The organism is Pseudoalteromonas sp. OOF1S-7, assembly GCF_022347765.1.
Lineage (GTDB): Bacteria > Pseudomonadota > Gammaproteobacteria > Enterobacterales > Alteromonadaceae > Pseudoalteromonas.
Genome location: NZ_JAKRFZ010000014.1, coordinates 1 through 115,343, shown reverse-complemented (window position 1 = coordinate 115,343; position 115,343 = coordinate 1). Strand labels below are relative to the sequence as shown.

Below are 115,343 nucleotides of genomic sequence, written 5' to 3'. Positions count from 1 at the left end.
TCTGAAAAGCCAGGTACTCACCGAGCTGCCAGAGAAAACTGAAATTAACCTCACCGTCTCACTCAGTGATGACGAAATGGCGTTTTACGAGGCACTGCGACAACATGCCATCGATCAGATCACTGAATCTGCCAGCACCAGCTCGGCGGCAGAGCAACGCATAAAAATGCTCGCTGAGCTGACTAAGCTGCGCCAGGCCTGTTGTCACCCGAAACTGGTGATGACCGAGAGCACGCTGCCCAGCAGTAAGCTGGATGCCCTGAGTGAGCTACTCGACGAATTACGGCAGAATAACCATAAGGCGCTGATCTTCAGCCAATTCGTGGGCCATCTGCAGATCATCAAAACGCTTCTTGAGCAACGCGGAGTGACCTACCAGTATCTGGACGGCAGTACACCTGCCGCACAACGTCAGGAGCGGGTCAATGCCTTTCAGCGTGGCAATGGCGAAGTATTTTTGATCAGCCTTAAAGCCGGTGGCTCGGGGCTGAACCTGACCGCCGCAGACTATGTGATCCATATGGACCCCTGGTGGAATCCGGCGGTTGAAGCGCAGGCTTCAGACAGAGCGCATCGCATGGGCCAGCAGCGCCCGGTGACCATTTATCGTCTCATCGCCAAAAACACCATAGAAGAAAAGATTGTGGCGCTACACCAGCATAAACGCGATCTGGCTGATCAATTGCTGGCAGGTAACGAGCAGGCCAGCAAGCTGTCGGTTGAGGATATGCTTAACTTGCTTAAAGAAACGTTTTAAACATCGCCCAGCTAAACCCCAAGTGCTCAGCTATTAATGATGATGGCTGAGCAACAACACTCTAAAGCGATAATGTGCAACCAGTTAGCAAATAAAATGCAAAGCGTACAGCGCACCTGACAACACCCTGATGACATTCCTTTAAAATACGTAACCGCCTAAAATATATAACTTTATCAATCAGCAAAATAACCCACCTCTTTTGCTGCGCCAGCTTGTTTATGACATTTAAGTTGCGGTACCATAGCACCCTAATAATAAATAATTCTTATCAAGGTTTGCATTATCTCTATGACACTTGCAGATTTAAAACCCAACGACACAGCAATCATTGCGGGCATTGACCACCCGGATGCAGCCCTGATCAGCCGCGTGATGGCACTGGGCCTGATCCCCGGCGAGACGATCTCGGTCTTGAACGTCGCCCCTTTGGGCTGCCCAATCCAGACCAAGGTTGGCAACACCTATATCAGTATCCGCAAAACAGATGCGCGTTTTATCCAGCTAAGCCGCTAAATTCAAGGAGTAAGATAACGTGAGAATCGCCCTCGTTGGTAACCCCAACTGTGGTAAAACTACCCTATTTAACCGTCTTACGGGTGCCAGACAAAAGGTCGGCAACTGGCCCGGCGTGACTGTTGAGCGCAAAAGCGGCGAGCTAACATTACAGGGCCAGCAGGTCGAGTTAATTGACTTACCGGGCCTGTACAGCATGGCACAGATAGATCCGGGCCAGGATGAGCAAATCGCCATTGACTATATTCGCGCTCAGGATGCCGATCTGATCATCAATGTGGTCGACTGTGCCAACCTTGAACGCAACCTGGTCCTGACCACACAGATGCAGGAAACGGGCACGCCCGTCATTGTGGTTGCCAACATGACCGATGTAGCGCGCCAGCAAGGTAAGGAGCTCAACCTTGAGCTGTTGGCACAACGCCTTGATACGCCCGTTATCGCTATGGTGGGCTCAACCGGTGAAGGGTTGACGCTACTGACAGATGCGCTGAACAATCACCTGAAAGCCACGCAAGCCACCACACGTAAGCAGTCAGGTACAGGGCCGGATCTCAGCAACGAAGACACCATTAAGCGCTATCAAAACGTTAAAACGCTGAGCAATGGCGTCAGCATCATGTCGCAGACTCGCTCTGATTTCACCACCTCGCTCGACAAGCTGGTGCTTAACCGCTGGCTGGGCGTCCCTATCTTCCTGTTTATGATGTACCTGATGTTTACCATTGCCGTGAACTTCGGGGCCGTTTTTATCGACTTTTTCGACATTCTTGTCGGCGCTATTTTTATTGACGGCACTAAGCTGCTACTGGCCAACCTGGGGGCGCCCCAGTGGTTGGGCGTATTGCTGGGTGACGGCTTCGGGGCCGGCTTACAGCTGGTTGCGACCTTTATTCCGGTAATAGCGGTGCTGTATTTTTGTTTGTCTATTCTTGAGGACAGTGGTTACCTGTCGCGCGCCGCCTTTGTGATCGACCGTCTGATGTCCTCCATCGGATTGCCGGGCAACGCGTTTGTGCCGCTGATTGTGGGGTTTGGCTGTAACGTCCCGGCGGTGATGAGTGCTCGCACCATGAGCCGCGAGTCGGATCGCCTGCTCACGGTGATCATGGCGCCTTTCATGTCCTGTGGTGCCCGCTTAACCGTGTACGCTTTGTTTGCTGCCGCCTTTTTTCCGGTCAATGGCGCTAATATCGTCTTTGCCCTGTATGTGTTTGGTATTCTGGTGGCGGTGGGCTCCGGCTATTTGTTCAGAAAGCGCGTCTTTAAGCAGGAGAAAGTCCCTTCTTTTATTGAAATGCCTGCCTACCATTTGCCTGTCTGGCGCAACCTGCTGATGACCACCTGGCAGCGTTTGCGTAGCTTTATTACGCGTGCCGGTAAAACCATCGTATTCGTGGTCGCGCTGCTGAGCATGATCAACTCCATTGGTACAGATGGCAGTTTTGGTCATGAGAACAGCGACGCCTCATTGCTCTCTAAAGCCGCACAGGTGGTTACACCGGTGTTTGCACCGCTGGGTATTGCAGAGGATAACTGGCCCGCCACAGTGGGCATAGTCACCGGTTTGTTTGCCAAAGAGGCCATTGTTGGCACCATGGATGCCCTGTACGTAGGTGCGCAGGAACAACCCGGTGACTGGTCTCTCAAAGACGCCGCAAGCGAAGCGGTGATGACCCTGTGGGATAATTCCATTGATTTGCTTAACAACCTGGGTGACCCACTGGGTCTGGGTGCCGTTGAAGAAGGCGCAGATGCGGGGAACGAGTTATTGAGTGCGATGGCGGCGCAGTTTGATGGTCAGCTCGGCGCCTTTGCCTACCTGGTGCTGATCTTACTTTATACGCCGTGTGTGGCGGTATTGGGCGCCATTAAGCGCGAGTCGGGCAGTCAGTGGATGTGGGTAGTGATTGGCTGGACAACCTCGATTGCCTATATTCTGGCTACCCTGGTATACCAGATAGGGCAGCTGGGCACGGCACCGGCCTCGGCCGTTATGTGGATTGCGCTGATGCTGGCGGCCTTGTTTGCCTGGTGGCTGCTGCTTGGACATCTGAGCAAAAAGGTTAATACCGTGCCAACTTACAAGATTGAGTTGAGTTAAGTGCACAACAAAACGGGAGCCAGTGGCTCCCGTTTTTTATTCTGCTTGTGCTGGTTTTACTTTTACCAGGCCCGTGCGGATGGCCGCAAAGTAAAGACCTTCTGCAATCAATACTGTTGGCAGCACCACCTTTATCCAGAAGCCTTCTGAGCCATAGAAGTGCCATAAGATAGCACTGATCACCGCCATTAAGATACCCGCAACAATGCCCGCGCTCACCAAACTCAGCGCAATCGGCGCTTTACAGCTGCCGCATTTTAGCTTGAACGGATTCGGCGTATTTAATACCGACATAAAAGAAATTTCGCTGTCACATTTACCACATTTACTCATGCTATTACTCTCAGTGTTACTGTTCAAAATACTGTTTTGCGTCACTGGCATACAACACCCACATCGCTAACGCCGGATAGATAAACAAATCCGCCAGCGCCCAAAGAGACACCTCACCTTCGTCGCCAAGTAGCAAGTCGGCGCCCTGCACAAAGACACAAATCCATACGGTATAAAAAAATAACTTACGTCCGTGGGACTTTTTCTTCGCAATCTGCCACATCGCCACAAACTGGATAAATACCATAGTCAACCAGAACAACATCAGGATCATGGTCTCTACAGCCTGCTCCGATATCAGATACCCCAATACCGAAGCAACTAAAGGCCAGAGCCCGTAACCGACAAAACACACTAATACGGTGATCAACACCACAAATGAGATCATAACTACCTGCTTACTTTCTTGGTTCAGGCACGAACCGGATTACGCTTTTATTGCCCAGACCAGTACTCTAAAACCGGACTGCCCAATCAAATGGTCGCGTAGTGTACAGTATTGCGAAGATAGAAAGAATAGCTGGTTTACACTTGTATACATTCCCCTCAACAGGAAACGCGCAGGTGCTGCCAAACGAGACATGATAGATATCACGACACCGTGTTGGCGCTCAGACCAGATTGTTCCTCATCATTGTTTGTTAATCATAGCCAAACAACTCACCATATCCTCGCCCGACAAACCCTCCTCTGCTACGTACTCTGCCTTCCCAGTAAGGCACGCTCAGCGTATTGAAAGAATCACTCTGCAGGGCATCAATGATCACCGCCTCTTTACCTGGAAGCTGTAATTGCCAGCTTATAGGGTGCTGCACCTCACGGGTTGTCACCCGATTGAGTACTGTCAAAGTGACCTGCTCGTTCGGATATGCAGTGACCTGTCCAGACGCAGAGATTTCTGAAGCACTGCAATAGGCATAGGCTTGTGTTTCATCTCGAGTACAAAATGCCATTAGTGCTCCTTGTCCAGGCTCACTGCCCTGCAAACTAAACCAGTCCCAGCCGCCATGCTGACTATCAATCAGGCTCGAGGACCATTCTCTGTCTAACCAGGCCTGGCCCTTAACCTGATAAGGCTTGCCTGCATAGGTCAGTGTGCCCGCCACTTGTAAAAAAGGGTAGCTGTAATAAAAGGAGGCATGGCCTTGTTGTGTTTTCTGGCTGTACCCCTGCTCACCATGCAACACCAGCGGGCTACTTGTCAGCGTAATATCCAATCCATAACCAGACTCCTGAGTTTGTAATCGTAAAGGTAAGAATGAAGTACCCTGACTTGCCAGCTGCCAGTCGTCCAATCTGGCAATAAAGGGACTCGCGTTTATGTTCACCTGCCCAGCCCTGCCATAACGCTCAAATGCCTGATGTGTCGTGCCATCTTGCAAAGCAAAATGGGCAAAGTAAAGTTGCCCATCCCACCACGGAGACTGAGAGGCAGAAAAGCCCGGGTCGAGTATACGAAATAAAGTCCATTGCATACCAAACTGAGTACCATCGCGCGCTGTCAAATTGCCCGTCACATACCACCATTCCACCCCTTGTTCAGGATGAGCGCCATGATCACCGGGAAATATCAGTGACTGAGTCGCATCAACCGGCTTCCCCAGCGTCTGGCCAAGCACAGCCATGCCCGCATTACGACTCTCGTCTTGAGGTTCAACGGGTTGACACCCGGACAACATCAGTGCCATCAACAAAATTAACCTGATACTTAACATTACTTCTTCCTTACAGCTGCGCGACATTATCAGCCACATTGCGTTTTATCAGTTTTAATAGAGGGATGGCACTAACGACCAACGCCAGAAACAGCACCACAGCACAAAATCCCCAGATATCGCCCCAGCTAAGCACCATAGCCATGCTCCAGCCAAAAGCAATAGGCATCACATACTCCAGCAAGACCCAGCCCAACAGGATCCCAAGAGGCACCGCCAGTAACAGGGTCAAACCCAGAATAAGCCCAACCTGAGACAGCTTGAGGACCAATAACTGCCCCTGCGTAACACCTAAAGTCTGTAATACCGCCATGGGCTGTAACTGTTGTCGTCCCAGGGTCAAAAAGCTCACCCAAACGCCAAACAACGCGATCAACATAATGCAGATATTCAGGGCATGGGTAACGAGAAAAGTCTGACTAAACAGCTGCTTTGCAAAACGCTTAAAAACCTGATTATGGACCATCTGGTGCCCAAGCAATGACCAGCGCTGGCTGATAGAATCGGCTACCAGCTCTGAATCGACCCCATCGTGAAGCGTCAACATAAAACCAAATGCTTCATATAAAAACGCCTGCTGTGAAATGACTGAGCTACTAACCACCAGATTAACACCCGGCTCTCCATAATCATAAAACACACCGGTTATCTGGCAGGCAAACATTCGTTTTCCTTGTTGCACCTTAAGCATATTGCCAACCGCCAGGTTATGACGACGCATACCCGGCTCATTGACGAGGCACGAGATTGAATCATTTGTAATGCTGAGGTGTTTCGCTGCCAGAGGCTGCTTGTTCAGCAAGGTCAGGTGCTGGTGATAACGGTAGTCTTCCCCAAAACTCATCAGCGTCACAGGTACCGTCTCTTTGCCTACCTGGAGTTCGCTTTTTGCCGACCAGAAAATCCCCACCTGCGCGACTTCTTTCATATCCGCCAATGCCTGACGCATCTGTTGGGTCGGATTATCTGGCCGTACATATAAATCCGCCTTCAGGCGGGTTTGCAAATGCGCATCCAGTGCACTGCTAAAACTGCCCACCATCACCTGCATGCCAATGGCTGAGCCCATCGCCATCAGAATGGCCAGCACCGCACTCAACAACGCTGGTAATTGCGTCAGGCTGTCAGCTCTAAGCCATACCGGTAAAGGTGCATGGGTTGGCCACTTCACTCTAAACACCAGGCGCACCAACGGCGGTGTTAGTGCGAAAAACACCAGCAATACACAAACACATAGCAGCAAAGCCTGCCATCGGGTCTGCGCCAGGTTCAATAATAGCAAACCACCAATACTGGCCAGAGATAAAAGCACCAGAGTCAGTCGTTGTGTCAGGTACTTTGCAATACGGGTTTGCAACACCACAAAGCCGGCAAGTATCGCGAGGTTCAGTGCACTCCCAATAAGCACCAAAGCAATATCAAAGCGTACTGTCAGCGTCCGGTCCAGCTGATAAAAGCTACTCAGAACTGTGCTAATGTCGCCCATCATGGCATTGGCCATCAGCACGCCAAGCAGGTTGCCCAATGTTGCGGCTATCACACTCAGGACCGCCACTTCCAGGCACAGCGCTTTGAGTAATTGACCCTGACGGCAACCAAGCGTGGCCATTTGTTGCTGCAAGGATAAACGGCTCTGGTATGCCAGCTTGATGGCATTCAGGCTTAAAAAAGCGCCCACCACATAACCAAGCAACGCAAGGGCCTGAAGATTGAAGAAAAAGGCCCCGGAGAGGGCATCAAATGTTTGTGCCTTAGCGGATTCCAGTCGGGCTTCATTGCCCAGTAGTGTGCTCATCTGCTGTAATTGTGACGCACTTAAACCCGCCACTTCAAAGTAGCTGCTGACGCCCTTAGCCTGTAGCAACCGATCTGCCAGACTGATGTCCATGAGTGCAAAATGACCAGCCCCATCCAGCTGACTAACAGGGTAGCTCTGCCCCTGAAAACGCAACGTTGCCTTGTCGAGCTGTAATCTGGCCATAAGTTCCGGTGACATATAAAGCGTATCGAATAATGCATGCTCTGTGTTTGATTGACCAGATTTACGCTGCGAAGGCTGTGTAGCAGCAGCGGTTTGCCATTGCAGTAAATTAACACCCCGGATAGCAATAAGCTTGCCCTCGTCGCTTCTGAGTCTCCCTTCCAGTACGGGCTGAGTCTGCTTAAACCCGGCCTCTGAAAGCCGTTGCCACAGAGAGAAAGGTAAACCACGTTCACCCAGCGGTGGGCGAATAAAATGGCTCACTGGCTGTGCCAGTAGCGCAGTACTGGTCTGATAACGCTGCGAGGCTTCGTGGTTCAGGCCCAATGTCGCACTGAGCAACGCACTTCCCAGGCTCAGACCCACCAGAAACAAAACTAGCAGCCCCTTGTGGCGACAATAAAAGTTATAGTAAATCAATAATATAAGACGTAGTTCACTCATGTATACGCCCGTCACGTAATTCCACCCGACGTGGCAACTGCGCGGCAAGCGCGCGGCTGTGTGTCACCATAATCAGATTGACACCTTGCTCCTTACACAAAGTCATCAGTAATTCTAATACCTCCTGACTACGCTCACTGTCGAGATTACCAGTGGGTTCATCGGCCAGTACTATACGGGGCTGATTGAGCAATGCCCGGGCAATCCCGACACGTTGCTGTTCTCCGCCACTGAGCTGCGCTGGATAGGCATTGAGTTTATCGCCCAGCCCCAGCCGCTTTGCCATTGCCGTGATATCACCACGATCAACCGAACGACCATTCAGGCGTGCCTGAAAAGCCATATTGTCGGCCACATTAAGCGGGCTGAGTAACTGGTAATGTTGGAAGATCATACCGATCGTACGACGGTGCAGGGCCAGCTGTGTGGCGTTATAGGTATGGATGGCCTGCTCATTGATACAAATTTCACCTGAGTCGGGAGTCAGCATCCCTGCCAGTATATTCAGCAAAGTCGTTTTGCCCGAACCACTTTCACCGGTTAACGCAACCTGCTCAGCCCCCGACACTGACCAGCTCAGGCCATTCAACACATTTCTATAGCCAGCTCCATCCCGGCGCCTAAAGGTTACTTCATCTAACTGGATCATCGTATCTCCATTACCTCTTACTTAACAGCAACTTAGTATGGCCATTATGGTACAGGATCATGCCTGTAAAGCCAGTGTATTCTGTTGCTGCACTCGCTAAGCTGCCGGTACAGTGTCCGAACAGTGACTGACTGTCCGCGTACTGTCCGCTGTCCGTCCGCAGCGATAGCAGCTTTCAATAGAAAATATAAATAACTCTTTAAATTCATAAAGTTAAATATTGGCACCGATTTTGTAAAAGAGACTCGTAATCAAAAAACAAGGAGCCGTACCTGGCATGATCCGAGATACCAAACAACAAGATAAAGTGATCCAGCAAAAGCGCAGACTACCGCACTGGTGGATTGGTGCAGCTGCTGCCGTTGGGCTGATAGGTGCAGCAGCAGCCTCTTTCAACAGTTTCGATCAACTACTCAGTGCTGATCAGGTCGTGTCCTTACAATCGCTACGTACTGCCACCGTTGTAAGGGGCGATATGGTTCAGGATCTGCGTGTAGAGGGACGCACTATGGCTGCAGACAGTCCATCCCTGTACGCCATTGCAGCAGGGACCGTCACTTTATTTGTAAAAGCTGGCGATGAGATTGCAGCGGGTCAGGCCCTGCTGAGCATCGACAGTCCTGAACTACGCAACCAGCTGCTGCAGGAAGAGGCGACGCTGGCACGCCTGGAGATGGAAGTCAGTCGCCAAAAGATCGCAATAAAACAACAGCAGCTGGACAACACCCAACAAATGGAGCTGGCCAGAGTCGAACTGGAAGCTGCACAAAGCGAAATGGCCCGTGCCCGCACCAGTATAGAAAAGCAGATCATCTCTAAAGAAGAGCTAGAACAAACCCAGGTCGCTTTGAAGCGCGCTGAACTCAACGAACGTCACGCGATTGCCAGTCTGCAACTGGCGCAGGAGCGGCTGAGTTTTGAATTGAAAAGCAGCGAACTGAATCTGACCCGTCAGCGCCACCTCACCGAAGAGCTGCGTCGTCAGGTTAAGGCACTGACCCTGCACTCCCCTTTATCCGGCATTGTTGGCACCCTGAACGTTCAGCAGAAACAACATGTGCAACGCAATACTCCGCTGATGTCGCTGGTTAACCTGAATGAGCTGGAAGTAGAAGCCTATATCCCAGAAAACCTCGCTGATGAACTGGGGATCGGTCTGCAAGCCAACGTGCAAATTAACAACGCACAATACAGCGCAACCTTAGTCGCCATTTCTCCTGAAGTTGAGCAAGGCCAGGTACGCGGTCGTATTCGCTTTACCGAGCAGCCGGGAAATTTGCGTCAGAACCAGCGGGTTAATGCGCAGATCATCATTGCCCAAAAACAAGACATATTGAAAGTCGAACGTGGAGCCTTTGTCGAGACCGGTGCATCACGCACCGCCTATAAAATTGAACAAAACTCCGCATACAGAACCCCTGTTTCACTGGGTGTCAAAAGTGTCAGAGAGGTGGAGATTACCCACGGACTGCAAGCTGGTGATACAATCATCATCTCAAGCCTGGCAGCTTTTGGACAATCACAGCACGTGATCCTCAGCGAATAATAATAAAGGAAACATCCCATGTTACGTATGAAAAACATCAGTAAAATCTACCGTACCGAATTGGTCGAAACGCACGCGCTGTCAGACGTTAACTTCATGGTTGAAGAAGGCGAGTTTATCGCCGTAACGGGTCCCTCAGGCTCAGGTAAAACCACCTTTTTGAACATCACCGGGTTACTGGAAAACTTCGAACAAGGTACCTATGAGCTGGACGGAGAAGACGTCAGCACCCTGGATGACAAGCAGCTCTCTCGCCTGCGCAATGAAAAAATAGGCTTTATCTTTCAGGGGTTTAACCTCATTGGTGACCTCAATCTTTACGACAACATTGAGGTGCCGCTAATTTTCCGCGGCCTGTCGGCCAAGGCGCGTAAGCAACGTATCGAGGAAAGTCTGGAATTGGTGGGGCTTGGCGGTCGTGCCAGTCACTTTCCGGCGCAACTGAGTGGTGGTCAGCAACAGCGTGTTGCCATAGCCCGCGCGCTTGCCGGTAAACCGCGTTTTTTGCTCGCCGATGAGCCCACCGGAAACCTGGATACGCTGATGGCCAGACAGGTGATGGAACTGCTGGAAGAGATCAACCGCCAGGGCACCACCTTGCTGATGGTCACACATGATCATGAACTGGCGCAGCGGGCGCATCGCAACATTCAGATTCTCGACGGACAACTGCGAGATATCAACAAGAATGAGCTGGTCGAATTGATCTCTTAGGTGGCTGCAATGAAGGATTTAATGCAACTGGCCTGGCGCGGCCTGAAACAAAAGCGCAAATTGACCTTACTGATGGTACTTAACCTGGCCATTGGCATCACCCTGTTGCTAACTATGGGCACCATAGTCACACGAAGCGGCCATTCTCCCATCGACCAAAGAGCCGATCGGGTGTATCACGTCAGCCTGAATTTTATGGATCCGGAGTTTGACCGGCGCTCTGAGTTTCGCTCGCCTCCGCTGACCTTTCGCGATGCAGGCGCCCTGGCTGAGGCGTTCAGCGCAAACGACGCTACCCGCTTATCGTTCAATTACACCACCTCGTTTGTGCTCGACCTGCCTGATAATAGTGTCAGGCCCGTTACCGCCGAGGCCTCTGCCGCTGATCCACAGTACTTTGACCTGCTCCAGGTACCGTTTATTTATGGTGCGCCCTGGCGCGAAGATATGCAGGATGCTGCGGTGATTGTATTGGATAAAAAAGCCAATGACTTACTATTTGGCGGAGCAAACTCCATCGGCAAACAGGTAGTGATCAACAACCGTCAGCTGGAGGTCGTCGGCGTCATGGATATGTCTGCTTACCTGCGCCGTTTTCAGAATATGCGCTTTCAGGCACGGGCCAACGATATGGCCGTCGTCCCGCTGGGATATGCTCATGCCAACAATTTGCCACGAACCGGCTTTATGCCATGCCGCACCAAGGAAGAAGCCGCAAGAACCCGTTATCGCCGGGAAGATGTGCAGGGACTCAAAAGTGCCGAGTGCGGTTATCTGCATGCCTGGGCGGTGCTGGACTCTGTGCAGCACGACAATAGCCATGCTGAGCTGACCCTGTGGATGCGCAACTATACGCAGCAACAGGCATCTCAGGGCCGCTTTGGTCACTCAGAGCCTTATTATCTGACGCAACTGGCCAGCCTCAACGACAGAATGAGCGACAACCTTTATTGGGAGCAGATTTATCTTAAGTTTGCCTACCTGCTGTTTGCTATTTGCCTGATCAACACCATCGGCATTTTGCTGGCTAAAAACCAGAGTCGGGCCAAACTCGTCTCCCTGTATCGGGCACTCGGCGCAAACAAACTGTATATTCTCAAGGTGCAACTGCTGGAGCTGAGTATGCTCAGTGGCGCTGCAATTGCGCTGGGTTTATTGCTGGCACAATTTGGCTTAGTCGCGATGTTTCATCTGGCCCTGTATCAGGCCGATTATCTGGCCGACGCCGAGCAGGTACGCCGTATGTACAGCATGGACACGCTGTTTGCATTGCAAGCTGCCGTGGGGATCTTTGTGGCGATATTTGCCGCCGGACTCTACCCCATTATCAAAGCCAGTCGCACCGCCCCCGCAGCACAGTTAAGAGGATAGTCGCATGTCACTCAAACACATACTTAAAATCATTATAAAGCACCGCAATATCTCTGTGATGATCCTGATCCAGATAGCCATTGCCGTGACCATAGTCGGCAACGCCAGTTTTATCAGCTACGGTACGCTTAAGAACTGGCTGATCCCCTCGCACCTTGACGAAGTCGAGATACTTAACGTCTACACTAAGGTGTTCGACAATCAGGTCGATAAATCGGCCCTGATCCAGCGCGATTTAACCAACCTCAGCGCACTGGGGGAAGTAACTCACGTCACGTATGCCAGTAACGAGCTGGTGCTTGCCACCGTCACCGGCAGTAATCTGGTGTACAAAACCATCGACCAGGAAGAAGCAGGCTTTGAAAATGCCCAGTTTGACGTGACCTCACAGGGCGTTGCAACTCTGAGCTTAGCCATTACGCAGGGGCGCAACTTCTACCCCAATGAGTTTGTTTTTGCCGAGGCTTCGCATAATCGCTATGCCAGTGTCGTCTTGATCAGTGAAACACTCGCGAAAAGCCTGTTTGGTGAGCAAAGTGCGCTGGGACAAACCATCTACCTGCAACGCGCTCGCCGCCCCTATCAGGTGGTCGGGGTGTATGCCGATAAAATGCTGGGTGAAGGGGCCGTTTATGAGCAACAATGGTATCACTCAACCATTGTCCCTCAGGCCCATTTTGGCAATAACAACGTCAACTATTTGATCAGGGTTAAACCAGGCACCCATGATGGCATTCTTAAAGACGTTGAGGATGTGCTCTATCAACAGCACGGGCGCATTGTGGAACGGGTGGAGTTTGCCGCCCGTGCGAAAAAGCGCTTATGGGATGGCCGCAGCACGTTCGCATTCATTATGATAGGGATCAGTGTTATCGCCATTACCGTCACCGGATTTGGCATCATAGGCCTGGTTTCTTTCTCAGTCTCTATTCGTCAAAGGGACATCGGCATTCTGCGTGCCCTGGGTGCCAGCCAGCATACAGTGCTTAAAACCCTGTTGCTGGAAAATGCTTTGCTTGCTTTTGTTGGTATTGTGCTTGGCAGCTTCACCGCGCTGTGGCTTAATAACTATTTTGTGACCCATTTGCGGGCACAAGGCCTGGTTGAGCCTTGGCTGGCCGTACTGGTTGCCCTGGCTGTATGGCTGCTCAGTGCCGCTGCGGTGTATATTCCTGTGCGTAAAGCCGCTAAGATAGCCCCGGCAAGGGTGACCAAAACCAGTTAGAATATGGGCTGAAAAGCCCTTTCATCTTGACAACAATAACGATAAAAACGCGATGCAACATAAAATTCTCGTCATTGATGACAACACCGATGTCATTAAAGCGCTCAAAATACTTTTTTTAATCAATGATATCGACTGCGAAGGCGCCGATTCGCCCGAGCAGGGTTTAGCAATGCTGCAGTCTCAGGATTACGACTTAGTGATCCAGGATATGAACTTCACCAGTGACACCACCTCAGGCGAAGAAGGCAAGGCGCTTTATCATCAGATCCGCGCCCTCAACCCGGATCTGCCCATTATTCTGCTGACCGCCTGGGCTCAGCTAGAGATGGCGGTGGAGCTTATCAAACATGGTGCCGCAGACTATATCGCCAAGCCCTGGCAGGATGACAAGTTACTGAGCTCGGTGAATAATTTGCTGGAGATGTACCAGCTACAACAATCCCAGACACGCAGCAAGAAGCAGTTTAAGCTCAGACGAGACAAATTGTGCTCTGAATATGATCTCAGCGGACTGATCTTTGCCGATCAAGCCATGCTGCCTTTGCTGGAGACCGCAACACAGGTGGCCTGCTCCGACGCACAGGTATTGATCACCGGGCCCAACGGCGCGGGTAAAGAAAAAATCGCCGAGCTATTGGTTGCCAACAGTGCCTACCGGGATAAACCCTTTATTCGCGTTAATGCCGGTGCGCTACCTGCCGAGCTGATAGAAGCCGAGCTATTCGGTGTTGTTAGTGGGGCATATACGGGCGCAACGAAAAGCCGCGAGGGACGTTTTGCCGCCGCAGATGGGGGGACGCTGTTTCTCGATGAAATCGGCAACCTGCCGCTGACGGGCCAACAAAAACTCCTGAGAGTACTGCAAACCGGCGAGTTTGAAGCCGTTGGCAGCAGTAAAACCCAAAAAGTCAAAGTCAGAGTGATCAGCGCAACCAACGCGAACCTCAATGAGGCCATTGCCCGGGGCACCTTCCGCCAGGACTTGTACTATCGCCTCAACATGATTGAGCTGCGCCTGCCCCCTCTGGCTGAACGGCCTGACGATATTATCCCTCTTGCACACCATTTTCTGACTTCGGGAAAAGTGCTGAGTGACGGTGCCCAGCGCTTACTCAAACGTTATGCCTGGCCGGGTAACGTCCGCGAGTTGCAAAATGTAATTGGCCGGGCTGAGTTGCTTGCTAGCGGGGTACAAATTGAAGCGGCGGATCTTGGCCTCAGTACCTCGGCCTCCACCATGGTGAATCATGAGTTTAGTATTGAGGATATAACGCAAGCTCTGGACAAACATCAAGGCAATGTCACACATGCGGCAAAAAGCCTGGGGCTAAGCCGCCAGGCTATGTATCGCCGAATGGACAAATTTGGACTCAAACGATGAAAGCGTCCCTGCACTGGTCTTTTTCCGGCAAAATACTGTTAACCTGTACTGCGGTGCTGACAGGTGCACTGATTACACTGACCATTGCATTACAGCAGGGCATTCCTGTCGTCCTGGCCTGTGCAGTGACTTTGCTGACGTCATTGCTGGCTCTGTTTATGCTACTTGGCCGCCAGATCAGGCGTCGTCAGCAGATCCTGGCGACGCTGGAAGATGGGATCAAAAGCATTAAGGATGGCGATCTGTCACTGCGCATCTCACCGTCTTCGGATCCAGATTTGACCCGCCTGATAGCGCTGTACAACCAGCTCAGTGCAAACCTGAAGCAACAAAAGCAAAAGCTGAATCAAAAAGAGCTGGTACTGGACAGCATAGTTCAGGCCTCGCCCATGGCGACCCTGCTGCTCGATAAACACCGCCATATTGTTTATCACAATGCCGCCGCACGTCAGCTTCTGAACAAACAGCCAGGTGCCCTGACTGGCAGTTCGCTGGATACGGCCTGCGATACCTTGCCAGAGGCGCTGGCGCAGGCGCTCAATAACGGCTATAGCGGGATGTTAAGTTTCGAGCAACAGGAGCAAAAACATACGTTTTATCTTGGGGTTGAGTCGGTAACACTGAACTACCAGCCACACAACCTGGTGATCTGCAAAAACGTCTCGGCAGAGCAAAATCGTGAAGAGATAATGCTGTGGAAAAATGCCATTCGCCTGATCAGCCACGAGCTGAATAATTCGCTGGCTCCTATTCAGTCTCTTACGAGCTCAGCGCAGACTATGCTGAACCAGCAAAAGCACCTTGACCTGCTGCCCGATATGCTGGATACCGTTTCACAACGCGCCCAAAACCTGAGCGAGTTTATTCAGCGCTATGCCGAATATGCACGCCTGCCCGCGCCATGTTGCGCAGTACACCCGGTTGCGCCCCTGCTTGAACGCCTGCAGGTACTCTACCCTTTCACCTTGCTCGGCTCTGCGCCGACGGGCAATGGCTACTTCGATGTTGCTCAGATTGAACAGGTGCTGCTCAATTTGCTCAAGAACGCCCATGAATCGGGCAGTGACAAGGCGGGTATCGCCGTGCAGGTGGTTCAGGAGCAAACCCGGTTGCGATTTGCGGTTGTAGACCGGGGCTCAGGGATCCAGTCTGGGAATTTACATCAGGCACTGCAACCCTTTTACTCCACCAAATCGCACGGCACGGGTTTGGGTCTGAGCCTGTGTCACGACATCATCACAGCACATCAGGGCCAGTTAAGGCTTCGCAACCGAGAAAAGGGTGGTCTGATGGTAGAATTCGACTTACCCTTAAAAGAGAATACAAAATAACCCTATTAACAAGGATCGACTGTGCATTCATCTGCATTTTTCGCTCTGCTGGTGGGCACAGCCATACTCACTGGCTGTAAAACCCTTTCACAGCAGCCACAAAAGCGTCAGCTCACGCATTTACCATGCTGGGTTCAGTCGCCCAAACAAGCCGGGGAGCTGGGCTTTATTGGCACGGCAGCGCCATTCAGTGCAATTCCCAATGGTTCTGAGCTGGCCAGCCGAACCCGGGCACTGAAAAAACTGGCGGCCTATCATGCTATTGAGTTACAGCGCAGCGATCTGCAAGGTGTGACACCAGATGAGCCCACTCAGGTGTTATCTTCCGGTCATACCATCTACTACTCAGCGCCCTTTAATACCCAGGATACCCAATACAGCTATGTCAGCTTCACGCCATCTGATGAAAGTGCCAGCTGTCGTGTAAGCCTGTGTGACTTTTCACTCTGTCAGCCTGCCTGGCTATGTGAAAACGAACAACGCAACCAGGTGCTGGGGGTGAGTTACTACACGGCATCGCCCCATCAACAGATCTCAATCAGTGAGCGCAATGCCAAAGCAGTGGCGAGCTTTTTGCTGCAGGCCCGGGTGAACGCGACGGAATATCTGCAAGAGCGCGCAATCAATCGCGACGGCACTTTGCAGCACGAGGTAAGCTTTAACCGCAATGGTGAAGTAAAAGCACAAGGTATGCCCATGCGCCTGGCACTGCACCAGAGTTGTCAGTATGGTTCAACACTCATCGGTCTGTATAAGCCTGATGTACTTGAGACTGTGACTACACCGACCACAAGCGCCATAGCCGACATAAAACGCAGTGAACACCTGGTGTTAGGCGCGTTTGGTGAAGATGGCACTATGACCTCAGATAACCTGCTCAGCACCGCCATCAAGCTTGCTATTCAGGATGCCCTGACAGAGATTGCCAAAAACAAAGGGATCACCGTAGATACGCAGGTAGAAATAAAACACCACCAGGGGCAATACCTGCTCATCAGCAGCGAATTTACCATTAATGAAAGTGTCAGCGGTGAGTTAGTGGACCTGAGAATTCAATATAAAAACGACATACCGGTGATTTACGTGTGGTTATTGGAAACAACTGGAAAAAGAATTTAGAAATGGGGTAAATCAGGAAGAAAATGGAGGCGGAACCCGGAGTCGAACCGAGGTAGACGGATTTGCAATCCGCTGCATGGCCACTCTGCCATTCCGCCGCATTGTGTTGATACTTAGTGTATCAGAGAGATTGGAGCGAGTAACGAGGTTCGAACTCGTGACCTCAACCTTGGCAAGGTTGCGCTCTACCAGCTGAGCTATACTCGCGTTCCATATGCTTTTTAACTTAGTGGCTAAATGTAAGATGCAAGGTTGCGTCTACTCATTTATCCAGCTGAGCTATACTCGCGTTCCATATTGCTTTTTAACTTAGTGGCTAAATTCAAGAAACAAGGTTGCGTCTTTTCATTCATCCAGCTGAGCTATACTCGCGTTCCATATGCTTTTTAACTTAGTGGCTAAATGTAAGATGCAAGGTTGCGTCTATTCATTTATCCAGCTGAGCTATACTCGCGTTCCATATGCTTTTTAACTTAGTTAATAACTAATGTTAAATCGCTTTTTAGTATTGCTACATTAACTTAATCTTACTGTCATATCAAGCGATTAAGCTGAGAGTAACAATGGTGCCCGGGGCCGGACTTGAACCGGCACGCTGTTACCAGCGAGGGATTTTAAATCCCTTGTGTCTACCAATTCCACCACCCGGGCATCGGGTTTGCTAAAGCACCAATTGTTTAAATTGGAGCGAGTAACGAGGTTCGAACTCGTGACCTCAACCTTGGCAAGGTTGCGCTCTACCAGCTGAGCTATACTCGCGTTCCAGGAGCTTTCTAACTTTTTGGTAAAATGTAAAAAGCAAGGTTGCATCTTTCCATTCTTCCAGCTGAGCTATACTCGCATTCCGTAAGTTTTTTAGCTTAATGCATGTATGAAATCTGCAATTTTGCATATTTCAACTCATACAGTTGAGCCAATCAACTCTAAACAATGGTGCCCGGGGCCGGACTTGAACCGGCACGCTGTTACCAGCGAGGGATTTTAAATCCCTTGTGTCTACCAATTCCACCACCCGGGCATCGGGCTGCTTTCGCATGTGGAGTTTGTTGAGAAAATGGAGGCGGAACCCGGAGTCGAACCGAGGTAGACGGATTTGCAATCCGCTGCATGGCCACTCTGCCATTCCGCCACACTATTCTGACTAGGTCAGATAAAGAGAAATTGGAGCGAGTAACGAGGTTCGAACTCGTGACCTCAACCTTGGCAAGGTTGCGCTCTACCAGCTGAGCTATACTCGCGTTCCGCTTTTGCTTTTTAACTGCGTGATTGAATGTAAGAAGCTAGGTTGCGTCTTGCTATTCATCCAGCTGAGTTATACTCGCATCAAAATAAAATTTAAAAGTAACTTTATAAATTTTATTTAAATTCAAACCTTTCAACATATTGACGTGATTTGAACTTCTCTTTTTGTTAGGCTGTTGCCTCTCAACACGGACGCATTCTACAGAAGTTCCGGGAGGCGTCAACATAAAAAATGAAGCTTTTTAATCGTTTGCTTATTTTTTATCTAAAACGCTTTGTATTCAGCCAATGTATACTAAGATTTAATCAATTCCGTACGAGCCGCATAGAAATATTGCATCATAGACACCACAGTCAGCAAAGTTGCAATGGCTAACAATGCATAACTTAGCATGACCATCCAGGGCGCAAACTGCCAAATCAAACCAATAATGGCCAGCATTTGTGCAGCAGTCTTGAACTTGCCCATCCAGGACACCGCCACATGACCGCGCTTGCCCTGCTCAGCCATCCACTCTCTGAGCGCAGAGATAACGATTTCACGACTTATAATGACGATGGTGGCTACAGTCATAAACATATTTTGATAGTGGGTTGCCAGCACCACCAGCGCCACACTCACCATGACTTTATCTGCCACGGGGTCCAAAAACGCGCCAAATGGCGTTGACTGTTCCAGCTTACGCGCCAGGTAGCCATCAAGAATATCAGTTACCGATGCCAGCCAGAAAATAAAAGCGGCAGCAAAAAACGCCCATGAATAAGGCAAATAAAAGATCACTGCGAATACAGGAATAAGTAACAACCTAAATGTTGTGAGCGTGTTTGGAATGTTCCACATAACTACTAAGAGAGACTCTTTTTTTACTATGTTCGCATGAACGCTTAAGCTTTGTCATGCAAATGGTTAAATATCTTTTCAGCCAGCTGAGGACTGATCCCGGGCACTTGTTTTAGTTGTTGTATATTGGCGGCTTTTACGCCCTGCATTCCTCCAAGGTATTTAAGCAGTGCCTGGCGTCGCTTCAGGCCAACGCCTTCAATTTCTTCCAGAACGGATTGCGTCCGTTGTTTCTGACGCTTGCTCCTGTGTCCCGCTATCGCAAAGCGGTGAGACTCATCGCGAATATGCTGGATTAAATGCAGTGCCGGTGAATCACTATCGAGGTTAATGGTCTTGCGTCCGCCATCAATCAACAAAGTTTCTAAACCAGGCTTACGACTGGTACCCTTCGCCACACCAACCAACATTGGTAACTTGTCCAGCGTCCAGGACTCAAAGAAAGATTCGGCTTTAGACAATTGACCTTTGCCACCGTCGATAAAGATAATGTCAGGCACTTTATCAGGATCAGTAACTTTGCCATAACGCTTGTTCAGCGCAAACGCCATGGCCGCGTAGTCGTCGCCCGGTGTAATACCCGTGACATTATAGCGGCGATATTCACGATTGTTAGGCCCCTGCCCGTCAAATACCACGCATGATGCCACAGTGTTTTCACCCATGGTATGACTGATATCAAAACACTCCATACGGTTGATATCCGACACCCCAACCGCCGCTTTCAACCTGGCATACCGTTTATCAATAGAATCCTGTGCATTTTGCTTCACTATAATGCTGTTAAGGGCATTCTTGTTGGCAAGTTCCAGGTACTGTGCTCGCTCTGCGCGCACGTTAACCCTGAGCTGCACTTTACGCTCAGCAACCTGTGTGAGGGCTGTCGCAAGATCGTCCAGTTCAATAATTTCAAACGGCAAAACAATATCTTTAGCAATTCTGCCATGGCTACCGGTTGACACATAGTATTGACCAACAAAACTGCTGAGGATCTCTTCGCGGCCCGAATCTTTCGGTATTTTAGGGAAGAAGGTTTTAGACCCCAGTACCTTATGCTCCCGGATCATCAGCATATGGATCGCACACAAGCCATTGTGCTGTGCAAACCCTATCACATCCATTTCGGCGAAATTACCTGCGACGGATTGTTGTTCCTGCATCTGACGCAGCAGCGCGATTTGATCCCGATATTTGGCCGCTGCTTCAAAATTCAGCGCCATGCTCGCCTGCTCCATTTTCCCGACCAAAGTAGCAATCACCTGATGTGACTTACCGCTCAGAAACTGGCGTACCATATCGACCTGCTCGGCGTAGTCGTCATCACTGACTTTCGCCACACAAGGCGCCGAACAGCGTTTTAGTTGATACTGTAAACAAGGTCGGCTGCGCGCCCGATAGTAGGCGTCTTCGCATTGTCTGACAGGGAAAATCTTCTGCATCAGACGCAAACTTTCCGACACAGCAGCACTGCTGGGAAAAGGGCCAAAATACTCACCCTTTTTCTTTCTTGAACCACGATGAAACGCGAGCCGAGGGTGGCGATGGTCGGTCAGTAATATATATGGGTACGACTTGTCATCGCGCAACAGAATATTGTACCTGGGCTGGTACTTTTTGATCAGGTTATTTTCGAGTAGTAAGGCTTCAGTTTCGGTATTCGTCAGGGTCACTTCAATGTAACGAATGTTACTCACCAGCACCCGGGTTTTAGCATCCGGTATATTGCTGCGAAAGTAGCTGCTTACGCGCTTTTTGAGATTTTTGGCTTTACCGACATAAATAACCTGGTGATCTTCGTCATACATACGATAAACACCAGGTTCCGTGGTCAGCGTTTTAAGAAACGCCTGACTATCAAATACTGCCATGATTGAGACTTATCTCTGTTCAGAACAACACTCTCACTTATTAGTGAGAACTGTCGATATCAATCATTTTATGGCGAATAGCCAGGTGTGTTAGCTCAACATCGCCGCTAACATTCAGTTTTTCGAACATACGGTAACGGTAGCTGTTAACCGTTTTGGAACTCAAATTGAGCCTGTCTGCAATATCCTGCGCTTTTTCACCTTTGGTGATCATAAGCATGATCTGAAGTTCACGGTCAGATAACGACTGGAACGGATTTTCATCCACTTTACCACTAAACTGGGCCAACGCAATTTGCTGTGCAATTTCAGGGGCAATGTAACGTTGACCGGCATTCACAGCACGTATCGCATTGATCATTTCATCCGGGCCGGCACTTTTGGTTAAATAACCGTGCGCACCAATCTGCATAACCTTACTGGGAAACGGATCTTCGCAATGCACAGTCAGCACAATCACCTTTACGTCCGGACAGTAACGGCAAATTTTCTTCGTCGCTTCCAGACCGCCAATACCTGGCATATTCATATCCATTAACACGATATCAGGTTCACTCTGGCGACAGTAACTTACTGCCTCTTCACCCGTTTTAGCCTCTCCGACCACTTTAAACCCGCGCACATCATCCAGAATGCGCTTTATACCGGTTCTGACAAGTTCATGATCATCAACTAAAAGTACGTTAATCAACGGGTCACCCTCACACTAGCCTTGGTAGTGGCAGTTAACTGCCAAATGTCGTTTATATAATCGTCTGATTATGAATGAATTATGCACACATAAATGCATTTAATAAGCGTGCATTTATGCCCTGCAAGAGTAACACAGAAAATCGCAAAGCATAATCAATTCGAGTTTCCAGTTTAGGTAAAAACAGCCTTTAGTATGAGAACCTGACTAAGAATTACCATGTAATTTCAAATCCTGCTCTGAGAAACGGTCTACCCACAGGGCTATGACACCGTCGCCGGTTACATTACAAGCGGTACCAAAGCTATCTTGCGCCAGATACAAGGCAATCATCAGAGCAACAGCACTTTCATCAAAGCCCAGCATAGTACTTAGCAGGCCCAATGCCGACATGACTGCCCCTCCCGGCGCACCCGGTGCGGCTATCATAACAATGCCCAGCATGAAGATGAAAGGCAGCATCTGGCTCAGAGAAGGCAGAGTCATCTCAGGTGACAGCAACATCACGGCCATTGTGCAGGTCACTATGGTGATCGTTGAACCTGAAAGATGAATTGTGGCGCACAAAGGCACCGTAAAGTTCGCCACTTCCTCTTTCACCTTGTTTGATTTACTGGCACGAAGCGAAACCGGAATGGTCGCTGCACTGGACATAGTACCAATGGCAGTAAAGTAGGCCGGCAGCATATTTTTAATCAGCTCCAGCGGGTTACGCTTTAACAAGATGCCTGAACTGATGTACAAAAATGCCAGCCAAAGCCAGTGCATAGCAACCGCCGCCAGTAACACCACACCGAATGTACTCAGCGTATCAGCCACGGTACCCGCAACCGCCATCTCGGCAAATACACCAGCAATATAAAATGGCAGCGCAGGAATAATCACCTTAGCCAGCAGCGCATCAATAACATCACGTCCCTGATCAACCACCTGCTTAAGCTGAGTCAGGTGAAGCTGGCTAATCCCTATACCAAATACAAATGCCGTTGCCAGCGCCGTCATAACCCCCATCAGCGGCGGGACTTGCAGCTTAATAAGGCTCTCTATTTTAGTGGCCTCTGCTGCCTGATAAGCAACACTACCTTCAAACATGGGTACAGCCAGGCTAACTAAAAGGACGGCCAGAGTACCTGCAATGACCGTAGAACCGTAAGCGAAGCCGACCGTTTTACCTAACAAGTGACCTGACGCCTTGGGTAGCCCCGCAATACCTGATGCGATATAAAACAAGATGATCAGTGGAATGGTAAAAGAGATCAGTTGCCCGATGATCACCTTAACGGTATAAAGCAGTTCGATCATCAGCATAGGCAAATAAAAGCCCGCCAGTACACCGGCAAAAATACCAGCGACAAGTTTTAAAATTAGAGACATACAACACGCCTGATTGATAACAGATGCGCCTTTTTACCATGGAATGACAATGCAGGTACATAGTTCTGCGATATGACTTGACTAACTGTTCACAAAATATAAATAAAATACCGCTCAACCCGGCCACTTTGCTGTTAAACGCTAAATAATTGTTCACACTGTATCTCTGGTATTTAATGCGCCATCAAAGTTGTGCTATCAAACCCGATAATAATGTTAAATAAAGTTTTAAGCTCACTCTCAATCGTTGCGCCCTGCCTGTGGTTCAGCGCAACCAGCCTCGCAGCCGAGCCTGCTATTCCTTATATCAATGCCAGCGTGAACATCGACGGAAAACTGGATGAAGCCATATGGCAACAGGCAAAGTACATCGCCATCGACAATGTCACCTGGCCGTACGAAAATACACAAAGTCCGGTAAAAACCAGTGTACGGGTATTTGAAAATGGTCAGTCGCTGTTTCTGGCCTTCGATGCCAAAGATCCCGATCCCAGTCAAATCAGAGCATTTTTCCGCGACCGGGACCGCAGCTGGAACGACGATCTCGTCGGCATAAAAATAGACTCATTCAATAACGGCCGCAGTGCTTATCAGTTTTTCATTAACCCTCTGGGTGTCCAGCAGGATTCCATCGAGAATGTCTTGAGTGGCAACGAAGACAGCTCCTGGAACGGTATCTGGGATTCTGCCGGCCGAATTAATGACGCAGGCTATGTAGTTGAAGTAGAGATCCCACTGCGTGTCCTCAACTTTGATAACAGCCTGGATACCAAAACCATGGCCATGGAGTTCTTACGCTTTTATCCACGCAGCGAGCGACTACGGATTTCAAGCATGAACATTGCCCATGAAAACCAGTGCTGGGTATGCCAAATGCCGGCATACACCGGGTTTTCTGATGCCAAACAAAGCAGTAACCTTGCCGTGATCCCATCAATGGTGCTGAGCCGTCAGCAAACCAGAGACATTGACGGCAGTACCATCGAGGACTGGGAAACCAACACCGACTATGAGCCCGGTCTGGACGTAAAGTGGGCCATTACACCGGATACCACGTTAAACGCCACGCTGAACCCGGACTTTTCTCAGGTGGAAGCCGACAACGGCCAGCTGAGTGTCAACAACAGTTTTAGTTTGTTCTTTCCGGAAAAACGTGCGTTCTTTCTCGACAATGCAGACTACTTTTCCTCCCATATTAATCTTTTGCACACCCGCAACATTGCCGCCCCCGATTATGGTGCTAAGTTGACTGGCAGTAAGCAAGGCCACACTTACGCCGCCTTTGTGACCAACGATGAATTTACCAATGTGATGATACCGGGTAACTTGGGCTCCAGTGTGGTTTCATTAGAACAAAAAAGTGAAAATGCCGCATTGCGCTACCGATATGATGCCGATGACACGCTGTCGGTGGGCGCATTAACCACAACCAGGCAAAGTAACGACTACAAAAATCAGTTGATCAGCCTGGATGGCAAGTATGAGCCTACCGCAAATGATACTTTTAAAGCACAGATCCTGACCTCAAAAACCGATTACGACCCGGCCATGGTCACAGAGCTCTGTGATGATGAGACGCTGGATGATTGTGAAATAGATGAAAGTGTGCTGCGTACCCAGCTCGAGGATGACAACCAGGGCCTGGGCTATATGCTAGACTACCGCCATAATCAGAAACACTGGAAAGCATTTGCCAGCTATCGTAATTACGATGCTGCCCTGCGTGCCGACATGGGGTTTTTGTCACAAGTAGATTTCAACAAATTTGTGACCGGCTTTGAATATCGCTGGTATGGTGACGAGCAGACCTGGTGGAACCGCACCCGCTGGTACACCGACTGGGATATCAGTCACAATGAAAAAGGTGAGTTACTGGAAAAAGAAGTACAGAGCAACTTTGCCATTAATGGTCCGCTGCAAAGTACCATTGACTTTGGCGTCGATCATCGTAAGCGTACCGGTTTACGCCATGACGAAAGTAGCCTGGCGATCGACGGTAACACTGATTTGTTTACTGAAAACACCCAGTGGGTTTATTTGGAAAGTAAACCTGCCCCGGGTGTGTTCAGCGGACTAACGTTACGCCGAGGCAACCGCGTCGATTTAGCCAATAACCGCATGGCTGATGAGCGATATATCCGCCCTTTGCTGGACTTTTATCTGGGTCAGCATTTTGAGGTACGTCTGCGTCACACCTATCAGAAACTCACCGCAGATGGCATGGAAGTATTTACCGCTAACCTCAGTGATGTGCGCTTTACCTATCAGTTTAACATCAATAGCTACCTGAGACTGGCGTTCATCAAAACTGACATCCGCCGCAATCAGGCGAATTATATCGACGACGTGGACAGCCATTACAAGCGCCTCAGCACGCAACTGCTCTACGCCTACAAGCTTAATCCACAAACGGTGTTTTTCGCCGGATACTCAGATAATGGCTATCAGGATGATGACTTGAGCAAGATCAGCAAAGATAACAAGACATTTTTTGCCAAGTTTAGTTATGCCTGGTTGATGTAAGCCCCTCCTCATTGGCCCAGTCAGGTACTGAAACTGACTGGGTTTATACTGCTCTTTAATTATACATATTTATTTTTTTATTCCATCAAGGCATAAGCCTTTTTAATATATCTTATAGCCATTCTTTCCTTTTGTTTTGCTACAACCCCAGTAAAGTGTGACTAGAATTAAATATCCTTAGCTCATTCAAGGGAAAATTATGTCGAACGTTTTTGCAGATAACAGCCTGTCTATTGGCAACACCCCGATTGTTAAACTTAACCGCGTGACTGGTGGTAATGTCTTTGCCAAGATTGAATCTCGTAACCCGAGTTTCAGCGTAAAATGCCGCATCGGTGCTTCTATGATTTGGGAAGCCGAGAAAGCCGGATTGCTAAGCGAAGGCAAAGAGCTAATCGAGCCAACGTCTGGTAATACCGGTATTGCACTGGCTTTCGTTGCTGCATCACGCGGTTACAAACTGACACTAACCATGCCAAACACCATGAGCCTGGAGCGTCGTAAGCTACTAAAAGCGTTGGGTGCTAAACTGGTACTGACCGAGGGTGCCAAAGGCATGAAAGGCGCAATTGAGAAAGCCAATGAGATCCAGGCTGGTAACCCGGAAAAATATGTTCTGTTACAACAGTTCGAGAATCCGGCTAACCCGAAAATCCATGAAGAAACCACAGGCCCTGAAATCTTTGAAGCGATGGAAGGTGCTATCGATTACTTCGTTGCGGGCGTTGGTACTGGTGGCACCATTTCTGGTGTATCTCGCTACCTGAAAAAAGCAAAAGGCCTGGACGTTAAGTCAATTGCGGTAGAGCCAGTTGACTCAGCAGTCATCACCCAGGCCCTGGCAGGGGAAGAACTAAAGCCTGGCCCACACAAAATTCAGGGTATTGGTGCGGGTTTCATTCCGGGCAACCTGGATCTTGAACTGCTGGACGGCACAGAGCAAGTTTCAAACGAAGACGCGATTGCAATGGCACACCAGCTAATGAAAGATGAAGGCATTTTAGTTGGTATTTCATCTGGTGCGGCTGTGGTGGCGGCAAAACGCCTTGCTGAAAAGCCTGAAAACGCAGATAAAAACATTGTGGTCATTCTGCCAAGTGCAACAGAGCGTTATTTGTCGAGCCCCTTGTTTGCAGATGAGTTTACCGATCAGGAGTTAGTTCAATAACCTTTTTGTGCCCTACCTGTTAGACTAATTGACGATAATAAGGCCAGCAAAATGCTGGTCTTATTGTCTTCTACCCTTCCTTTTGGCGTGATACTGTCTAGACTTAATAAATAATCGATGAAGCCTAAAAGCAATCTCATCGCTTTATTTTTAAACGCTTTTATCTCAATTGTGCGCACCAGGAAACATGTTATGAAAACACTCACCAGGCTATTCTTGCTGTTACTGTGCAGCGCCTCGCTAACCGCCTTCGCGAGCCTGAATGTTGGCTATTTCAAACAAGGGAAATACATCATGGTACAGGGTGAGCAATACCGGAACGGTTATCTCTATAATAAAGGCGGAGATAAGCCATTATTGCATCTGGTGACGCTGGACTGGCCTCCATACATTGGCGATCAATTATGCAATAAGGGCTGGGTGTTTCAGTTTACCATCTCACTACTCGCCGATCAGGATTACCCTGTCTATGTTGAGTTCCTGCCCTGGGCTCGCGCAGTAAAAGCCGTTGAATCTGGCCGGGCAGATATTCTCTTTCCAGAATACTTTATCGAAGATGCATCGCCATCCGATAACTACCAGGGCAAAACACGCCGAGAGTTGCTGGCCCTGTCCAACGCCTACCCAGGTGGAGAAATCGCTTTGCTAAAGCGCCGGGGAGAGTCGGACAACTTTGAAGGCAACCTCAATGCGCTTAAGGGGGCGACCATAGGTGTGGTACGTGGCTACCAAAATACCCCGGAATTTGACGCTATGATGGACAATAATGAATTTGTGATTGTCGAAGCTGTCGATGATCTGCAACTGGTTAAACTGCTCATCGGCAAGCGCGTTGACCTCATTATTGGTGATCCCAAAGTATTGCGCTTTACCGTAAGTTACTCGGATCTGACCAAGTCAGAAAAAGTTACTCTTTTGAGGGGACTAGAAAATGTCGAACCAGCCCTGAGATATAACAACCTCTATTTTGCACTCAGCAAAGCTAAAGCAAACTGGCGAGGAGTATTAAACGACATTAATAAAGGGCTATATTTATTTAAAAACAGTGGTGAGACAGATCGCATCATTGAAATGGGCAGTTCTGAATGCTATTGAGTACGTTTAGCTAAGTGCGCAAGATTTGAATATTTTTCCTGAGATAAGGTCCTTAGACTAGCCTGACGCTAATATCTTGCAGGAAAGTCTTAATGTCAGTAAACCATCACCGCGTGTCTCATGGTACAGATCACCTCGTGACCGAACCTGTCAGCGCTTTGTTCCTGAAACACTTTTTTCCAGTTTGTATCGGTATGCTGGTCGTCGGGCTTTACAACCTGGTCGATGGGCTATTTATCAGCCATTTTATTGGTGAGCAGGCGCTGGGCGCCGTTGCCATGGTATTCCCTGTACAAATGGGGATTGCCGCACTGGCTGCCATGCTCAGTTCTGGCATGGCTACGCTGGTAACGCGCCAGCTGGGTGTACAACAGCGCGTAAAGGCCGGGCTGATAATCGGTCATACACTCCAAATCGCCATTATCCTGAGTACAATGCTCCTTCTTTTAGGCTGGCTCTATCCGCTGGAAATATTAAACTGGCTGAGCGTCAAGCCACTATTCCAGGCAGATGCTTATGCCTATCTGCATCCCATTATACTATTTAGCTTTGTTGCTATCACTCTGTCTGTACTTGGAGACATTTTTCGAGCCGAAGGACAGCCGCAGAAGCTGATGTTTTTAATGTTAACAGCCGCAGGATTCAACATCATATTGGATTATATATTTATTGCTGTGTTTGAATGGGGTGTTGCGGGCGCGGCAATCGCAACGGTCACCTCACAAGTGGTTGCTTTGCTATTTGCCGCCTACTTGCTCACAAATCCAGACAGGCTTACACCCATATATTTTTCGATTAGCCACAGGGAGTGGCTACCCATTTTGGTAACCGGCGCCCCCATACTGATCACTCAGCTATGTCTTGGCTGGCAAACCGCTATCATGAATATTCAGCTGATGACGATAGCAGGTGAAACCTGGGTTATCGCCTATAGTATGTTAGGCCGGGTGCTAACCTTCGCAACCCTGCCCCTTATTGCTATGTTGATCACCTTCCAAACATTATGTGCATATAACTTTGCCGCACAGAACCTGGTCCGCGTACGTAAATCAATTAAGATAGCGCTAGTCTCTATGATGTTATACGCCACACTACTGGTACTAGTCTTAGCCATATTTGCCCCGGGTATTATGGCCTGGTTCACCGACCAGCCGCAGCTTATTTTCAGCGGCCAGGTCATGATACACTCTGCGCTGTGGGGTTTACCGCTAGTCACTTTTATGCTGCTTGCCAGTGGATTCTATCAATCTACTGGCGATACGCGTCGAGCCAGCTTTTACAGCGCACTCAGAATCATCTTTGTGTTTACGCCATTGCTACTGATATTGCCATTGTGGTTTGACCTGAATGGGATCTTTATGGCGATCGTCGGTGCCGACGTTATCGCCGCGCTGGCTACCTGTACACTGTGTTGGTTTCACTACAAAGAGACAGATATAATTCAGTTGGATAACTAAAATGCAGCATCATATTGATCAACAAATCAAGCATCGCGAATTATATTATCAACGCTTAAAACCTGTGGTAGCTTACATCCACAGCCATCCTGACCAACCGGTTACGCTGGAGAAAGCAGCTTTGCTCAGTCACTTCTCCAAGTACCATTTTCAGCGCATTTTTTCTGCGCTGATGGGTGAATCACTGACACAATACAGTAATCGCGTCAGGCTTGAGCGCGCTGCCTCTTTACTATTTTTTCATGCTGATAAAAGTGTGACAAACATCGCTCTGGACTGCGGCTACTCAAGCAGTGCCAACTTTACACGCTCTTTCAAAGAACACTACGGCATTACGCCAGTCAGTGTCAGAAAAACGGAACGACTAAGAAAACAATTAACAAAAAGCCTGCCGCCACAGAAAATAAATATGGAATTACTCATGCAGCTGCAAGCTGACCGGATGTCTGAACAAACTACAGCGCTATGCCCGACACCTGCCCAGGTTATAAACATTGATACAATGACGCTGTGTACGCTCAGAGCACCTCAAGGTTATCATCTTGACGGGATCTGGCAGTGCTGGGAACAGCTGCAACAGTGGGCCCGGACACATGGTCTTGACGAGCAAAGTGTTACTAAACTTGGGTTCAGTCACGATAATCCGCTTTTTACTCCGCTGGATAAAGCTAGATATGACGGTGCACTGGTGATCCCTGCAAGCTTAAAATCAGCCGTTTTGAGCCCTTTCAGGCTCAGCACCTTAGCGGCTGGACAATATGCTGTTTTTCACTATCAGGGTTTGGTGGGGAATCTGCTCCCTTTTCAGCTGGCACTGTATGCCGCCTGGTTACCAAATAGTGGTTTTGAGCCGGACGACGCGCCATTAATCGAACACTACAACCAGCCTGCAGAGCGCAAACACGATGCTGAACCTGCAAATAACGTGATTGCGCTGGAGATTTGGTTAAAAGTGAAACCGCTGGCTACAACCACGCTCGGTTAGCTGATACCGATATACTTATGTACCTGCACAGACAAGCGCCAGTTTTTCTGTTTACAGGTATCGATCGCCAGCTTGGTAGCTTTGGCCTTCTGGCTGATAGGTTGCAAATAGACCAGCTTGGGCTGAACGCCGGTTTGCTCAAACAAGGCCTCCAGCTCTTCCACATGCTTTTCCATCGCGACCGGATGCTTGATTTCATCTGCTCTTTGCATGGCACTGGTAAGCACTTTGTAGCCTCCCCGCATATTAATCTTTGGTGAGACCGTTACCCAGGTTTTCTCAGGAACCAGGATCTCAAACGTACCACTGGTTTCGACCTGAGTGTGATATCCCTTTGCATGTAGTGTGTCACACAAGGGGTTAAGGTCATACATACAAGGCTCTCCGCCGGTGATCACAACGTGTTTTGCGGTATAACCCCGTTCTTCAAACAAAGCCAACAGTTGCTCTGGCGTGGCATTGGCCCAATAATCAGAGTCAGCTTTTTTCTCGACCGTTTGTTCAAGGCTCACTAGATAAACCGGGTCTACCTCCCAGGTTTGTTTGGTATCACACCAGGCGCAACCAACAGGACACCCCTGCAAGCGCACAAAAATGGAAGGCACACCGGTGTGGCTGGCTTCACCCTGGATGGTTTCAAACACTTCATTTATCTTGTACAAAACAGCTCCGAACTCACTTTACATCCCGGTTTAAAACCGGACACATGACGACTTAATAACAGTTACATTTTATATTGGCGACAGCCACAACGCTGAAAAACTGACATAATCTGACCCATCGGATTGTCATTTTTTCAGCGGCCGTGTAGTATATCGCGCCCTGACATAAACCTCTATTAAAATTGCGAGTATGTCAGTGAGTAATCGAGCACATAAACGAGGCAAACCAATGAGCGAAAAAGTCGTTGTAATATATTCCGGTGGTATGGATTCATATACGGTCCTGAACAAGGCTCTCAAATCGGGCTATGAAGTCTATGCATTGTCTTTCAATTATGGCCAGCGACATGTGAAAGAGCTCGAAATTGCACGGCAAGCTTGTAATGAGCTCGGTGTGTCACATAAAATTGTCGATATTTCTGCTATCAATCAACTCATTGGCGGCTCTTCCCTGACCGATGACATTGACGTGCCGGAAGGCCACTACGAAGAAGAAAGCATGAAGAGCACGGTTGTGCCAAATCGCAATATGATCTTATTGTCTCTGGCGGTGGGCTATGCGGTGTCGCTAAAAGCAAGCAAGGTCTTTTACGGTGCCCACTCTGGCGACCATGCAATTTATCCGGATTGTCGTCCCGAGTTTGTGAAAAAAATGGACGACGTCTGTCGTATCGCCAATTACGAAGAGATTGAAATTGTCTGCCCTTACCTAAACAACAGTAAAATTGAGATCCTCACAGACGGCCTGAAAATGGGACTCGACTACAGTAAAACCTGGACCTGTTATAACGGCCGTGAAAAAGCATGCGGCAAGTGTGGTGCATGCCAGGAGCGCCTTGAAGCCTTTGAATTAAATCAGGCAAGTGATCCTTTACCGTACGAATAGCCTCAGCCCCGTGGGCGCATGAGTCGTCGCCCACACTCCAAATCACATCTTGAAACAGATAGGCCACAGATCTCTTGTTTATAATTTGCTACGATTGGAGTAGTAAATATGAAAATGGATAATAAGTATGCCCGGTACCACAATGATTTTTTTGATTGTTTTGATCGCAGTGGGTTTTGGCACTGTTCGGGAAATCTATGCTAAACGCCTGGAAATGAAGAAGCTCGATGGAATGAGTCAGGCTGAGAAGCAGGCCATGCAAGAAGAAATCAAACAACTGCAATCACGGGTTGCGGTACTTGAACAGATCGTCACCGAAGATGGCTATCAGGTTGCAAGAGAAATTAATAAGCTATGATACCAGAGGACATTTTTCTACTGGTATCATAGTGAGCCAAAAGCGTTGATATTTAGACGGTAGTAGCTGCTGGTTGTGCTTTAACAGCAGGTTTTTTGACATCTGGTTGCTTCGGCGCTTTCTTGTCAAAAATCCCTAAGCGAATACGAATAAAGTGCAAAATTTCCCGCGCAACATCCACATCTACGGCGGCCTCAAGCCCTTCAAAGCCCGGACTCGAATTGGCTTCACAGATCTTAAAGTGTTCTTCATCAAACAACAGATCAATACCCGCCATATCCAGATTGAGAATATTGGCCGTTTGAGTCGCTAGCCATTCTATCTCAGGCGTGATCGGATGAGACAGGCCTTTGGCACCTGCACTCACGTTTGCTTTAAAGTTCGCGCCGCCAGAGTTTCGCTCCATACAGGCCACCACACGGCCACCGATCGTTAGTACCCGTAAATCTCTGCCATGGCTGGATTTGATGAATTTTTGCAAAATAATATTGGCTTTCGGGCTGGTTGCTTCAATGAGCTGCATGAGATCATCAAACTCACTGCGGGACTTAGACAAAAAGACTCCGCTGCCTTGCGAACCAGACAGCGTTTTTACCACCACCGGAAAACCTATTTGCTTTTCAACCAAATCGATATTAACTGGGAATTTCACCAGCATGGTCTTCGGCGTGGGCAAATTCTGTTGTGCCAGGATTTGTTGTGCAAACAATTTATCCTTGACCGTTTCGATGGCCTCGGAACTGTTAAAGCAATGCACACCGAGGCGCTCCAGATGGCGAATGATCGCCAGCGCAAAATAAGTTGTACCTGCCCCCATGCGTGGCAGCACAAAATCGGGCAATGATACCGGCTCACCATCGATCAGAACACTCTGATCATCTTCCCGGGATACCAGCAAGTCAAACTGATCGGGAGAATAAACCTGTAGATCAATATTCTCTTCCTGAGCGACTTCCAGTAGCCGCTTGATCTCGTAAGTTTCTGGTTTTAGCAGGGTTGCTGAGTCTTTGTATATAATCCATCCACGCATTGGGGTTCTCTATGATTGCTCGTGTTTCAAAGCGCGAATTATGGAAAGCTGCAGGCGTAAAGTACAACAAAATTATTTTGTCGTCAGGATAAAAGAATTCCCGCCCGACGTATTAGTCTAGCAGCGCCAGCGTCTGTTCGATAAATGGGCTGGGTTCATCAGGTACCAGTAAACAAACCTGCTTGCGGGCACGGGTGAGCGCCACATAAAACAGTCGACGTTCTTCGGCATCCGGATATGACTCGGCCTCAGGCAGCAACGCCTCGATGATAGCTGCACTTTGCTGCCGGGCAGGTACACTGTCTTTGTGTAGCCCCAGCAAAATGCTAAAGTCCGCTTCTTTGCCTTTGGCGCCATGAAAGGTCAAAGCCGTAATTTGGGCACGCGGAAAACACTGTGAGAGCCTGGATACTGCCTCAGGTGTGGGCAAAAACTTGTGATTGCGAGCCAGCAAAAGCACCGTGCAGGGTTCAGCTGTGAGATCTAAAAACCCCTCTATCGCTATGTTTAGCGCATTCTCATCATCCGGGCGAGCTATCAGTGCCGGACAGGTCGCTACCTTGCTCGAATTCACCCGTTTCATCAATTGATTTGGATTCTGACAAACAAACTCGCTGGCAATATCCAGTAACTGCTGCGGATAACGAAAAGTCATGTCGAGTTGCTGGATAGTTGCCTCGCCAAAGTGTTCAGCAAAATGCGTCGTCATCGAGATATCCCCACCACTAAAGCGATATATCGCCTGCCAGTCATCGCCCACTGCAAACAATGCATTACTGTTATTCTGTCCCAGTAGTGCTTTAAGCAAGGCCGCTCTTAACGGAGAAATGTCCTGAAACTCGTCGACCAAAACTACTTGCCAGGGGCTCCTGAACTGGCCACTACGTACATGCTCAATCGCTCGCGTGATCATATCATCAAAGTCTATACATTGTTCTTTCTGCAGGTAGAGTTGATAGTCGGTCAGGACTGGTCGAAAACAGCTGTTCCAGAGCTCAAACTCCTGACTGAGAGACTGAACTTTACCCAAAAACAGCGCCTGCTTGTAAAAGCTCAGCGCTTCTGAAAACTGACGTATAAGTCTCTGTGCAGCATGAGATGCCAGAACAAGCTTTTCACACTTCTCTGTCTCGGCAAATTGGCGTTTGAGTAGCACGAGTAAATCACGCAGATAGAGCGGATCCTGGCAAAGCGATGCCAGTGTCTCAGCAATAAACTGCGCTCTGGCGGTGTCATTCTGACAGAGTGCGGACAGTTTTGGTTTGCGGCCTTCAGCCTGTGCAATGATCTCCAGGCCCAGGCTATGAAACGTGGCACATTCCACTTTCACCTTGCTGTGACTGAGCCTTTGCTGCATTTCAGCAGCGGCCTCTTTACCATATGCCAGCATCAGTACCTGCTCTGCTGTTACCTGTTGCGAGTGCAACAGGTATGCAGCCTTAGCGACCATGACGCTGGTCTTGCCTGTGCCTGCCCCGGCTAACAATAACTGACGCTCATCCTGCACCACGCAGGCTCGGCGCTGGGCCTGAGTAAGCGGCTGAGCGCATACGGTATCGAAAAAGGACGCATAACGAGATAATTGAGCCTGAATATAGGCTTCTCTGAATTGAGCCAGATCTGTTTCCTGCCAGCCATTAAGCTCAGTTACCGTATACTGGGCTTGCTGCAAAGTCTCAGGCAGGCCAGCCTGACTTTGCCAGCCACTCCAGTACTTTGCCAATTCGGCGATAACGGAGCGCGTTGCCGCCCAGTAACGTACAGACAGGTAACGGCGTTGTAAAAGCTGCTCCAGCGATGTTATCGAACCAGACAAGCGCACTTTATGTGTATTAATCCAAAACGCTTCAAGCTGTCCCTGAAATTGTGGTTCAGGATACTTTTGTATTCGAATACTCAGCACAGTGTCCTGTTTGTAACACTCAAGCCGTGCGCCCAGCCAGTCAACAGTGATGACAGGCGGCCGATATTGCTGCATCCAGGGCAATAACTCTTCGTGGCCAGGGCGCAATATCTTGATCCCCTGCGCGCTTACCTCAACGGATTTAACGTTATGGAATACTCTGGAAATAAAATGAGCAGAAAAATGCATAAAAAGAAGGAAAGACTAATTTCTTTTATTGTAACTCAATGTGGGAAGAATGGCGCAGCTAAGTAATTTAAATTTAGGAGTTTTTAAAAAATAGGAAGGCAATAAAGATACCCGATTGGTGCGAATGGGGGGACTTGAACCCCCACGAGCTATGCTCACCACCCCCTCAAGATGGCGTGTCTACCAATTCCACCACATTCGCAATTCGGTGTAATGCAGCGTGTTTGTCACACGTTTTTCTCACTTTATAATGAGAGAGCCAGTGCATCTCTGGCTCTGATTTTGGTGCGAACGGGGGGACTTGAACCCCCACGAGCTATGCTCACCACCCCCTCAAGATGGCGTGTCTACCAATTCCACCACGTTCGCTGAATAATTTCTAATTTGGGACGTCTGAGTTGTTTTGAGACTCTTCTGACGCAGGCACATCTTCCGCAGCAGGTGCAACAGTCGCAGCCGGAGCTTCCAGATTTTCCCACTGATCAGCCTGCTTGATTTGGCTTGCAGTCATGCTTCCCAGTACAATACTCAGGACGAAAAAAACCGTCGCAAGAATTGTTGTTGTTTTGGTCATAAAGTTTCCAGCACCTGATGAACCAAAGACAGTCGCCGATGCGCCAGCACCGAATGATGACCCCATATCAGCGCCCTTGCCTTGCTGAATCAAGATCATACCGATCAGAGACAGCGAGACGACCAAATAAATAACCAAAAGAATCTCGTACATTTACTTATCCCTTTGCACTTTCACAGATAGCTTTAAAGCTTTGAGGTTTGAGACTCGCTCCGCCTATCAGGCCACCATCAATATCTGCTTGTGCGAATAATAATTCACTGTTACTTTCATTGACACTGCCGCCATATAAAATGCGCAGTGCACTTGCAACTTGTTGATCATAACTATGTAACAAGTCACGTATATACTTATGTGTTGCCTGAGCTTGCTCTGGTGTGGCTGTTAAACCGGTACCTATTGCCCAAACTGGCTCGTATGCTATCACAGAATTTGCTAGTGATGCTATGCCTAATTTTTTTATCACAGCTTCAAGCTGTTGTTTAACAACTTCTTCTGTCTTGCCTTCTGTTCTTTGTGCTTGGGTTTCACCAATACACAAGATAGGTGTCAGGCCGCTGCTTTGTGCTTGAGCAAACTTATTTGCTACATCTTCATTGGATTCGCCGTAAATACTGCGTCTTTCTGAGTGACCCACCAAGGTGTAGTTTGCACCCAAAGATTTAACCAAAGAAGCTTGGATTTCGCCGGTATAGGCGCCAGACTCAAATTCGGACACAGTCTGTGTGCCACAATTCAAACCTGCTGATATCGCCTCAGACAACAAAATTGCCGGAGGAAAAACGAGTACCTCACGCTGTTCGCCTGAGACTTGCTCACTCACCGCTGCAATTTCTTTTATCAGCTCACAAGAGCCGTTCATTTTCCAGTTGCCTGCGACGATTGGCTTTCTCTGTCCCATGTATTACTCCGCATCAGAAAGCGGGTGAGATACTAACGTCACTCACCCTAAGTTACAAGAAAAAATTGTGGATTTTGGTTTAGTTGCTCACAGATTCAACGACTTGAGCAATTTTGGTGGCAAAGTCAATAACTTGCTTCTCTTGTTCGGCCTCAACCATGACACGAACAACGGGTTCCGTACCGGACTTTCTTAGCAACACCCGTCCTTTATCTCCAAGCTCAGCCTCCACCTCTTTCACAGCCTGCTGAACCTCAATGGCAGATACAGGATCTGTCCCTTTGGCATAACGGACATTGATCATTTTCATCGGATATTTGACAAACCCGGCTCCCAAATCTTTTAGTGTCTGATTTTGTGCAACCATCGCAGCCAGTACCTGCAAACTCGATACAATACCATCACCAGTTGGGATAAGATCCAGATTCAGCACGTGACCTGAGCTTTCACCGCCAATTGTCCAGCCATGCTCCTGAAGCTTGCTCAGCACATAACGGTCACCCACTTTACTACGCTCAAACTGAATGCCTTTTTCTTTCAGGGCATTTTCCAGACCCATATTTGACATCACAGTACCGACTACGCCACCTTTTAGTTGCCCACTTCGTTGAGCCTGAGCAGCGATGATATATACGATGTCATCTCCATCGAAGACACGCCCATTGTGATCCACCATCATCACCCGATCGCCGTCACCGTCGTAGGCAATTCCGACATCCGCCTGAAGCTCCAGCACATGACGTTTTAACGCGTCGACATGCGTTGCACCGCATTTTTCGTTTATATTGACACCATTGGGTTCACACGCAGTGCAGATCACCTCAGCACCTAATTCACGCATCACAGCAGGTGCGATGTGGTAAGTTGCCCCATTTGCACAATCCAAAACTATTTTGAGCCCTTCTAACGATAACTCATTAGGGAATTGCCCTTTACAAAACTCAATATAACGACCATCCGCATTTTCAAGGCGTCTTGCCTTGCCGAGTTTATCCGAAGCGACACATGTCATGGGTTCGTCCAGCATAGCTTCAATTTCCAGCTCTACTTCGTCCGGCAGCTTCTTGCCATCTCCACCAAAGAATTTAATTCCATTGTCATGATAAGGGTTGTGCGACGCACTGATCACTATGCCCGCTTCAGCACGGAATGTTTGTGTCAAGTAAGCGACTGCGGGGGTCGGCATTGGGCCCAGAAGCACTACATTAATACCCGCAGCAATGAGACCAGCCTCTAAAGACGTCTCCAGCAGATAGCCGGATATACGCGTGTCTTTACCAATTATTACCTTTTTGGTACCAGACTTAGACAGTACTTTACCTGCAGCCCAGCCTAATTTAAGCGCAAACTCAGGCGTGATAGGAAACTCCCCTACCATCCCACGTACACCATCCGTTCCAAAATATTTTCTTGTTGTCATTTATTTACTCCATGCGTTGCTGCGCGCCAAACCCGCAGCACATCATTGGTTTCTTGAACATCATGAACGCGTAGGATCTGCGCCCCCTGTTGAGCACATAACAATGCCCCACCGAGACTTGCAGCCAGGCGCTCATCTGTATCCCGATTAAGTAATTTGCCAAACATAGATTTGCGGGATAACCCGGCAAGAATAGGTAGTTTAAGTTCAGCAAAATAAGATAACTGCCCTAACAGCGAAAAGTTGTGTTCCAGCGTTTTACCAAAGCCAAAGCCTGGATCAAGAATAAGGCGTTCACGTGCAATGCCCACTTCGGTACAACGAGTAATGCGTGATTCAAAGAATGCGTGAATGTCTTTAAACAAATTCTGATAACTCGGCTCCAGCTGCATCGTTCTGGGTTGCCCCTGCATATGCATCAGGCAAACTGGCACATCGTCGTAACGCGCGGCTATATCAAGCGCTCCGGGCTCCTGTAATGCTCGCACATCATTGATCATATCTGCACCGGCTTCAATCGCAGCCATCATCACTTCTGCCTTGCTGGTATCAACCGAAATAATACAATCAGACTGCGCTCGAAGACCCTCAATAGCGGGAATAACACGCTCCAACTCCTGTTCTAACGATACGTCAGGTGCCCCAGGTCGGGTTGACTCGCCACCAATATCAAGCATGCTTGCGCCTTGTGAGAGCAAAGACAAACCGTGCTTGACAGCGCTGTCAGCACGAGAATACTTGCCACCATCTGAAAAAGAGTCAGGAGTTACATTAACTATTCCCATTATCTGGGGTGTTGAAAGGTCCAGTGTACGACCACGAGGAAGTCTGAGCTTAAGCATATTTCGCCTGTTGAATTGCTTGTATATAAGCATATTTTATAAAAAACTGCCACATTAAGATAGTAAGTACTCGCTGGTGAGAGCGTAACTGGCGTTTTGTGAATGGCTGCTTACTCATACCAATTTGCAATATAACAGCCGGGAATGGAGAAAGCTGTGAAGTGTCAGGAACCATTTTATAACAATCTGCAAAATTAAGTAGTCAATCTTGAGGTGAGTAAGTCTCGGCAATAACGAGGCAAAAATTTTGCCATTTAGTTGTTCAAAATGAGAAATTTTTAACACAGTTAGCGTCATATTTGATCCGTCAAATTGAACAGGTATTAAGTGAAATTGGTATTAACTCAGACTGCCATGAACTTATAAAAAAACCCCAGCCAATGCCGGGGTTTTTCAATGATGGAATTTTAACTTAGATTATAACTTATCATCAAGCTCGGAACCCGATGCAGAGGGACTTTCACCTTTTTCAGCGTCGTTACTGGTTTCAGCAGAAGCCCCATTATTACCGCTGTCCGTTGGTTTACGGTCATGGGCGTCTCTGGGAGGACGTACTTCCTTTCTTTCCATTAAATCATCAATCTGACCCGCATCGATTGTTTCATACTTCATCAATGCGTCCTTCATTGCGTGCAGAATATCCATGTTGTCTTTCAGAATTTGCTCCGCTCTGCTGTAGTTGCGGCTTACAAAGTCTTTGATTTCGGCATCAATCAGCTTGGCAGTTTCATCAGACACACCAGCCATACGGGATGAGCCACCACCCATGAACATTTCGCCTTGCTCTTCCATGTACATTTGCGGACCCAGCTTAGGGCTTAAACCCCATTGTGTCACCATCTTACGGGCAATATCCGTGGCTCGCTCAATGTCGTTGCTGGCGCCCGTCGTTACTTTGTCATCCCCATAAATGATGGCTTCAGCGATACGGCCACCGTACAAGCTGGATAACATAGACTCGAGATGCTCTTTAGAATGACTAACCCTGTCTTGCTCAGGCAGGTACATGGTGACACCCAGCGCTCGACCACGCGGAATAATAGACACCTTGTACACGGGATCATGTTCCGGAACCAATCGGCCCACAATAGCGTGGCCCGCTTCATGGTAGGCTGTCATTTCTTTCTCTTTCTCAGACATCACCATAGACTTGCGCTCTGCACCCATCATGATTTTGTCTTTCGCCGCGTCAAACTCAGCCATGCTGACTTTACGCTTGTTGCCACGTGCTGCAAATAGCGCGGCTTCATTAACCAGGTTGGCCAAATCAGCACCGGAGAAACCTGGCGTACCACGAGCAATGACTGATGCCTCAACATTTTCGTCAAGCGGTACTTTACGCATGTGTACATTCAGGATTTGCTCCCGGCCACGCACATCTGGCAGGCCTACAACAACCTGGCGGTCAAATCGACCAGGGCGAAGTAATGCCGGATCCAGTACATCCGGACGGTTTGTCGCAGCAATAACAATGATCCCTTCATTACCTTCAAAACCATCCATTTCAACCAACATCTGGTTCAGGGTTTGCTCACGTTCATCGTGGCCGCCACCCATGCCAGCGCCACGTTTACGGCCCACAGCATCAATTTCGTCAATGAAGATAATACAGGGCGCTGCTTTCTTGGCCTGGTCAAACATGTCGCGTACGCGTGATGCACCCACACCCACAAACATTTCTACAAAGTCAGAACCTGAAATGGTAAAAAACGGCACTTTCGCTTCACCTGCCACCGCTTTGGCCAACAAGGTTTTACCAGTACCCGGTGGGCCTACCATGAGTACACCCTTAGGAATGTTACCGCCCAGCTTCTGGAACTTAGACGGGTCACGCAGGAAGTCTACCAGTTCAGTGACGTCTTCTTTTGCTTCATCACAACCGGCAACGTCCGCGAACGTTGTTTTAACTTGATCTTCCCCCATCAGGCGCGCTTTACTCTTGCCAAATGACATAGCGCCTTTACCGCCACCACCTTGCATCTGACGCATGAAGAAGATCCACACACCAATTAAAAGCAGCATTGGGAACCAAGAAATAAAGATATTAGCCAGGAAAGACTGCTCTTCTGGTGCAACCCCTTTGACGTTTACATCGTTCTTGAGTAAGTCGTTGATAAGATCATCATCGTACAATGGCATAATGGTTTGAAAACGCTCACCATTGTTTTTGATCCCTGTAATTGTGCCAGCTGTTCGGTCGATGTTGACATCGCGGACGACACCGCTACGCACTTCGTTCACAAACTGAGTGTAACTAGTCTGGCGATCTGCTTGTTCGCCACCATTGAAGCTCTGAAAAACGGTCATTAGCACGACTGCTATCACCAACCAGAGTATTAAGTTCTTCGCCATATCGCTCAAGGGGTTAACCTCTTGTATCTAAAATAATTCAAATTCGTCTTAAAAGCGTTTCAACTGTACTACAGTTTGTATCCCGTCGCCACTATATATACTTCACGCGATCGAGGACGGGACGCTTTCGGCTTGCGGATCTTAACCACTTTGAAAGCATTACGTACATCCTGTACAAACTGATCAAAGCCTTCACCCTGAAACACCTTCACGGCAAACGCTCCATTAGGTTTAAGCACCTGATGACACATATCAAACGCCAGTTCAACCAGATACATGCTACCTGCCTGGTCAATCACAGTGTTACCACTCATATTGGGCGCCATATCCGAACATACCACATCGATATTTTTGCCGCCAATTCTGTCCAATAAAGCATTGAGTACAGCCTCTTCACGGAAGTCGCCTTGCAAAAAAGCCACCCCAGGGAGAGAGTCCATCGGCAAAATATCACATGCAATTACCTCCCCATTGTCCCCTACTTGTTCAGCAAGATACTGAGACCAGCTTCCCGGTGCTGCACCTAAATCAACAACATGCATACCCGATTTGAACAACTTGTCTTTTTGTTGGATCTCTTCGAGTTTGAAAACGGCACGAGAGCGGTAGCCCCGTTTCTGTGCCTCATGAACATACGGATCTTCAACATGTTCTTTTAACCAGCGCTTAGAGCTCGCTGAGTGCTTTTTATTTGCCATATTAACTGCAACTCATTAGTAATATTCTTTAGATGGCGTTAGAATAGCGGTAATTCAAGCCTTAATTAGTAAATTGTATCAATATGACATTATCAAATAAACAGAAGCAGTACCTAAAAGGGTTAGCACATGACCTAAAACCCGTTGTTTTGCTCGGTGGTAACGGGCTAACAGAAGGAGTTCTGTTAGAAATTGAGCAATGTTTGAGCATTCACGAGCTCATCAAAGTAAAAGTGCCTACCAATGATCGCGAAACCAAACAACTGATCTTTGAAGCCATCGTGCGCGAAACAGGTGCCCACAAAGTTCAGGTGATCGGGCATATCATCGTGTTGTACCGCCAAAGCGAAGATAAAAAAATCCAGCTGCCTCGCCAGTAACGTGTAGCTGGCTCCCTAAGTATCAGCGTGTACTCTGGCAGCCCGGCTAAATTCAATGGCCTGACGAATAAACTCTGTACTCAGGCCGTTGATTATTCCACTCTCTGCATTCAGCAGCAAACTAAAGCCTATACCTAGTTCTGGCAACACAGCAATATCGGTTCTGTAACCCTGTACCCAGCCGCTGTGGTAATACATGAGCTCTCCAGAAAAGCTATAAATACGCCAACCCAAACCATAATGTGCCTGCTCTACGTAATTGCGCCATACTCTTCTGCGCAACTCTCGCTTGGTCCGCGTATACGGGCGAGACTGAATGGTCAGCGCATCCAGTGACAACACTGACGGGTAAACACCCAGTTGTGCTTTAAGCCATTGTCCCATGTCTGCTGCACTGGCATTCACGCCTGCCGCTGGCGCAACCTTATAGTAGTGGGGCTTTAGCTTTGCAGTGTGCCAACGCTTAGTACCCCGCACATGAGGTGCCGCAAAGTTGTCATCGCCGGTCATATGAGCATGGCCTAAACCCGCATCCTTCATGCCTAAAGGAGTGAAGAAAAAGTGCTCCAGCCAAGATTCATAGCTCAGCTGGGTGGTCTGTGCAATTACATTACCGATCAGACTAAACATGACATTTTGATAGCCATAGCAGATCCCCGGCCGACAAATATGCGCCACATCGACCAGCCTCGGATAAATTTTGTTGTATGTCATCCGTGACTCAATCAGATTGTCATAGGCATTGGGTACCAGACCACTGGAGTGACTGAGTAAGTGATATAGTTTTGCTTTCCCGTAGGCACTCTCACTAAAGATAGGTAAGTGTTGAGCAACGGTATCCTCCAGGTCGAGTACCCCTTGCGCCGCCAGTTTAGCCGTGAGTGAACCAGCAAAAGTCTTGGAGACCGACGCTAACCGAAAACGTGTACTGGCTGTGACTTGACGCCCTTTCCTTACTTTGGTTTGTCCAATTCCCTCGATGTGATCACCGTGCTGGCGGTGCACAATGCTCAAAGCGGCACCCGGTATCGATTTTTCTTTTAGTTTTTGTTTGAGTTGCTTAGAATATGCGTTCACAAATTGCTCCCAGCGCTGCTGCTCGCTGCCTGGGCTAGCCTGTACGACGCAAGTCGTCAGTGCGAAAGCAAAAATTATAAGGTGATGCAGTGACTTCATAATGATCCGATTCATTAACACGCTGCACATAATATCATGAAGTTTGGCACTGCTCACGCAGACAATCCTGGCCTGACGCAGAAATCTTTCTGTCTCGCCTGTTGGAGCATGCCACAAAATTTGTCGTGTTTTAATGCAGCTAAGTGCTGATCTATAAAACTAAGTTTAGAGGTATAAGTCATGCGCTGTTTGCTTTCAATTATTGCCTTGGCCGGACTGACAGGGTGTATTGCAACACCGCCAATGGCGCCCAAACTGGACGTGCCAAAAAAACCGCTGTTAACAAAATCTGTTTATCAGCTCTCATATAGTACCGAACTTGAATCTGCCCGGATCAAATCTGTGCAGCTACCTGCTCACCCGGTCAAAAGTGGTAATACAGTATACATAGACACCACTAAAGTGAGCATGACGGATACACTGCGTAAGCAAATTATCCAACTGTTAAAAGACAAGGGCTTGACAGTCGTTGCGCAAAAAAACAGTGACTACCATTTGGTGGTGCAGCAGCTGGACTTATCCTTTGGTAAGGATAAAGTCTATGTGCTAAACAAGCCCGAAGATCCGCATCCATATATTGCTCAGCTCGCCCAAACGATTCCGAGCAAGCAATGCAGTAATATCATTGCGTCTTTAAGCATGCGATTGACGCATAAATCGTCATCTGACGTTATTTGGTTTGCCAAGTCCTCTATCAACAGTGCCGGATATCAGGGTATTCCGTTGCAATACACGTTTACGGAAACCGAAAAAGTGGCCAATGAACACGCAGTCATTTCTTTTATTGTTGAACAAAATCAGGAAGAGGCTCGTCGTGCCAGATACAGCCAGAACGTCAAAATCCCGCCGTACCAGATAGAATCTCAGATATCTCCTCTGGTAAAAACGGCTGGCGCCTGCAATAAAACAGAGGTAAGTGCACTCACCAGCGATATGATGCACCACCTAAGCCGAGGCCTGATAGAGAAGCTTAATGTCTTGCTTTAACAGAGGTTCTTAAACAAGAACACACACTTAATTACACTTTTTACGCGATTCGTACTTATAATTGCAGACAAGAACATAATTCAAGCAAAATAATGAACGCCTTGTCCGGCAACATCCAGGACAAGCGCAATAAAGGAGAAGTCAAATGGAGCAATACGGCACGATTTTGTTGGTTGAAGATGACGAGTCGCTCGCGCAGTGGGTTGCCGATTACCTGAACAATCAGGGCTACACTACAGAGTGTTGTTATCGCGGTGATCAGGTTGTCAGTATGGTTAAACAGCATGAGCCGGATCTGGTGTTGCTGGATATCATGTTGCCCGGACAAGATGGTATCAGTGTATGTCGTGAATTACGCCAGTTTTACAGCAAGCCCATCATAATGCTGACCGCCAAAGATGAAGAGATGGACGAAGTCATAGGACTCGAAGTCGGCGCCAGTGATTATGTGATTAAGCCTGTTCGTCCACGAGCTTTACTGGCACGAATTAAGGCCAATATGCGCGTTGCTCAGGACAGTGAATCAAGTTCAGATGCCAATGCGCTGATGCTTAATGTCGGAAATTTGCACATTGATACGCAGGCACGCAAAGTCATCGTGGTAGATCAGGAAGTGAATGTGTCCAGTGCAGAATACCTGTTACTCCACTTTCTGGCCAGCAATGCGGGTGACGTTGTGTCCCGGGACGCTGTGTTTAAGGCGACAAAAGGCCGTGAGTATGATGGCCTGGACCGCAGCGTAGATGTGCTCATTTCAGCACTGCGTAAGAAATTTGGCGATGACCCTCAAAACCCGGAAAAGATCAAAACTATTTGGGGTAAAGGCTATCTGCTTGTGCCTTCTGCCTGGTAAATCAGCTGTACTGGTATCTCACGGTCCGCTCACTCCGATGCGGACCTTACCCCCTCTTCGCATCGTCTGATGTAGTCATGCTTATCTCTGGAGTCGTGAATGAAGAAGCTCTATCTATATCTTTTAGCAAGCGCCCTAATCTCGATCGTGGTACTGGGCTGGCTACTAGATACCCTGAGTCAACAAGCAGAGCCTGCTGAGGATGCTTTCGCCTGGCAAGCTAAGCTATTGTATGGTGTGACCAATCAAAGCGCTTCTATTCCTGAAACGTTACGAGGGGCATATATGGAGCAGGTCAGTAAAGATTTTGATCTCCCCATTACCTATAGTTCTGGCGATTCATTGGCGCTGCCGGTTGAGCTAAAGAACCAGATGATGGAACCAGAAGGCTTACTACTCGAAGATGATATTGGCTATTACTTACTCAAGTCAGCCCCTTCACTGGCACCGGATTACCTTGAACTCAGACTCGAAAAACCACCCGAGCAATACGACTCCGATGTATTCCTGACGCTGGCATTTTACGCAGGCATTTGTACATTTATGTGGGTCATCCTCGCGCCGCTTGCTAAGCGACTGGCCGTACTGGTTAGTGTTGCAAAACAATTTGCCAGTGGTGACTTAAGTGCTCGTATCGAAGTAAATCACTTCACCTATATCAAGGACCTGGAGCTGACCTTTAATCGCATGGCCAATCAGATAGAAAAGCTGCTGGCCGAGAATAAACTCATGGCGTCGAGCTTATCTCACGACATTCGTACTCCGGTTGCCTGTTTACGGTTCGGTTTTGATGCAGCCTTTGAAGAAGATGATATTGAGCAGGTCCATGCCCTGATGCACCGCATGGAAAAAGACCTTGACCAGATGGAAGACATGCTGGCCAGTTATCTGGCCTTTGCCACACTCGAACAAAAATCACATCTGCTCAAGTTTGCGCCCACTCGACTGGAAAGCTATATTCGCCATGTAGTTGAACAAATGGCCCCCAAACTGGCTAAAAAGCAAATTAACGCCAGTGTGTCGGTCCCGGCCCACTTACAACTGGATGCCGATCCTCACTGGCTGGCCAGAGCCATCTCTAATTTACTCAGTAACGCCTGCGATTTCGCCGACAAACAGATAATCGTCAGCGCCCAGCAACTGGATCACCAGGTTGAAATACGCGTCGAAGATGATGGACCCGGCATTGAGGAGGAAAACTGGGCTAAGGTATTTAACCCCTTTTTCCAGGAGCAGGGACATCGAAACCGGGCCGGAAAAAGCTATGGTCTGGGCCTGGCCATCGTTGCAAAAGTAGTCGACTGGCACCATGGCCAGGCCTGTGTCAGCAGATCCGACCTGCTTGGCGGCGCTAAATTCACCTTGACGTTTCCCTGTAAAGCACCGAGAAATACTGTCAAGACTGACTGACAATCGTTAGATTTGTGCTATAAATCAGCTAGATACTAACTAATGGTGGATACATCACTGGATTTTTCGGATTACGCTCAGAATTTAGGCAAAAACTTGTGTTAGATCAAAGCAATTTAGGCCTTTTTATTTCCCTTTAATTACAGTAGATTGTTGCCGCCGTCTTTAAAAAAGAGAAGTATAAGAATATGAGCAGTGCACGCGGAGAGTTCAGCTCTCGCTTCGGATTCATTATGGCAGCAGCAGGCTCAGCTGTTGGCCTGGGAAACATTTGGGGTTTCCCAACTCAAACCGCCAGTAATGGTGGTGCCGCTTTTGTATTGATGTATTTGATCCTGGCGTTTTGTCTGGCTTATCCCGCGTTGATGGCTGAGCTGGTGATCGGCCGCCATGGCCAGGCAAATGCCGTATCGTCACTACAAAAACTGGGGAATAACCCGGTGCAAAAGAAATTTGCATTTTTCGTCGGCTTCGGTGGCATCATCTGCGCGGGGTTGATCCTAAGCTTTTACGCCATCGTCGCCGGCTGGATGCTCAGTGCCACCTTTGAGCCAATCGCTAAAACAGCGGGTGCAGCAGGTGCTGCACAGTGGCTATCAGAACAATCCCTGTTCAGAGATCTCAGTTTCACACTTATCTTCGTCGCTCTGACTATTTCAATCATCAGTAAAGGCGTCGAAAATGGCATTGAAAAGTGGTCTAAGCGCTTGATGCCTGCGCTGTTGATCATTCTGTTTTCATTAATTGCCTACGTGCTTACTCAGGAAGGTGCAGCGGCCGGCTTAAAAGCCTACCTGGTGCCCGACTTCTCCTCTTTGTTGGACCCGGGCCTGCTGGTCAGTGCGCTTGGCCAGGCATTCTTCTCGCTGTCGCTGGGTACCAGTGTTATGATCATTTACGGTTCTTACATCAGCAGACAGGAAAACCTCGTCTCATTGGGCGCCTATGTCACCCTCATCGATGTCTTTATTGCCTTTGTTGCTGGCCTGCTGATCATTCCTGCCATGTATGTGGCGCAAGCACAGGGTGTCGAAATTTTCTCATCAACCGGTCAGCTGCTGTCCGAAGACACCCTGGTTTTTCAGGTCTTACCTGCCTTGTTCGAAGGTATGGGCGGTGTGGGCGTATTCGTCGGCTTTGCTTTCTTTGCGTTGATGAGCATTGCCGCGCTAACCAGCTCCATTTCTATGCTGGAAGCCCCGGTATCTTATGCAGTTGAAAAATTTGCCCTGGCCAGAATACAAGCAACCTGGATCATTGGCATCATTATCGCAACCGTGAGTGTCACTATCATTCTCAACTTCTCTGTCTTGTTTGGTTTGGTTGTCAAACTCACTACACAATTTGGTCAGCCCCTGCTTGGCATATTGTGCTGTATTTTTGTTGGCTGGATCTGGCACCGTCAGAAATTACTAAACGAAATCCAGTCAGGTCACCCGGAGGTGGCATCATCCCTGTTCTGGCGAATTTGGCCCTGGTATATCAGGTTTGTCTGCCCATTGGCTATTGCATTGGTCTTCGCCAATTCTCTGTAATACGTGGGCAAGTAAATGATCAAGGAGAGGCAACATAGCCTCTCTTTTTATTTAAAAGTACCCGCACAAGTTTCCAGTCTCAATCCATTAAAAAAGCACGCCGAAGCGTGCTTTTTTAATCTATGGCTACTGCGTCTGGCTGATTAAGGGCACCAAAACACGCTAAGCGTTAGATCCGGATGATTTAACACCGCGCGCAACGGAATGTCGAGCTCAGAGCCTGGTTGCTTGGCTTCTTCGTATACCGCGCGCTTTGCCTCTCCACTGATAAGTAACACGGCATGCTTAGTATTAGCAATGCCTGCCAGCGTCAGGCTCATACGCTCAGTGATACTGCCTGTTACTTCACTTTGCTTAGCATTGATGGCACACACGAGATCAGAGGTTTGCAATGCCTGTTCCAGTCCTTCAGCGTGCGGGAACAATGACGCAGTATGGCCGTCCGGGCCCATGCCAAGAATGGAAATATCGAAAGGCGATTTCAGAGCTGCATAGGCATTTTCACATGTGACCTGACCTGCTTGTGCCGTCACCTCAGCATTTTTCATGGTTACAAATTCTGCTTTGCTTGCTTCATTTTGCAATAGTGTCGCGTTGATGAAGGCCTCATTGGACTTTTCATGGTTGGCATCAACCCAGCGCTCATCAACCATAGCCACCGTGACCTTATCCCAGGCCAGTGGCAGGTTTGAAAGGTGCTGATAGGCTGGTGCCGGCGACGACCCACCTGATACCAGCACGGTAGCACGACCATCCGAATCGATCGCATCGCGAAGCGTGCAGCTCAAGAGCTCGGCCAGCTTTGCTGTCATTGCATCTTTGCTGTCAAAAAATTGTTCGTTCAGCTGCGCCATTATGCTTTTTCCCCCACATTGAACCAGGCATGATTATTTTCTTCAAGCAGCTCATCGGCAGCTTCTGGACCCCATGATCCTGCACGATAGAGTGAAGGAGTCCCTTTTTCCTGCCAGCGTGCAACAATCGGGTCGATCCACTGCCAGGCTTCGCGAACTTCATCACGATGAATGAACAGTGCCGGATTATTTGCCGCAGCGTCCAGCATCAGGCGCTTGTAGGCGTCTGAATGGAAGCCTTTGCTGTACTGTTGGCTCAGCTCGATGTTCAGCGTCACAGGCTCCAGTTGCATTTCCAGGTTATCCAGGCGCTTAGACATCAGTGTCAGCTGGATACTTTCTTCCGGCTGCAAGCGGATCTCAAGGCGATTAGGCTGGATCGGGCCCACACTTGGGCCATAAACATTGTGAGAAACAGGCTTATATTCAACCACAATTTCTGCACAGCGCTTTTTCATGCGCTTACCTGTTCTCAGGTAAAAAGGCACACCAGCCCAACGCCAGTTATCAATATGCGCACGAATAGCCACAAAGGTTTCTGTGGTACTGGACCCTTCGCCCAGCTCTTCCAGGTAGCCAGGCACCAGCTTGCCGTTCAGGTCGCCCGGCACATACTGGCCACGCACCACGTTATCATCAACATCCTCACCAACCAAAGGACGCAGTGCTTCAAGTACTTTTAGCTTTTCAGCACGGATACTGTTCGCATTCAACTTTGACGGAGACTCCATCGCCACCAGGCATAAAAGCTGCAACAAATGGTTCTGTACCATGTCTCGCAGAGCACCGGCTTTATCATAAAATCCGGCCCGGCTTTCAAGACCCACCGTCTCCGAGATACTGATCTGGATGTTGTCGATTGATTTGGCATCCCAGAGGTTTTCGAACAGGACGTTAGCAAAACGCAGTGCCATCAGGTTCTGTACGGTTTCTTTACCTAAGTAGTGGTCAATACGGAAGATCTGGTTCTCATCAAAAAACTGGGCAATCTTACCGTTAATTTCTTCTGCGGACTTACCGCAATAGCCAATGGGTTTTTCTACGACAACACGTGAATTGTCTGTGATCAGGCTCTTCTGAGAGAGCAATTCACAACAGGTACCGTACACCGCAGGAGGTAAGGAAAGGTAGAATACACGTGACTTTTCTTCGCCATCCGCATCCAAAATATCTTTCAATGCATCCCAGTTATCATCTGCCTCGGTGACATTGACCACCACAGGGACTAAAAACTGGGCAAAGGCCTGCCAGTCTTTAGCGTTAAACTCTCCTTCACTAAGGTGAGATTGAAGCGCCTGCTCTGCCGTGGCAAGGTATTGTTCTTGTTGTTTTTGTGCCCGGACGGTAGGAAGTACGCGTGAGCCTTCAGGTAAATTACCTTCTTGATACGCACGATACATTGCCGGTAACAACTTTCGTAACGCTAAGTCGCCGCCCCCACCAAAAATTACGATATCAAAAGGATTAAGCATAATTATGTCTCACAAGGTTAGGCGCGTAGCACCAAAGTGCATCACACGCTCGTTAGTTAAAACCGTTTTCTAGTCTGCTTGCAGACTAGCAAACTCTGCTTTCTTGCTGGATTTGAATTCGTATGCATCACTTTATGGTGTCAACAAAGAAACCATTACGTGGTGCCGCAGTGAGGTTAGAGGTGGTAACGGGTAACCCGCCTGATCCATGTATGCACTTCGTCGTGACGACTACGCCATACATCCCCAATTAGAGTCTGCTCCGTCACTGCTCGTTGGCTGTTTTAGCCAGTTTACCCGCCTGCCACTTACAGGTTATGACAAGGCCAATAAATTTGAAAAAATGAGCCTTAGGGGCACTGTAATTCCTCTCACAAAAATACAGGCCCTAAGCACTCCAGCGCTACCCGTTCAAAGGTATTCTTTTCACTCGTGCCCAAATTAATTCAGGCACACCACAGGCTAAGCACCTGTGGTTGTTATCTGTTTTGTTTGTAGTACGCTATCAGTCCGGCTGTGGAGCTATCGTGTGGGTGTGTCACCCCATCCTGCGTCAATTCAGCTTCAATGGCGCTGGCCAGACCTTTGCCCAGCTCAACACCCCACTGATCAAACGAGCAAACCTCAAGTACAATGCCCTGACAAAAGATTTTATGTTCATACAATGCAATGAGACGCCCTACCGCTTTTGCATCAACTTTATCCAGAATCATAGATGTAGTAGGTCGGTTTCCTTCATGGATCTTATGCGGCAACAGGCGCTCAATTTCAGCCTCTGATTTACCTTTTGCACTCAGATCAGCACGCACTTGTTGCTCATTCACACCAGCCATCAGGGCTTCGGTTTGAGCGAAAAAGTTCGACAGCAAAATATCATGGTGTTTGGCCACATCACGCTGCGGCTTAAGCGACGCAATGAAATCAGCAGGGACGATGATATTGCCCTGATGCAGACACTGATAAAAAGCATGCTGACCATTAATACCCGTCATGCCCCAGATCAGTGGCACAGTTGTGTAAGGGACGGATTGTCCTGCAAAGGTCACATGTTTGCCGTTACTTTCCATTTCACCCTGCTGCAAATAAGCAGGCAACATATGCAGCGCCTGATCATAAGGCAAGATAGCCTGCGACTGATAACCCAGAAAGCTAGTGTTCCAGACGCTCAATAGCGCCATAATGAGCGGAATATTCTGATCAAATGACGCGGTTTTAAAATGCTCATCGACTTCATGGGCCCCTTCTAAAATGGCCTCGAACTTGTCATAACCCAGATATAGGGCAATGGGTAAACCAATCGCGCTCCATAATGAGAAGCGCCCACCCACCCAGTCCCACATGGTGAAGACGTTTTCGTCGCTGATACCAAAGGCACGTGTTTTTTCAAGGTTAGTACTCACAGCAACAAAATGCTTGGCAATTTCAGCTTCGTTCTGTGCAGCATTCAGGAACCAGGCTACCGCAGAGCGCGCGTTGGTCATGGTTTCTGACGTCGTGAAGGTTTTTGACGAAATTACAAACAAAGTGGTTTCAGGCGAAACCTTATCTAATACATGGGCCAGCTGCACACCGTCAACATTAGAAACATAATGCACATTGAGCGTATCATCAGCATAAGCGCTCAGCGCGTCAGTCACCATCTGAGGACCCAGGTTGGAACCGCCAACGCCGATTGCAACCACGTCTTTAACCGCTTTGCCTGTGTAGCCCAGCCAGTCACCGCTGCGCACTTTGTGACTGAACGCTTTCATTTTTTCAAGTTCTGCGTTCACCTGATCCATGACATTGTCGCCATCGACATAAATCGGTGTATTACTGCGGTTACGTAACGCAACATGCAGCACTGCACGGTCTTCGGTGATATTGATCTTGTCACCCGCGAACAATTTGTCACGCCACTGGGCCAGCCCACATTCCTCAGCTAAATTAATAAGCTGAGCAAAAGTTTCTTTATCAATAAGTTGCTTAGAAAAATCAAACAACAAGCCTGGGATCTGACGAGAGAACTGGTCAAATCTCGTTGCATCCTGTTCAAACAAAGATTTCAGATGTTGTGTCTTTAGTTGTTCGGATGCTGTTGTTAAAGCCTGCCAACTCGATAGTTGTGTACGGCAACTCATATAAATTCCCCTAGTGACGATGCGTTTTCAAAACAATAAAAATTGTAATTATCACAAGTGTTAAACGGTGTCTTGCGTTAAACATAAGTTAAAATGACAACGCTGTCAAATAGCTAATACTCAATTTTACATTGCGCATAATACCCCAATTTTTACTTTTTGACACCGGTATCATTAATTTATTTGGTAGAATTTTTGCTGCTAATTTGAGAGCAAATTGGATAGACTAGAAACCGTAAATGATCATTTTATGAAATCAAGGCACGGACTATACCGAGTGAATACCTGAATGATAGTCATCAGGAATGCGCAATGATCGCGCTAAAAAGTGCACAGCTAGGCACTTGTACACATTATAGTACCACCTTCTCTCACAGAAGAAAAACAAGATGAAAGTAACCATCAACGATGTAGCAAAACACGCGGGCGTGTCGATGAAAACTGTATCGCGCGTAATTAACAAGGAACCATCGGTACGCAAAAAAACCTACGATCAGGTGATGCTTGCCGTGAAAGAGCTCAATTATCAACCTAATACTGCTGCAAGGAACCTGGCAGGGACGTCATCATTTGCCATCGGCTTGGTTTATGACAACCCCAATGCTTACTACATCATAGATATGCAAAATGGTGTATTGTCGCGCTGTAAGGAGGAAGGCTATGAGCTGGTGATCCACCCATGCAATGCGCAGCAAGAAGACATGCAGGCGGAAATTGCCACCATGATCAAACGCTCGCGGCTTGCCGGTTTGGTGCTGACTCCGCCGCTCTCTGAACAGCAACCTATCATAGATATGCTGGACGAGCTGGGAGTCAGCTACGTACGGCTGCTGTCTGGCCACAATGAAGATGACACAGAAAAATCTAAAAACTGTATCTATGTCGATGATTTCGCCGCCGCATACGAAATCACCGAACATCTGATCACGCTCGGGCATAAACATATTGCCTTTGTCTGTGGTGATGAGGAACACAAATCAACCACTGAACGTCTGGCGGGCTACAAACAGGCTTTAGCCGATCATCAGATAACCTTTAATGATGAGTTCGTTCACAATGGTACCTACTCTTTTGAATCTGGCGTTAAAGGCGCAAAAGCCCTGCTTGAAGATGGCAATCCCAAGCAGATCACGGCCATTTTAGGAGGGAACGATGAGGTGGCTGCAGGCGCCTTGTTTGCTGCCCGGTTGATGAATATTGAGATCCCGGCTCAGCTGTCTATTTCCGGATTCGAAGACTCCCCCTTCTCGCGCCAGACCTGGCCGAAGCTCACCACAGCGCATCAGGCGAACAATGTGATTTCTGAGCACGCTGCACGGCTGTTGTTTTCAAAAACCCGTGGCAGCCGCAATCAGGATAAAGACATCATTACCACGTTCACGCCCAGCATGGTGGTACGGGAAAGTACTGGTCCTGCACCGCGATAAATGCAGATGCTCCGCAATAAGCGGAGCATCTGTGCTTTAATTTAATGCCAGTCCGCCTTGCAGATTGGCCACCCGATCAAAACCCAGTAACGCCAGCGTATTACCCGCCTGCATAGAGCGGTTACCAGTACGACACACCAAAAGGTAATAGCGCGATGAATCCAGCGCCCCGTTACGCAGCACATCCGTCATTCTGCTCAATGGAATATTGAGTACCCGACCCACGGCTACATTACCGAACAGCTCAGTGATCCCCCGACGCGACACATCCGATTCATAGGGTTCGCGACAGTCAATGATCACCCCTTCATGACATTGCAACCAGTCTTCTGCCGCGGATCTGTTCAGCACCTTAACTGCAGGCACTGCTGAGTCCATCAGAGCGCCAAGAAAACGCTCTCTGAAAGTGCTGGAATCGCTATCAATACTGACTTTTTGTTCTATAAATTCGTCGGTTGAACATGCGCCATTTAACAGGCGACCCAACAGCGGACTGATCTGAACCTGAGCATGCCAGTTAATTGCAAAGCATTGCTGATAGTCCAGTGCACTACAAATCAGGCTGTTGTCATCCAGTACTTCGTTGAGACGTAACAATGTCTCAGCCATAGACGCAGCACGCGCCACCTCACCCAGGCTGTCTCCCAAACCTTGGGGTAACAACAGCTTGCCAGCAAAACAGGCAGACACATCGTCTCCCTGCATCAATAAATAACAACGTCTGTCAGTCTCTTTCTCGGCATCAGGCAACTTAACCAGCGTCCCCTGTAACAAACCCTCAGCGCAACCCTCAGGCCAGCCAAATTCGTCAAACGCTTTGTCATTGGAGAGATTGTGGGCTAACAAGTTTACCGCGTCGATTGCTTGCTCACTCATGTAAGTTTTAAGCAGGGCCTCGCAATTCAGCCCTTGTTTATCAAGTAAGCGTTGCAGGCGAGGCACCAGCTCCGGCACCGGGTCCACAATCACAGCCTGTTTGTCTGGCGTGACATACAGCCAGCAACAAGCTCCCTGATGGCGAAGCTGAGTCAGGCCCACAGCACAGGCTTCCTGCTCAGGCGCAGTGCTATCCGACACCACTAGGCAATTGTTCTCAAGGATAGGTTTCAGGCTTACTAGCGCTTCACATGCACGGCGTATCTGGACTTCGCTGTCAGCTGGACCAAATGACAGTCGAATTGCGTTTTCGCTTTGCCAGTCCGGGGCTTTCATCGCATCCAGCACAAAACTGCGACTTGAGCCCGAGCTACAGGCTGAACCACCGCTAACCCGGATACCCGCAGCATCCAGCAAGTCAATTACCTCTTTGCTGGTCAGGTGGTCGACCGAAAAGTTCAGTGTGGTTGGTACCGAAAGAGCGAAGTCATGATGGAACGTAACCTGATTGAACGTCGTTTCAACGGCCTCAGCCAGCATACTGCGGTGTTTCTCAAGCTGCTCAACCGAATTAAAGGGTGAGTTTGCTTTATCGAGCAACATATCAAAGAGTGTGCTGAGTGCAGCAATACCGGGAATATTTTCAGTTCCTGAACGCATTCCCGACTCCTGACCACCTCCTGCGATAAAGGGCGTATAAGGGCTGCCACTGCGAATATACAAAAACCCGATCCCTTTTGGCGCGTATAGCTTGTGCCCAGAAAACGGCGCATAATCTATCGTGGTTTGTGACAACTGAAGGGGCAATTTACCCAATGCCTGAACACAGTCCACCATCCAGGCAGTGTGCGTGTTACCTTCTCGGATCACCTGCTCTAGCCTGGCCAGATCCTGTTTTACACCCGTTTCATTGTTGGCTGCCATCGTACATATCATCACAGCCTGAGCGATGTGCTCAGCAATAAAGTCCAGATCCAGTAAACCTTGTGTGTCCACCGGAATTTCGAGGATCTGCGCATTCAGGCCGAGTAATCGGTTCCAGTGCTTCAATGTATTGGGTACCGCTTTATGCTCTGTCGCGCCGTACATCAAAACAGGCCGAGCATATTGCATGTTATGATGCTGCACATAATCGCTTAATGCAGAAACGATCGCCGTTTGGATCCCTTCAGTCGCCCCTGAGGTGAATAGCAGCTCTCCACTGGTTGCCCCTATCACCTCGCGGCCTTTGTTACGCGCTTCTTCCATCAGGTGCTTAGCCTGTACACCTGTTATATGGGCACTGGATGGGTTACCGAAACACACTTGCATAGTGTGTACCACAACCCTGGCAATCTCGGGTAATACCGGTGTAGTGGCATTGGCATCGAGGTAGATTAGTTGGTCTTGCTCAGACTGGATCACACGGCGCTCCTTTATAACAATATAGAATATCATATTCCATTTTACATAAAAGACAGAGCAAGCATAATAATCATTTGCTGTATAAATGAAGATCGTTATTCCAAAATGGTACAAGATAACATTCGAAGAGGTGTAGAATGGCAACAGGCGGCGTGGGGGCGCCACCTGTCAGGTAATAGGCGTTTATTCAGCCTCTGCGGCGAGGTATTCCTGGTGCTGTGTTGACCAGGCATTAAGAAGTGCTTTTACCAGCGAGGCCAGCGGGATGGCAAAGAAGACCCCCCAGAACCCCCACAAACCACCGAAAAATAGCACGGCCACGATGATGTAAACCGGGTTTAGATCGACCGCTTCAGAAAACAGTAAGGGCACCAGCACATTGCCATCCAGTGCCTGGATCACCCCATACACAACCAGTACAGTCCAAAACTCCGGCGCTATGCCAAACTGAAATAATGCAACCGCGGCTACCGGCAAGGTCACAACAGCCGCCCCAATAAAGGGGATCAGAACAGAGAAACCGACCAAAGTCCCAAGTAGCGCAGCGTAACGTAAGTCAAGCACAGTAAAAGCAACAAAGCTGGATAAACCCACAATGATGATTTCAAATACCTTGCCGCGAATGTAGTTCATAATCTGATGGTCCATCTCCTCCCACACCTGATTTATGAGACGTCTTTCTTTTGGCACCAACTGTAACAAGCCCGTCGTCAGTTGACTCTTATCTTTGAGCATAAAAAACACCAGCAGCGGCACCAGTACCAAATAAATCAACCAGGCCACAACATCTTTAATCGATGTCAGTGAAGCAGAAACAACCTGCTGTCCAAATTCAAATAGTTTAGTCTCAACAGCCCCCACCAGATTTTGTACCTGCTCTGCGGATATCAGATTTGGATAGTTGTCCGGTAAATGCAGCAGGTAATATTTGCCTTCTTCAATCATGGTCGGCGCTTCTTGTACCAGATTACTGGTTTGCGTCCACAGTACAGGTACAATCCCAAACATCAGCGCCAACATGACACCGACAAAAACCAGCATCACGATATTGGTCGCCATTTGTCTGCTGGGCACAACCCGTTGCAAGCGCGTCACAGGCCAGTCCAGCAAATACGCAATCACGATGGCCACCAACACCGGAATAATGAAAGTCCCAAAAAAATACAATAGCGCGGCCATCGCCAGCAGCATCAGCAATAAGGTCACTGAGTTAGGGTCTGAAAACTTGGCCCTGTACCAGGATTTAATGAGTTCAATCATCTAAACACTCCACTTGTATAAAAAATGGTTCTGACTGTTGATTGTGTTGAAATACGACACCTTGATTGCTTAAATAGCGCATTACATCTCGCAAGTCTTGTTCTTTAGTGTAAAAAAAGCGTACTGCTTTTGTTTGGGTTTTAGCCTGTTTAAGCTGCCACTTAAACTGGACAAAAAGCTGCGGACACTGAAAAGGCCGCAAATCACATTCAATCACTCTGTTTGGAGCCTTATTTAATTCTAATTTCAATCTGTTAAAACCCTTCGCCTGTATCTGAGTGCGGTTCTGGCTTGCTCAGTGCACAAACCGTATAGCCTGAACCCTGTCAATGCGTTATCCTTATAATAGAGATAGTGATTTTCGGATGTTCACATGCCTGGTGTAAACAACAAGGCGCGTTTGCCTGACAACCCAACCTTAAAAGAAATAAACTGGTTTAAAAAACAAATTAACTGGGGTGAGTTGCCACCATTTTATCATCTTGTCGCCTCTTCAGTTAGTGAAGGCGAAGGTATTTTTCAGCATGGCTTTGATCATGCTGTCAAACGTCTGCTGGACAAGCGTAACTGGAATTTGTCCCTGCTTGGCGGATATGAAGATCAAAACGGCCTCATTCACTGTGATAAAGCTCCCGCATTGTCACTTCATCAAGTGTTTACTGACCGAGGTTTTGAGTTGTGGGCCTACCCGATTGCAAAGGGCGTTAAAGTAGACCGTTATCTTAAAGACAATAAGTATCTTGAGTTTAACGTCTGGGATCCACATACCATGAAGGTACTGCTGCGTTTTAATCAGCTGCATAAATTTATCGCCTTTTATTTTGACCGCGGCGATACCGCAGATAAAGCGCTGATATTGCACGCACATAAAGTAGTACACAAAACTTTGAGCATACTGCAAAGAGAATTGAACGTTATTAAGGTTGATGGGGTCTCAATTAAAGATTTTTACATGTTGTGCGAAAAAGACGCCAGGGCATGCAGCGATGAAGTCGACATTGCCAAGATCATGCTCGGCGACGAAATAAATAAGGATTAGAATGCAGTTAAGAAAGCTGTTTCAGGCATCTTTGTGTGCCCTGGCTTTGAGTATTTCCGTTTCGGGTCAGGCTCAGTCGGCACTCAAACTGCCCGATCTGGGTACATCTGCAGTGCAGGTGCTGCCTATAGATAAAGAAAAAGCCATCGGCGAAATTATGATGATGCAGATCCGCTCTGGATCTAAGCTGGTTCAGGACCCGGTACTTGACGAATATTTATCAACCCTGGGTAATAAATTGGTTGCTAATGCCAACGACGTGCGCTTTCCCTTTTCATTTTTCTGGATTGACAACAAAGATATTAACGCCTTTGCCTTTTATGGCGGACATGTGGGCGTGCATACGGGCCTGATGGCCCAGGCCGACAACGAAAGTCAGTTCGCCTCCGTACTGGGCCACGAAATCGCGCACGTCACACAGCGCCACCTGGCACGCAGAATTCAGCAAGCCAGAGACAACAGTGCGCTTACCATTGCTGGTATGATCACCGGGATTCTGGCAACCGTTATCGCGCCCGATGCGGGCATGGCAATTCTGTCTGCCAGCTCCACACAGTCGGCACTGAGTCAGCTGACTCACAGCCGTAAAGCCGAACAAGAAGCTGACCGCTTTGGTATGCAAACCTTATACAGTGCAGGGTTCGACCCACATGCATCGAGCGAGTTTCTGAGTAAACTCGCAGCCCAGGTACGCTTTAAAAATAAAGCCCCTGTCTTTTTAATGTCTCACCCCCTGCCCGACTCTCGGGTCTCGGACGTTCGTTTACGTGCCCAACAATATGAGCAACGCTATGTCCCGAAAAGTCCTCAGTTTCAGCTTGCAAAAAGTCGAGTGATAGCCAGATATCAACTCGACAGCCAGTCTGCACAGGCGTACTTTGAACAGGCACTCAAACACTCTTCGGAGCTAGACAAAAGTGCGCTGGAGTATGGCTTAGCCATTACTTATCTGGATCAGAAAAACCTGGAGCAAGCTCAGGCCGTTATGGATAAGCTTCTCAGTGCAGAGCCGAATAACCTGTTTTACCTCGACGTCTACACCGACTTACTTCTGGCAAAAAAAGATCATAGTGGTATCACTAAATTACTGGGCGAAAAACACCAGCTGCGACCGAATAACCAGGTGATCACACTCAACTATGCCAACGTTGCGATTAAAAGCGAGCAATATGAGTTGGCGGAGCAACTACTTAAAGTCTTTTTACTGGAAAAGCCCGGGCACGTATTGGCAAGACAGCTCCTCACAGACACCTATAAAAAAATGGATGCGAAGGCCGACTATCATGAAAGTCAGGCCAGTTTGCTCAGTCACTATGGCGCTTTTATGCGAGCGGCAGACGAAATTCAAAAAGCGCTCAACCACGTAGAAAAGGAAGAAACCGTACGACGACTGCGTTTAAAAGCACTGCTCACGCAATATCGGGATATGCAAAAAGAGCTTGCGAAACTTTAAACCAAACGCTGTGCCATCTAAGTTATGCTGACAACGTAACAAACTGGTACAGCGCTTTGTTTCCTCACCATACATTCCCAGTTAAGATTCTTACTACAGCTTGATATCACTTAACCGGAAAAATATAGGCACGACAGACAGGATACGGTACAATTTGCGTTGAATCAGATAAGTATCATTAACGTAAAGGATTTTGTATGTCAGTTACGATTTACCACAACCCTCGCTGTTCAAAATCTCGTGAAACCCTGGCTTTGCTGGAATCACGTGACGTTCAACCTGAAGTCGTTGAATACCTGAAAACACCTATCAACGAAGACACGTTAAGTGCACTACTGCAAAAGCTGGGCTTTACTTCAGCGCACCAGCTGGTACGCAGCAAAGAAACGCTTTATAAGGAGTTGGGCCTGAGTAAAGACAGCGACGAAGCGCGTATCCGTCAGGCAATGCTGGAAAACCCGAAACTGATTGAAAGACCCATAGTGGTTAAAGGTGAAAAGGCCGCCATTGGTCGCCCGCCTGAGTCAGTCCTGGATATTCTGTAATCCCATGCCTGAGATCTTAGTTTTATATCACTCCAGTCATGGTTCTGTTGCTGCAATGGCACATGAAATTGCAGAAACGTTGTCCTTTCATGGTGCACAAGTCAGGCTTCGAACTTTTGTTGCGAAAGAAGCCCATGATATTGTGGTGTCAAAGCAAGATCTCATTGACTGCGATGCACTGGCATTTGGTACGCCCACCCGCTTTGGCATGATGGCATCCCAGGCAAAAACATTCTGGGAAACCACCAGTGATATCTGGCTTAAAGGCCAGCTTATCGACAAACCTGCGTGTGTGTTTTCCTCTTCCAGCAGCATGCATGGTGGCAATGAAGCAACCTTGCTTAACCTGTCTTTGCCCCTCTTGCATCACGGCATGCTGTTGATGGGAGTTCCCTATGATGTGCCTGAACTGCTATCAACCACCAGCGGTGGTACGCCATATGGCGCAACCCATGTGGCTGGCATGGACAACAGCAGTGAACTAACGGATACAGAACTTAAAATCTGCCGGGCACTCGCTAAACGACTGTTTACCATAAGCAAAAAATTATCATGAGCCAGATACCCAAAAAACCCATTACAAAACGCTTTCAGGCCTCAGCCCTCATTGGGTATGTGGGCTTGTTAATTCTCATGCCCTTGTGGTTGTTTGTACTAGCCCCCCGTGAAGGCTACAGCGCAGGCTTTGTGTTTGTGGTATATATTTTACCCCTTCTGTTACCACTCAAAGGGATCATTCAGGACAAGCCTTACACCTATGCCTGGGCCAACTTCATTGTGTTGATCTACTTTACACACGGACTTACGCTGCTGTGGGTGTCTCCACAAGAAATGCTGTTAATCTTACTCGAGTTGCTCTTTGCCTCCTGTATGTTTATTGGCTGTACGTATTACGCCAGACACAGGGGTCAGGAACTGGGGCTGAAGATCCGTAAGCTGAAACAAGATTTAGCGGATGAAAAGGCAGCCTATGAGCAGAGTGATGACAAAGACGGAGCAAAATAACTTAATCAGGCCACCTGTGCGAGGATTACGCATCAATCCAGTGGCCTGTTCTTAACTGTTCTCTAGTTCGACAAGGGGCGGCCACCTGTGACTTTATTGGCTCGCCCTTCTTCTTTGGCTTTTTCAGCTCGCCGACGACGCGCCTCTTTCGGATCGGCGATCAGCGGACGATATACTTCGACCCGATCACCCGCACGAACCACGTGATTCAGTTTAACCGTTCTGTTCCAGACTCCCAGGCTCAGATTGGTTGGATCAATTTCCGGACAGCGCTCTAAAATGCCACTTTGCAGTACCACTTGTTCTACCGATGTGCCTTCAGCCACATCAACGCTGAGTGTTGTCGCCTTATCGGGCAAGGCAAATACCACTTCAACCTGGATCATGAGCGTACTCCGTATACCGTTTTAGCCCTTTGTGTAAAAGCCGATACCATATTCTTCGCCACTTCATTGAAAATGCGGCCAAATGCCATTTCAATCAACTTGTTGGCAAATTCGAACTCAAGCTTTAAACACACCTTGCAGGCCTGCTCATCCAGCTCAACAAACTCCCAATACCCGTGCAGTGACTTAAACGGGCCATCAACCAGCTGCATTCTGACCCGATTACCTTCATACTGATTCTTCGTTGTAAACCATTTGGTCAGACCAGCCTTAGAGATTTCAAGGCTTGCGGTCATGCCTTGATCCGAAGTATCAATCACCCGCGCCCCTGAGCAATGAGGCAAAAAAGCGGGATAAGCGTCAACATCATTGACCAAGTTAAACATTTCTTGTGTGCTGTACATCACTAACGCACTTTTTTCTACTTGTGGCATACGCTCTCCAAACTCTAACAAAGCGATTTTACCAAGGTTTTCAATATTTATCTTGTTTGTGACAGACGACTGGGGGAAAATAACCACAATTTTTGATCCGCGCCGATATACAAGGTAGACTACGCCATTATGGCAAAGAAAAAACCAAACAAATCAAATAGCAATACCATAGCGCTGAATAAAAAGGCGCGTCATGAGTATTTTTTACACGACAAGTTCGAAGCCGGTATTGAACTCCAGGGCTGGGAAGTAAAAAGCATCCGAGCCGGTAAGGTCAATATCACCGATACTTATATTCACCTCAAAGACGGCGAAGCTTATTTGCTTGCCAGTCAAATTCAACCATTAAACAGCGCCTCAACGCACGTCATTTGTGACCCTATGCGTTATCGTAAGCTGTTGCTTAAAAAGCGTGAAATTGATCGTCTGATCGGTGCAACCGAACGTGATGGTTTTTCACTGGTGGCCACCGCCATGTACTGGAAAAAATGCTGGGTAAAACTTGAATTCCACCTGGCTAAAGGTAAAAAGATGCACGATAAACGCGCCGACATCAAAGACAGAGACTGGTCGCGGGACAAAGAGCGCCTGATGAAGCACAAAGCCTAATCATACCAATTTTACCCATAAAAAAACCGCCAAAAGGCGGTTTTTTTATGGGTAAATGGCTATCGCCATTAACCTTTGTACTTTTGCATCACCAAAGTTGCATTGGTGCCGCCAAAACCAAAACTGTTCGACATCACCGTGTTCAGCTCACGCTCGCGCATTTCAGTCACAATATCCAGGCCTTGTGCCTGCTCATCCAGCTCATCAATATTGATGGACGGTGCAATGAAGTTATTTTCCAGCATCAGCACCGAGTAAATCGCTTCGTGTACACCTGCGGCACCCAGTGCGTGACCCGTCATGGCCTTGGTCGCACTGATCGCTGGAGAATTATCACCAAACAGCTCCTGAATGGCGCCCAGCTCTTTAACATCACCAACCGGTGTTGAAGTACCGTGTGTATTCAGGTAATCGATTGGCCCTTCCAGGTCCTGCATCGCTTGCTTCATACATCTCAATGCCCCTTCGCCGGATGGTGCAACCATATCGTAGCCATCAGACGTTGCACCGTAACCAACGATTTCAGCATAGATATGTGCACCACGTGCCAGCGCGTGCTCTAGCTCTTCAACCACTACGATACCGCCACCACCAGAGATAACAAAGCCATCACGGTTTGCATCGTAGGTGCGTGAAGCGGTTTCTGGTGCATCATTGTATTTCTTCGACAACGCCCCCATCGCATCAAACTCCATTGCCAGCGTCCAGTGCAGCTCTTCACCACCACCAGCAAAAATCACGTCTTGTTTGCCCAGCTGAATTTGCTCTACGGCATTACCTATACAGTGTGCTGACGTCGCGCAGGCAGAGCTGATTGAGTAGTTTACACCTTTGATTTTAAACGGTGTTGCCAGACAGGCTGACGCTGTACTCGCCATCGTGCGGGGTACCATATATGGACCTACACGTTTCACGCCTTTCTCACGCAAAATATCTGCGGCTTCAACCTGATACTTAGACGATCCGCCACCTGAACCGACGATCAGGCCTGTGCGCTCATTAGAAACCTGCTCAGGAGCCAGGCCTGAGTCTTCAATCGCTTGCGCCATTGAAATATAAGAAAATGCAGCTGCATCTCCCATAAAGCGATGTGCTTTGCGGTCAACCAGAGACTTGACGTCAATATCCAGCTTGCCCGATACCTGGCTGCGCAGATTCATATCTGCGAACTCTTGGTTAAAAGCGATACCACTTTTACCCGCTTTCAAAGATTCTAGTACTTCTTGCTTGTTGTTACCGATGCTTGACACTACACCGATACCCGTAATAACGGCTCTTCTCATGGGTAATTCCCTTAGGACTTTTTAAATTTACGCGTATTCTACGCTGAAACCAGGCACCAAGTGGTCAGCTTTCCAGCGTACACACGTACTCTGAACTGATATTTGTTAAAATGCAACGGACGAACGCAAATAAAATCCGTAAAATAGGTGTCAATTCAGTAGCGAACTTTTAGACACAATATGATACGCAACGCCCAGATACACTTTAACGACGCAGGTACGCCGGTCGCAGACAGCTTTGACGATGTCTACTTTTCTAACGATGACGGCCAGGCAGAATCCGACTATGTTTTTTATACACAAAATAAGCTTAATACCCGGTTACTCAGCCATGACCAGGCGCACTTTGTGGTTGCCGAAACCGGGTTTGGCACAGGTCTGAATTTTCTTAATACCTGGGCTCAGTTTCAACGCCTGAAAACACAACGCAATGTTCAGCGCCTTTACTTTATTTCTTTTGAAAAATACCCGATCAAGATTGAGGATTTACGACAAGCCCTAAAAGCATGGCCAGATTTGTCGATTCAGGCACAACAATTGTGCGCACAATACCCGGATGCCATTGAAGGCTGTCATCGCCTGGAGTTTGATGGGGGTGAAGTGATCCTGGATTTGTGGTTTGGTGATGTTCATGCATCCTTGCCCAAACTTTCATATACGCCAGATGGTCTGGTGGATGCCTGGTATCTGGATGGCTTTGCTCCCAGCAAAAACCCGGATATGTGGCAACAATCTCTGTTCGATGCCATGGCAGCACTGAGCCGTGCCAATGCCACTTTCGCCACCTTTACCGCTGCGGGCTTTGTCCGCCGAGGCTTACAACAGGCCGGCTTTGACTGTCAAAAAGTCAAAGGTTACGGTCGCAAACGGGAAATGGTGATCGGTCAGTTCAATGCGGCTAACCTGCAGGCGACCAATCCTGCATACTATCGCCACCCAACTCGTCAGCTCAAGCGCGTCGCCATCATAGGTGGCGGTATTGGCTCAGCCTGTTTAAGCTACCAGCTTGCCAAACGCGACATCAGCGCTACTTTATATTGTAAAGATGAAACCCTTGCGGGCGGTGCCTCACACAATCGTCAGGGCGCCGTTTATCCCAATTTGCAGGCAGAATACAGCACCACCAGTGAGCTGTATGCTTTGAGCTTTTTATACGCGCGGCGCTTTTATCAGCAAATCGAAGCGGCCGGATATGGCTACGATCATAACTGGTGTGGTGTGCTACTGCAAAGCGTGACCGATGGCAAAAAGACACAACACCAGAAAATAGCCAACAGTGATTTATTTCCAGAATCATTAATACGCTATGTCTCGATAGAAGAGGCACAAAAGCTGGCCAACATAGACACCCCTTTCGATGGTTTGTTTATCGAACAGGCCGGCTGGGTGAGCCCGCCACAGCTGACCGAGGCCGTCTATAACGCAGCACAAGCGAAATGCCCTGGCCAGCAGCACTTTAATGCAGATGTCAGCAAACTCGACAAGCGTGAGGATGGCTGGTATTTACAAGTTAATGACCATTGGCAGGGCCCGTTTTCCGACGTGTTTGTCTGTGCAGGCGAACACAGCGATAGGTTCGCTCAGACGCAGCATTTGGGATTGCATGGTGTGCGAGGTCAGGTTTCTCATATCCAGGCCGGCGAAGCCTCATCCGAGCTCACTACCGTGCTATGTCACAAAGGGTACTTTACGCCAAGCTTACAGGGCGAGCATTGTATGGGCGCGACTTTCGAGAAATACAGCAAGGGCCGTGAGGTCACCCAGCAGGATAATGCCACCAATCGTGCTCAGTTACAGGGCTTTTATGGCAATACCGAGTTTGATCAAAGCCTGGGGGAGATCACTGGAGCCAAAGCGGCGGTGCGTTGCTGCTTTAACGATCATTTCCCTATGGCAGGCCAGGTGCCTGACCCAGGCAGTCTGTGTAATGCATTTGCAAATCTACGCCGTGGCAAGCACGACGATTTTGCGCCGCTCACACAGCCTCACGAAGGCCTGCATGTTGTGACCGGGTTCGGTGCTCGCGGATTATGCAGCGCACCTTTGGTAACAGAGCATCTGGTTGCGGCGCTGTGTAACGAGCCTCGCCCGCTCAGCGAACGCCTGAATCAGGCGCTGCACCCTGCCCGCTTTGTGGTCCGGGACTTGATCAGGAATAGAATCTAACGAGGTTCTGGATTGTCATCAGGCGCCCAAAACGGGCGCTTTTTTATGGCTTGGAGATCTGAATAACAACGCGGCGGTTTTTATCACGCCCGATTGGCGTGTCGTTAGATGCAATGTGGCGCTTCTCACCAAAGCCATCGGTGACAATCTTGTCTTCCGGTATACCTTTTGACGCCATGTAGGTTTTAATGGCTTCAGCCCGTTTTTTCGACATCGCCATATTGACCGAGCGACCGCCATAGCTGTCTGTATAGGCTGAAATGTAAATCGACTCAATTTCAGGGTCGTTATTGAGATATTCTCCGATCATATCCAAACGCTTACGCGACGACTTGGTGAGTTCACTGCTATTGAACTTATAGTTCATCACAGTAAAGGCAATATCTTCGAAGCTGTAGGGCAGCAGATTATCGCGGCACTGTAAGAACTCCCAGTAGGCTTTTTTAAAATTCACAGACGAGAGTGCCACGGAGATCTGATCGTACTGATTTTGCCAGTCCTGATAATAAAAAGTGGGATAATAGCCCTTTTCAAGCTCCGTCAGCATCTCCCAGCTGATGTCGTTGGTCAGTTCACCATCAAATTTCTTCAGTAACTTCATCTGGCCCATCACTCGTGCCGGCAACCCGGCTCGCCATGCTGGCGGCACAGACTCCAGCCCGGCAAAATCGTAGCTATCGGGCCTGACCACCATGTCCAGATTGAAGGTAAGATCTTTGTTTTTACTGGCCGTTGCCGAGAAAATGGCTTCACCATAATACGGCACTTCGTGTGACAATGCGCACGATAACCGGGTGGTTCTGTCGACAAACCATTGGGAGCTGTCTGCTGTGGCAGAGTATTGCCGCATTGCCCCATGCGCCTGAAGCGTCAACATACTCAGGGTGGTCGCAATAATCAGATTGGCTTTAAACTTCACGCTCTTACTCCGCTTTGAACAAATATACCGAACCGGGCGCGCTGATGGATTGGCCATCGCCATCGTCAGTGAACACCTCAGCAATAAAGCAAGCAATAATCATGCCTTTACAACCGGGCTTTCATGGCAAAGTTCTGGCGCGCATACTCGTTACGGCGCTTACCTTGCTTTACGTGCAGGAAACACACCACTAAATTCGCATCTTTAGCTCTGATCAGTATAATAGGCCGCTCATTTTAGTAAACCAAGCAGATTATGGCAGAACAAGAGCAAACCCTATTCGCAAAGCGCTTTCGCGGCTTCTTTCCGGTCGTCATTGACGTTGAAACCGCAGGCTTTAATAAAGACACCGATGCACTGCTGGAAATTGCCGTCAGCATGCTTAAGATGGACGAACAGGGCCTGCTCAGCCTCGACCACACGGTACATTTTCATGTTGCGCCATTTGAAGGCGCCAATATCGAGCAGTCGGCGATTGACTTTAACGGCATCGATCCCTTCAGTGCACTGCGTGGTGCGGTGGCGGAGGAAGAAGCCATTAAAGAGATCTGCAAGGCCGTGCGCAAAGCACAAAAGGCTGCCGGATGTCAGCGTTCAGTGGTGGTAGCCCATAATGCCGCATTTGATCACGGCTTTTTAAACGCAGCCATTGAACGCTGCAAAATCAAACGCACTCCGTTTCATCCGTTTGTGAGTTTTGATACGACCTCGCTGGCCGGACTGGCGCTGGGGCAGACCGTACTGGCCAAAGCTTGTCGTACCGCAGGGATTGAGTTTGACAACAGTCAGGCACACTCGGCCTTATATGATACGGAGCGCACCGCAGAGCTGTTTTGTCATATCGTGAATAAATGGCAGACACTGGGTGGCTGGCCTCTGCCTGAGGTGGCAGAGCAAAACGACCAGGAATCGGTATAGTCAATCATATTACGCGATACCCACCAGAGGTATCGCGGCGAAGCTATCCGGTGACAAATTCCTGCGTGATCTTACCTTCATCCAGCAACACAGAGTGCGGCGGGTAGATCCGCGAGAAGGACTTGCTGTCTCGGGCAATGGTCAACTCAATACCCGGATGCATCAGTTCGTTAATTTTAATTCGGCTCATTTTTAACAGTCTTGCCAGCTTCAGTTGCACCAGCTTCATGTTACGTTGATTACGCGCGTAATGTTTACTGAGTTGTTGTTCATTCTGCGCCAGTTTAGTGAGGTAAGCATCACGTTTTGTAGAAGCCGGCGCTTTCTGGGCTTTGATCTGTGCGCGTTTAAGGGCAAGGGTTTTATCAGCGAGGCGCTTTTCAAGGTCTTTAAATTCTTGTTGTTTTTGCTTCAGCATATGCCAGTCCTGGGCCAGCGCAATACGCGTTCGGGTCCCTGATGGTGCGCCCACTTCACCGGCTTCAATGCGCATAGCATCGTAAACTGTACCACCTATCAATTTGCCCCTGGGTGTATCGCCTTTCCCAACTCGGATCATTCGTTTAGCTCGGAGGTCGCAATGTAACACCTGTCGCTCAATCAACAGATCCTGCTGCGATTCGATATGACAATACTGCGCATAGCCAATGGAAACGGTGCGTTTTGCTTTTATACAACAGCTAAAGTCTTCACCGTCTTCGCGCTTACGACCAATCACCCCCAGCATCACAGTAACTGCGCCATTGCTTTCCAGGTGCGCTGATTCTACAAAGCCAATCACCGTAATGTCGCCGGAGGCTTTGATCTTCATGCCGTCTTTCACATCGCCACTGACAATCACACTGCCATCAAATTCTATATGACCAGTAGTGACGTCCACCTGATCGTAACACAGTACATCGTCGACCCGGATCCCACGCGGGATAGCCACCGGTACCCCTTTGGAGTCAGCGATTAACAGGTTAGGATCGTCAGGAGAGATCTTAGTACCTTCCGGCACTTCCAATGCAAAGTCTTTACCCTGTTTGGGCTCAAGTAGATCACCAAATACAGAATATCCCTCTTCCCCTGGCGTTGGCGGTACACGCTTCATGAGCGGACTACCGGGGCTAACGGTAATAATGGCTCCCAAATCACGCATATCGACCTTGCCACCGTCTTTTTGTTGCGGGCTCAGCACTCTGTCCTGCGCTGTCATACACAAACGGACAAACCGAGCGTCGGTGCCATCTTTAGCACGCTGACCATGGGCAACGATACCGCTGTATACACTGCCGGGAGGCTGCTCAAACTGCTGGCCCAGGAAGGTATCCAATGCTTGCTTGCTGATCCCGCGTTTTACCCCGGCGGCTTTAAGCGCTTCACGGGCCTGGTCCATGGTGACCATTTTACCACCCCGCGCTGTCGTCAGTCGTGCCTCCGCCATCATATTATTGTCGTCAACCCGAATAGACAGCTCGGCATTCACCGCCTGGGCAACAATTAAAGAATCTTTTTCTCGATCGTCCGACGGCGAAAACAGCTGCCCGATATTGGCATGTATGATATCAAAGTCGGCATAAGGAGAGCTCTCCAGCGCTTCGACAAGCTGCGCGGAACTGGCCGGAAATCCGGTATTCGCAGGGTGTTCGTTGATTGAAACGTACCCCGACTCCTCATCAAAATGAAACAAAGACATCACTTACTTCCCGAAAATTATGCATGATGTTATTAAATTTATTATGCACTACCAGGTCTATACATAGGGCAAGGGCCGCTGTGTAACCTCTCATACTTGCATTGCATCCATGCTGACAATCTGCGCAGAGCTTATACAGAAAACAGCCTGTTATGCCATCGCGACAGAAACAAGCTTGCTTCTGTACATCAGGCACCAAGTCCCATCGCTTTACAGTTTTATCTGTCTGTGCAAGTAAATCTCGTAAAACAACAAAAATCACTTGGAAAAAATACAACCAAAGTGCTATATTTCCCATAATCTAAGATGCAACCGAAATTCAAACCCACTAAAACAGATACGAACTGGACAATCGACTAATAGCGATACGTTAAAAAACCATCGCCTTGCCTTATTTGAGCACAACCTTCCCAAATTGTTAAGCCCAATCAGACACTCAGTTACACAAAATATAAACGATTGTAAATGAGACTTGAGTATAAAACCGCCAAGTAGCTATTATCATTGTACTTATCGGCAAACTTCGCTTGAGCTTTAGGGATTTTATTGGGTATAATCGCAATTACTGACTGAAAGAGATTTCAGGGGCTGATTAGGATTCGACAGGATTCATGAAGCCTGAGGTGCATGTCGAGGGGCGGTTGGCCTCGTAAAAAAGCCGCATTTAAAGTAATCGCAAACGACGATAACTACGCTCTAGCGGCATAATAGCCCGCTAGCACTCCTCCATGAAATGCTTGTGGTTCTGGTTCTGGAGTGTCACCCTACACAAGATCGCTACGGAAACCCTGGCCGGGGTTGAAGGGCTAAAACTAAGCGGCCTCGCCTTTACTTATCGTGTTCGTCCGAGACTTAAAGGTTAACCAAAAGACGATACTAAACATGTAGGACCGAAGGTCGACGCTTTCTGGACGGGGGTTCAAATCCCCCCAGCTCCACCAATAAATAAGCCCCCGCATTTGCGGGGGCTTTTTTTATGGTACTCCTGCACAATGCAAGACCTGACCCCGGTGTTTTCTGCTGTGACCGCGGTGTTTTCTGGCTGAAGTATCAGCCTCTCAGGCTTTAATATCCAAGTAGCTTCACTATAATGGCGCCAACTACAGCAGCAACAATAGGTGCAATATAAAATTTGTGTAGCTCCGAAAGTAATCCAGACTTTGGTATTTCTACACTATTAGCAATCTCTTCACGTGTTCTTGCAAACGATCCCTTTATCGATTCTGCAATGACCTGATCTTCGATCATTGATTTTATCCTGTCTAAACGCTTCGACATTTTCGACCCCATTGCGCAAAAAGTAGCTCCAACGAAAATCAGAAAATAGATAGAAATAAAAGGAAAATTTTGAGGCTCCGATAAATTCATATGATCAGGTGTCGGTGAAGCATTCCAAAAATAACTTAAAAAGCTAGTGTGTCGGTAAATAAAAGCAATCAGCTCTCTAATCGGAGCAGCAATAGCCGAAGTGAAAATATTGTCACTTTCTATACGTACGTATATCATCTTTAAAAAGGAGACTACAGTAGAAATTAAACTTGGGGCTGCAATTAATAACCCGATGACACGGTATATCATCACTCTTTGCTTAGCCTGGTTATAGTTCAAAGCATTTCCTTATATCGATTTTCTGCAAAAAATTGACTGAATACTCACTTTGCCTTGCACTCAGTACTACGCTTACTTTTGTCAGGCCGAGCAAGAAAATTAAGGTGTGCTACCGCTGATCGCATCATCCTTGCTTTGTGAATTATAAGCAAAATCCTGTTAACAATTAAAGCTCCACGAGTAAAAGAAACTTCGTCCCAATTAAAGACACTGTCACCCAAACGTCACGTAATAGCAAAATAACCAAAATAAAACTTTACTATCAATCACTTAACAAACCCCCATTTCGGGTTTAGCCCCCAGCTCCACCAATAAATAACCCCCGCATTTGCGGGGGCTTTTTGATGGTATTCCTGCACAATGCAAGACCTGACCCCGTTGTTGTGCGCTGCCACCGATACAACCTAAGCAGCTCATTACTGTATTCATGTATTTTATGCCATGGCCCTCACGCCTGGTTATCTTTTACCGGGTTGCTTCAGGCATTACTACCTGATCCCGGCCATTATTTTTGGCCTGGTACAGGCACTGATCGGCGCATTTAAATGCTGCATCTGATGCGCCCAGCTGCTGTACATTCATCGCATGGCTGACACCAAACGAGGCGGTAACACGCAGTGTGGTGTCTCCAAGTTTAAAGGGGGCGTCTCTTAGTGCATTGACCATGTTTTGGCTAAACGCCTGGAAATCATCACGCTCTTTTGCCACCATCAGGAATTCCTCGCCGCCCCAGCGGACAAACAATTCATCATCGGCAACAAACTTTTGCAGCCGGGTTGCCGCCTCGGCCAGCACCCCATCTCCCTTATCATGACCATAACTGTCGTTGATCTGTTTAAAGTGGTCCAGGTCGATCACCACCAGCCGATATAACGTATCCGTTTGCAGCCTGTTCGGCTTTGTCATTTCTTGCTGATACAAACGCCGATTAGCCGCTTTGGTGAGCGGATCAACAAAGCTCAAATCGTACAGACGGCGGTTGTCTTTACTGACCGCCCTGGCCCGCAGTGCCAGCCACCCGGCGCCGATGAATGCCAAGATCAGCCACAACACCAACAATCTGAAGCGCTGTTTATCAAGCAATAGTTCAAGGTTAGATAGCCGGCTTTGAGCACTTAACAAGTCTCGCTCCTGAGCAATTTGCTGCACTTCCAGGGCTGTATCCAGCGCAACCAGCTCATTCATGATCATGGCTTTTTCCTCTATCCTGACCTCTTTCAGCAGTGCCAGTGACGCAGCGGCCTCGCCCTGGCTTTCCAGTACTTGCGCCAGAAAAAGCCGACTTTTGAGCAGCCAGCGGGGGTGATTAAGCTGGCTAAAAACCGCCACGGCCGACTGGGTTGTCGATTGCGCAGCATCAATTTTTCCGCCAGCATAATGCGCAAAGCCCAGCTCCAGCCAGCAGATCCCGTGCTGCATCGGATAGTGTTCTGCACTGGTCATGCTGATGCAGCGGGTGGCTTTTTGTGTCGCGCCATCAAGGTCTTTTTCCAGATTAAGCAACCTGGCTTCATTTTTGAGTGCCACAATTCGATAGAAATCCCCGGTATCCTCATCCAGATAGCTGAGCGCCTGTTCGAATTTCTCTCTGGACTGGCTGACTTGCCCGGCACGGTTATGTGCAAAAGACTGGTTCAGCAAGATCATAGACATGTACTCAGGGGTGGCACCGGCATAACGGCCGTAGAGTGTTTCGGCCTGGCTCAGGTACTTTAATGCGTTTTGCCATTGTTCCAGGTGCACATACAAAAGCCCAAGATTATTGTGCAACAGCGCATGCAGGCGCTCATCAGGCCACGCTTCAACCTGCTTTATCCCTTTAAGAAAATACTGCTGCGCCTTAACCAGCTCATTGGTTGCGTTAAAAACCACACCAGCCGTGTTATAAAGCTCTGTTAGAAGAAACCCGACATGATGTTTTTGCGCAATCGTTGCCCCTTCAACAATCGCAGTACGCGCCGCTTCGAGGTCACCTGTGCGCAGCGCAACCTTTGCCCGGGCTTGTGCAACCCAGGCCTGCAACCAGTATAGCTGATGTTTTTGTGCCAATTCAGAGAGCTGCTTATCTAACGCAGCGCGTTCGTTATCGTCGCTCGAGGCGCGTCTGGCAGTCCACAGCACATACACGGTTTCGATTGGCTTTAAATCAGGGTTGTCTTGTTGCCACTGAGTCAGTTGCGATAATGCCGCCTGCGGTGACTGTGCGGCCAGTGCATACATATCGAGCAGCGGGTGCGATGGGTCCCGGTGCTTTAACTGATCTTCGGGCGGTATTGCTAAGGGTGTTTGAGCTGGCCGCTGCATTTTGGCACCGTGCAACCAAAAGGTATCCAGTGTTGCCACTATCAGCATAGATACAAAAAACAAACTCAGCGCGAGAAAGGCTTTTTTATACATAACCCGGGTCATTCAAGGGTGTTTACTAAATTATACAATAAAGTGGCTAACTAGCCATGAAACAGCTTTGCCCGCTGGCTGGCTGTTACCACTAACCCTAAGTGTGAATGAATCAAAAAAGCATACCTCAGGACTGGGGTATGCTTTACGTTGGACTATCGTGAGTCACCACGAATTTTGCTCAATGTTGCTGGCTAATTGATGGTCCAGGCTTGCTGCTGCTGGCGTGTATCAAACTCCCAGCTATATACCAGCGGCTCAACACCTGTACTGTAATACCAGATCTCGGCTTTTAACTTTTGCTCTGAGTGTGGCAGTTCAATTTGGACCGTTAATCCAGTGCTATCAACGGGCGCTCGTAAAAAGCAGTTATCATCGTTGATAAGCGCGGCGTCTTGCTTGCAAACATTAAGGTAGGCACGACTGTTTACCACATTTGGCGCGACAGAAACGGTTAACGGCACATCGGTCTGAAAATCAAACGACTCATCCACAATCACCGCTTCCATTCCCTCTCCAGCAGGCGCTTGTTCTTCCACCGGCTGTTCATTCAAAACCTGCTCTTGCGCGCTGCCCTGTTGCGGCTCTGTCGCACTAGTCTGTGGAGCGACTTCATTCGGTTGTGCCTCTGTGGTGCTTGATGTATTCACCTGCGCAGTGCTGCTCGTTGGCTGGTTTTGCCCTTCTGAGCCACCCGAGCCGCCACCGCACGCCGTCAACATAAAAGGGATAAGAATTACGATTAACTTGTTCATGATGCTCTCCTAGTTTTGTGCTGCGTTGCTGATGGTGTGTTGATAGTCAGGTACCGGGTTCTCGAACCAGGTGGCATTGAGTGCGCCTGCCGACTCAGCAAAGGTCGCGAAATGCGGGTATGCGCTCGACATATCCACGCGCTCCATTGGATGGTCCCACTGAGCATTGATGATCAGAGCCCAGGGTAAACCCGTTGAGGTTTGGAAATATCCATTGGTTAACGATGTATCATCCCCCTGATTTAGATAGCTGCTATCAAAGGCTTCGGTTGGCTCATGATTTTTAAGGTGAACTTCCCAGCCTCGGCCATTGTTTTGGTCAACAAAAGGACCGTGGTAATGACCATCAACCGCAAAAATAAACGGGTCTACCTTGGCGCTTGTCGCAACGTTTGCGTTGTAACTGGTAGCCAGTGGTATAGAAATTTCAAACGGATAAGGTGCTCTTTGGATATCACTACAGCCGCTTTCAGTTCTAAAGAACTTACAGCCTGGCTGAACCGGCACCATCTCTCTGGTGTCGGCAAAGATCACTACTATGGCTTCGTTTCTGTTGGCTTCCAGCGGGCTGCCAGCGTGTTGCGTGCCATCAATGGTCAGCTCAATCTGCGCTTCATCCACATCCCGACGGGCAATGTCTTTTAACCGGATGGCAAATGCATTGTGATAACCAGCACCCACCGCGATAAGTGCCCCTTCAATGTGATAGCGCACCACCTGATTGCCAATCTGACTGGTCGTCACACGATATCTGACCACCACATCATTAAAATCGTAATCGCCTTTTTGCGGCCACAAGTCTTCAAATGCCGCCGTTTTCCACGAGGTTGAGTTCTGGATCAGGCTACTGGCGACAACGGATACCTTTAAATCTTCCACTTCCCCATTGTCAATGCCACCCTGAGGCGCAATATCACGATTGTGAGATACTCTGAATCTGGCCCAGGTATCACCTGCCACCGCATCAACGGGTACCGGCACCAATATACGGTTCTCACCGGCAACGCCCTGATATTGGCTGACCACTTGCTCCGCAGCTTGAAACTGCCCATCCCCGTTCCAGTCAATCCAGCCATTCACATAGCCAGACTTAGATAGCGTAAAGGAGATCAGCGTCTCGTACCCGGTTTCTAAATTGGTTAAAAAGCTGATGCCATTGTCATCATCTGCCGCTTTGGGCAAATGCTCCGCACTCACGCTCTGACCAAAAAATAAGTCGCCAATATGATGACGTGCACCATTGGCACTAAGCGACGTGCCATAGCTGTCGGGTGCATCACCGTAGTCTATCGTTGGCTCTTCAGTGTCATCAATAATGGGGGCAGTTGCGCAACGTGCACCGTCATTGGTGTTCGACAGCGGACCATACGCAAACAATTGGCTATTGGCCGGATTGTTGATATCAATCTTAAAAACATGGCCGTCCTGGTTTCTGCTGATGTAAAAGTTGCTCTCAACGTCAAAGTATACCGCACCAAATGTCCCTGACTGGCCAACATTGCCAAGGTTGGTACTGGTACCGTTTGAAACGTCAATGCGATGCAAATTACCATTGCTGTCTACACTGTATGCCAGACTGGCATTCTCGTTTGGTGCAAACGCCATATCGAAAATATTGAGGTTGAGTGCGCTGCCATCTATGATCCGCTCTGCCTGCAGATAGTCGTCGCTGTTTTCATCAAGTGAAACACGATACAAGCCCAGGCTGCCGCCCTTTTTGTACACATAAAACGCATTCTCGTGAATGGCTACATCACCTACATAAAAATGAGTATCAGGAAATCCAGACGTCATGATGGGTTCAAGTACATAGTCTTTACCCACCCGACCAATGTCTTTGTTGCTGTAGTCCCAGCCGTAAATGTAACGGTCGTGAACACTAAACCCGATACCATTCAGTTTGTTATTGGTGCCAACGTTTTCTGCAAACGTAGTATACGAACCTGAAACCAGGTTAACGCCATACATAGTTGCAGTGTTGCCCTGCACCAAAAATGCTTTTGACGGACATGTGTCGAACGGGGCTGCGGATAGTCCTGCGGAAAACACGCAGGCTCCAAACAGTAATTTTCTCATGTGACTCTCCAACGTTTTGAATTGCTACAATGGAGTTTGCAAACATGAGGCCAACTTTAATCAATTGAAATATATAGATTTATTATTTCACGCATAATGATATTTGCAATCTGCAACGCACTGTCAAAACAATAAATGCGATTTAGAAATGCGTACGTGACATAGTCTTCAGTGTCAGGTAACCAACTCGCCAGAACACTACTTTTTCCACGATTGCGCTTGTCGCGGGGTCAGGGTTCAATAACAGAATTAAACCCATTTAACGATGACCACAATTTGCGGACTGCATCAATTGCCCGGCAGCTGATACGCAATTTCGACCAAACCACGGCTTAGGGTCATCATTTAAATTGTCTTAGATCACACCATCTCCCAAAGAACACACCAAAATGTTAAACAACGGATCTGTTAGCGTTCACTCAGCCTGACTAATAACTGACTGAGTACTGTATCTTTGCCTACCCGATAATCCTCCCAGTCTGGCGCAATATGGATATCCGGATATACGGCATCGCTTTGCGCCGCGCTAAACGGATAGTAACGCTTAGACAGACTAAACCGGCGTCCGGAGTTAGGTAGTGAAAACACGCTATTTTCTGCAAAGTGGTTGGGATCTCCCCCTGTCGGAGTGCCAGCGACCTTAGCATTCAGGATTTGCTTAAACTGGACCGTATTAGACATGGCAGCAGAAAATGTTGCGCCATCAGATAACACATAAACGCCCTGCATCCAGTCAAATTGATCCAGTGGCAGCAAACAGGCAGACAATGCCAGGCCCGCATAAAAATTTCCGCCTCCATTGCCCCTCAAATCGATGATCAGATAACGTGAATCAGCCGACTTCAGCCTTGCCTGCAGTGCATCACAGTGCGACATCACCTGCTCAGGGGCAGGGTAAGATGCAAAGTCGAAATAAGCAGTCTTGTGCTTCTGCAACAGGCTCAGCGTGATACCCGGCATACCTATCTCCTGCGCTGTCAGTTGCGGCTCTGAACGCGCATATGCAGAGCCCAGCTTGCCAAATTCACGCATACTCACAGGCGATATTTTGGCGGTAACTTCACCTTCCTCACCTGCAAATCGAAATAATGCGGGTAACCCTTCAGCAACGATCCCAAGACCCAATAATAATTTGTGTAAGGTCAAATAGTATTCAAAACTGGTTTGCTCGCTAAACTGATTATCCACACCCGGCAAAACCGTTGACAATTGTTCATAGAGTTCGCTAACACTCAGCCCATTGATGGCCCGCAGCTGCATTCCAATTAACTGACGGTGCTCAGGTATGGCATCAACTACCCGTAAAGTCTCGCCAAAAAACTTAAAGCGAAACGGAAAATGCTGGTGCCTGCCTGACATCATAAAATAACTACTGTGGCCATCACCTATCGCCCTGCTTATCGCCATCAGCCGAACCTCAAGCTGGACTTCACTCAGCGTGGTCAGATCGGCTTTAAGTCTGCTAATCATCAGGTCAAAGTCAGACTCTGCCAGTGTGTGAAATGGCTGAATGTGTTGTGTTTTCACCTGCCGGACATAAAAGTGAATATCTTCAAGCCAGGCTTGCTGCTGCACCTGATTAAGCGGTGCTGCGCTAGCACCAGAGGCAATGCAGCCAATCAATAGCGCGGTTAGCACTTGCTTCATCGGTTTATTCCTTTTGTATAATGCGACGGGGATACGCCAAATTGCCTGATAAACGCGCGTCTGAAGCTGTCATAGCAAGTAAACCCCAGTTGTGCTGCCACATGCTGCAAACTGATATTTTCTTCACCCAGCAGATCACGTGCATGATTCAGTTTCAGGACTTTGAAATAATGGCTCGGTGTACAGTTCAGATGTTGTTTAAACACGCGAGTCAGTTGCCGCTCGCTGAGATGACAAAACTCGGCCATCCGGGCAACCGAAACTGACTGGTTGAGCTGAGTACTCAACCAATCCATCAACGGAGCGAGTTTTAAACTGTCACCGGATTGCAGTGCCAGGGCGTCCGAATACTGATGCTGGTTCCCGGAACGTTGTAAATAAACCACCAGATCTTTTGCCACCTGAGCGGCAATGCTATTACCGTGATCTACACGTACGATGGCCAGTGCCAGGTCAACCCCCGACAACACCCCTGCTGACGACCAGATATGCTTATCCTGAATATAGAGCGGATCGGGTGAAATGGTGCAATGCGTATTCTGTCGGGCCAGGCTTTCACAATGCCGCCAGTGGGTTGTGAGCGTTAATGCTTGCTGCGGAAAAAGCCGGGCAAGCACAAAAGCGCCCGTACAGATACTAAAAACCCGCTTTGCTCTGGCCGCCAGCGCCGATAATGCATCAAGTTGCGCAGCACTGAGCGGCAGCGTACGCATACCATTGCCGCCGCATATAATCAGGTCATCCAGGGCAAACTCGTCACCCAGGCCGAAATCTGCCTGAACTTGCTGGCCATACACAGTTGCAACCGCACCGGCTTCAATACTCAGCAACTTGCAATCGTAGGCATTGGGTACATGGCTGTTGGTCTCCATAAACGCATCCAAGGGTCCAAACAGATCCAGGGCCTGAAACCCGTCGGCGATAAAATATACTTGTTTTCTGGTCATGCTTTACTCCTGTGACCCTCATCATAACCGATGTAAAGATGTCATTTAATGCATTAAAACGACAAAAACAGACATACATAGTTAATTCAGGGTCGGACGCGCACGAAAACCCAGCCTGACTGGGTGTTAGAAAGGCTCTGCAGATCAACCAACTTGCCGTGAGAAGGTCGTAAAATCTGAGTCACTCCAGGAAACACACATAAACCATTACGCTGTTCCTGGGGTTTACTGATTCAAGCGGGAAGTGGGCAGACAGGTTGGTTTCACTATTGATAGCCGTTGCAACTTGAACCGACTTATTGCAAAAACTCGTACTTGTGCAACAACTTGTAATAGGCAGGGCTGTTTTTAAACTGCACCATTTTAAGGTTAAAAGCGTCCTTAAGTGCGGGATCGCGAAAGGCAATGCGATAGGGCGAAGCCGCGAACAAATTATGGACCGTTACATTGGGCATCTGATCCTGACCCACGACGGCTTTGCTCAGGTAGTTGAAAATATTGATATCCATCACCACCACATCCACTTTACCCCGAAGCAATAATTCTACTTGCTTTTGCTGATCGGGCAGCTCAATGTACAAAGGACTATTGGCAGTCGCCAGCCGATACTCCATACCCAAGACTAAAGAAGCATTCTGAAAGCCAATCACCGAGTAATTTTCAAGTGCACTGATACTATGTATTTTCAGGTTTCGGCTTTTTAAACTAATGGCGGTATTGTGGTAGGTAATATAAGGCTCAGACAACACCGCACCGGCCAGATCCATACGCCGGTTCATGGTCAGTGCAGCGTCAACCTTCTGCGTTTTTAACAGAGAGTCTGAGCGCCCAAAAGGCACATACAAAAATCGCAGTTCGTGGCCCAGTGCGGCAAATACGGCCTTCACCATATCCAGTTCAAACCCGGTATCGCCCTGTTCAATCACATAAGGTGGTTTGGTCCAGCCAACAGAGACATCAAGCACATCCGCCCGAGCTGCTTTAACTAAAGACAAGCCCGTAATCAGTACGCTACAGATTAAAACACACTGCGGTAAAGTCATAGAGCTTATTTGCCTCCTTCTATCGTGATTATTTTAGAGTGGTTTATACCAATTTCACTTAATACCTGCTTAATTTGACGGAGCAAATATGACGCTAACTGTGTTAAAAATTTCTCATTTATAACCTTTACCTAAGGTATGAGTTCGCAAATTTTTGCCTGGTTATCGAACATATTTTCTCGCCTCAAAATAGAACACTTTATTAAACAAATTGGTATTAGGTCTGCCGCAATGGCACATTGAGCGGTATTTTTTGCCAACCCGGAGGATACTGTTGTCACCTGAAGCGTGTGTAATACCAGCTTAATCATGCCATTGAGTCTGACTCATCTTCTGCGCAAAGTGCTGCTTTAAGGCGTTGCGCCAGTGCCTGCCGTTGGCTGGCATCATAGCTACTGCTGTTCGGGTCGAGCTGCTCGGCAGCTTCAAGTATCAAAGGCTCCAATTCAGCCAGTTTTTCGTTGAGAGCCTTTAGCTTCAGTTGTGTGGCGGACCAGTGCCCCGCCTGAATTTTGATGATATCTCCCGACATGTTCACTCCCACATTACTTGTTGCGCTTTGTCTTTTTTGTCTGTCACCCAAACTCTTGATGAAATTGACAGGGTTACTGTTAACTCTGGCAGATCCACGCCAATATACCAAGCTGGCTGGCAATAAAAAAGCGGCAACCTACAGGTTGCCGCTTCGTGCCCCACAGCTTTGTTCTGGTATTAGCCATACCAGAAATCAAAGACACTGTACTATTTTCTGTTCTTCATTTTGGCTGGTTTGTGCCGCAGACACCGGCCACCAGCGCTGCTGATAAAAACGGTTAATTTCGCCCGTTTGTTGCCACTGGAATACGTATAACCACTCGTTATCGATCAACTGTTTAACCACATCATGACGACCAGTTATCTCTTTGATCGCCGATTTGGGTGCAGCCAGGTAAACCGACAGTCGTTGCATCTGATGCATCCAGTCATGTCCATTGTGTAATGACTGCATCGCAAGGCCGGTTCTGAGATCCCCGCCATTGCCCTCAAACACGCCAATGTTGCCGCCAACCGCATTGTGCAGCACCTTGTTACCACTGCCAAAATGCAAATTGTCTGTGGTCGAGGCGTTGTACTGCATGTTGATCCAATGAGTGACCAGCATAGGCGCGGTCATTATGGCTTCGAGTACCTTAAAGTTTGGGTCGTGCTGCCACTGATAGTCATGTAAAAAACTGCGCCCCTGAAGATCAGTGCCTCGGGTCCAGCTGCGCGGTGCCACAATAAATGCCGCATTGTTTGCCAGCCCCCATTCTGGACGCGTCTGAGACCAATCCAGGCTGCGGGCTATCAGGGCCTGGTCCAGCGCGTCGCGGTCGGCATCTGCCAGCTGTGCATCCAGCTTCACCGCGCGCTCTTTTTGTGCAGCCGCCGTGGCACTTTGCAGCCAGGAGATTATCTCCGCATCAGGTTGTTCGCCATAACAGCGCAGGTGATCGGTTGTGGTATTGTGCAGCGCCGCAACAAAGTGGGTCTGCGCAGGGATCTCAACCCCCAATGCCTGCAATTCGGTGCGCACCGCTTTGTCGTTCAGCAGCCAGGCCAGCACTTTGACGTTCACTTCACCACTTTGTCCGCCACAGGCACCGCATCCCAGCCCGGCTTCTTGCAAGTTATTGGTCGAGTGACTGCCATGGCCCACTAACAATACGGTAGGTGCAAACTGCTCGAATCCCATTGCATGCAACACACCGGCGGCTAGCTGAGCCTTTTGCCGGGCACTCAGCTCTTCGCCGTCTTGTGTCAGCGACCAGTCCTGGCTGTTGGCCAGCTTATCGACCGGATGGGCCTGCTCAGAGGCAAAGAATGCCTTTTTCAGGAGCTTAAACGTATCCAGCCAGCCTGCCGATTCCACCATAGAAAAGGACGCGGTGGCCGATTTAGAAAATCCCTGCCAGCGGGCCTGAGCATTCAGCGAGGCTGCACCGTGCTTGTCAGATTGTGCTTGCGTGGCCACCAGGCTGGGCAACAGTAACCCCGGACACTGAGGCCGGTTCACGTCAGCCTGTTGCGGTTGGTAGGAAAGTGGCAGGCCAAAAAAGCCTGCAAATCCCATCGTCTGGATATTATCGCTTTGTGCTTCGAGTGCACGACGATAGATTTCAGAACGTACATCGATACAAAATGCGGCTTGACACTGTATGGATTGCGTCGAATGACTTGCCGGTTTGCTCAGTACGTGGTGTAGCTGTTGCTGGTAACTTAGCTCCGCCGCCCTGGCCCAGATCCACAGCGGCTTTTGTTGTGCCTGGTGTTGCGCTGGCAGGTTTAGCAGCCGGACGAGAGATTGTCTCCATGCGTGCTCCAAAGTGGTAAAAAAAGTTGGAAAATGTGCTTGCTGATAGCGCCACAGTACCAGCTCCCAGGCCATACGAATTGCCAGCAGGTCCAGCATCTGGTCGTGTGGCTCACCATTAAGCTCGCCCTGCCAGCGCAAGTAGGCAACCCAGGCGCCCCATCCACCAATATCCAGTAACAATGCGTGTGCATACAGTTCAACCTGCTCATCCTGTACAGCAAAAGTGCTCAGTGCCTCGGCTATCAATGCGTTCGGATCATCCGGTAACTGTTTAAAGTAGCGGTGTAAGTCGGGCTCGTCCAGTACAATGCTGAGCCCCCGGTCACGCTGACTGATCACCAGCCAGTGCGCGTACAAATCCGGCTGTGCCTGGCTGTGCTCGCGGTGCAACATAGGCTGCGCCTGTTGAAAATGGGCGGCACAAAACTGGCTGATCTGATGCACTATCTCGTCACACCAGGACATCTTGTGGCGCGCCCGGTGCTCATCAAGCAGTGCCGACAACGATTGCCAGGGCAGCTTTTCTCCTGCCTGTTCGATTGTCCGGATCAGTTCATCGACGCTTAATCCCAGCCCGGATTCTGCCAATGCAGTGCGCAGGGCCTGTTGACTTATCAGACCGCGCCGATAACTATCCAGGTAGTCGCTCTCAGGCATTAGCATGGAAATACCTGCCAGTGCGCTGAGCCGCGCGCTCACCTGCTCTATGCGCTCATGGCGCATGGGCCAGTAAGGGCTGACGGCTATCATCTGATCCAGCGGCCAGCTGGGTGCTACTTGCTGACAGGCAGCCTGGACAGCGCTGCGCTGTGCCTTTGTAAGCGTGCATGTATCACTTACCATGTTAAGACTCCTGAATTAATTCATACTGGCGCTTGGTGGCGCGCTGCGATTTGACTGGCGCAGGTAACTTCACAGGCCAGATTTTCAATGTCAGACGGGTCCACCACTCGTCCAGATACAAACCGGCAAACAACACCACAGATAAACTTTGCACCCGAGGGTGCGCTGCCCGGTAGGTTAATAACCAGTTCAGTACAAATAAGCTGACAAACAGCACCATCACGACATTGTCGGCGGCACTTAGTGGGGCTTCATGCAGAGACACACCGGCAAACACGGTCTGTGCCAGCAGTGTCTTCATCGCCGCATAGCTGGCCAGTAGCAGTACACTCACCAGCAGTACACCTGTCCACGGCAGGCTATGATGGGCACTGCTGCGCTGCGCAAGAAGCAGAGTCAGCGACATGGCCAGTAAAGCCCACATGCTTAACGCCGTGCCCTGACCAACCAGCCAGTAGGTGAGCGCAACCAGACCCACGCTAAGTAGTACCGCGCCCAGCCAGCGTGCCAGCGAAGGAGTAACGGACACTGCCAAACGCGCCTGCAGGTTATCGCGAACCGCACTGCCTGAGTCCAAAAAGGCATGTGCTTTGTAGGCCGAGTGCGCCAGTAAATGCAGCAGTGCCAGCTCGTATAAACCCAGCGCACATTCAACCAGCATCAGGCCCATCTGTGCACTGGTTGACCAGGCAAGACGCACCTTTACGCTGATCCGGGTCGTCATGATGAGTGCCGCAAGCACCGTTGTCAGGCCACCAGCCAACAACAGCAACCACTGAGCAGCAGCAACCTGCATCACCAGAGGCGCAAACACTATCATTAAAAAGCCACCCAAATTGATAACACCGGCATGCAGCAAAGCACTGACCGGGGTAGGCGCTTCAACCACCTGCATCAGCCAGCCATGGACTGGCAGCTGCGCGCACTTGAGCAGCGCGACAATCACCAGCATAACTGCCCCAACCTGGGCGTAAACACTGACCTCTGGGTTAGGTGCCTGATAATGAGCCAGAATATTGCTTAACAGGAAGGTGTCGTGGGCCTGGTACAGGCAGAGCACGGCAATAAACAGCGCCAGCTCGGCCAGACGTGCCAGTATAAACTTTTTGTGCGCGCCCAGCGCAGCACGGGGGCGCTCGGGATAGAATAGCAACAGCTGATGCAAAGCCAGGCTTATCAGGGTCCAGCCCAGCAGGAACAAGAGTAAATGGTTACTCAGGACCACCAGAGACACCGCCGCCAGTGTGCCCAGCAACCAGCGCCAGTAAACATTCAGACGTGGCTCCCCGGCCATATAGTTAACAGAAAAGCGCATGAGAATGATGGCCATAAATACCACCAGGGCAGACATGATAAGGCCCAGCGACGTTACGTGCACAGATTGAACGAGCACGCTTTGAGAGAGTAAATCAACATTGGTGCCCTGCCCGGCAATGGCCGCAGTGAGCAAAACCAGTAACCAGCCAGACAGCGCGTTAACAAATCGCCTGCGGATATGACCGGCACGGCCACAATACCAGGCACTGAGCGCAAAACTGAGCGTGATGACGAGCATCATCATTAGCGATATTGACATAATTATCCCACTCCATTCAGAACGGGCTCAGTATGTCAGACGTTGAAAGATATAAAAAATATATATATTCTAACCAAAACATATATTTTATATAACTATAAAATGAGTCGACTCAACTATCACCACCTCTATTATTTCTGGCGCGTTGCCAAAGCAGGCAGTCTGACTCAGGTTGCGCAGGATGTTCACATCTCTCAGTCTGCCCTGTCTATCCAAATCAAGCGGCTGGAGCATACGATGGGTGTGTCATTATTTGAAAAACAAGGACGCAAGCTGATCCTGACCGATGCCGGAAAGCAGGTGCTCGGTTATGCCGACGACATTTTTTACAAAGGGGAAGAGCTGGAATCTTTCTTACTCAAAGGCGTGGCTACCGAACGACAACACCTGTCCATTGGTGTACAAACCACCCTGTCGCGAAACTTTATAGAAAGCTTTATCAGCCCCCTGCTCGAAGACCCTCACATCAGCTTTACCCTCACCACCCGCGATATGGACAGCCTGTTACAGGGATTAAGCAACCATGGGCTGGATCTGGTACTCACCAATCGTCCGGCCAGCCAGGGCGAATCCCGCTGGCATACTCAGCTGGTGTCGCGCCAGCAGGTTGCCATTGTCGGCCCCAAAGGCGCGGCCATCAACAGCGACTTTCCACAAGGGTATGACACCGTGCGTTGGGTGTTGCCCGGACCCACAACGGAAATCCGCTCCGCCTTTAATGCCTTGTGCGCAGCCCATGAATACAAGCCCAATATTCAGGCCGAAGTGGACGACATGGCGATGCTGCGACTACTGGCCAGGGACAGTGGTGCGCTTGCAGTGCTGCCTCCTGTGGTGGTCAAAGACGAAATTGCCCAGGGCATACTGGAACAGTATCAAAGTCAGCTGCCCATATTTGAACACTTTTACGCTATTACCACGTCTCGGAAATTTGTGCCCCAGGCCTTACTGGACTTACTCAGACATCCCTTATCGTAATATTGACAGTGTTGCTTTATGACTAAGAAACAGACAACATAAAGGTATAAATAAAGTCATAAGGAAAGATGGTGACGACATTTAGCTGTAAGATCCGAGCGGATCGCCCCTACGAGTTTCCAAGCAATAAGTTATATAAACAATTTGAAAGTGATCGCAACCGCATCATCACTTCAGCTGCAATCCGGCGGCTACAGCAAAAAACCCAGGTTTTCCCGCTGGAGCGCAATGCCGCAGTGCGCTCCCGACTTACCCACTCTCTGGAAGTACAGCAAGCCGGGCGTTACATCTGTCAGCTTATCTGTGAATTACTGAATGAGCCAGAGACCGAACATCCCCCGCTTGGCGACTATGAACGCATGCTGGAATCCATTGTGGAAATGGCCTGCCTGATGCACGATATAGGCAACCCGCCATTTGGTCACTTTGGCGAGGCGGCCCTTAGTGACTGGCTGGCACAGCACATCGGGGACATCTACAAAAAACTCAGTGCTAAAGCGATGCGCCCCGACGTGCTCAGAGATCTGACCCATTTTGAAGGCAATGCACAGGGAGTGCGCCTGGTGCACACCCTGCTAAATCTGAACCTGACCTACTCACAGGCCTCAGGCATTATGAAATACACCCGTTGCGGGTCTGAGGCTCCGCCAGCAAACGATGATCCGCTCAGTTATCTGAAAAAGAAAGTGGGTTTTTATCTCAGTGAACAGCACTACATTGCGAAGCTCAGATGTGCCCTGGATATTGCGCCAGGTTGTCGCTCACCCTTTTCCTACATCATGGAAGCCGCTGACGATATTTCATACGGCATGGCCGATCTGGAAGATGCGATTGAAAAGAACATACTGAGTTACCCGCAACTCAAAACCGCCCTGCAGGACACCTATCAGACACTCAGTGCACACTTGCCAGCATCAGAGCAGACACTGATGGCCGACATCATTAAAAAAGCCACAGAAAAAGCTCAGAAAATGGCAGGAAACCAAAGTCAGTTCTTTGTTTTTTTGCGGGTGCAGGTCAACCAACGGTTACCACATCACGCAGCCCGGCAATTTGTCGATAATTTGGATGCTGTGATGTGCGGCCAGTTTAATCAGGCGCTAATTGAAGATGGCAGTGCCTGCCACTTGCTCATCAAAACCTTTAAACGGGTTGCCAGAGAGCGGGCTTTTGCGCACCCAGAAGTCGAAGGGCGAGAACTGCAAGGTTACCGGGTCATCAGCGGGCTGCTCAGTATTTATGAACCGCTGCTTCAGTTAGGAAAAAACCAATTTGCCAAACTCATGGACATCGATATACCCGTCAATACCGACGTTCCCAAAATCCCGATTTATTCCGCCAGGCTATTTAAAAAGCTACCCGAGAAGCACAAACAGGCTTATCGGACCGCACTTTACAGTGACACGATGAACGCCGTTATTCCCGATCCTCAGGAGCAAGAATTTTACCTCAGAACCAGGCTGATCATTGACTTTATTAGTGGCATGACCGACCAGTTTGCTTTTGATGAGTACCGGGCGTTTCAGGTAATAGCGGAGGTCTAGTCGGCTAATCATATTCTCTCAACTGAAACGAAAACTTAGCACCACCAAATGAGGACTGTTCACACTGGATCTCGCTTTTAAATACATGCGTCACCAGGTTATAGACGATGTGCAACCCAAGCCCGACATTGCCTTTGTGCCTGGCTGTCGTATAAAAAGGATCAAATATTTTTTGCCGATCCGCTGCCACTACTCCGTGCCCGTTATCTTCAACACATAACTGAATCGCATCTTCAGTACGTATAGCACTGACTTTGAGAATGAGTGACTGTTGCGTCGTGCCATGTTGCAATGTATTTATGAATAGTATCTCCAACACCTGGAGCAAAGCATCGATATATGTAAATAACGTCACAGGTTCCGGTAGGATAAGCTCCACGCCTCTGCGTTGTTCACTGTCACAGGCCAAATTAAAGGCAGTGCTTACCAATTCACAAAGCTGACAAGTACCACGCTGTTCAAAACGCCCTTTCACTGCAACTTTTTTAAACTGCTCAACCAGTCCGCCAGTACGCTGTAATGCACTTTGGGTTAGCTGAACACTTTCTGTCAACGTGTCCAGCCCTTCGAATAACCCTTCACGTGTTAAACTCCCTGAACGGGCGTTAGTTCCAAGGGAGTGCAGCTGTACCTCGATATTAGAAGACGCCATAATGGCAGTCCCCAGAGGCGTGTTAATTTCGTGTGCAATGCCCGCTACGACAGCGCCTAAGGCCACCATTTTTTCTGCTTCAACTAAGTTTGTTTGCGTTTCTCTTAGCTCCGCCAGCGTAGACTCCAGTGCTTGGGTGCGTTTTTTGACCAGTGTTTCCAGCTCACTATTAAGTACCAGCAGATCGGCTTCTTGCTGTTTTAGCAAAGTTATATCATGCTGGATCCCTGATAAACGGGTGGGTTTTCCGCATTCATCCCGAGCAACCACTTTTCCTTTGTCGTGTACCCATAACCACTCATTGTCTGATGTGCGAACCCGGTAACTGATGGCAAACGCATCCTGCTCGTTGTTTAATAGCGCGTCTATTTCGCTAGCTAATCTCACCTGGTCGTCACCAAACACATAATCCCCAAAATGCCTGGCACCAGAGTTGACCGATTGTTGCGGGATCCCGGCCATGCTTTCGGCGTTTTCTCTGGTGATGAGTCCGCTAGCGAGGTCCCAGTCCCAAAGTACATCGCCACTCCCCCATAACGCCAGGCTCAGCTTTTGCTCTTTTTCTTCTATCTTCTGATGTGCATCAGTCACCAACTTCAACTCTCGCCTGTGTACTCGCCGGCGATAGACAAACCAAGCGAGCAACAACCCAGTAACAACGGAAATGACGAGCAAGTTACGATTGGCGATTTTGTTATTCAGTGTCGCCTGAGTCAGCTCGGCCTGCTGACGAACGAACTTTAAATCCCGCTTGGTTTCGCTAACCTGATTTTGGATCACCAGCATTTCTATCCGCTGCTGGCTTTGTAAGTCAAACAGCTCCCCCCGCTCTTTCTGTAATCGCGTCAACATAACATATGCATCCTGATAACGACCCGTTCTCGCATACAGAACAGATAAATGATCATAGGCACTAAACAGCACAATGTTTTTCTGTGCCTTGCGGGCCTGCTCCACAGCCTCTGCCCAGTAACTAATGGCTCGGTCAGTCTGTCCTAATCGTTCAACCACCCGACCCAACTCAACCAGACCTTCCGCGATTCTGCCAGCCGACTTTCTGGCTCGATAAATATCCAATGCTTTGCTCAAAATGACATAGGCATCCTCGAGACGCTCTTCTGTGATAGCAATTCGGCCAAGATACAAATAGGTAGATCCTTTTAGCATGCGATTATTCAGCTTTGTAGCCAGCGTTAGCGCCTTATTTAAGTAGTCGCGGGCCTGCTCGAGATCTCCGTTTAAGCGATGACTTTCCCCAAGATTATTGTATGAATACACCATACCCCGTTCGTAACCTATTGATGACTTTAGCGCCAGAGACTGTTTGTGCATCTCGATCGCTTTATCATAACGGCCTAAATCTTTGTAGATGATCCCGGTATTGTTGTAGCTAATGGCTAACGACTTTTCACTGCCAAAGGTGTGCATACCTTCCAGGGATTCAAGCTGATACATCAAGGCGTTGTCCAGATCGCCCGTAGCACGATAAACAGAGCCAATGCGGCCCTTCGTTTTAACCTGCCCAACCTTGTCTCCAAGCGCTTCATAGACAGCCAGCGCAGCCAAAAGCTGCCCAAATGCACTCGCAAATTCATTGCTGGCATGGTGCACATCAGCCATAATGATGTGTGCCTCAGCCAGCCCCTTTGAGGGTTGCCGGGACGGGTATTTCTCCAGCAGTGTCTGAGCATCCAGTCTTGCCTGCGGATACATTGAACGCTCCAGATACATTACTGCTCGCATCTGCAGCGCAGTGCGGAGTAAATCGGTGTTGGCATGTTGCCGTGCAAAAGCCAGTACTTCATTCAACAATGACAATGCAATTTCGTTGTGACCGATGAATTTACTGGCCTGTGCCTTATGCAGCTTAAGGCGCTGCCAAAGTGCAGGGTGTTGATCCAGTGGTAAGTTTGGTGACAGTAATTCAATCAGTTCAAGTGCGGCTCTGGCATCCACGGTCGACTGTTGCGCCAGATACTGATTCAATAACTGCAGCTGTGTAACACCTTTGGCGTTATGCACCTCCTGAACTGTTGGAACAGCACGACAATATCCAGATACAGATATAAGAATAAGTACACCAAATACCAATGGAATTCTCATTCTACTCTCCACCATAGGACCTAGTCCAAGTGTAGCGTATCATTCTGGTTTAACCTTCTGGCTTTGTATGCAGAGCACCAATTTAGCCTCTTAATGACCGACCGCACAAAAACAAATTTGAAATTTGTACAAATAATACTAGACAGGCCCAGTGAGTCCCTGTAGAGTGAAGGCCGCTAGAAAGAAAGTCGATATTTACATCCTACAATTCGTTGTTTTACACCGCGTAACGCAACCTGCAGTATTTAAGTTTCACCTCTACTTTTGATGCATTCACACCTATCGAAGGTTAATTTTTTATTTATATTACAGGTTAATACTATGTCTAACACAGTTACTGGTACAGTTAAGTGGTTCAACGAGTCTAAAGGTTTTGGTTTCATTTCTCAGGAAAATGGCCCAGACGTATTCGCTCACTTCAGCGCGATTCAGGGCGACGGCTTCAAAACTTTGGTTGAAGGCCAGAGCGTAGAATTCACTGTGTCTCAGGGTCAAAAAGGTCCTCAGGCTGACAAAATCGTAGTTCTTTAATTACTACGCATTTTGCAAGAAAAGCGAGCTAAGGCTCGCTTTTTTCGTTTCTATTCCCCTGCTCTGCAGTTCCGATGCATGAAAAATATGCATCTTCATAAATTTGTCACACACATCTAAGCTGCTAGCCTTGAGTAGACAACTCAAGGAGAGACACCATGAAAGCACAGATTGCGCTGTTCAGCGCAGCACTGGGTTTGTGCAGCCCCACTTTTGCGCACACATTAAACACACCCACATTTGCCAGTCAGTTTTATTATGACGGCCTGATCATGACACTCGACGGCAAAGGCTACTTTGGACAGCAATGGATTGAGAATGCCACAGACGTCACCTTGTTTCCTAAAAATGGCAATACCGCCCTATGGACGCTCACACTAACCAATGCGCTTGGCCAGCCTGTTGTGGGCGCGCCAGTTGAAATTAGTGCAGCGCCTCTGACTCTGACTGCACCACAATGGCGCGAACCAAATGATATGGCCGCCCGCTTTAGCCGCAGTGTGCGTACTAAGATATTGACCCGTATTGAACAAGGCCTGTTTCGTTTAAAGGCACCATTTGAGGTATCAAGCCCGGTGACGGATGCCCGAGGGCAGATTACGGTTTCTATTCGCAACTTTCATAGCTGTGGCAACGACAGTCTACCGGGCTCAGACAGGTTTATTGCCCGTGTAGGGTCACTGCAACAAACCTTAAAGGTCAAATGCGCGGTGACCGGCCTCGTGCCTATCCCGGATGCCCCTGCTCAGGGACTAACAACAGCAGGGTTAGTCGGTCGACATTTACACCCCAACTTACTCGCGGCACTGCAAAACCTTGGTCGTGCCTGGCACGCACAACCCGATAAACCAGCCGGTATGCCAGATCACTTAACCATTACCGGTGCCACCATGCGCTGGGGTGGTATTAACCCTCCTCACTTTACCCATAAGTTTGGGGGCACCATCGACATTCGTCCACTTGGCACACAGAGTGGGCCCATCAGCGTTGGCGATGCGGCTTATGACCGCCAGGCAACGCAGAGCCTGGTTGATGCTCTGATCCAGCTTGGTGCAACCCAGATCATCTTTGCCGATAATCTGACCGGTGTGACTCAGGTCAAAGCCAATCATAAAAACCATCTGCATGTGAGCTTTCTGAGCGAGCCGCTGGAGCCGTGGGATCATCATGACTCTGACTTGGATGACGAAGGCCTGCACTGGCATAACTATGATGGCATTTACGATACCCGGTATTTTATTCCTACGGTAAATCAGCTTAAACTCAATGCCGATCTGTTTAACCTCAAACAGCAGAAATAGTGTCATCACGGGCTACCACGTCTCTAATTCACACTGTGTCAGGCACACCCGGTAACCCCACGCGTCATCAAACAACAAGGCCAGCCCTTTGCTTTGGCAAGTTTGCTATTACCCGCATAACTTGCCAAACAGCCGCGCATCAAAAAACTCGCCGTCTTTGTATATTGCCTTGCGGCGTAGCCCTTCAAATTCGAATCCGAATTTTTCCAGCACTCTTGCCGAGCGAGTATTTTGCGCGACAACCACAGCTTCCAGCCGGACCATATCAGTATCGGCTTCAACCTCCGCCATCAACAGCTGCAATGCCCGGCCGGTAATACCCTGGCCCCAATATTCCTCGCCCAGCCAGTAGCCAATTTCTGCGCTACGGCAATACTCGAAAGTACCCGGCCGCGCCCCGATACACCCGATCAGCATGCCATCCAGAATAATGGCACGCGTTATCCCCTGCTTGCTGCCAGTCGAGATCCACCACTGGGCATCTTCCGGGGTATAAGGAAAAGGGACTTTGGGTGATAAATATTGCACAGTGGCAGGATTGTTTAAGTAACGAACCAGGCTTTGTTCATCTGAAGGTTCAAATGGTCTGAGTGATAACATGCGTGCCCCCCCTAGCAAAATGGATAAAAATTGGAAACATCCATCCTACTGCGCGCCCCCTAATTCGGCAATACCCTTTTACATAAATTGTTCATGCTACCTGGTTGGTACATACGGGCGACTACCACCCGTATGATTTGAGGAAGATTAAAGCGGTTTTAGCTGTCGGACCCTGATGATCGACAGTGCAGAGATGGCCAGTACGAATAAAGCACTGAGCAGCAACTTCCAAAACCCGCTGGCCGCTTCCATCGCTTGCGCTTTAAATAGTGGAAAATCTTCGACATCCTGACGTGTAACTGGCTTGCCGAAAAACATAAAATCGTAGAAGAAATGACGCATGGCGCGGTGATAATCGGCCACCTGTTGCTGGTACTTCAGCTGATAACCGCCACTGGTATGAGCCAGTTCATTCAGCGAAAGCTGAAAGAATAAAGCCGGAGACAGCATACTCAGTGATTGCAACCGGGCCTGACGCGCCTGATTGTTCTGTCTATACTCCTCAACGATAGCCTGCACCGCCAGATCGCTCATATGCTGCTGCGCATAATACCATTTCCAGTCGAATGCCTCGCCCAGAGGCGCGGTATTTTGCCAGGGTGTTTCGTACCTCAGAAACTCATCCAGCGTGGCTTGCTTGTCCTTATCCCAGCCATCATTGAGTGTCATACGCTGTTGCAGTGTGATCTCCAGCGGCGCATCACTTTGATATTGACCAGACAAATATAAGTGCACAGCCCCGGGGATCAGTAGCGCCAGTACCACCCAGCTACTCAGATAGGCCAGACTATTCACCACACTGTTTTTAGCAAAACTCATAATCAAGGTTGCCAGTGCAAACCAGAACACCATATACAAGCTGGTCGCACCCAGCACTATCCAGAACAGAGCATCAAATGGCAAAGACAATATCAGTGCAGCGCTGAGCAACAAGATAACCACCAGTACCCAGATGACCATAAACCGCAGCGCAATCTGCTTGGCAAGTAGCCCAAATGCACTGTTAGGCAGCGCGTTAAGCAATCGCCAGCGGCCCGCTTGTTGCTCGTCTGAGATCAAAGTCACCGTTAGTATGCCTATCACCAGAGGCAGAAAATAAACCAGCACAAAGCCGAGATCCAGGCCACCTGCCCGTTGTTGAGCCGGATTGACAATCTCACGATTGAAAATCTGGCTTTGCAATGCCGTTGCACGAATTTTCGTGGCAACCATAGACGACGGGGTCTCGCCCACGAACAAAGCGGCCCAGGGGCTCAACTTCCACTCAGTCGGGGCACTGGCATAGTAGGCCAGAGATCCCGCTGCGGGCAGCGTTTCACGGCTATTGACATGTTCCCGCTCTTTTTGAAACACCACCACAGATTTATACTGGTCGATGCGTACCGACTTGTACCCAAGTGCCCCCTGGTAGATGGCAAACACCCCCGAGATGATAAATAACACCAGCACCAGCTTGTTAATGGTGCCGGCAAACAAACGTTTGCATTCGAGTTTAAACAGCAGCATAGATCCTCCTCTGCATCCCGTTTGAGTTCAGGAAAATAAACAGGGCAATAACCGCCAGCAGCGGCAAAGCCCAGGCCAGAGAAAACGCGCTCAATGACCAGCTCAGCTTCGGCAGGGTGTAATGAAACGCATCAAACTCCTGCCAGTAGGATTTATCAATCCGCTGTGCTCTGTCGTCGTGATGGTGGATCTCATGAGTGTGTAACTGATTCAATTTCTGGATCCGCGCGTATCGGTGCGCTTCGGCTTGCTGCTCAAAATCCAAAAAGTGTCGGGTGTCTGTCCGGGTTAATGCCATAGAAAAATCGCGCACAAATAAGTAGGGATTGAGCCAGTAAAACTGACTGACAAACTGGCGCTGCGCGTCAAATTGTGCAATTTGCTGCTGATAGTGCTTTTTGTAAATCTCGGCGTTGAGCTTTTCACCTTCGCGCATCACCAACCCTTTGTAGTTAACCGGCAATTCCTCGACTGAAGATACGCCATATTTTTTCAGGGTTTCTTCGCGAAATTTACTGAAGTAGGGGTCGTCCGGATTATGGCTGTCTCCGACTTTACGGTTATCCAGCTTGATGGCCAGTTCAAAGTCATTGCGTTTTTGATGTGGATACTGATGATGGGCAAATTCCGCCAGCATACGTGGCATCAGAATGGTCAGAATAAACCAGATTGAAGTCAGCAGCACCAGTGCCTGCTTAGGGGCTTTCACCAGGCCTGAAATTAAGAGTGTTACTGCAATCCAGAACAGGCAATATAGCAGGTAAGCCCCAAATAACAGCAACAACCTGAGTGGTGCTTCTGCCGAAAACTGTGCGCCGGTACCTGCCGCAAGGCCCAGTGCCAGAACAAACACAGGCAAGATAAACATAACAGATACAAGCAGATAGCTAAGGCTTTTGCCAGTGATTAATTCACGAAACGACACGCCCATAGACATAAGCTGTCGAAGCGTACCACTTTTTTGCTCTCCACTGACGCTGGCAAACCCCAACGCAATAATCAGCAATGGCCAGATGATCAGCAAAATATTGGCACTACTGAGCTCAGAAAACCGTAATAAGGTGCCGCCATCCTGATCGTTGGCAAAATTGGCGCTATTTTGTTTATGCGCCTCCAAAAAGATGCTGTCACCCACCCAGGCATTCACACCCAGGTCAAAAAAGCTGAGCGCACTGGGAGGGCGGAACGCAAAGTGACCAAAGTGTGCCACCCGATGAGGGTGCCTGTCTGGTTGTGCATTCCACTGTTGCTCGACAATTTCCTGCGCTTTGGTCTGGGTATGTACACTGTGTTGATACTGCTGCCAGCCGGTAAACAAGGCAACCGCCAGTAATAACTGGATCATAAAGAAGAGCAGCCACAGGCTGGGACTTTTGCGTTTACTGGCCAATTCATGGCGACAGATCTGCATTATTTTATTATTCATAGATAAGACAATTCCTGTTTAAACATCGAGGTTGCAACATTAGCTGGCTGCACGTATCGCCGTTTTCCCTGAAATAAGTTCGTGGTAGGTGGTTTCCAGGCTACTCAGTGGCAGCTTGTTGTTATCCAGCAGGGTCAGCAATTTGCCTTTATCCATGATGCCGATTTTGTCGGCCAGTGTATGCGCGCAGTAAAAATCGTGCGTCACCATCAAGATAGCAGCGCCCTTTTTAGCCAGCCGTTCGATAATGCGGATAAATTCCAGCGTCGCGCTTGGATCCAGTCCGGATGTTGGCTCATCCAGCAGTAACACTTTGGCCTGGCGCATAATCGCAAAGGCAATCCCGACCTTTTGTCGCATGCCTTTTGAGTAGTTCTTTAAAGATTGTTTACGGGCATTTGGCTCCAGGCCGGTTTCATCAAGCGCCGCATGGATCTGGGCCTCACTCACGGACAGTCCCGACAGACTCGCCAGATATTTCAGGTTATCAATGGCATTGAATTCCTGATACAAATTAACCTGCTCGGGCAAGTACACCAGCTTATCTTTACAATTGGGGCCCTGGTTTACATCCACTGAATCGATCAATGCCCGGCCACTGTCGGGCTGTAAAAAATTTAGAAAGATATTCAGCGTGGTGCTTTTCCCCGCGCCATTGGCACCCAGCAGACACATTATCTCGCCCTGCTCAACTTTAAAGCTCAGCTCGCTGATCACCTGTTTATCTGCAAATGATTTGGTTAACTGTATGGCTTCTAACACAAATAGTACTCCCTGATACAATAAAAACCGCGCACGCCGTGTTGCCTCGATAAAGACCTGAACACTCAGCATGGGCGGTTTGGTAAGACGCAATCAACGCCATGTTTAGTTATAACATAACATCAAATAACTAAATAGAAACAGTTTTTATTTCTCTAAGGTATTAAGCTGTGGGCACCAAAAAGCTCGCAGTCCCTGTAAAAGCGCCGCCTTCAACGTGGATCTGACCATTCTTGTAATACACAAGATTATCCGACAAGCGCTTTTTACAGTGCTTAGGGAAGAAGCCTTCAAAGCGAACTTCTTCGGTTGTATTGATGGTACGCTTGAACTTAATGTCCAGATCTCTGAGGTAGACTTCCCCCACTTTTTCGGTCAGCTGGTTATCCCAACAGCCGTAGATAATACCAAGCTGAGAGATCCAGATCATGGCGCTTTGCGCACTGAAATGAAACCGGCCATCTCCGGGCATTTGAAAATGCTCAACATTAATGCGACCGTCAATATAACCGGGCTCTAAAGAGACGGAACTAAAAGACATACGCTCCTCACGCCAGCCATTTTCGAGATAGTCTGACATATAGGCTCGTTGCTGCGCTTGAGTAAGTTGAATCATGGTTAATCCTTACTTTGATGTGGTTGGGCTGGTTGTTTGAATTTGGGCATGGACATCGCGTGTTGACATAAACAGTGTGTTACATATGGCAGTGCCCAAGCCGATGACGACCAGACAATACCAGGCCAGATCGTCACTTAAGCTGGCATAATCGAATGCCACGCCCACCACAGCGCTGCCTGCTATCAACCCGACTCCGGCAAATAAATAGAAAAATCCGTAGTGTGTGGCCACCGACTTATCCTTTGCCAGTACAGAAATCTGGCTCATGATAAAAGGAAAACTCACCATAGTGCCAAGCGTAAACAGGACAGCAAGCAGGCTCATTGGCAGGTAATACAATACACCGCCCTGATAAGGCCAGACCGGGATCAAGTTGGCAAAAGACAGCCCCATCAGAGCTATGCCGATGCTGATCCACTGATCAGGAGACAGATAACGCTCGCACAGCCGCGTGACCGGAAATTGAAAGCAAATAGAGATAAGTGCACACAAGGTCAGCACCCAGGCGACATCTCCCGGTGCGCCTGACTGATTGACGATATGTAGCGGGATGGCAAATGAGATCTGATTAATCAGCATAAAATAGCCCGACATGATCAGCGAAAAGAGGATGAATGTGCGGTTGCCCAGTACACCTGCAATCATAGCCGATACGCCGCCTTCCTTCGAGCTTTCCTTAGCTGACGCGTTACTCGTTTTAGCCTGTTTACCCGGCAACAACGCCGTAAACAGTAACGCAAACAGTGCAAAAGGTAACGCTGAGACCACACATAACACATCAAAGCTGACACTCAGAAGTAATAAGCCGCACACCGGACCCAGTAACTCACCGCCATTTCTGGCCACGCCTACCAGCGCAAACATTTGCGCACGACTCAGCTCGGTTTGTTTAGAAAAGTAAGACTGGGCTGCTGGGGTAAACAAGGCACCAGCAAAGCCGCTCAGAAAAGCTGCTAAAAACAGAACCTCTGTGATCTGAGACAACAGAAACAGACAAAACCCGAGTGCCCGAAGTAAACACCCGATCACTATCAGCTTCTTCACGCCAAACAAGTCGGCCAGCAGACCACCAACCAAAAACAATCCTTGCTGACAAAAAGAGCGCACACCCAAAACCAGTCCAACCAGGGTGGCGCTCAGCAGCAAGTCTTGTTTGAGGTAACCCGCTAAAAACGGGATCAGCATGTAAAAGCCGAGATTAAACACAAAAGCTGCGATGAGCATCCAGCGGTATTGGGCGCTGAGCCTAAGGTAAGAGGTAACTATCGACATGACAACTAAACCGGTTTGTGAGCAATCAAAATAGAATGAAAGTTATCGGCATAGGTCTGGATCTTCAGTTTCAGCTGAAATGGCGCCAGCCCGGCCTCATCCACACTTGGATATAACAGCGTGCGCAGGTTGAAGGCAGTGCGAACCACCAGTTGCGCACCCGGGCGCATTTGTTCATATAAGTGCGCAATAATTTTACCTTTGAGCTGCGCATCTCCAACCAGAGCGGCAAGCCAGATAACATCGTACTGGGTCAGTTCTGCCTGTTTACAGATATCATTGTGAATAAACTTCATCTGATTGTCAGCCGACAACGCGCCACAAACCTGCTTACCAAGCAACAGGTCATCCTGCTGAATATCGAGGTTATCCACTTGCAGCCCTGCGTTATACAAGGCCATAGAGGTCAGTGGTAGTGCGCCGGAGCCGACCATCAGGACCCGCTTTACCGGCTCTGCTGACAGCGAATGAATGGCGTTAATTTCCAGACCCGTAGCGCGTTGATAGTGGTTGAAATACGGATACTCATCTCGAAGTACCTGATCAGGTGCATCACTGTTAACAAGACGCTCCGCCCAGTGTCGCTCGTACATACTGGATGCCATACTAAACAAGTGTTGGATCTGAGGTTTAATGGCCTTTATTTTGGCCTGTTCAAGGACCTGCTCGGCAAACTCACTGCCGTGCTCGTTTGATAGCAAACCCAGAAACCGATCAAAGACCGCCATGGTTTGGGCGTTGATGATTAGCGTCTCCATGCTATGAATTTGTTCATAAACGTCCACAATTTGCGAGGCGTGGATCCCTACGTGATTCGCGATAGTCATAAGTAAGTCACTACTGTACCGTTCCGATTTTATGTTATAACATAACGCAAGGGTTATTTATGTGTAAACCTCTTTATTCAATAATTTTTAATTAAGTGAGTTACTTAAAATTTTTACGAAACAAATATTTTACGATGAAAGTTAAGTGACAAGCAGGGAAATATTCATGGACACAAATAAAAATAAGTCTTTTTATCATCTATTTAAGCATCGTTCGGTTGCCCTGCTCCTGGTGCTGCTTTTGGGTAGTTCTGCCTGTGTCGCGTTAGTGACACTCGCCAAAGCCCCTAAAGAGGATCAGGTTCAGCAAACCGTGCTGCCACAGGTATCGAGTACAGCCTTGATACCCACAGATCACCAGACTACTTTACATTTATCAGGGGTTTTAAAACCGGCCGAGCAAACAGACGTTGCCTTTGAACTCCCTGGCAAAATTGCCTGGCTCAACGCCGGGTTCATTGAAGGTGGGATCATTAAAAAAGGAGACGTACTGGCCAGACTTGATCCCTTTGATTACCAGACTCAGTTACTCAACAAACAGGCAGAACTCGCCCTGGCTCATGCCCGCTTGTCTGAACAAATCGCATTGGCTGATGTGGCAAAAAAAGAATGGGCAGACAGTCCACACGTCACCGATCTTGCACTCAGAAAGCCTCAGATTGCCAGCGCCCGCGCACACCTAAAAGCAGCGGAAGCAGAACTGGCACAGGCCCAAAAGCACCTGGCACGCACCCACTACTACGCCCCTTACGATGCACTGGTTGCAAAACGCGATACTGGCCTTGGTCAGGTCATTCAGGCAGGTCAGCCACTTGGCCAGCTGATCAACCTGAGTTATGGTGAACTGCATGTGCCTGTCGCCCAGTTTGACCAGCCTTTTTTGCCTCCCCTGCCAGCAGCCGATGTCAGGGTCATAGCCCGAAACAACCAGCGCTGGGGCACACTCACACGTCATACAGGCCAGCTCAGCGATACCACCCGAATGGCCTATTATGTGATCAGAATAGACGACCCTTATGCACTTCACAGCACTTTGCCTGCCGTACACTTTGGGCAGTTTTTGCAGGCTGAAATAGCCGGCATTACACTTAAAAACGTCCTGAAAGTGCCTCAGGAGTGGGTTAAAGATGACACGCTCTGGTTACTGAGCCCAGAACACAGGCTAGTGCAATACTCCGCTAAGGTGCTGCGCAGAGAGCACAGTAGTGTACTGATCAGTGCCCCGCCCCACTCAGATTATCAGCTGGTCACTCGACTACCTGATTATCCGCAAACAGGTATGCAAGTGCGCGCCCCTGTCCCACATACCCAGCTGGCCGTTAAAGGAGACACGCAATGAGCCAGCAAAGTAAACTGATCGGCTATTTTGTTCATCACCCGGTCGCCACAAATCTGTTGATGCTGTTTATCGTTTGTATGGGCTTGCTGAGCTATCAGGGGATCCAGCGACAAACCTTTCCTGTCTCCGACAACAATAAAATTGTTGTCACTGCCACCGAGCTGGGCGCCTCAGTCAAAAAAGTAGAAGAAAATATACTACTCAAAATTGAACAGGCGCTGAAGCCTCAGGTCGGCATTAAACGCCTCACCAGCCAGGCGACCCCCTCGCGTGGCCGGGTGGAGATAGAGCTGGAACACGATCAGGTTTTGGCACATCGTCTGGATGAAATCAAAATGAAGCTGGATGCCATTGCCACCTTTCCACCCGCCATGGAGCCGCTGCAAATTGTTGAGCGGGCACAGCGTCAGCGCGCGCTGAGCGTCGTGTTATCCGGCCCGGATAACCCACTCGAACTGAGGAAGCTCGGGAATGAACTAAGAGAAGAGCTACTGCAACTTGACGGGATTGCACACGTCGACCTCTCAGCCATTCCCGACTATGAAGTCGCCATTGAGCTGTCGCCACTCAAGTTACGGGAGTACAATCTCAGCCTGTCGGACGTAGTGCGTGCAATCCAGACACAGGCCGATAACGTGTCTGCCGGTGAGATAAAAACCGCGCGCGGTAACATCTACCTCAGACTGGCACAGCGGGGCTACCAGGGCTCAGCCCTGGCCAGCACACCCATTATCACTGGCCCTTTAGGTGAGACCGTGTACCTGCGTGATATCGCAACCATCAAAGATGGATTCCGTGAAACCCTGGATGCCGGGCGCTTTAATGGCAAGCAGGCCGTTTACATCATGGTTCTGGCGGCCAAAGAACAGTCACTAACCGATGTCGTTGCTCAGGTTAAAGCTTATGTTGGCTACAAACGTCAGGCGCTGCCTGAACACATCAACATCTATGAGTTTGTTGATGTGACTTTCTATCTGCAGGGTCGCCTCAATATGATGCTGGAAAACCTCGCTCAGGGTGCCATTTTGGTATTTATCGTGCTGGCCGTATTTTTACGTACCCGGCTTGCTATCTGGGTGATGCTGGGCCTGCCAGTGTCCATGCTGGGCGCTTTCTGGCTGATGCCGATATTCGGGATCACCATGAATCTGGTTTCCTTATTTGCCTTTATCATGGTGCTGGGCATTGTCGTGGACGACGCCATAGTGATAGGCGAAAGCGTCTGCGAGGAAGTTGAGTCAAATGGCCACTCTTCGCAGCAGGTGATCAGAGGGGCACAAAAAGTGGCTATGCCAGCCACCTTCGGCGTACTGACCACCATCGCCGTCTTTATGCCCTTTATGTTCAGCAGCGGTCCTAACTCAGGGCAGTTCATAGCCATCGCGGGTGTGTGTATTTTATGTCTGTTTTTCAGCTTAATTGAATCTAAGCTGATCTTACCTGCACACCTGGCTGCAACGCGTTTACCGCCCAAGCCAGCTGAGCACTGGCGTAACCGCTTTAACAGCAAGCTTCAACAACTGCTGAACAACCATTATGCGCCCTTACTCAAACACTGTATTCACTATCGCTATGCGGTCATCGTTGGATTTATGTGTTTGCTGGCTCTGGCTATTTGCCTGATCATCAATGGCTTGTTGCGCTTTACACCCGTTCCCAAAGTGCCCCATGATTATCCGTCAATTAATATTCAGATGGACCACAGTGTGTCCGAAGCACACACTGTGGCCGCCGTTGAGCAAATTGAAACCCTGATTAACCGTGTTGAGCAAGATATCCGAACTCAGACTGGTAAGCCAATGATGGATGTCATGTATACCCGCATCGATCACCTGACGGAGGCCGAAGTAGTCGTTCCTCTGGTGCCAGAAGCAGAGCGCCCGTTTGATACCTTTGAACTGGCCAGACGTTGGCGGGAACAGTTACCTGATATACCTGGTGTAAAAAAGCTGACCATAGAATCCGATGTGATCGACATTGCTGAGAAAACGGATCTGGAGTACCGCCTGTTTGCCAACGATGCTGAAACCCTTTATCAGGCCAGCCGGGCAATGATCGACAAACTGAATAGGATCAGCGGTGTTCACAGCGTCTACTCCTCACTCGATAGTGCGCAGACTGAATATCAGATCCAACTTAAGCCACTGGCGCACCAGCTAAACCTGAGCGCAAAAGACGTTACCCGACAAGTAGGGGCGCGATTCTATGGTCTTGAAGTGCAACGCGTCATGCGTGAAGGCCAGGAAGTCGTGTTCAAAGTGCGAGGTGCACAGGCCGACCGTCAGCAATTGAGTGCCCTCGACCACACGCTGATCACCTTACCAAATGGCGAGCAGGTGTTCTTTGGTGATGTGGCGCATACCGTTGAAGTGCCCGGCTTTTCGAGCATTAGCCGTGAGCAGGGCTATCAGGTCGCTACAATCAGTGCCAATGTGGATGAACAATACACAAGCATTGCTCACGTAACCGAACACATAGAGTCACAGCTGCTGAGCGAGCTGACTCAGGCCCACCCGGGACTCACTACCCAGCCCGGCGTCACACTGCAAGCACAGCGACAGGAACAGAGCCAGGTGCTGGTATTTGGTCTGGTAGGTTTACTGGTTGTGTATTGTCTGCTGGCCCTGCCGCTGCAAAGCTACCTGCAACCTGTCCTGGTGATGTCTGTGATCCCCTTTTCCATGGTCGGCGCACTGTGGGGTCATTACCTGCTTGGCTATAGCCTGAGCATGATGTCGATTTTTGGTATTGTTGCGGCGGCTGGGGTGGTGATCAATGACTCCCTGGTTATGACGGATGTGATCAACCGCTACAGATCAGCCGGCCTGGAAATTAAAACTTCGGTTATCGGTGCTGGAATTAGCCGCTTTCGAGCCATCTTGCTCACCTCACTGACCACCTTTTTAGGCCTGGTACCCATAATGTTTGAGTCGAGCCTGCAGGCGCAGTTTGTGATCCCAACGGCCATATCGCTGAGCTTCTCCGTGTTGTTTGCAACCGGGGTCACACTAATTATGGTGCCTTGTATGTATGTGATGCTCGAAGATATCAAGGAGGTGTCTGGCGCCTTGCTGAGACCAATCAGGCGTCTGCTGGCCTAGCATCAAAAAGCCCGGCAATCAGTGCCGGGCTTTTTCTATTCAAACTCTAAAACAAGCAAAGTTTCAAACAAAAAAATGTGCCCAGGCAGGGAGCACCAGGGCACATTAAACGACTCAAAAGGTCTGTGGGCAAATTAGAACTGATATGAAGTCGACACTAAGACCTTGCGCGGCTCACCCGGTTGCACCCACATCTGAGAGTATGAGTTGGTGAAGTGCTGGCGATCAAAGGCGTTATGCACCTGCGCCTTTACAGACCAGCGGGGACTTATCGCATACTCTGCAAACAGGTTCACAGTCACATAAGAAGGCAGATAAAAGTCCGTGCCACGCTGACCCAGGCGCTCATCCACATACTGAGCACCCACACCTGCCGACAAGGCATTACCAAACACCGAATATTGCTGGCTCAGCTGAATGCTGGCCGCGTTCTCAGGGATATTTAGCAGGTCGTCGCCTTTTTTAATGGCGACGCCCAGACCGGTATCAATGGAATCTTTATCAACCTGTGCATCCAGGTGGGTAAATGAGAACTGGATCTGCGCATCTGCTGGTAGCTGGCCCACCACGTCCAGCTCAATACCCTGGCTCGTAGCCTGACCAATGGCGGCACTAAAGCCGGGATTATTGATATCAGCAACGATGATGTTGGTCTGCTCACTGTCAAAATACGCCAGTGTAATATCCAGGCTATCATCTAACAGAGACCATTTACTGCCGAACTCGATTGACTCGCTCTGGTTCGGATCAAAGCCTTCTCCTTTGTAGTCCGTACCAAAGTTCAGGCGGTAACCTTCGCCATAGGTTGAGTACAGTGACCAGTTATCACTGAACTGATATACCAGACCCAGCTGCGGGCTAAAGTGTTGCTCAGACTGATCTGCACTCTGCATTCTGATCTTGTCGTCTGTGGTTTGTTTTAGCCAGTCAAAACGACCGCCAATACGCACCTGAAATGCATCCGTCAGCGCTATCTGATCCTGGATATAAAAACCGGTTGCCCATTGATTTTGCTGGCGCACAATCACCGGGGCTGGCGTTGGCGGTGTATGCTGACCATACACTGGCTGATGAATATTGATGGCATAAAGCTGTGCATCGGTTGGGTTGGTACTTAATGCCGGTGCGCGGGCAACCCGATAGTCTCTGTCAAACTCAAAACGGTCGTAGTCAACACCCACGATGATGTGGTGTTTGATTGAGCCTGTAGTGATATCCCCTGCCAATTCAAACCGTGCCACATACTGATCGGTATCATAAGCGCGCTGTCGGTGCTGACGTGTCAGGGTCTGAAAATCTAAGTAAAGCTTTTGTCTGGACGGCGCAATATCAGCGTCGCTAGACAGGCTGTCCAGCTCAGTTTGTCTGTATGCCAGCGCAGAGCTAAGCTGCCAGTCACTGTTCAGGTCGTACAACCAGTTAAGCTGATGGCCATGTACCATAGTCGTTGTCGGGCCATCGTCCGGCTCGCCCAGGAAACGCTCGATGGGCATAAAGTCAAAGTTGCCATTTGGCGCGATAATACCGCGGTCAAACGGGATTTCCTGCTCGGCATACTCAAAGTCATAATGCCAGGTTGAGTCGGCACTTTGGTCGAACACGAATGATGCCATCACGCCATGCTTTTGCGTTTCTATAGTGTCGCGAAAGCTGTCTTCTTCCTGATAGAAACCAATAAAGCGACCAGCTAGCGACTCCGACAACACCGCATTCACATCACCTTCCAGGCGGCGGTGGGCGCGACTGCCCACAGTCAGTTCAAACTCGCTGGCAGACTGGAAAGTCGGCTTCTTAGTAACCAGGTTAATCGAGCCACCCGGCTCACCACGACCGAACAGCGCAGCCTTTGGACCCTTTAACACCTCGACTCGTTCAATACCCGACACGTCTCGCGGGCCCGAGAATCCGCGGCCTGCATTAAATCCATTCACCAGATAACCGCTGGGCACATTTTCATCGCCAAAGAAGCCCCGAATAGCGAAGCTGTCCCACAAGCCACCCAGACTATTTTGGCGACTCACCGACGCCGACATATCCAGTACCTGAGTAAGCCCGGTTGCACCGGTTTGTGCTATTAATTCAGCGTCGAATTCAAACAGGGATTCGGGTGACTGGAGATGGCTAAAGTTACCACGATAGGCCTGACGTTCTCCTGTAACTTCAATGGTTTCAATAGCATTATCAGCAGAGACAGAAAACGCCGCCGCAAGAGACAAAGAGAGTACACTTAAACGGCACGCGGAGTGTAAGGGTTTCATTATCAATCCTTCATTATGATATATTATAACAATTTCAAGCGAAACTGTACCACGAATGCAACCAAGTGTTAAGGAGTAATCAATGAAGCTTTGCGTATTCGATATGACGCTTTTTTGACATAAAACAAGCCAGCAAGGAGAGTGAATTCGGGAGCATCCTTGCTCCCTGTGCGTTTGTAAGTTATGAGATTTTAACCTGCCTTTTGCGCTGCTTCTTCGAAGCGCTCAACGCTAAACGGCGTCAGATCCAGCGTCGTTTTTTTGCCCGTCACCAGCTCGGTCATCAACAGCCCTGTAATGGCAGAGGTCAGAATACCGGTTCGAAAATGGCCACAGGCATTCAGATACCCGTCAATCCCTTCGACCGCCCCAAGGATCGGCAGCTCATCCGGCGTACCCGGACGTAACCCTGCCCAGCAACGTTTGATGCTCGACTCTTTCAAAATAGGTAAACACTTCATTGCGCCCTGTGACAGCTCCTGAATTTTGTCCAGGCTGTTGGTGGTATCGAAGCCCTTCTCTTCCGTAGATGAACCGATCAGGATTTCGCCATTGTCTTTTTGCGCGATGTAACAGTCACTGGTACTGATACAGCCATTCATGATCTTAGGCATCCGCTCCGAGAGGACAATCTGCCCCTTGACCGGATAAACCGGCATAGTGCGCCCGGTTGCCTGTTGATACAGCGTATTGGCCCAGGCACCGGATGCATTGATCAAAGTATCGCAGAAAAAGGTTTCGTCAGCGGTTTTCACCCCTTCCACCACATTGCCGTTGCGGATCACTGAGGTCACTTCGGTGTTCAGATACAAAGAGACGCCGTTTTGGCGCGCCCCCTCCAGGTAGGCATCGACCAGACGATACGGATTCACCTGATGATCACAGATAAAATCGATAGCGCCAATGGCATCATCGGTTACATAAGGCTCTTCCTTTTTAAGCTCCTCGGCATCCAGCCAGCGTACCTGATCAGCCAGATGCGGGATCCCCTGAGTGATCTGCTCAGCGTATAACCTGTCTTCCTCGTTATACATAATGAACTTCAGACCCGTGCGCTCAAATTTAAAATCCACCCCGTGTTTTTCCAGCATTTCCTGATGCAGCGCCGGATACATATTGTTAGACGTCAGGGCAAATTCAAAAAAGCAATCTGGCAGCTGATGCGGGCGCATCACAGGTACATCCTTGCCCTGCGCTTCACTGTGCAACTTAGACAAAGTCTTGAAAAAGATCACCCCACAACCCAGACCAACCGATTCACCAATCGCCCACAGTCCGCCCGCCGAAGCGCGTGAAGCGTTACCGGGCTTCTTTAAATCAATTAACGCGATTTTTAAATCGGTATCGCGACTCAAAAAGTATGCGCACGCCGCACCCACAGCACCGCCGCCGGCGATGACAACATCATATTTTTTCATTGTGTTCATTCCATTAAGGTAAAGGGGATAGGATCAAGAGGAAAACGCGGTTTGATGACGCCGATATTCTCGGTCAGACCTGCCTGATGCAGGTAATCCAGTGCATAAGAGCCACAGGTTTTGCCCTGACAATCACCCATTCCAATGCGCGTTCGCATCTTCAGGCTGGTGATGTCTTTAACACCTTGTGCAATCGCTTCGTCCAGCTGCTCCCGACGTACTTGTTCACAGCGACAGACCACCGTCTCGGGTTGTGCCAGAGACAATAAACCGCTCTGACGGTCTGAGAAACGGTCAAAGCCAAAGCGAAACTTTTTAATGCGTGCCAGCTTGTTTTTAACCTTGGTTGCTCGGTTGAACAGCTGAGACTCAGTGATTTTTCCACATTGCCAGGCCAAACGTAGTGCTGCCAGCTGCCCTTCACAAATGGCTGCATCAGCCCCAAGCAACCCATTACTGTCGCCCACCACAAATGCCTCATGATTCAGGCTCTGATGCCATTCGTCCAGCACAGGGACATAGCCGCTGACCTTACTGTAGCTATGATCCAGGCCCAATAACATGGCTAGCTGAGTCCGTGCGACAAACCCGTAACCCACGCCAATGGCGTCCACGTCCACTTGCTCAGCCAGGTCACGTTGCGCACGCCACTGACTGTCGTAGGGCGCAACCTGAATGCTGTTTAGCTGCTCTTTGCCCTGCGCACTGACAATACCCCAGCCGTACTTGAACGGAATGTTGTGTTTTTTGAGGTAGCTCATCATGCTCATACCCGACAGCGTCAGCTTGGGTTTATGGAGCAGTGCCACGGCCTCTTTTGCCAGTTTGGTAAACGGGCTGGCTTCATATACACCCACTACCTCAACACCCGCTTTATGCAGCTGACAGGCAACCAGTGGCAACAAAGGTCCGGTACCGACCAGCGCCATACGTTGTCCGGGCCTGACTAAACCGCTTTTTAATTGTAACTGCACACCACCAAGCAGCATTACCCCGGGAAGCTGCCAGCCTGGAAACGGCACACTGCGCTCGTGACAACCCGTTGCCAGGATCAGGTGCCCATAAGGCTGACGGCTCAGCCCTGAGTTATCGCTTAGCAACAGTTGATTGCTGCCTTCCGGGCCCAGGACCCGTGTCTGCGTTTTGACTTCAATCGATTCACTGTGAGTCTGATAGCGAGTTTGTAACGCTGTCATGGCACGCTTCAGGTTATCATCCAGATGTGGTAGCGAATTGGTCTGACGTAACGGTCCACGATAGATCACCCCACCCAATTTGGGAGCTTCATCAATAATCACCGACTTTAAACCATGGCGCGCCAACTCCGCTGCCGCCGCCGTACCAGCCGGACCACCGCCGACAATCACTACTTTATCGTGTCGCTCGCTAGTCATGTTTGATCCCTTCTTCTTTGAAACGATTAGTTAAGGTTTCAACCGACATATGCGGTTCAACGAGGGTCTGGCAGGCACGCTGTTTGTGCTTTGCATTGATCTTAACCTGACAACAATGGCATACACCCATACCACAATAGGCTCCTGACGCTACCTTGCGATCATTTTCCATCACTCTGGCATAGTTGGCGGCCAGTAAAACCGACAGAACGGTTTCCCCTTCACAGGCCTCCACAAGTTGGTCATCGACGGTAATTTTGAAATTGCGCGAAGGCAGAGGCGTTATATCTCTGGTGCGCTTAAGTGATTTCATAGCTTGTCTCTCTCGTGTAGTGATACATCATCAGGCGCAATAAATGCGCTTGATTTACAGGACAGGCGAGAGCCATTGACGCTGAGGGTAACTTAAAATGATAATTAAAAGTTAACTGCTTAAAAGTGTACAACCGTTTTTCCGGTTCCTTTCGCTCGTCTATGCCCTATTTTAGGCACGTTCAGCTCATCTCCTGTGAACGAAAGAAGATTAACCCGGAATAAACAATTAAGCCATATTTATTTACATCGAATAAACAAAACTTGATCTGGATCCGGGCATGTTGATTTTTGCAGCATGGTCTGATCACTTTACGATCGGCTTACTCATACTTTTACCTTAATCAAGTTGATGAGACTCAGACCAGACCCGCAGTTGCTCCAGAATATGCAGTGCCGAGCGGCCAAACTCAGTCAGTTCATAAGTGACCGCCACCGGACGTTCATTCACGACTGTACGCAACACCATGCCCCGTGCTTCGAGCTCTTTGAGGCGCTGATCAACCATTTTTTTGCTGGCACCGCCAAGCATTCTGGCCAGATCGTTAAACCTGACGGGCTCATCTTTAAGATGATAAATAATCGACCCCGTCCACTTTGAGCCAATCAGACGCATGCCTTTTTCGATGGCACAGGGCTCCAGACAGGCATTTAAAACTTTTTTTTGCCCTTACTATCTGTTTTAACGACACTTTCCACAGTCAGCACTCCAAAATCAGGGTGGTTACCAAAAGTAAACTAATTGAATAAATACTTCAGGTTACTATTATAAACCACACAAATCATTAAGCCTACCGGAGAATTGACATGAATAAAGCCCTGATCATAAATGCTCATCAGTATTACCCATTTTCTGAGGGGAAACTAAACGCCACCCTGGTGGACAAAATGGTCTCTCACCTCAATGCCAAAGGTTTTGAAACCCGGGTCGTTACTATGGCTGAGCCGCTGGATAGTGAGCAGCAACTTGAGCTGCATCGCTGGGCCGACGTAGTGATCCTGCAATCACCCATTAACTGGATGGGCCTGCCCTGGTCATTTAAAAAGTACATGGACGAGATCTACACCGCAGGCATGGGTGGTGCATTGTGTAACGGCGATGGCCGCTCAGCAGACAAGCCCAAAGCCAATTATGGTTGCGGCGGAACGCTCACTGATACACGCTATATGCTGTCTGTGACCTTTAACGCCCCGGCGGAGTCGTTTAATGACGAGCACGAGTTTTTTGAAGGCAAAAGTGTAGATGACTTACTCTTTCCGGCACATATGAACTTTAAGTTCTTTGGCATGCAGTCTATACCTACGTTTAGCTGTTTTGATGTGATGAAAAACGCAGACATTGAGCGCGACCTTGCACGCTTAGAAACCCATTTAAACACCCACTTTTAAGGAATACTCATGAGCCAGGCAGAACAGTACACCCAAAAACTTCATCCCGGCAGCCCGTTTCCGGATATTCAGGTGGATTTACCCGATGGCAGCACCCGCACTCTGGCAAAGGCCAACAATGAGCAGCGCTGGCAGCTGGTGCTGGTTTATCGGGGTCGTCATTGCCCCTTGTGCACCCGCTACCTTAATGAGCTGGCGCAGTTCAAAGATAAGCTGGCCACTATTAAGGTCGATATTGTTGCCGTGTCGGGCGACAGCCTGGCGCAACTGCAAAGCCACAGCGAGCAGCTGGATGTGTCTTTTGAGCTGGGGTATGGCCTGAGACTTGAGCACATGAAAACACTGGGCCTGTTTATTTCTGATCCGCGTTCATCCCAGGAAACCGATCATCCGTTTGCGGAACCCGGACTGTTTGTCGTCAATGAAGCCGGCAATATCCAGGTGGCTGACATCTCTAACAACCCGTTTGTTCGCCCGGATCTGACCTCACTGGTCAACGGACTGGCCTGGATCCGTGACCCGGATAACAATTATCCCATTCGCGGCATGCACCGCTAAGCCGAATTGCGCAGGAGAAAAACCATGTTTACCTATTATGAACCCGATACGGCACCACAAGAGTCTAAGCCGCTGATGGAACAGTCGCTGGCCAGCTTTGGCATGTTGCCCAATCTGCACAAAGTACTGGCTGAGTCGGCCGTCACCTATAAGGCGTATAACGACACCTTTACCGCTTTTATGCAGGACAGCAGCTTATCGGCAGTTGAACAGCAGGTGGTTTTTATGACCGCCAACTATGAAAATAACTGCCACTACTGTGTACCGGGCCACACCTGGATGATGAAATCTGCTGGTATGCCCGAGGCGCTGATCACCGCACTGCGCGAAGGCACCCCGCTGCCCGACAGCAAACTACAGGCGCTTCAGGACTTTGTAAAAGCCTTGCTGACCAAACAGGGCCACATTGGCGATGACGCATTACATGCTTTTCTCGCTGCCGGATACAACAAACAGCAAGCGCTGGAAGTATTGACTGGCCTGGCCGCAAAGCTTATCTCCAATTTTACCAATGCCCTGGCCAAAACCAAACTGGACTCGCCCATGCAGCCCTACCAGTGGACGCATCCGGATCGACGTTAATCGTCAGCGTTAAAGTGCAAAATAACCGCATGAGTGTGAATGCATTGCCACAATTGCACCGCAAGCGTGCACAGCACAGGCCGCTAAATGGCGGCCTGACCCACAATAACACGCTACAGACAAGAGATGACGGAGCCCTCTGGGTATGTAAACGCTCACTTGGTCGCAATTATTCAGGGCTGGAAACTGAGGCCAGCGTATACGCATTGCTGACATCCACCCGCTTTGCGCAGCCGGTTGAACTCCACCAAAGTGAAAATGGCCAGCAGACGCTATTACGCCCTTATATTACTGGAACAAGCATGCCTGACTGGACGGCACTCAACTTTGAGCAGGTGATCCACCTGCTCAAACAAATCCATCGGATAAGCGCACCGCGCCACGGCAAAGTTAATGTACCTACCGGGCTGACCCTGAACCCGGCAAACCACCTCACCGCCGTCTGGCGATATTTTCGCAGTCGCACCACTGAACGCGCCAAACTGACCGAGCTTTACCACTCACTGCACCCGGTATTGCAGGCACACCAGCCTCTCTTTGCCAGGGTTAACACCTTTACGCTCAATCACGGCGACTTTCACCCCGGCAACCTCATCGTTACCCCTGCTCAGCAACTTGTCCCTATAGACTGGGAGCGCGCCCACTTTGGCGATCCGGCCTTCGATTTGGCCCTGCTCAACTGGCACAGCAGCGGCCCCATCGCCGACTCAGCGTTACAAACCCGCGCTATCGCGCTCTACAGTGAGAACCCGGCAGAACAAACAAGGCTTAAAAAACGTGTAACCTGCTGGAGCCTATTGCGCCAGTTTAATGATTACATGTATTTGACATACAATAAATTAAAAGTGGAGAAGCTAGATCAGTTCGAGCATGAATTTGCACAGCACCTGAATGGCCTTGTCTGAGTTAGTATTCAACGGACTTCAATAAGAACTTTCGTCTTTCTCCGGATCTTCATTAGAAATTTTATGCTCAACATATGACAAATATTGCTCCCAACGCTTACCTTCCACCATACCTGCTAGTGCGCAATACCGTTGTTTTAGTGACGCAGGCAGTATGTAGGCCTTGCCTTCCATCTGATTAGAGTATGCAAAACCAATAATCCCTTTGATCTCGTTTAACGTGTTTCCACTCATTTTCGCCATATCCGCATACTCCAGGAATTTATGTCGACATTTATCATATTGTTTTTCCCGTAATAACTTATCCGCTTCATTTCGGATAAGAAGCTCAGCTCCTGTCGCCGAGGAAGTCAGGCTATATATATTGGCAGACTCAGCCTTTGCTTTTTCAGTTGGATCGAGCCGGTACTTGAACTTACCGGCGTTCGCAATACCAGCAGAGTACCCAGAGCGATAACTCATTTCCCTAATATCTTCCCACTTGTGTCCAAGATAACTTTTTACAAAGTTATTCCATCCTCGCTGAGGCGACCCAAGCACTGACTGAATAATTGCGGTAAACCGTATATGGTGTTCAATTAACTCGTGCTGCGTTTCTGCATTAAGCCTGGAATAAGCCAACCCGCCAGCTCGAATCGCTATACGATTTGTAATGGATGAGTAAGCGAAATGCCCAACAACATATAAAATATAGAGGTAATCTTTGAATGTTTTGCGTTGGATAAAATACATATCATTGGGAATCTCCATACGCAGAGATTCACTCACCAAACAGCGAGCCTGAAGCTCGGCATTTACATCTGGTTCAGGCTTATTTTTTAGCGTGTTCAATACTTGCTTGGCGTAGGCACGACAGCTTTCATATCTCGATATTTCGTGGCTCAGTCTTGCACACGTTAACAACAGCAGACGCTTACTAGATGGTCGTGTTAGATATGTAAGCTTGTTACATTCTAAGTCTAGAGCGCATTCGTATGCCTTGCGGTATTTTCCCAGTTTCGCCAACAAAATACAGTACATTAGCGCTTTTTCGTACACAGACAGCAAGTTCTTTTGTATCAAGTCAGTTTCAAGATAGGTAAGCAACGCAGCGACTCTATTCTCATGGTCTTGATTTGCTTTTTTGGCCCGAAACTCCGACATAGCGAGTGCACTGAGTGACAATTCAAATAACTCACTTGGCCATAGGTTTATCCGCAGTGCATTACAGGCCCTTGAAAGGTTATCGGAATAATCACCATCAAATCTGTTGACCCAAACGATCCTTTTTGCAGCTCTTTTAACCGGCGCTTCAGATAAATACGGGAACAAATCAATATCGCGCCCACTATACCCGACGAAACACAAGTGCTTACGTTCCATCACTCCACTTATATACTCAATCCATTTAGTATTCACTGCTGTTATCTGTGTCATTGTCATCCATAAAGACTGAGGAGAATATTCACCTTGATGATCTTGAATACTGCCATGTACTTTGCAGATGCACAGCAACTCTTCATCTAAGCAAGGCGGAGCATCAGAGGGAAGAAATACCCGATACTTCACACCCAACGCTTCCGCAGCCTGCTCAAACATGGAATCAAAGTTAGTGGTGATGATAGGCAATCGATTCCTGTTCGAATATTCAGCAATAAACAGATGAGCTAGGTTAGGCTCACACTCCACCTGGTGATTTGCTTGAGCGCCTTTGTACAATGACTTCCAAATATTCAGGGATTCGTATGTCTGAGTCATTCCGATAACTGACTCATAAAATACTTCCGGCTGTATTGATTTGCATATATTCGATTTTTCTTCAGCGGCTAGATTTTCAGGAAGTAACGCATTAACAGTATGCTCTAATACAGCATAGGCACTGGGCAGATTGGAAGCGTAACTAATACCAGATCCAGCGAAGAAGAATACCTCACCAGACTTTAATTTTTCAATTGCAACCTCAGCTTCATTCATCTATAGATTTCTTCACTATATAACCCCCTACAGTGGGAAAATTTAAACCAATTAAATAGAAAATTTTTACTATTTTTCTTGCCTGATCTATCTCTATGAATAAGAAACCCTATTCCAGGGCTGCAAGACGTTCATTAAGGCCATACTTTCAGCCACTCCTATCATTGCCTGGATTGCAGCATACTCTGTTTGATATAGCCGTCCTGTTTACTTATTTGGACAGGCCTTGTTGATCAAATCCTGATAGCTCAAGCAGCACTGTGGTTTCAGCTGTTTCCCTGATATTCAGGCATACCTAGCCCAGTCATTCTATTGAGCATTTTCACTTTGAGCATCGCTTCAGTGTGCT

At 48.9% G+C, this 115,343-nt stretch carries 94 protein-coding genes, 9 tRNA genes, 1 other RNA gene and 1 pseudogene (1 of these 105 running past the window's edge); 42 read left to right on the top strand and 63 right to left on the bottom strand.

Features of this window, described 5'->3' with window-relative positions:
• From MHN33_RS18265 to feoB, 3 genes are all read left to right on the top strand, one after another.
• A protein-coding gene (locus MHN33_RS18265) for a DEAD/DEAH box helicase (protein WP_239400044.1) crosses the window boundary here: on the top strand, nucleotides 1–757 show its 3' portion. It extends 3,479 nt beyond the left edge of the window; the window shows 757 of its 4,236 coding nt (coding positions 3,480–4,236); its start codon lies beyond the left edge, outside the window; its stop codon occupies nucleotides 755–757.
• A 291-nt stretch (nucleotides 758–1,048) separates the two neighbouring features.
• A complete protein-coding gene (locus MHN33_RS18260) occupies nucleotides 1,049–1,273 on the top strand; it encodes a FeoA family protein (RefSeq protein WP_239400042.1) in 225 nt (74 codons plus the stop codon).
• Between the two features lie 19 nt (nucleotides 1,274–1,292).
• The gene (gene feoB / locus MHN33_RS18255) at nucleotides 1,293–3,377 is read left to right on the top strand and encodes a ferrous iron transport protein B (protein ID WP_239400040.1); all 2,085 of its coding nucleotides are present in this window, start codon (nucleotides 1,293–1,295) and stop codon (nucleotides 3,375–3,377) included.
• A gap of 36 nt (nucleotides 3,378–3,413) precedes the next feature.
• Here the strand turns inward: feoB and MHN33_RS18250 are convergent, their stop codons facing one another.
• The 5 genes from MHN33_RS18250 to MHN33_RS18230 form a co-directional block, all read right to left on the bottom strand.
• Entirely contained in the window at nucleotides 3,414–3,710 is a 297-nt protein-coding gene (locus MHN33_RS18250) for a hypothetical protein (RefSeq protein WP_239400038.1), read from the bottom strand.
• A 16-nt stretch (nucleotides 3,711–3,726) separates the two neighbouring features.
• Nucleotides 3,727–4,098: a hypothetical protein gene (locus tag MHN33_RS18245; RefSeq protein WP_239400036.1), complete on the bottom strand. Its 372-nt coding sequence runs from the start codon at nucleotides 4,096–4,098 to the stop codon at nucleotides 3,727–3,729.
• Between the two features lie 253 nt (nucleotides 4,099–4,351).
• Nucleotides 4,352–5,425: a lipocalin-like domain-containing protein gene (locus MHN33_RS18240; protein WP_239400034.1), complete on the bottom strand. Its 1,074-nt coding sequence runs from the start codon at nucleotides 5,423–5,425 to the stop codon at nucleotides 4,352–4,354.
• 10 nt (nucleotides 5,426–5,435) lie between these two features.
• The gene (locus tag MHN33_RS18235) at nucleotides 5,436–7,850 is read right to left on the bottom strand and encodes an ABC transporter permease (protein WP_239400032.1); all 2,415 of its coding nucleotides are present in this window, start codon (nucleotides 7,848–7,850) and stop codon (nucleotides 5,436–5,438) included.
• Complete coding sequence (locus MHN33_RS18230) at nucleotides 7,843–8,499, bottom strand: ABC transporter ATP-binding protein (protein WP_239400030.1); 657 nt, start codon at nucleotides 8,497–8,499, stop codon at nucleotides 7,843–7,845. Before MHN33_RS18230 ends, MHN33_RS18235 begins: the two co-directional genes overlap by 8 nt.
• 277 nt (nucleotides 8,500–8,776) lie before the next feature.
• Between MHN33_RS18230 and MHN33_RS18225 the strand changes: the two genes are divergently transcribed.
• Genes MHN33_RS18225 through MHN33_RS18195 form a run of 7 tightly spaced genes read left to right on the top strand, consistent with a single transcriptional unit; the run spans nucleotide 8,777 to nucleotide 17,189 of the window.
• A complete protein-coding gene (locus tag MHN33_RS18225) occupies nucleotides 8,777–10,045 on the top strand; it encodes an HlyD family efflux transporter periplasmic adaptor subunit (protein WP_239400028.1) in 1,269 nt (422 codons plus the stop codon).
• Between the two features lie 18 nt (nucleotides 10,046–10,063).
• Nucleotides 10,064–10,759, top strand: a complete 696-nt coding sequence (locus MHN33_RS18220; protein WP_239400026.1) for an ABC transporter ATP-binding protein — start codon at nucleotides 10,064–10,066, stop codon at nucleotides 10,757–10,759.
• 9 nt (nucleotides 10,760–10,768) lie between these two features.
• Entirely contained in the window at nucleotides 10,769–12,130 is a 1,362-nt protein-coding gene (locus tag MHN33_RS18215) for an ABC transporter permease (protein WP_239400024.1), read from the top strand.
• Nucleotides 12,131–12,134: 4 nt separating this feature from the next.
• The gene (locus tag MHN33_RS18210) at nucleotides 12,135–13,355 is read left to right on the top strand and encodes an FtsX-like permease family protein (protein WP_239400022.1); all 1,221 of its coding nucleotides are present in this window, start codon (nucleotides 12,135–12,137) and stop codon (nucleotides 13,353–13,355) included.
• Between the two features lie 52 nt (nucleotides 13,356–13,407).
• Nucleotides 13,408–14,739 carry a sigma-54 dependent transcriptional regulator gene (locus MHN33_RS18205; protein ID WP_239400020.1) on the top strand — a complete coding sequence of 444 codons (1,332 nt, stop codon included), beginning with the start codon at nucleotides 13,408–13,410 and terminating at the stop codon, nucleotides 14,737–14,739.
• A complete protein-coding gene (locus MHN33_RS18200; RefSeq protein WP_239400018.1) occupies nucleotides 14,736–16,070 on the top strand; it encodes an ATP-binding protein in 1,335 nt (444 codons plus the stop codon). Before MHN33_RS18205 ends, MHN33_RS18200 begins: the two co-directional genes overlap by 4 nt.
• A 21-nt stretch (nucleotides 16,071–16,091) precedes the next feature.
• Nucleotides 16,092–17,189 (top strand): hypothetical protein, encoded by a 1,098-nt coding sequence (locus MHN33_RS18195; RefSeq protein WP_239400016.1) that lies wholly within the window; start codon nucleotides 16,092–16,094, stop codon nucleotides 17,187–17,189.
• Nucleotides 17,190–17,213: 24 nt separating this feature from the next.
• Here MHN33_RS18195 and MHN33_RS18190 read toward each other — a convergent pair.
• The 11 genes from MHN33_RS18190 to MHN33_RS18140 form a co-directional block, all read right to left on the bottom strand.
• A tRNA-Cys gene (locus MHN33_RS18190) sits at nucleotides 17,214–17,287 on the bottom strand.
• A gap of 33 nt (nucleotides 17,288–17,320) precedes the next feature.
• Nucleotides 17,321–17,396 (bottom strand) — tRNA-Gly (locus MHN33_RS18185).
• 357 nt (nucleotides 17,397–17,753) lie between these two features.
• Nucleotides 17,754–17,840: transfer RNA gene (locus MHN33_RS18180), tRNA-Leu, on the bottom strand.
• A 32-nt stretch (nucleotides 17,841–17,872) separates the two neighbouring features.
• Nucleotides 17,873–17,948 (bottom strand) — tRNA-Gly (locus MHN33_RS18175).
• Between the two features lie 172 nt (nucleotides 17,949–18,120).
• Nucleotides 18,121–18,207 (bottom strand) — tRNA-Leu (locus MHN33_RS18170).
• 37 nt (nucleotides 18,208–18,244) lie between these two features.
• Nucleotides 18,245–18,318 (bottom strand) — tRNA-Cys (locus MHN33_RS18165).
• Nucleotides 18,319–18,351: 33 nt separating this feature from the next.
• Nucleotides 18,352–18,427: transfer RNA gene (locus MHN33_RS18160), tRNA-Gly, on the bottom strand.
• Nucleotides 18,428–18,726: 299 nt separating this feature from the next.
• Nucleotides 18,727–19,272 (bottom strand): CDP-diacylglycerol--glycerol-3-phosphate 3-phosphatidyltransferase, encoded by a 546-nt coding sequence (gene pgsA, locus MHN33_RS18155; RefSeq protein ID WP_239400014.1) that lies wholly within the window; start codon nucleotides 19,270–19,272, stop codon nucleotides 18,727–18,729.
• A gap of 44 nt (nucleotides 19,273–19,316) precedes the next feature.
• A complete protein-coding gene (gene uvrC / locus MHN33_RS18150; protein WP_239400012.1) occupies nucleotides 19,317–21,140 on the bottom strand; it encodes an excinuclease ABC subunit UvrC in 1,824 nt (607 codons plus the stop codon).
• A 40-nt stretch (nucleotides 21,141–21,180) separates the two neighbouring features.
• A complete protein-coding gene (gene uvrY / locus MHN33_RS18145; RefSeq protein WP_010385932.1) occupies nucleotides 21,181–21,831 on the bottom strand; it encodes a UvrY/SirA/GacA family response regulator transcription factor in 651 nt (216 codons plus the stop codon).
• Between the two features lie 207 nt (nucleotides 21,832–22,038).
• Nucleotides 22,039–23,205: a dicarboxylate/amino acid:cation symporter gene (locus tag MHN33_RS18140; protein WP_239400010.1), complete on the bottom strand. Its 1,167-nt coding sequence runs from the start codon at nucleotides 23,203–23,205 to the stop codon at nucleotides 22,039–22,041.
• A gap of 213 nt (nucleotides 23,206–23,418) precedes the next feature.
• Here MHN33_RS18140 and MHN33_RS18135 point away from each other — a divergent pair, with 213 nt between their 5' ends.
• The 5 genes from MHN33_RS18135 to MHN33_RS18115 all read left to right on the top strand — a co-directional run bounded on the left by MHN33_RS18135 (nucleotide 23,419) and on the right by MHN33_RS18115 (nucleotide 30,433).
• On the top strand, nucleotides 23,419–25,728 hold the full coding sequence (locus MHN33_RS18135; RefSeq protein ID WP_239400008.1) for a DUF5916 domain-containing protein: 2,310 nt from the start codon (nucleotides 23,419–23,421) through the stop codon (nucleotides 25,726–25,728).
• Nucleotides 25,729–25,927: 199 nt separating this feature from the next.
• Nucleotides 25,928–26,896: a cysteine synthase A gene (gene cysK, locus MHN33_RS18130; protein WP_239400006.1), complete on the top strand. Its 969-nt coding sequence runs from the start codon at nucleotides 25,928–25,930 to the stop codon at nucleotides 26,894–26,896.
• 192 nt (nucleotides 26,897–27,088) lie between these two features.
• Nucleotides 27,089–27,991 (top strand): transporter substrate-binding domain-containing protein, encoded by a 903-nt coding sequence (locus MHN33_RS18125; RefSeq protein ID WP_239400004.1) that lies wholly within the window; start codon nucleotides 27,089–27,091, stop codon nucleotides 27,989–27,991.
• Nucleotides 27,992–28,083: 92 nt separating this feature from the next.
• Nucleotides 28,084–29,448: an MATE family efflux transporter gene (locus MHN33_RS18120; RefSeq protein WP_239400002.1), complete on the top strand. Its 1,365-nt coding sequence runs from the start codon at nucleotides 28,084–28,086 to the stop codon at nucleotides 29,446–29,448.
• Between the two features lies 1 nt (nucleotide 29,449).
• On the top strand, nucleotides 29,450–30,433 hold the full coding sequence (locus tag MHN33_RS18115) for a helix-turn-helix domain-containing protein (protein ID WP_239400000.1): 984 nt from the start codon (nucleotides 29,450–29,452) through the stop codon (nucleotides 30,431–30,433).
• Here MHN33_RS18115 and queE read toward each other — a convergent pair.
• A complete protein-coding gene (gene queE / locus MHN33_RS18110; protein WP_239399998.1) occupies nucleotides 30,430–31,095 on the bottom strand; it encodes a 7-carboxy-7-deazaguanine synthase QueE in 666 nt (221 codons plus the stop codon). The two genes, MHN33_RS18115 and queE, sit on opposite strands and share 4 nt — an antisense overlap.
• Before the next feature lie 229 nt (nucleotides 31,096–31,324).
• Here queE and queC point away from each other — a divergent pair, with 229 nt between their 5' ends.
• A complete protein-coding gene (gene queC, locus MHN33_RS18105) occupies nucleotides 31,325–31,981 on the top strand; it encodes a 7-cyano-7-deazaguanine synthase QueC (protein ID WP_239399996.1) in 657 nt (218 codons plus the stop codon).
• A gap of 142 nt (nucleotides 31,982–32,123) precedes the next feature.
• The gene (locus tag MHN33_RS18100) at nucleotides 32,124–32,339 is read left to right on the top strand and encodes a hypothetical protein (protein WP_239399994.1); all 216 of its coding nucleotides are present in this window, start codon (nucleotides 32,124–32,126) and stop codon (nucleotides 32,337–32,339) included.
• A 52-nt stretch (nucleotides 32,340–32,391) separates the two neighbouring features.
• Here the strand turns inward: MHN33_RS18100 and MHN33_RS18095 are convergent, their stop codons facing one another.
• The 10 genes from MHN33_RS18095 to rlmE all read right to left on the bottom strand — a co-directional run bounded on the left by MHN33_RS18095 (nucleotide 32,392) and on the right by rlmE (nucleotide 42,248).
• Nucleotides 32,392–33,369, bottom strand: a complete 978-nt coding sequence (locus MHN33_RS18095) for a RimK family alpha-L-glutamate ligase (RefSeq protein ID WP_239399992.1) — start codon at nucleotides 33,367–33,369, stop codon at nucleotides 32,392–32,394.
• 112 nt (nucleotides 33,370–33,481) lie between these two features.
• Nucleotides 33,482–35,461 (bottom strand): UvrD-helicase domain-containing protein, encoded by a 1,980-nt coding sequence (locus tag MHN33_RS18090; RefSeq protein ID WP_239399991.1) that lies wholly within the window; start codon nucleotides 35,459–35,461, stop codon nucleotides 33,482–33,484.
• A 116-nt stretch (nucleotides 35,462–35,577) separates the two neighbouring features.
• Nucleotides 35,578–35,663 (bottom strand) — tRNA-Leu (locus MHN33_RS18085).
• A gap of 81 nt (nucleotides 35,664–35,744) precedes the next feature.
• Nucleotides 35,745–35,830 (bottom strand) — tRNA-Leu (locus MHN33_RS18080).
• 10 nt (nucleotides 35,831–35,840) lie between these two features.
• Nucleotides 35,841–36,188: a preprotein translocase subunit SecG gene (gene secG / locus MHN33_RS18075; protein ID WP_239399989.1), complete on the bottom strand. Its 348-nt coding sequence runs from the start codon at nucleotides 36,186–36,188 to the stop codon at nucleotides 35,841–35,843.
• A gap of 4 nt (nucleotides 36,189–36,192) precedes the next feature.
• Nucleotides 36,193–36,936, bottom strand: a complete 744-nt coding sequence (gene tpiA, locus MHN33_RS18070) for a triose-phosphate isomerase (protein WP_239399987.1) — start codon at nucleotides 36,934–36,936, stop codon at nucleotides 36,193–36,195.
• 79 nt (nucleotides 36,937–37,015) lie between these two features.
• A complete protein-coding gene (gene glmM, locus MHN33_RS18065; RefSeq protein WP_239399985.1) occupies nucleotides 37,016–38,356 on the bottom strand; it encodes a phosphoglucosamine mutase in 1,341 nt (446 codons plus the stop codon).
• Nucleotides 38,353–39,198, bottom strand: coding sequence for a dihydropteroate synthase (gene folP / locus MHN33_RS18060; protein WP_239399983.1), 846 nt, complete (start codon nucleotides 39,196–39,198; stop codon nucleotides 38,353–38,355). The genes glmM and folP overlap by 4 nt, the downstream gene beginning before the upstream one ends.
• Before the next feature lie 417 nt (nucleotides 39,199–39,615).
• Nucleotides 39,616–41,550, bottom strand: coding sequence for an ATP-dependent zinc metalloprotease FtsH (gene ftsH / locus MHN33_RS18055; protein WP_239399981.1), 1,935 nt, complete (start codon nucleotides 41,548–41,550; stop codon nucleotides 39,616–39,618).
• A 68-nt stretch (nucleotides 41,551–41,618) separates the two neighbouring features.
• Nucleotides 41,619–42,248, bottom strand: coding sequence for a 23S rRNA (uridine(2552)-2'-O)-methyltransferase RlmE (gene rlmE / locus MHN33_RS18050; protein ID WP_239399979.1), 630 nt, complete (start codon nucleotides 42,246–42,248; stop codon nucleotides 41,619–41,621).
• A gap of 83 nt (nucleotides 42,249–42,331) precedes the next feature.
• On the opposite strand from rlmE, the gene yhbY reads away from it, so the two are divergent.
• Complete coding sequence (gene yhbY, locus MHN33_RS18045; protein WP_239399977.1) at nucleotides 42,332–42,628, top strand: ribosome assembly RNA-binding protein YhbY; 297 nt, start codon at nucleotides 42,332–42,334, stop codon at nucleotides 42,626–42,628.
• A gap of 15 nt (nucleotides 42,629–42,643) precedes the next feature.
• On the opposite strand, the gene MHN33_RS18040 is transcribed toward yhbY, so the two are convergent.
• On the bottom strand, nucleotides 42,644–43,804 hold the full coding sequence (locus MHN33_RS18040; protein WP_239400086.1) for a serine hydrolase domain-containing protein: 1,161 nt from the start codon (nucleotides 43,802–43,804) through the stop codon (nucleotides 42,644–42,646).
• Between the two features lie 180 nt (nucleotides 43,805–43,984).
• Here MHN33_RS18040 and MHN33_RS18035 point away from each other — a divergent pair, with 180 nt between their 5' ends.
• The 4 genes from MHN33_RS18035 (at nucleotide 43,985) to MHN33_RS18020 (ending at nucleotide 48,589) form a co-directional block, all read left to right on the top strand.
• Nucleotides 43,985–44,791 (top strand): hypothetical protein, encoded by an 807-nt coding sequence (locus MHN33_RS18035; protein WP_239399975.1) that lies wholly within the window; start codon nucleotides 43,985–43,987, stop codon nucleotides 44,789–44,791.
• A 145-nt stretch (nucleotides 44,792–44,936) separates the two neighbouring features.
• Entirely contained in the window at nucleotides 44,937–45,644 is a 708-nt protein-coding gene (locus MHN33_RS18030) for a response regulator transcription factor (protein ID WP_239399973.1), read from the top strand.
• A gap of 99 nt (nucleotides 45,645–45,743) precedes the next feature.
• Complete coding sequence (locus MHN33_RS18025) at nucleotides 45,744–47,054, top strand: HAMP domain-containing sensor histidine kinase (RefSeq protein ID WP_239399971.1); 1,311 nt, start codon at nucleotides 45,744–45,746, stop codon at nucleotides 47,052–47,054.
• A gap of 188 nt (nucleotides 47,055–47,242) precedes the next feature.
• A complete protein-coding gene (locus MHN33_RS18020; protein ID WP_239399969.1) occupies nucleotides 47,243–48,589 on the top strand; it encodes a sodium-dependent transporter in 1,347 nt (448 codons plus the stop codon).
• 143 nt (nucleotides 48,590–48,732) lie between these two features.
• Here the strand turns inward: MHN33_RS18020 and pgl are convergent, their stop codons facing one another.
• The 3 genes from pgl to pgi all read right to left on the bottom strand — a co-directional run bounded on the left by pgl (nucleotide 48,733) and on the right by pgi (nucleotide 53,035).
• The gene (pgl, locus tag MHN33_RS18015; protein ID WP_239399967.1) at nucleotides 48,733–49,443 is read right to left on the bottom strand and encodes a 6-phosphogluconolactonase; all 711 of its coding nucleotides are present in this window, start codon (nucleotides 49,441–49,443) and stop codon (nucleotides 48,733–48,735) included.
• The gene (gene zwf / locus MHN33_RS18010) at nucleotides 49,443–50,915 is read right to left on the bottom strand and encodes a glucose-6-phosphate dehydrogenase (RefSeq protein ID WP_239399965.1); all 1,473 of its coding nucleotides are present in this window, start codon (nucleotides 50,913–50,915) and stop codon (nucleotides 49,443–49,445) included. Before zwf ends, pgl begins: the two co-directional genes overlap by 1 nt.
• 479 nt (nucleotides 50,916–51,394) lie before the next feature.
• Nucleotides 51,395–53,035 carry a glucose-6-phosphate isomerase gene (gene pgi, locus MHN33_RS18005; protein WP_239399963.1) on the bottom strand — a complete coding sequence of 547 codons (1,641 nt, stop codon included), beginning with the start codon at nucleotides 53,033–53,035 and terminating at the stop codon, nucleotides 51,395–51,397.
• 389 nt (nucleotides 53,036–53,424) lie between these two features.
• Between pgi and MHN33_RS18000 the strand changes: the two genes are divergently transcribed.
• On the top strand, nucleotides 53,425–54,462 hold the full coding sequence (locus MHN33_RS18000) for a LacI family DNA-binding transcriptional regulator (RefSeq protein WP_239399961.1): 1,038 nt from the start codon (nucleotides 53,425–53,427) through the stop codon (nucleotides 54,460–54,462).
• A gap of 36 nt (nucleotides 54,463–54,498) precedes the next feature.
• On the opposite strand, the gene MHN33_RS17995 is transcribed toward MHN33_RS18000, so the two are convergent.
• From MHN33_RS17995 to MHN33_RS17985, 3 genes are all read right to left on the bottom strand, one after another.
• A complete protein-coding gene (locus tag MHN33_RS17995; RefSeq protein ID WP_239399959.1) occupies nucleotides 54,499–56,775 on the bottom strand; it encodes an aminotransferase class V-fold PLP-dependent enzyme in 2,277 nt (758 codons plus the stop codon).
• A 150-nt stretch (nucleotides 56,776–56,925) separates the two neighbouring features.
• Entirely contained in the window at nucleotides 56,926–58,002 is a 1,077-nt protein-coding gene (locus MHN33_RS17990) for an AI-2E family transporter (protein ID WP_239399957.1), read from the bottom strand.
• Nucleotides 57,995–58,252: a hypothetical protein gene (locus tag MHN33_RS17985; protein WP_239399955.1), complete on the bottom strand. Its 258-nt coding sequence runs from the start codon at nucleotides 58,250–58,252 to the stop codon at nucleotides 57,995–57,997. Before MHN33_RS17985 ends, MHN33_RS17990 begins: the two co-directional genes overlap by 8 nt.
• A 123-nt stretch (nucleotides 58,253–58,375) precedes the next feature.
• Between MHN33_RS17985 and MHN33_RS17980 the strand changes: the two genes are divergently transcribed.
• The 5 genes from MHN33_RS17980 (at nucleotide 58,376) to MHN33_RS17960 (ending at nucleotide 62,044) form a co-directional block, all read left to right on the top strand.
• Nucleotides 58,376–59,041: a hypothetical protein gene (locus MHN33_RS17980; RefSeq protein ID WP_239399953.1), complete on the top strand. Its 666-nt coding sequence runs from the start codon at nucleotides 58,376–58,378 to the stop codon at nucleotides 59,039–59,041.
• A gap of 1 nt (nucleotide 59,042) precedes the next feature.
• Nucleotides 59,043–60,494 carry a M48 family metalloprotease gene (locus tag MHN33_RS17975; RefSeq protein WP_239399951.1) on the top strand — a complete coding sequence of 484 codons (1,452 nt, stop codon included), beginning with the start codon at nucleotides 59,043–59,045 and terminating at the stop codon, nucleotides 60,492–60,494.
• 197 nt (nucleotides 60,495–60,691) lie between these two features.
• Nucleotides 60,692–61,039, top strand: a complete 348-nt coding sequence (gene arsC / locus MHN33_RS17970; protein ID WP_239399949.1) for an arsenate reductase (glutaredoxin) — start codon at nucleotides 60,692–60,694, stop codon at nucleotides 61,037–61,039.
• A 4-nt stretch (nucleotides 61,040–61,043) separates the two neighbouring features.
• Nucleotides 61,044–61,595, top strand: coding sequence for an NAD(P)H:quinone oxidoreductase (gene wrbA, locus MHN33_RS17965; RefSeq protein WP_239399947.1), 552 nt, complete (start codon nucleotides 61,044–61,046; stop codon nucleotides 61,593–61,595).
• Nucleotides 61,592–62,044, top strand: a complete 453-nt coding sequence (locus MHN33_RS17960; protein WP_239399945.1) for a DUF2069 domain-containing protein — start codon at nucleotides 61,592–61,594, stop codon at nucleotides 62,042–62,044. The genes wrbA and MHN33_RS17960 overlap by 4 nt, the downstream gene beginning before the upstream one ends.
• 62 nt (nucleotides 62,045–62,106) lie before the next feature.
• Here MHN33_RS17960 and MHN33_RS17955 read toward each other — a convergent pair whose 3' ends face one another.
• Nucleotides 62,107–62,430: an RnfH family protein gene (locus tag MHN33_RS17955; protein ID WP_239399943.1), complete on the bottom strand. Its 324-nt coding sequence runs from the start codon at nucleotides 62,428–62,430 to the stop codon at nucleotides 62,107–62,109.
• A complete protein-coding gene (locus MHN33_RS17950; RefSeq protein WP_239399941.1) occupies nucleotides 62,427–62,864 on the bottom strand; it encodes a type II toxin-antitoxin system RatA family toxin in 438 nt (145 codons plus the stop codon). The genes MHN33_RS17955 and MHN33_RS17950 overlap by 4 nt, the downstream gene beginning before the upstream one ends.
• Before the next feature lie 129 nt (nucleotides 62,865–62,993).
• Between MHN33_RS17950 and smpB the strand changes: the two genes are divergently transcribed.
• Nucleotides 62,994–63,473 carry an SsrA-binding protein SmpB gene (gene smpB, locus MHN33_RS17945; protein ID WP_239399939.1) on the top strand — a complete coding sequence of 160 codons (480 nt, stop codon included), beginning with the start codon at nucleotides 62,994–62,996 and terminating at the stop codon, nucleotides 63,471–63,473.
• A 68-nt stretch (nucleotides 63,474–63,541) separates the two neighbouring features.
• Here smpB and fabB read toward each other — a convergent pair whose 3' ends face one another.
• Nucleotides 63,542–64,756 carry a beta-ketoacyl-ACP synthase I gene (gene fabB / locus MHN33_RS17940; protein ID WP_239399937.1) on the bottom strand — a complete coding sequence of 405 codons (1,215 nt, stop codon included), beginning with the start codon at nucleotides 64,754–64,756 and terminating at the stop codon, nucleotides 63,542–63,544.
• 180 nt (nucleotides 64,757–64,936) lie between these two features.
• Between fabB and mnmC the strand changes: the two genes are divergently transcribed.
• Nucleotides 64,937–66,922, top strand: coding sequence for a bifunctional tRNA (5-methylaminomethyl-2-thiouridine)(34)-methyltransferase MnmD/FAD-dependent 5-carboxymethylaminomethyl-2-thiouridine(34) oxidoreductase MnmC (mnmC, locus tag MHN33_RS17935; RefSeq protein WP_239399935.1), 1,986 nt, complete (start codon nucleotides 64,937–64,939; stop codon nucleotides 66,920–66,922).
• Between the two features lie 43 nt (nucleotides 66,923–66,965).
• Here the strand turns inward: mnmC and MHN33_RS17930 are convergent, their stop codons facing one another.
• A complete protein-coding gene (locus MHN33_RS17930) occupies nucleotides 66,966–67,841 on the bottom strand; it encodes an OmpA family protein (protein ID WP_239399933.1) in 876 nt (291 codons plus the stop codon).
• Nucleotides 67,842–68,096: 255 nt separating this feature from the next.
• Here MHN33_RS17930 and rnt point away from each other — a divergent pair, with 255 nt between their 5' ends.
• Complete coding sequence (gene rnt / locus MHN33_RS17925) at nucleotides 68,097–68,759, top strand: ribonuclease T (RefSeq protein ID WP_239399931.1); 663 nt, start codon at nucleotides 68,097–68,099, stop codon at nucleotides 68,757–68,759.
• A gap of 43 nt (nucleotides 68,760–68,802) precedes the next feature.
• Here the strand turns inward: rnt and MHN33_RS17920 are convergent, their stop codons facing one another.
• Nucleotides 68,803–70,437: a FapA family protein gene (locus MHN33_RS17920; protein ID WP_239399929.1), complete on the bottom strand. Its 1,635-nt coding sequence runs from the start codon at nucleotides 70,435–70,437 to the stop codon at nucleotides 68,803–68,805.
• 584 nt (nucleotides 70,438–71,021) lie between these two features.
• Between MHN33_RS17920 and ssrA the strand changes: the two genes are divergently transcribed.
• Nucleotides 71,022–71,378, top strand: a transfer-messenger RNA (tmRNA) gene (gene ssrA, locus MHN33_RS17915).
• A 124-nt stretch (nucleotides 71,379–71,502) separates the two neighbouring features.
• On the opposite strand, the gene MHN33_RS17910 is transcribed toward ssrA, so the two are convergent.
• From MHN33_RS17910 to MHN33_RS17865, 10 genes are all read right to left on the bottom strand, one after another.
• A complete protein-coding gene (locus tag MHN33_RS17910) occupies nucleotides 71,503–72,045 on the bottom strand; it encodes a YniB family protein (protein ID WP_239399927.1) in 543 nt (180 codons plus the stop codon).
• A 465-nt stretch (nucleotides 72,046–72,510) separates the two neighbouring features.
• On the bottom strand, nucleotides 72,511–74,442 hold the full coding sequence (locus MHN33_RS17905; RefSeq protein ID WP_239399925.1) for a diguanylate cyclase: 1,932 nt from the start codon (nucleotides 74,440–74,442) through the stop codon (nucleotides 72,511–72,513).
• A 194-nt stretch (nucleotides 74,443–74,636) separates the two neighbouring features.
• The gene (locus MHN33_RS17900) at nucleotides 74,637–75,197 is read right to left on the bottom strand and encodes a hypothetical protein (protein WP_239399923.1); all 561 of its coding nucleotides are present in this window, start codon (nucleotides 75,195–75,197) and stop codon (nucleotides 74,637–74,639) included.
• A gap of 9 nt (nucleotides 75,198–75,206) precedes the next feature.
• The gene (locus MHN33_RS17895; RefSeq protein ID WP_239399921.1) at nucleotides 75,207–77,273 is read right to left on the bottom strand and encodes an LruC domain-containing protein; all 2,067 of its coding nucleotides are present in this window, start codon (nucleotides 77,271–77,273) and stop codon (nucleotides 75,207–75,209) included.
• Nucleotides 77,274–77,681: 408 nt separating this feature from the next.
• Complete coding sequence (locus tag MHN33_RS17890) at nucleotides 77,682–78,920, bottom strand: S41 family peptidase (RefSeq protein WP_239399919.1); 1,239 nt, start codon at nucleotides 78,918–78,920, stop codon at nucleotides 77,682–77,684.
• Nucleotides 78,917–79,867: a helix-turn-helix domain-containing protein gene (locus tag MHN33_RS17885; protein ID WP_239399917.1), complete on the bottom strand. Its 951-nt coding sequence runs from the start codon at nucleotides 79,865–79,867 to the stop codon at nucleotides 78,917–78,919. The genes MHN33_RS17890 and MHN33_RS17885 overlap by 4 nt, the downstream gene beginning before the upstream one ends.
• A gap of 296 nt (nucleotides 79,868–80,163) precedes the next feature.
• Nucleotides 80,164–80,910, bottom strand: a complete 747-nt coding sequence (locus MHN33_RS17880; protein WP_239399915.1) for a transporter substrate-binding domain-containing protein — start codon at nucleotides 80,908–80,910, stop codon at nucleotides 80,164–80,166.
• Between the two features lie 307 nt (nucleotides 80,911–81,217).
• A complete protein-coding gene (locus tag MHN33_RS17875) occupies nucleotides 81,218–81,442 on the bottom strand; it encodes a hypothetical protein (protein WP_239399913.1) in 225 nt (74 codons plus the stop codon).
• A gap of 195 nt (nucleotides 81,443–81,637) precedes the next feature.
• Nucleotides 81,638–84,088 (bottom strand): DUF2309 domain-containing protein, encoded by a 2,451-nt coding sequence (locus MHN33_RS17870; RefSeq protein ID WP_239399911.1) that lies wholly within the window; start codon nucleotides 84,086–84,088, stop codon nucleotides 81,638–81,640.
• Between the two features lies 1 nt (nucleotide 84,089).
• Complete coding sequence (locus MHN33_RS17865) at nucleotides 84,090–85,664, bottom strand: NADH-quinone oxidoreductase subunit L (protein WP_239399909.1); 1,575 nt, start codon at nucleotides 85,662–85,664, stop codon at nucleotides 84,090–84,092.
• A 102-nt stretch (nucleotides 85,665–85,766) separates the two neighbouring features.
• On the opposite strand from MHN33_RS17865, the gene MHN33_RS17860 reads away from it, so the two are divergent.
• Both MHN33_RS17860 and dgt read left to right on the top strand, forming a co-directional pair.
• Complete coding sequence (locus tag MHN33_RS17860; protein WP_239399907.1) at nucleotides 85,767–86,642, top strand: LysR family transcriptional regulator; 876 nt, start codon at nucleotides 85,767–85,769, stop codon at nucleotides 86,640–86,642.
• A gap of 68 nt (nucleotides 86,643–86,710) precedes the next feature.
• Nucleotides 86,711–88,186, top strand: coding sequence for a dGTPase (gene dgt / locus MHN33_RS17855; protein WP_239399905.1), 1,476 nt, complete (start codon nucleotides 86,711–86,713; stop codon nucleotides 88,184–88,186).
• Nucleotides 88,187–88,190: 4 nt separating this feature from the next.
• Here dgt and MHN33_RS17850 read toward each other — a convergent pair whose 3' ends face one another.
• Entirely contained in the window at nucleotides 88,191–90,941 is a 2,751-nt protein-coding gene (locus MHN33_RS17850) for a tetratricopeptide repeat protein (RefSeq protein WP_239399903.1), read from the bottom strand.
• 321 nt (nucleotides 90,942–91,262) lie between these two features.
• On the opposite strand from MHN33_RS17850, the gene MHN33_RS17845 reads away from it, so the two are divergent.
• Entirely contained in the window at nucleotides 91,263–91,472 is a 210-nt protein-coding gene (locus MHN33_RS17845; protein WP_010385841.1) for a cold-shock protein, read from the top strand.
• Nucleotides 91,473–91,630: 158 nt separating this feature from the next.
• The gene (locus MHN33_RS17840) at nucleotides 91,631–92,773 is read left to right on the top strand and encodes a hypothetical protein (protein WP_239399901.1); all 1,143 of its coding nucleotides are present in this window, start codon (nucleotides 91,631–91,633) and stop codon (nucleotides 92,771–92,773) included.
• 108 nt (nucleotides 92,774–92,881) lie between these two features.
• On the opposite strand, the gene MHN33_RS17835 is transcribed toward MHN33_RS17840, so the two are convergent.
• The 7 genes from MHN33_RS17835 to MHN33_RS17805 form a co-directional block, all read right to left on the bottom strand.
• Nucleotides 92,882–93,373 carry a GNAT family protein gene (locus tag MHN33_RS17835; RefSeq protein ID WP_239399899.1) on the bottom strand — a complete coding sequence of 164 codons (492 nt, stop codon included), beginning with the start codon at nucleotides 93,371–93,373 and terminating at the stop codon, nucleotides 92,882–92,884.
• A gap of 147 nt (nucleotides 93,374–93,520) precedes the next feature.
• Nucleotides 93,521–94,879 (bottom strand): DUF3526 domain-containing protein, encoded by a 1,359-nt coding sequence (locus MHN33_RS17830; protein WP_239399897.1) that lies wholly within the window; start codon nucleotides 94,877–94,879, stop codon nucleotides 93,521–93,523.
• Nucleotides 94,866–96,305: a DUF3526 domain-containing protein gene (locus MHN33_RS17825; protein WP_239399895.1), complete on the bottom strand. Its 1,440-nt coding sequence runs from the start codon at nucleotides 96,303–96,305 to the stop codon at nucleotides 94,866–94,868. Before MHN33_RS17825 ends, MHN33_RS17830 begins: the two co-directional genes overlap by 14 nt.
• 39 nt (nucleotides 96,306–96,344) lie before the next feature.
• Entirely contained in the window at nucleotides 96,345–97,067 is a 723-nt protein-coding gene (locus MHN33_RS17820; RefSeq protein WP_239399893.1) for an ABC transporter ATP-binding protein, read from the bottom strand.
• A 163-nt stretch (nucleotides 97,068–97,230) separates the two neighbouring features.
• A complete protein-coding gene (locus MHN33_RS17815) occupies nucleotides 97,231–97,683 on the bottom strand; it encodes a hypothetical protein (protein WP_239399891.1) in 453 nt (150 codons plus the stop codon).
• A 9-nt stretch (nucleotides 97,684–97,692) separates the two neighbouring features.
• A complete protein-coding gene (locus tag MHN33_RS17810; RefSeq protein WP_239399889.1) occupies nucleotides 97,693–98,958 on the bottom strand; it encodes an MFS transporter in 1,266 nt (421 codons plus the stop codon).
• 5 nt (nucleotides 98,959–98,963) lie between these two features.
• Complete coding sequence (locus MHN33_RS17805) at nucleotides 98,964–99,785, bottom strand: nicotianamine synthase family protein (RefSeq protein ID WP_239399887.1); 822 nt, start codon at nucleotides 99,783–99,785, stop codon at nucleotides 98,964–98,966.
• Nucleotides 99,786–99,951: 166 nt separating this feature from the next.
• Between MHN33_RS17805 and MHN33_RS17800 the strand changes: the two genes are divergently transcribed.
• Nucleotides 99,952–101,124 (top strand): efflux RND transporter periplasmic adaptor subunit, encoded by a 1,173-nt coding sequence (locus tag MHN33_RS17800; RefSeq protein ID WP_239399885.1) that lies wholly within the window; start codon nucleotides 99,952–99,954, stop codon nucleotides 101,122–101,124.
• Nucleotides 101,121–104,225: an efflux RND transporter permease subunit gene (locus MHN33_RS17795; protein ID WP_239399883.1), complete on the top strand. Its 3,105-nt coding sequence runs from the start codon at nucleotides 101,121–101,123 to the stop codon at nucleotides 104,223–104,225. The genes MHN33_RS17800 and MHN33_RS17795 overlap by 4 nt, the downstream gene beginning before the upstream one ends.
• A 134-nt stretch (nucleotides 104,226–104,359) precedes the next feature.
• Here MHN33_RS17795 and MHN33_RS17790 read toward each other — a convergent pair whose 3' ends face one another.
• The 5 genes and pseudogenes from MHN33_RS17790 to MHN33_RS17770 form a co-directional block, all read right to left on the bottom strand.
• A complete protein-coding gene (locus MHN33_RS17790) occupies nucleotides 104,360–106,483 on the bottom strand; it encodes a TonB-dependent receptor (RefSeq protein ID WP_239399881.1) in 2,124 nt (707 codons plus the stop codon).
• A gap of 191 nt (nucleotides 106,484–106,674) precedes the next feature.
• On the bottom strand, nucleotides 106,675–107,901 hold the full coding sequence (locus tag MHN33_RS17785) for an FAD-dependent oxidoreductase (protein ID WP_275442870.1): 1,227 nt from the start codon (nucleotides 107,899–107,901) through the stop codon (nucleotides 106,675–106,677).
• Nucleotides 107,902–107,906: 5 nt separating this feature from the next.
• Nucleotides 107,907–109,295 carry an NAD(P)/FAD-dependent oxidoreductase gene (locus tag MHN33_RS17780; RefSeq protein WP_239399877.1) on the bottom strand — a complete coding sequence of 463 codons (1,389 nt, stop codon included), beginning with the start codon at nucleotides 109,293–109,295 and terminating at the stop codon, nucleotides 107,907–107,909.
• A complete protein-coding gene (locus MHN33_RS17775; protein ID WP_239399875.1) occupies nucleotides 109,288–109,608 on the bottom strand; it encodes a 2Fe-2S iron-sulfur cluster-binding protein in 321 nt (106 codons plus the stop codon). The genes MHN33_RS17780 and MHN33_RS17775 overlap by 8 nt, the downstream gene beginning before the upstream one ends.
• Nucleotides 109,609–109,947: 339 nt before the next feature.
• Nucleotides 109,948–110,306: pseudogene (locus MHN33_RS17770) on the bottom strand (helix-turn-helix domain-containing protein).
• Nucleotides 110,307–110,414: 108 nt separating this feature from the next.
• On the opposite strand from MHN33_RS17770, the gene MHN33_RS17765 reads away from it, so the two are divergent.
• The 4 genes from MHN33_RS17765 to MHN33_RS17750 are packed head-to-tail and all read left to right on the top strand — an operon-like array spanning nucleotide 110,415 to nucleotide 113,041.
• A complete protein-coding gene (locus MHN33_RS17765; RefSeq protein ID WP_239399873.1) occupies nucleotides 110,415–110,996 on the top strand; it encodes an NAD(P)H-dependent oxidoreductase in 582 nt (193 codons plus the stop codon).
• A gap of 9 nt (nucleotides 110,997–111,005) precedes the next feature.
• Nucleotides 111,006–111,554, top strand: a complete 549-nt coding sequence (locus tag MHN33_RS17760) for a redoxin domain-containing protein (RefSeq protein ID WP_239399871.1) — start codon at nucleotides 111,006–111,008, stop codon at nucleotides 111,552–111,554.
• 24 nt (nucleotides 111,555–111,578) lie between these two features.
• Entirely contained in the window at nucleotides 111,579–112,136 is a 558-nt protein-coding gene (locus MHN33_RS17755) for a carboxymuconolactone decarboxylase family protein (protein WP_239399869.1), read from the top strand.
• Nucleotides 112,112–113,041: an aminoglycoside phosphotransferase family protein gene (locus MHN33_RS17750; protein WP_239399867.1), complete on the top strand. Its 930-nt coding sequence runs from the start codon at nucleotides 112,112–112,114 to the stop codon at nucleotides 113,039–113,041. The genes MHN33_RS17755 and MHN33_RS17750 overlap by 25 nt, the downstream gene beginning before the upstream one ends.
• A gap of 18 nt (nucleotides 113,042–113,059) precedes the next feature.
• Here MHN33_RS17750 and MHN33_RS17745 read toward each other — a convergent pair whose 3' ends face one another.
• Nucleotides 113,060–114,994 (bottom strand): SIR2 family protein, encoded by a 1,935-nt coding sequence (locus MHN33_RS17745; RefSeq protein WP_239399865.1) that lies wholly within the window; start codon nucleotides 114,992–114,994, stop codon nucleotides 113,060–113,062.
• Nucleotides 114,995–115,343: the final 349 nt, after the last annotated feature.

What these genes read in the sequence shown, in the direction of transcription:
- MHN33_RS18260 (WP_239400042.1), top strand. Translation starts at nt 1,049, where the DNA reads ATGACACTTGCAGATTTAAAACCCAACGACACAGCAATCATTGCGGGC.
- MHN33_RS18250 (WP_239400038.1), bottom strand. Translation starts at nt 3,710, where the DNA reads ATGAGTAAATGTGGTAAATGTGACAGCGAAATTTCTTTTATGTCGGTA.
- MHN33_RS18245 (WP_239400036.1), bottom strand. Translation starts at nt 4,098, where the DNA reads ATGATCTCATTTGTGGTGTTGATCACCGTATTAGTGTGTTTTGTCGGT.
- MHN33_RS18240 (WP_239400034.1), bottom strand. Translation starts at nt 5,425, where the DNA reads ATGTTAAGTATCAGGTTAATTTTGTTGATGGCACTGATGTTGTCCGGG.
- MHN33_RS18235 (WP_239400032.1), bottom strand. Translation starts at nt 7,850, where the DNA reads ATGAGTGAACTACGTCTTATATTATTGATTTACTATAACTTTTATTGT.
- MHN33_RS18230 (WP_239400030.1), bottom strand. Translation starts at nt 8,499, where the DNA reads ATGATCCAGTTAGATGAAGTAACCTTTAGGCGCCGGGATGGAGCTGGC.
- MHN33_RS18225 (WP_239400028.1), top strand. Translation starts at nt 8,777, where the DNA reads ATGATCCGAGATACCAAACAACAAGATAAAGTGATCCAGCAAAAGCGC.
- MHN33_RS18220 (WP_239400026.1), top strand. Translation starts at nt 10,064, where the DNA reads ATGTTACGTATGAAAAACATCAGTAAAATCTACCGTACCGAATTGGTC.
- MHN33_RS18215 (WP_239400024.1), top strand. Translation starts at nt 10,769, where the DNA reads ATGAAGGATTTAATGCAACTGGCCTGGCGCGGCCTGAAACAAAAGCGC.
- MHN33_RS18210 (WP_239400022.1), top strand. Translation starts at nt 12,135, where the DNA reads ATGTCACTCAAACACATACTTAAAATCATTATAAAGCACCGCAATATC.
- MHN33_RS18205 (WP_239400020.1), top strand. Translation starts at nt 13,408, where the DNA reads ATGCAACATAAAATTCTCGTCATTGATGACAACACCGATGTCATTAAA.
- MHN33_RS18200 (WP_239400018.1), top strand. Translation starts at nt 14,736, where the DNA reads ATGAAAGCGTCCCTGCACTGGTCTTTTTCCGGCAAAATACTGTTAACC.
- pgsA (WP_239400014.1), bottom strand. Translation starts at nt 19,272, where the DNA reads ATGTGGAACATTCCAAACACGCTCACAACATTTAGGTTGTTACTTATT.
- uvrC (WP_239400012.1), bottom strand. Translation starts at nt 21,140, where the DNA reads ATGGCAGTATTTGATAGTCAGGCGTTTCTTAAAACGCTGACCACGGAA.
- MHN33_RS18140 (WP_239400010.1), bottom strand. Translation starts at nt 23,205, where the DNA reads ATGTCTCTAATTTTAAAACTTGTCGCTGGTATTTTTGCCGGTGTACTG.
- MHN33_RS18135 (WP_239400008.1), top strand. Translation starts at nt 23,419, where the DNA reads ATGTTAAATAAAGTTTTAAGCTCACTCTCAATCGTTGCGCCCTGCCTG.
- cysK (WP_239400006.1), top strand. Translation starts at nt 25,928, where the DNA reads ATGTCGAACGTTTTTGCAGATAACAGCCTGTCTATTGGCAACACCCCG.
- MHN33_RS18125 (WP_239400004.1), top strand. Translation starts at nt 27,089, where the DNA reads ATGAAAACACTCACCAGGCTATTCTTGCTGTTACTGTGCAGCGCCTCG.
- MHN33_RS18120 (WP_239400002.1), top strand. Translation starts at nt 28,084, where the DNA reads ATGTCAGTAAACCATCACCGCGTGTCTCATGGTACAGATCACCTCGTG.
- MHN33_RS18115 (WP_239400000.1), top strand. Translation starts at nt 29,450, where the DNA reads ATGCAGCATCATATTGATCAACAAATCAAGCATCGCGAATTATATTAT.
- queC (WP_239399996.1), top strand. Translation starts at nt 31,325, where the DNA reads ATGAGCGAAAAAGTCGTTGTAATATATTCCGGTGGTATGGATTCATAT.
- MHN33_RS18100 (WP_239399994.1), top strand. Translation starts at nt 32,124, where the DNA reads ATGATTTTTTTGATTGTTTTGATCGCAGTGGGTTTTGGCACTGTTCGG.
- MHN33_RS18095 (WP_239399992.1), bottom strand. Translation starts at nt 33,369, where the DNA reads ATGCGTGGATGGATTATATACAAAGACTCAGCAACCCTGCTAAAACCA.
- MHN33_RS18090 (WP_239399991.1), bottom strand. Translation starts at nt 35,461, where the DNA reads ATGCATTTTTCTGCTCATTTTATTTCCAGAGTATTCCATAACGTTAAA.
- secG (WP_239399989.1), bottom strand. Translation starts at nt 36,188, where the DNA reads ATGTACGAGATTCTTTTGGTTATTTATTTGGTCGTCTCGCTGTCTCTG.
- tpiA (WP_239399987.1), bottom strand. Translation starts at nt 36,936, where the DNA reads ATGGGACAGAGAAAGCCAATCGTCGCAGGCAACTGGAAAATGAACGGC.
- glmM (WP_239399985.1), bottom strand. Translation starts at nt 38,356, where the DNA reads ATGACAACAAGAAAATATTTTGGAACGGATGGTGTACGTGGGATGGTA.
- folP (WP_239399983.1), bottom strand. Translation starts at nt 39,198, where the DNA reads ATGCTTAAGCTCAGACTTCCTCGTGGTCGTACACTGGACCTTTCAACA.
- ftsH (WP_239399981.1), bottom strand. Translation starts at nt 41,550, where the DNA reads ATGGCGAAGAACTTAATACTCTGGTTGGTGATAGCAGTCGTGCTAATG.
- rlmE (WP_239399979.1), bottom strand. Translation starts at nt 42,248, where the DNA reads ATGGCAAATAAAAAGCACTCAGCGAGCTCTAAGCGCTGGTTAAAAGAA.
- yhbY (WP_239399977.1), top strand. Translation starts at nt 42,332, where the DNA reads ATGACATTATCAAATAAACAGAAGCAGTACCTAAAAGGGTTAGCACAT.
- MHN33_RS18040 (WP_239400086.1), bottom strand. Translation starts at nt 43,804, where the DNA reads ATGAAGTCACTGCATCACCTTATAATTTTTGCTTTCGCACTGACGACT.
- MHN33_RS18035 (WP_239399975.1), top strand. Translation starts at nt 43,985, where the DNA reads ATGCGCTGTTTGCTTTCAATTATTGCCTTGGCCGGACTGACAGGGTGT.
- MHN33_RS18030 (WP_239399973.1), top strand. Translation starts at nt 44,937, where the DNA reads ATGGAGCAATACGGCACGATTTTGTTGGTTGAAGATGACGAGTCGCTC.
- MHN33_RS18025 (WP_239399971.1), top strand. Translation starts at nt 45,744, where the DNA reads ATGAAGAAGCTCTATCTATATCTTTTAGCAAGCGCCCTAATCTCGATC.
- MHN33_RS18020 (WP_239399969.1), top strand. Translation starts at nt 47,243, where the DNA reads ATGAGCAGTGCACGCGGAGAGTTCAGCTCTCGCTTCGGATTCATTATG.
- pgl (WP_239399967.1), bottom strand. Translation starts at nt 49,443, where the DNA reads ATGGCGCAGCTGAACGAACAATTTTTTGACAGCAAAGATGCAATGACA.
- zwf (WP_239399965.1), bottom strand. Translation starts at nt 50,915, where the DNA reads ATGCTTAATCCTTTTGATATCGTAATTTTTGGTGGGGGCGGCGACTTA.
- pgi (WP_239399963.1), bottom strand. Translation starts at nt 53,035, where the DNA reads ATGAGTTGCCGTACACAACTATCGAGTTGGCAGGCTTTAACAACAGCA.
- MHN33_RS18000 (WP_239399961.1), top strand. Translation starts at nt 53,425, where the DNA reads ATGAAAGTAACCATCAACGATGTAGCAAAACACGCGGGCGTGTCGATG.
- MHN33_RS17995 (WP_239399959.1), bottom strand. Translation starts at nt 56,775, where the DNA reads ATGATATTCTATATTGTTATAAAGGAGCGCCGTGTGATCCAGTCTGAG.
- MHN33_RS17990 (WP_239399957.1), bottom strand. Translation starts at nt 58,002, where the DNA reads ATGATTGAACTCATTAAATCCTGGTACAGGGCCAAGTTTTCAGACCCT.
- MHN33_RS17980 (WP_239399953.1), top strand. Translation starts at nt 58,376, where the DNA reads ATGCCTGGTGTAAACAACAAGGCGCGTTTGCCTGACAACCCAACCTTA.
- MHN33_RS17975 (WP_239399951.1), top strand. Translation starts at nt 59,043, where the DNA reads ATGCAGTTAAGAAAGCTGTTTCAGGCATCTTTGTGTGCCCTGGCTTTG.
- arsC (WP_239399949.1), top strand. Translation starts at nt 60,692, where the DNA reads ATGTCAGTTACGATTTACCACAACCCTCGCTGTTCAAAATCTCGTGAA.
- wrbA (WP_239399947.1), top strand. Translation starts at nt 61,044, where the DNA reads ATGCCTGAGATCTTAGTTTTATATCACTCCAGTCATGGTTCTGTTGCT.
- MHN33_RS17960 (WP_239399945.1), top strand. Translation starts at nt 61,592, where the DNA reads ATGAGCCAGATACCCAAAAAACCCATTACAAAACGCTTTCAGGCCTCA.
- MHN33_RS17955 (WP_239399943.1), bottom strand. Translation starts at nt 62,430, where the DNA reads ATGATCCAGGTTGAAGTGGTATTTGCCTTGCCCGATAAGGCGACAACA.
- MHN33_RS17950 (WP_239399941.1), bottom strand. Translation starts at nt 62,864, where the DNA reads ATGCCACAAGTAGAAAAAAGTGCGTTAGTGATGTACAGCACACAAGAA.
- smpB (WP_239399939.1), top strand. Translation starts at nt 62,994, where the DNA reads ATGGCAAAGAAAAAACCAAACAAATCAAATAGCAATACCATAGCGCTG.
- fabB (WP_239399937.1), bottom strand. Translation starts at nt 64,756, where the DNA reads ATGAGAAGAGCCGTTATTACGGGTATCGGTGTAGTGTCAAGCATCGGT.
- mnmC (WP_239399935.1), top strand. Translation starts at nt 64,937, where the DNA reads ATGATACGCAACGCCCAGATACACTTTAACGACGCAGGTACGCCGGTC.
- rnt (WP_239399931.1), top strand. Translation starts at nt 68,097, where the DNA reads ATGGCAGAACAAGAGCAAACCCTATTCGCAAAGCGCTTTCGCGGCTTC.
- MHN33_RS17920 (WP_239399929.1), bottom strand. Translation starts at nt 70,437, where the DNA reads ATGTCTTTGTTTCATTTTGATGAGGAGTCGGGGTACGTTTCAATCAAC.
- MHN33_RS17905 (WP_239399925.1), bottom strand. Translation starts at nt 74,442, where the DNA reads ATGTATAAAAAAGCCTTTCTCGCGCTGAGTTTGTTTTTTGTATCTATG.
- MHN33_RS17900 (WP_239399923.1), bottom strand. Translation starts at nt 75,197, where the DNA reads ATGAACAAGTTAATCGTAATTCTTATCCCTTTTATGTTGACGGCGTGC.
- MHN33_RS17895 (WP_239399921.1), bottom strand. Translation starts at nt 77,273, where the DNA reads ATGAGAAAATTACTGTTTGGAGCCTGCGTGTTTTCCGCAGGACTATCC.
- MHN33_RS17890 (WP_239399919.1), bottom strand. Translation starts at nt 78,920, where the DNA reads ATGAAGCAAGTGCTAACCGCGCTATTGATTGGCTGCATTGCCTCTGGT.
- MHN33_RS17885 (WP_239399917.1), bottom strand. Translation starts at nt 79,867, where the DNA reads ATGACCAGAAAACAAGTATATTTTATCGCCGACGGGTTTCAGGCCCTG.
- MHN33_RS17880 (WP_239399915.1), bottom strand. Translation starts at nt 80,910, where the DNA reads ATGACTTTACCGCAGTGTGTTTTAATCTGTAGCGTACTGATTACGGGC.
- MHN33_RS17875 (WP_239399913.1), bottom strand. Translation starts at nt 81,442, where the DNA reads ATGTCGGGAGATATCATCAAAATTCAGGCGGGGCACTGGTCCGCCACA.
- MHN33_RS17870 (WP_239399911.1), bottom strand. Translation starts at nt 84,088, where the DNA reads ATGGTAAGTGATACATGCACGCTTACAAAGGCACAGCGCAGCGCTGTC.
- MHN33_RS17865 (WP_239399909.1), bottom strand. Translation starts at nt 85,664, where the DNA reads ATGTCAATATCGCTAATGATGATGCTCGTCATCACGCTCAGTTTTGCG.
- MHN33_RS17860 (WP_239399907.1), top strand. Translation starts at nt 85,767, where the DNA reads ATGAGTCGACTCAACTATCACCACCTCTATTATTTCTGGCGCGTTGCC.
- dgt (WP_239399905.1), top strand. Translation starts at nt 86,711, where the DNA reads ATGGTGACGACATTTAGCTGTAAGATCCGAGCGGATCGCCCCTACGAG.
- MHN33_RS17850 (WP_239399903.1), bottom strand. Translation starts at nt 90,941, where the DNA reads ATGAGAATTCCATTGGTATTTGGTGTACTTATTCTTATATCTGTATCT.
- MHN33_RS17845 (WP_010385841.1), top strand. Translation starts at nt 91,263, where the DNA reads ATGTCTAACACAGTTACTGGTACAGTTAAGTGGTTCAACGAGTCTAAA.
- MHN33_RS17840 (WP_239399901.1), top strand. Translation starts at nt 91,631, where the DNA reads ATGAAAGCACAGATTGCGCTGTTCAGCGCAGCACTGGGTTTGTGCAGC.
- MHN33_RS17835 (WP_239399899.1), bottom strand. Translation starts at nt 93,373, where the DNA reads ATGTTATCACTCAGACCATTTGAACCTTCAGATGAACAAAGCCTGGTT.
- MHN33_RS17830 (WP_239399897.1), bottom strand. Translation starts at nt 94,879, where the DNA reads ATGCTGCTGTTTAAACTCGAATGCAAACGTTTGTTTGCCGGCACCATT.
- MHN33_RS17825 (WP_239399895.1), bottom strand. Translation starts at nt 96,305, where the DNA reads ATGAATAATAAAATAATGCAGATCTGTCGCCATGAATTGGCCAGTAAA.
- MHN33_RS17815 (WP_239399891.1), bottom strand. Translation starts at nt 97,683, where the DNA reads ATGATTCAACTTACTCAAGCGCAGCAACGAGCCTATATGTCAGACTAT.
- MHN33_RS17810 (WP_239399889.1), bottom strand. Translation starts at nt 98,958, where the DNA reads ATGTCGATAGTTACCTCTTACCTTAGGCTCAGCGCCCAATACCGCTGG.
- MHN33_RS17805 (WP_239399887.1), bottom strand. Translation starts at nt 99,785, where the DNA reads ATGACTATCGCGAATCACGTAGGGATCCACGCCTCGCAAATTGTGGAC.
- MHN33_RS17800 (WP_239399885.1), top strand. Translation starts at nt 99,952, where the DNA reads ATGGACACAAATAAAAATAAGTCTTTTTATCATCTATTTAAGCATCGT.
- MHN33_RS17795 (WP_239399883.1), top strand. Translation starts at nt 101,121, where the DNA reads ATGAGCCAGCAAAGTAAACTGATCGGCTATTTTGTTCATCACCCGGTC.
- MHN33_RS17790 (WP_239399881.1), bottom strand. Translation starts at nt 106,483, where the DNA reads ATGAAACCCTTACACTCCGCGTGCCGTTTAAGTGTACTCTCTTTGTCT.
- MHN33_RS17785 (WP_275442870.1), bottom strand. Translation starts at nt 107,901, where the DNA reads ATGAAAAAATATGATGTTGTCATCGCCGGCGGCGGTGCTGTGGGTGCG.
- MHN33_RS17780 (WP_239399877.1), bottom strand. Translation starts at nt 109,295, where the DNA reads ATGACTAGCGAGCGACACGATAAAGTAGTGATTGTCGGCGGTGGTCCG.
- MHN33_RS17775 (WP_239399875.1), bottom strand. Translation starts at nt 109,608, where the DNA reads ATGAAATCACTTAAGCGCACCAGAGATATAACGCCTCTGCCTTCGCGC.
- MHN33_RS17765 (WP_239399873.1), top strand. Translation starts at nt 110,415, where the DNA reads ATGAATAAAGCCCTGATCATAAATGCTCATCAGTATTACCCATTTTCT.
- MHN33_RS17760 (WP_239399871.1), top strand. Translation starts at nt 111,006, where the DNA reads ATGAGCCAGGCAGAACAGTACACCCAAAAACTTCATCCCGGCAGCCCG.
- MHN33_RS17755 (WP_239399869.1), top strand. Translation starts at nt 111,579, where the DNA reads ATGTTTACCTATTATGAACCCGATACGGCACCACAAGAGTCTAAGCCG.
- MHN33_RS17745 (WP_239399865.1), bottom strand. Translation starts at nt 114,994, where the DNA reads ATGAATGAAGCTGAGGTTGCAATTGAAAAATTAAAGTCTGGTGAGGTA.